We start from the raw sequence: 115,343 nt of genomic DNA on the forward strand, positions 1-115,343 counted from the left end.
GCCATAGGTCAAAATAGCACAAACTAAGATAACGGCTAAAATGGCTTTGCTGGCACCGAGCTTTTGGACGACCGTATTGGCAATGGCTGTTGCCGCGCCAGAGTCAGCCATCAAACGCCCGAACAGTGCACCTAGCAAGAATATAGGGAAGAATTTGAGTAAGAATCCACTTAATGCGCCCATAAAGACATCAGTATATGCAGGGATCGTACTTAAAAAATCTCCTGACAGTAAGACGGCTAATGTCGCCATAATCGGTGCTAAGATCAGCACAGAATAACCGCGATAAGCAAAGAACATGAGTAATAATAGAGTAATGACAATAGCAAGTGTACTAAACATGACGGCCTTCCTTGGCAAAATTAAGGTAGCGAGTATTTAGAGCATATCAATAGGAGTCAATGGTAAAATTCAGCAGTACAGCATGGTAAATGGTTGTTATGTCATGCATATTTGTGCTGATGAAGTGTTGATAGGCGATACACTCAGCGACTGCGCTCTTCCTTACGGTTTCTGTCTTATGGATATCCTCTAGTCGCTATGAGAATAATGTGCTAAGTTAGCATAAGTGTTTTATATATGATATACCGATATATAATGTATTACTTTAAATGATGGTTCTTATGATTTTGAATGTTAAGGGGTGTTCTCATTTTTATCACCATTTTTAAAATGAGGACACGCCCTAGTAAAGCTGCATAAGTAACGCTGCATATAAAATATTAAATAAAAAAGGAGTTTAGTATGAGTCAATCAAAAGTATATAGTAGTGCCGAAGAGGCGCTAAAAGGCATCGTTAGTGATGGACAAACCCTTGCTATCGGCGGCTTTGGTCTGTGTGGTATTCCTGAAGCATTAATCGAAGCTCTGCGTGATAGTGGAGTGAAGGATCTAACTTGTATCAGTAATAACGCAGGTGTCGATGACTTTGGTCTTGGTCTGTTACTACAAACTCGCCAAATCAAAAAAATGATCTCCTCCTATGTGGGTGAAAACAAAGAGTTTGAGCGTCAATACTTGGCAGGTGAGTTAGAAGTTGAGCTGACCCCGCAAGGAACGTTGGCTGAAAAGCTACGTTCGGGCGGCGCAGGTATTCCTGCATTCTACACAGCAACTGGTGTCGGCACACTGGTAGCTGAAGGTAAAGAAACACGTGATTTTGATGGTCGCACTTATGTGCTTGAGCATACATTGCGTGCTGATGTGTCATTAATCAAAGCGCAAAAAGCAGATAAATCGGGCAACTTAATGTTTAACAAAACTGCCCGTAACTTCAATCCAGACTGCGCTATGGCAGGCAAAATTACCATTGTCGAAGTAGAAGAGATTGTAGAGACTGGCACGTTCGATCCTGATGAAGTGCATCTGCCTGGTATCTTTGTGCAGCGTATTGTATTAAATAACAGCCCTGAAAAGCGTATCGAAAAGACGACAATCAAGGCAGCCTAAGGTGCTTAATTGATAGCGTTATCGAAATATTTCTAAAAGATGACATTAATAATAAAATATTGTAATACCATTTCCGAAAATTGGAGTAGCAAGGAAAACGAGTGAAAGTGCTACATTTAGTAGACTAAGCGAGTTTGACACCGCTAATCATATTTTTTGGGGTGGTTATAAAAATAAGGAAATTACCATGGCATGGACAAGAGAGCAGATGGCACAGCGTGCCGCAAAAGAATTAGAAGATGGCTATTACGTAAATTTAGGTATTGGTCTACCAACCCTAGTTGCCAACTATATTCCTGAAGATGTGGATGTCTGGCTACAGTCAGAAAACGGCCTGCTAGGTATCGGCGAGTTTCCAACGGCAGACAATGTCGATGCTGATTTGATTAACGCTGGCAAGCAAACAGTGACCGCAGAACCAGGCGCCAGTTATTTTGGTAGTTCAGAGTCGTTTGCGATGATTCGTGGCGGTCATGTCAACTTGGCAATATTGGGCGCGATGGAAGTCTCAGAAAAAGGGGATTTGGCCAACTGGATGATTCCTAAAAAAATGGTCAAAGGCATGGGCGGTGCAATGGATCTAGTCGCTGGCGTGCAGCGAGTCATTGTGTTGATGGAGCAAGTCAACAAACACGGAGAACCAAAAATCCTTGCCAATTGTGAGCTACCACTAACGGGTAAAGGGGTCGTTGATCGTATCATTACTGAGCTTGCGGTACTCGATGTGACTGACAATGGCTTGAAGTTAGTTGAGCTGGCAGAGGGGGTCAGCTTCGAAGAACTCCAAGAAAAAACGCCAGTGAGTATTGCCCAATAAGTGAGCGTTGCCCAATAATAGTATTCATAAAAGCTATGTAATGAAAGGATATAAAAGATGGCGACTCAATTACAGCATGATTTGACAGGGAAGGTAGCGTTGGTCACTGGCTCTGCAAGTGGTATCGGTCGTGACATTGCTGAAACTTATGCAAAAGCAGGCGCTGCGGTTGGTATTGCAGATATTAATCTTGAAGCAGCGCAGAAAACAGTTGATGCTATCGAAGCGGCTGGTGGGCGCGCATTGGCAATTGCCATGGATGTTACTTCAGAGGATGCGGTAAACGCAGGTGTGCAGCAGCTAGTTGATACCTTTGGTGGGATTGATATTCTCGTCTCCAATGCTGGTATTCAAATCATCGACCCAATCAATAAAATGGCATTTGACGACTGGAAAAAAATGCTCGCTATTCATCTAGACGGGGCATTTTTAACCACCAAAGCCGCTGTACAGCATATGTATAAAGACGATAAAGGCGGTACGGTCATTTATATGGGTTCTGTGCATTCGCATGAAGCATCAATGTTTAAAGCGCCTTATGTGACTGCTAAGCATGGTCTACTTGGACTGTGCCGAGTATTGGCAAAAGAGGGTGCCGAGCACAATGTGCGCGCGCATGTGATTTGTCCTGGATTTGTCAAAACGCCATTGGTCGAAAAACAAATCCCGCAACAAGCGGCTGAAAAAGGCATTAGCGAAGAATCCGTAGTGAATGATATTATGTTGGTCAATACTGTCGACAAAGAATTCACGACGGTCGAAGACATTGCTCAGTTGGCACTATTTTTAGCAGCATTCCCAAGCAATGTATTTACGGGTCAGTCTATCGTTGCCAGTCATGGTTGGTTTATGAATTAATATACAGATATAACTATGTAAACCACAACGTCAGTCCTACTGGCGTTGTGGTTTTTTTATGCGTCCAATTCAGCTACACTGTCATCATAAAAGGTTTGGCTAACATGCTCATGAGCTATATTGTTTACGCTATTTACGACAGTATTCACTGAGTTTTTACCATACCTAACCACTTGTATAGGCAGTAACGGTCACTATGTTTAACTTTATGAAGAAAACCTCCACCAAAAAACCAGAAACACCAGAGCAGCGGGCAGAGCGCGATAGTGCTGTGGACAAGGTACTGCTTGGTTACGAAGTAGGTACCATTAGCATTGCCACCATGGTCACAGGACTTGAGCGCGATGGCGATCAGCTTACCTTAGATTTGCGTCTTCCCGTAAATAGTAACCCTGAAATCATCCAACAAGAGCTCGGGCAGCTGCTACATCCGCACGGTATCAAAGCGATTCACATGAATGTCCGTCTGCCAGCACCAGCGAAAGGGACAGGATCAAGCTTACCGAAGGCAATGCCCAAGACCACCAATGCAATGGACAGTCAAAGTCAGTCATCAGAAACGACTGGTAGTAAGACAACTGATGCCGAACCGCCGATTACCAAAGCCGCACCGACACAAGCATCATTGACAGCGCATCCGCGTATTCGTCATATTATCGTGGTGGCGTCAGGTAAAGGCGGTGTTGGTAAATCAACCACTACCGTCAATATCGCCTTGGCATTACAAAAGCTTGGCAACCGTGTTGGCGTGCTCGATGCCGATATCTACGGCCCTAGTATGCCAACCATGCTGGGCGTCGATAATGTCAGACCTGAGCTAGAAAATGAGCAGTTCGTTCCTATCAATGCGCATGGCATGGCAATGCTATCGATTGGTAGCTTGCTCGACGGTGACAATACACCTGTCGCGTGGCGTGGACCAAAAGCTACTGGTGCCTTGATGCAGCTGTATAACCAAACCAACTGGCCGCAGTTAGATTACCTAGTGATTGATATGCCACCGGGTACGGGTGATATTCAGCTCACGCTAGCTCAGCGTATACCCGTAACGGGTGCCGTGATTGTGACGACGCCGCAGCATATTGCCTTACTTGATGCGCAGAAAGGCGTTGAGATGTTTAACAAAACCAATATACCAGTGCTTGGCGTGGTCGAAAACATGGCGCTGCATACATGTAGCAACTGTAATCATACCGAAGCTATCTTTGGCACAGGTGGCGGCGAAAAAATCGCTGAGCAATATCAAGTGCCGCTATTAGGTCAGTTGCCATTGGCGAGCGGTATTCGTGCACAAGTGGATAAAGGTGAGCCAAGTGTCTTAGCCGATGATGAATTTGCACCTTACTATATGAGTATTGCTAAAAATATCGAAGACAATATTAATAAATTTGCCAAGCCTATCGATGATAAGCGTATTTTTTAATGGCTTCTAGTAATAGTTAAATAGCCTAAGTAAGCGAATTTTGAAAGGCTTGGATTTTTAAAAAGGGAATATTGTGAGCTTATCGATTTATCAACGTCATTTAGACAGTATTCCCAAACAGTATAGGTTATTGAAATTATTCCGCCCACCGATATATGTGATTGAACTCTCAAACAATCAATTGATTGCCGTTTGCTACTATAAAGATGGGAGTAGCAAACGCTATGAAGTCCATGCTGATTTTAGCAATCGTCGAATGGTCATTGCCGATTTTTTTAAAGCATTACAGGCGCTGACTGATCTACTGCTTAAATTTCCCAAACATCCATTTGGCATAAATGGTTTTGCCGTAGTCAATGTGACTGAAGAGCTGGCAGATGGATTGACGTCGATAGAGATTAAAGCGGTGAGAGAGGCAATTTGGGCAGCCTCAAGGCAGGCAAAAAGAAGCGTTATAAGTACCGCAGTCAGCTACCAAGGACAGGTAGTTTCTCAATGAACTATGGCTAGGATGCCTTAATCATGAATCAAAGTCGCAACGACCAAAATCAACAACACTTATCCACCCGCATTAAGCCAGTTGTTCTCAATGAGCTTGTTCAAAACGGTCAGCCTACTTTTGGCATCTTTGCTCACGTCAAAAATATCAATTATTTGGACTATCACAGCCATCTTATCTCACAAAAAACCTTACCAAATTGGCGCAAAGAATTAAAGGCCAACCAATTCTGCTTTATCCAAATCATTCAGCCGCCTTATCGAATCTGTCTAGCATTGGCGACGATTAAGCTGGCAACCAGTGCTTTTGTTTATCTTTACAACGATGAGACGGATGAGTTGGAGGTTTGTGAAGCATTGCAGCCGTTGACTCGTCATACGTTATTGGAAGGTGATTGTCATCAAGGGCAAATGGCGTTTGTCCATGCGAATTTAACCGTGACATTAGATTTTATGCCTTCACAAGTTAAGGTGGCGCTGGACAGTCAATATATCGCATTACATGCGACACTGGCGCGGCAAGCGCAGCCACTGGCTATCTGCACACCAACTGGCAGGCGTGGCTGGACGTTTACGCAAAAAGAGCCATTAACAGCCATATCTGGTCATTTGCTTATTAAAGCCAATTCAAAATTTAACACGGATGCTCAAGCCAAACAAATCCACTTTTCCAAAACGACTATTGCCAATTTAGATTGGACGCTCGGCTATATGCGTCACAAGACCAATTGGTTTTGGACCTGTATTAATCACTATTTGCCCGATGGTCGTCATTTTACGTTGAACTTGTCGATGGGCGTCAATGAAACAGGGGTTAGCGAAAATGCGTGCTGGCTGGATGGGCAGATTTATTATCTACCACCAGTGCTATTTATACGTAAAGATTGGGATACATCCGTGCAAAATACTTGGCGTGTCTATCATCAAAATCTAGGCTGGAGCAACGTGGATATTGACTTGACCTTTACACCGATGACCGTTTATAAGAAGACGGATAACTTTGGTGTGCTTGCCAGTATCTTTGAGCAATGGCTTGGGTTTTATAGTGGTGAGATTCGCATCAAAGATGAGGTGATTAAGCTTGATAAGGTGATGGGCTTAGCAGAAGATCACTTTGCCAAATGGTAGATTGTAAAATATAGGTTGATGATAATTAGGCTATTGGACGTATTAATTTTAAAGTCGCCATTGCTCTATAAATTGAGCCCTCAATTCCGTATAATCGTCGCTATTAAATATTTGCTAAGGAACAACAATGTCTATCAAATCTGACCGCTGGATTCGTAAAATGGCCGAAGAACATGGCATGATTGAGCCATTTGAAGCGGGTCAAGTACGATTTAATGATGCAGGCGAGCGTTTGGTCAGCTACGGTACGTCAAGCTATGGCTATGATGTGCGCTGTGCCCCTGAGTTTAAAGTCTTCACCAACGTGCATTCAGTCGTCGTTGATCCTAAAAACTTCGATGAAAAAAGTTTTATTGATATCGTCGGTGATGAGTGCATCATTCCGCCCAACTCTTTTGCATTGGCACGCACCATGGAATATTTCCGTATTCCACGTGACGTATTAACGATTTGCCTGGGTAAATCAACGTATGCCCGTTGCGGAATTATCGTCAATGTTACGCCGCTTGAGCCTGAGTGGGAAGGGCATGTGACTTTAGAATTTAGTAATACCACCAATTTGCCAGCGCGTATTTATGCGGGTGAAGGCGTGGCGCAGATGCTATTTTTCCAAAGTGATGCTGATGACGTATGTGAGACCAGTTATAAAGATCGCGGTGGTAAATACCAAGGACAGCGTGGTGTGACTTTACCAAGAACCTAAGCATCAAAAACTCCAAGCGCCAAAAACCTAAGCGTTTTAAAAGCCGTTACACTTTTAGACTGACAACAAAAAAGCTGGCCGTATTCAATACGACCAGCTTTTTTATGTAGAAAAACCGACTATTTCAATACTTTTAAGCCTGCTTTATTATCACGTTTCGGCTTAGGTGCTGCTGTTGGGCTGTTCTTAGCAGCAATTGGTGAATCGCCTTCAGGCTGATAATTGTCATATTCATTGGGATCAAAAAACATCCCTTGCGAGTTCTCTTTCGCATAAATACCTAGCACCGCCGTCAGTGGTACCCAAATATCTTGTGACACGCCGCCAAAACGCGCACTGAAATGTATATAGTCATTTTCCATACTCATATTACCAGTGGCACGGCTGGCGATATTCAAGACAATACGACCATCTTGCACGTGTTCGGTTGGAATTTGCACGTTTTCAGCCGTTGCATCGACCATCAGATAGGGAGTCAGGTCATTGTCTTCTATCCACTGGTATAGCGCACGTACCATGTAGGGGCGGGTCGGAGTAATAGAGGTGGTTTCGCTCATCTGATGATTTCCTATACTAATGATATTTTATAATTAAAAGCCAGTTATTTCAGTAATTTATCAGAGGATAAAGGCTACTTAACGTCTGTTTTATTGGTACTTATTCTAGGACAGCTTTTTATACTTGTCTAGTGCGTGTCTTCATTTCAAAAATGGTGATAAAAATGAGATAAATTGCCGTTAAACAAGAAAAATAGCGCAGATAATATCGGGATATTAACCAGCTATTTGACGATGTTTGGCAAGATTTAGCCATTTCTAGCCCATTTAGATGACTATCGAGTAAATTGAAGACACGCACTAATTAACGCACGCTTTTTTGGAAGCTACTGCGCTCAAAGACTCTCGTTTGATAGTCAAACAACGGACGACTAATAGCCCGAGGTAGTTCGATGCCCATCTCCTCAAGTCGCCATAATAAAGGCGCGAGTAGTACATCACACCAACCAAACTCATCCGCCATAAAGTAAGACTTGTGAGCAAACAGCGGTGATAAGGTAATCAATGAATCAGCGAGTTGCTTTTTTGCCAAGGCAGCTTGTGCTTTGTTAAAGCTATCTGGATGCATAAGCAGTCGCTTGCCGAGCACCAACCAATCACGTTGTATACGCCAGGCCAATTGACGAAACTGAGCCCGCTCTTGCGGGGTATCAGGCAGCAGTTTATTGGCATGATAACGTTCCTCAAGATATTCAAAGATGACGTTAATTTCATAGAGCGCAATCTCGCGCTGTTGCAGAACAGGCAAGGTATGATAGGGGTTGAGCTCAGTCAAATCTTCAGGACGCTCAGAATGCAAACGTGATAAATAATAAGCGAGCTTCTTTTCTTCAAGTAATAGGCGTACTACATGACTGTCGTAGCCGTCATCAGCGTATAAAATCAGCTGACTACTGGGAATGTCATTCGCATCAATCATGAAAGCCTAATGTTAATAGTGAAGGTTGTCATCGTAAACAAAGTCGCTGTGTTTATCAAGGTAACTCGCGTAAATGTTGCTGGTGAGCGCTTTATTTGTCTGATGTCTTGAGTTTTCATTAGATATTAAACCATCAAAACATAAAAAAGGCACTACCGAAGTAGTGCCTTATATAATGCTTGGTTTTTTATACTATCTACTTCTATTTATTTTACATCTTTCCAGAACTCTTTGTTGAGCAAGTAGACTGGGATGAGTAAAACCAATAAGAAGATAATGACGAAGAAACCAATTACTTGACGGTCGTGACGAGCAGGCTCACCACGCCATAAAGTTAACCAAATCACCAACCTCAGACTCGAACTCTTCTTGACTCAATTTTTCTTGCATATTGTGCAAGACATGAGGCATTGCAGCGTTTGCAAGCACTAGGTTATTGGCACCCCAAGGACGACTTGGATCTTCATAAAATGATAGTAGGTAAGTATATACCCAATCATCGCCGCGCAGTCTTGTCTCAAGTGACAAATCTGGTGGCGCAGCACCAAACCATGAAGCCTGAACCTCAGGGTCAATCTCAGCATTGATATGATCACCAATCTGATCGGTCGTCACCATCAAGTATTTTTCGACCAGCTCAGGTGGAATCTCTAAATCTTTAGCGATGCGAGAGTGACGAACATACTGTGCTGAGTGACAACCTGCACAGTAATTCATAAAAGTCTTGGCACCGTTTTGTAGCGAGCCTTTATTGGTAAAGTCAATAGGGGCTTCACTACAGAGCAAGTGCTCTTCGACACCCTCAGCATTGGTGAATGTACCACACCCACTGCCCGCTGCCAGTGCAGTACCAGCAGTCAAAGTCAGTGCCGCGCCTAAGCCTAAACCAGCTAGGGATTTAATTAGCGTGCTCATTAGTGACCTCCGGTAACGCGTTCTGGTGGCTGTTTACACTTCTCGATAGAAGTATAAATTGGCATCAGTAAGAAAAACAAGAAATACAAGACAGTGAAGATACGAGCCATCAATGTTGCTGTTGGTGTTGTTGGCGTCGCGCCTAAGTAACCTAAAACTAAGAAACTAATCGCAAACACGGTTAAAGCAATTTTAGATAAAATGCCTTTATAACGTATAGAGCGTACCGGCGATCTATCGAGCCATGGTATCAAGAACAATACGGCAATCGCACCACCCATCGCAATCACACCACCCAGCTTGTCAGGGACTGCACGTAAAATGGCATAGAATGGTGTGTAATACCATACTGGTGCAATATGAGCAGGCGTCTTCAGCGAGTTCGCTGTCTCAAAGTTTGGTGGCTCAAGGAAGAATCCGCCGCCCTCTGGGAAGAAGAATACCACTGCAAAGAACAGGATAAAGAACACCACAATACCAACCATATCATGAACGGTGTAGTACGGATGGAACTCAATACCGTCTAATGGCACGCCGTTCTTATCTTTTAGCTTTTTAATGTCGATGCCATCAGGGTTGTTCGAACCCACATGATGCAGTGCCACTAAATGCATAAAGACCAAACCCACGAGCACTAAAGGAATAGCGACAACGTGTAAGGCAAAGAAGCGGTTTAGGGTGATACCGGAGATAATATAATCACCACGTACCCATTCTGCAAGACCGTCACCAATCACTGGCAACGCGGCAGGTAAGTTCAAGATAACCTGTGCACCCCAGAATGACATGTTGCCCCAAGGTAGCAAGTAACCGAAGAAACCTTCTGCCATCAATGCTAGGTAGATACCCATACCGATGAGCCAAATAAGCTCACGTGGTTTTTGGTACGAACCGTAAAGCAAGGCTCTAAACATATGCAGATAGACCACCACGAAGAACGCCGAGGCGCCAGTGGAATGCATATAGCGAATGAGCCAACCGCCTTTTACATCACGCATGATGTATTCAACAGACGCAAATGCCCCTTCGGCACTTGGGTTGTACATCATCGTTAGCCAGATACCCGTCACCAATTGGTTGACCAGTACGACCATAGATAACACGCCAAAGAAGTACCAAAAGTTAAAGTTTTTTGGTGCGTAGTACTTGGACATGTGATATTCATAGGTTTCGGTCGCCGGAAAGCGCGCGTCCACCCAGTGCATGATTTTTTTACCCATACTCATATTAAGCCTCCCCAACCGTCAAGATGGTACCATCCATATTATACTCTGGGATGGGTAAGTTAAGCGGTGCTGGAACGCCATTAAAGACGCGACCTGCTAAGTCATACTTAGAACCGTGGCAGGGGCAGAAAAATCCGCCATACCAGTCATTACCGCCTAAGTCAGCGGCACCAACGTCAGGGCGATAGTTCGGCGCACAGCCCAAATGCGTACACACGCCTTCAACGACCAACACAGTTGGTTCTAAAGAGCGCGTAGGATTCGTACAGTATTCAGGCTGTAAAGAGGCAAGAGAGTTTGGGTCAGACAGCAATGGTTCGACTGACTCTAATCCTGCAATCATATCTTCGGTACGCTTAACCACATAAATAGGTTTGCCACGATATTTGATGACAATCATTTGTCCATCTTCGATAGAACCGATATCTTGGGTCACTGCAGCTCCTGCAGCTTCAGCTTTTGCGCTTGGCGTCCAAGAGCGGACAAAAGGTGTTGCCAAGGCAGCTACCCCAGCTGCACCAATCGCGGCAGTCGAGGCAATAAGAACTCTACGGCGTTTTACATTAACGCCTTCGGCATGGCTCATTAATACTTCCTCCAGGTGAATGAAATGGGATTATCCCACACTGGGTTTGTGGCTTAGAGAATATTGGCTTAAAAAATATAGATACAATATCAAGCCACTTTAGCTGTGCCTAATTTTGCTAATTGTTGCTATTCTAAGCTATTTTGGTCATAAAATAAATTATTGCGTTAAAAATAAAGCAACCTTGATAGGGCATAGTATGCGGTTGAACAACATTATTTGTCCACGATGGCTTGGATATCGCCGTATCGTTACTGTTTTTATGCCAGCAAGGTTTGTCAGCGCGATGACCTTATAATTAATAAGGGTATTTAGCAATAGCGAATGATACTTGAAATCGAGGGAATGTTCACTAACTTTCAGTCCCTAATCTCTGTGTAAGTGGTCGTAAACGAATAATCACCACACTATTAATAGCGTGATGATTATTTTAGCCTTTAAATATGCCATGGATAGAAACTTAAAATATCAGTTCATGGAATGTGTCTATTTCAAAGGTACTTAAAGGTACGTTTTAGTGACTCATTCTAGCCCTCAAGTGTGCTCCAGCGCTCAAGCTTGCTCATCATTTCATCTTCAATCACTAGTAAACGCTCACTAGCTGCTGTTGCCGCATCGAAGTCTTTATTAAACCATGAGCCGTCAGCCAGTTTTTCTTGCAGCTCATTTTGTTCAGCTTCAAGCACTGCAATTTCTTTTGGCAAATTGTCTAACTCACGCTGTTCATTATAATTGAGCTTTTTGGCTGTGATACTGGGTTTTGCTACGGCTTGCTTATTAGCTGATTTATTTGCTGCATTTGTATTACTTACTGGCGCTCTAGCAGCTTGTGCTGCTAGCTCACGATTTTTTTGTACCAGATACTCTTGATAGCCACCGACGTACTCTTTGACGATCCCTTTGCCATCTTCATCTTCGCCGAATACCCATGTTGAGGTAACGACGTTATCCATGAATGAGCGATCATGGCTAATGAGCAAAATCGTACCACCAAAGCTTGCGACTGATTCCTCTAATAGCTCAAGTGTCGCCATGTCCAAATCGTTGGTTGGCTCATCGAGTACTAGAATGTTGGCAGGCTTCAATAGTTGCTTGGCAAGTAGGACGCGGTTACGTTCACCGCCAGACAATGCCTTAACAGGTGTACGTGCACGCTCTGGAGCAAATAAGAAATCTTGCAAATAGCTCATAATATGTGTCTTACGACCGCCAACTTCGACGAAGTCTGAGCCTTCTGAGACGTTTTGTGCAACACTCGCTTCTAAATCTAACTGATCACGTAACTGATCGAAAAACGCGATTTTTAGATTGGTTCCTAGCTCTACGCTACCTGTCTTCGTGACTTCATCATCAGACATATCGAGTAGAGCTTTAATAAGTGTGGTTTTACCCGCACCATTAGGTCCGACAATACCGATTTTATCACCACGCATGATAGTCGTCGTAAAGTTATCAACCAATACATTGCCATCATACTCAAGATGCAAGTTCTTAACTTTGCAGACGAGCTTGCCGCTTTTTTCGCCTTGACCCATGGTGATGTTTACATTACCCACTTGCTCACGGCGGTCGCCACGCTCTTCACGTAAGGCTTTTAGCTCACGGACACGGCCTTCATTACGGGTACGACGGGCTTTAATTCCTTGACGAATCCAAACCTCTTCTTGCGCCAATTTTTTATCAAAGTTCGCGTTATTTTTTTCTTCAGCCAATAACTGTAGCTCTTTTAATTCTTGATAGCGTGCGTAGCCACCTTCACCTTGGGTTACGTCATAGCTGGTCAACTGACCGCGATCAAGCTCAATGATGCGCGTCGACAGTTTATTCACAAATGCTCTATCATGGGTAACGAACAATAGTGTTAAACCTTGCCAATCCAATAAGAAGCGCTCTAACCATTCGATACTCTCAACGTCCAAATGGTTGGTAGGCTCATCGAGAAGCAGCACATCAGGCTTGGTAACTAGTGAGCGCGCAAGTAGTACACGGCGCTTACGACCACCAGACAGCGACGACAAGTCATCATCTGGATCAAGTCCCATCGTAGTAATAAGGCGAGTGGCATCACGCTCTAAATCCCAGCCATGTACTGCATCGATATCATGCTGTAAGTCGGCCATACGCTCACAGGCATCCATATCGCCATTGGCACACATATCAACTTGCTTATTATAGTTAACCAGCAGATCAGCAGTGCGACGACTACCACCCATGACGATATCCAGTATGCGGCCACTGGTTTCTGGTACGTCTTGCTCAAGCATCGCAACACGTACACTACTATTGATGATGACTTCACCACTATCAGGCTGCAATGAGCCATTGATCAACTTAAACAGAGTGGATTTGCCTTCGCCATTGCGACCAATCAAACACACACGCTCGCCAGCATTGATCGCAAAATCAACGCCATCAAGAACGGGAGCCACGCCAAATGCGAGGTGAATATCTTTTAGATGTATCAGTGCCATAAAATATCTTAAGCTTATATAATAGTGAGGTAGGGGTTGTTGCAAAATTGGCAGCAGTATAACATGCCACCACCTGACTGTAGTGCGAGTAAATGGTTTATCAGTACTATTTTATTGCTATTTGTTGGTAGTCAATATGCTATGCATGTCATCGCTTATGAATTGCTAGCATTTCACGGTCATCAATCAAAAATGAATATTCCAGCAAATTCAGTATATGAATGCTATCACTTAGAGAAAAATATGGATCAATCTGTCCCACCAACGACACCTTTAATCAATCCTCAAGGCAATTCATCTGCTGCCCAAAGCGATCTACAACTTCAAGTGATTGAGTTGCAGATGAACATGGCTCATCTGGAGCTAACGGTAGAGCGACTCGATGAAGTTATCGCTCGGCAAGACAAGCATATTCAGACTGTACAACGTCAATTGCAGCTTATTTACAAGCAAGTTGAAAGCCAAGATACCGAAGGAGGAATTGCTCCATTTGATGTTATTTCTGATAGGCCACCGCATTATTAAAAACCGTTAAAATAAGAGAAGCTGTCTCTATTTAAAATATATTCTTACTTTTGAATATGGTTAATGGTCGATGACTGTCTAGTCATAATTCGGTAATAATGTATTTTTACAGTTGTCTTAAGGTAAAAAAGACATTAGTATCCTTCTCCTTAGCTGCTGCCTACCTAGCAATTTTTGGTACGGCGGTAAAACAATGCGGATGTTTGGAGATACACAATGCGGGCCACCTTTCACCTAAAAACCCTTACAGTAGCGATTGCTGCTTTCTCTGTCGCTAGCGCTGCTAGTGCTGCTGGTCTTGATCGTTCAGGACAAGACGTTACCGCATTTTTGCAAGACGGTACCTACGCTGAAGCGGTTTACACTTATATTGATGCTGACGTAACAGGTAAAGACTCGTCAGGTAATAATATTGGTGATATCGCTGAGTCTTATGACTTTTTCCGTTATGGCGTAAAAGCAGATATCAATGATACATTCAGTGTTGGTATCTTATACGACGAGCCTTTCGGTGCTGCTGCGGATTATAGCGGCGACAACAATTTCATAGATGCAAATGGTGAAGGTACCAATGTAGAAGTGCGTACTGAAAACATTACTGGTATTGTTGGTGCAAAATTTGGCGAAAATAAAAGCTTTCAAGTCTATGGTGGTCCAGTAGCCCAACGTGTAAAAGCTGACGTAAAATTACGTGGTACTGCTTATAGTGCTGCTAACGGTTATACCACTCACATTAGTGCCGATCAGGACTATGGTTATCTTGCAGGTTTTGCTTACAGCAAGCCTGAAATCGCATTGAAAGCCGCCTTAACCTACCGTTCAGAAATCGAACATAATGCACAATCAGCAGAAATTTATCCTGTTGTCGGCTCTGGTCTTATCCCAGCACCTGTTGTAACTGCATTGGGTCTTTCAACAACTAGAGGCGAAAGTATTGAAATCACCACACCTGAATCAGTTAATTTTGATTTCCAAACGGGTATCAATCCTACTACGTTAGCCACTGCAAAAGTACGTTGGGTACCATGGAGTGATTTTGCGATCGTACCGTCACTATATAATGACGTTAGTAAGGTATCGACAAGAGATAACGACGGCTTAGCATTAGTTAGTTATGATGAAGATCAGTGGCAAGTAGAGCTAGGTCTTGCTAAGCGCTTAGCGCCAGCGCTAGCAGTAAGTGGAACTGTTGGATGGGATAGTGGCGCTGGTAATCCAGTGACTTCGTTAGGTCCTATTGAAGGCTATTACAGTGCCGGTCTTGGCGCAAAGTATGATCTCACTGAAAACTGGGCAGTGTCTGCCGGTGGTAAATATCTATGGTTCGGTGATGCTGAAGGTCAAATACCAACAAAAACTATCGTTAGTGACTTTGAAAGTAATGACGGTTTTATTGTTGGCATGAAAGTTTCTTATCAAGCGAAATAGTATCAAACTAAAATATATCTAGTTTGGTTATCTATTTGACGATTTAGCAGCAAAAAAAGCGATCCTAAGCGGGTCGCTTTTTTTTGCTCAAAATAAGGATAGTCAAATATGTACACTCTATTATCAGGGTATGCTTCTTGATGACTGAGCACGAAGAAAAAAGACGATTTTAGTCTAGTAAAAAGTAAATTCAAAAGATAATTTTACTAAAGTAAACAAGTGTTTAGTTTTTAAGTTACATGTAATCTGTACTGTTCAGTCATATTTAGGAAATAAAGTGCTTTAAGTGTTGTTTTAGTGTCAAAAAGCCATTATTATCGAAATCAGGACACTGTTTTTATAATTTAAATTTGCGTGCACCATGGCCAATTTTAGATTTGTAGGACGGTTAAACAACTAGGATGTTTGGAGATACATAATGCGCGCTACCTTTCACTTAAAAACCCTTGCGGTAGCTATTGCTACTATTTCTGTAGCCAGCATGACGCATGCTGCCGGTCTAGATCGTTCAGGTCAGGACGTCACTGCTTTCTTTCAAGATGGGACTTATGCCGAAGCGGTTTATACCTATATTGACGCTGATGTCAGTGGTAAAGACAGTGCTAACAATGTTCCTTCTAGTAATACCTATGTCGAAGGTGGTGACACGGGTGATATCGCTGAAGCTTATGATTTTTTCCGCTATGGCGTAAAAACTGACATCAACGATACGTTCAGTATTGGTATTTTATACGATGAGCCTTTTGGTGCAGCTGCCGAGTACACAGGCGATAGCAATTTTGTATCGAAGGGTGATCAAAACGCGTCTATCCAGCAACTGACTAATGGTCAATTCAATGGTGCAACGCTTGGTCCTACAATAAATGCTTTGAGAGCTCAAGCTGCAGCAGAACCTGATGCAGAAGTAAGAGCAGGCATCGTGCAACAAATTACAAATCTTAGTACTGTAGGCGCAATCGCTCAAGCTGAGGCAGGCAATGCAGGTGAAAACACCAATGTAGAGGTTCGTAGCCAAAGTTTGACAGGTCTACTTGGTATGAAGTTTGGTGCCAATAAGAATTTCCAAGTTTATGGTGGTCCAGTAGCACAGCGTATTCAAGCTGATACGAAATTACGTGGATTGGCTTATGGCCCTGCTACAGGTTACACTTCGACCAGTAACCCTGATATGGACTATGGCTATATCGCTGGTGTGTCTTTCAGTAAGCCTGAAATCGCTTTGAAAGCTGCATTGACTTATCGTTCTGAGATCGATCACGATATACAAATATCTGAGACTTATCCGCTAGCAGGTCTTAGAGCTCTTGGAGCAGGAGCTTCTCCAGCACAAGCGGAAGCAGCAGCAAATAGAAGCAGTGACTACGAGATCACCACTCCTAAATCAGTCAACTTTGACTTCCAAACCGGTATCAATCCAACTACATTAGCCACCGCAAAAGTACGTTGGGTGCCTTGGAGTGATTTTGTCATTACCCCTCCACTATACAATGCAGTTAGTATAAGCAGTGGTCTTTATGGCGATGACGGTTTAGATTTGGTTGAATATGAAGATGATCAGTGGCAAGTCGAGCTGGGTTTGGCTAAACGTGTAGCACCAGCACTTGCCATTAGTGGTACGGTTGGTTGGGATAGCGGTGCTGGTGATCCGACTACTTCATTAGGTCCTGTCGATGGCTATTATAGTGTTGGTCTTGGCGCCAAGTATAACGTCACCAAAAACTGGGCAGTATCAGCTGGTGGCAAATACTTATGGTTTGGTGATGCTCAAGGCGCTCTACCAACTGACAAAATCGTTGCCGATTTCCAAGACAATGATGGCTATATCGCTGGCGTGAAGCTTTCTTATCAAGCGCAGTAATTAGTGAACACTTGTTAATTAGCAGATAATAAAAAAGCGACCTGTAATAGGTCGCTTTTTTATTGGAAAACTCTAAGAAAATGATGGTAACTATCAAAGCCACATGACTACCAAAATGATGTGCCCAAATCTAGCATTATCAGCTATGACCGCAACTCTGTAAACGTTGGTTGGGGTCGTGAGTGGAAGCGAGGTATTTCTACCCTAACGACAGCGGGCTATGCTATAAAAGAGTACGATGATCCAGCGGATGCTTATCCAGCGGGTAGCGGTGCTTTAAATGGTTACTACAATGCTGTCGGTGGTAAAGTTGGCTCGACAAGAGAAGACAAAACGACCTCATTAGGCTTACAAGTCTGGAAGCGTGACTTAACTTTTTATGGTCTGACGCCGCGACTGGTATTTGATTATGATCAGACTTCCAGTAACTTTGATTATTATGATGATCGCGATGAGAAGTCGGCAACCATATTGTTAACCAAGACCTTTTAATACCTTATAGCTAGGGCGTGTATTCATTTCCATTGCTATTCTTAAAATGAGAACACACCCTAATATAATTGCTCATAATAAAAAACCTCGCCAATCATGGCGAGGTTTTTTGATAGTGATAAGATTATTTACTTATTTACTTATTTACTTATTTATTAAGGTTCAGTTCCATTTCTTCAAACTTAGCAGTTACTGAAGGTTTTGGACCGCCAGTCATAATACTAACCGCGAAGATAGCGATGGTACTTAAGATGAAGCCTGGAACGATAGCATATAACCAGCTATTTAATGCCATACCATTTATCTCGAAAGGACCATAGATCCACAGGATAACAGTTAAGGCACCAATTACCATACCAGCGACCGCACCGTTACGGTTCATACCGCGCCAGATTAGGCTGAAGATAACCAAGGGTCCGAATGCTGCACCAAATCCTGCCCAAGCGTTAGAAACTAAGCTCAATACTGAGCTATCGGGATCAGAGGCGAGCAAGATAGATACGAGGGCTACCGCTACAACTGAGATACGACCCACTAGTACTTGGCGTGCTTCAGGAGCATCTTTATCGAAGAATAGCTTGTAGACATCTTTAGTCAGCGAGCTTGATACCACCAATAGCTGCGATGAAATGGTACTCATAATCGCAGCTAAAATAGCGGCTAATAAAAACCCTGAAACCAGCGGTGTGAATAAAAACTGTGTAAAGACTAAGAATATGGTCTCAGGATCATCCAAGGTCATTGCGGTTTTTTGTACATAAGCACGACCAGCAAAACCTGTCATTAAAGAACCAATTAAGCTGACAACCATCCAGCTCATACCGATATTACGGGCCATTGGTACGTCTTTGACCGAACGTATTGCCATAAAACGAACGATGATATGTGGTTGACCAAAGTAGCCAAGCCCCCATGCCATTAATGAGATAATACCAATGATAGTCATGCCACTGGTGACATCTAATAAACTTGGATCAATGTTTCGAACGGCTTCAGTCGTTGCTGATATACCGCCAAGATCTGTAAAGGCAACAACTGGTACGATCACCATTGCAAATAACATGATGACGCCCTGTACAAAGTCAGTCATCGATACCGCTAAGAAACCACCGAATAGGGTATAGGCAACGACGACACCAGCAGTCACCCAAAGACCCGTGCTATATGATAAGTTGAGTGAGCTTTCGAAGAGTTTACCACCACCTACTAGACTTGCAGCGGTATAAACGGTGAAAAATAAGATGATAACGATTGCTGATATGACACGCAGCATGTGCGATTTATCTTCAAAGCGGTTGGCGAAATAGTCAGGCAAGGTAATCGCGTTGTCAGCGACTTCGGTATAAACGCGAAGGCGCGGTGCCACAATGATATAGTTCAATAAGGCACCTAGTGTCAAACCAAGTGCGATCCACATACTTACGACACCATCGGCATACATATAGCCTGGTAGGCCGAGGAGCAACCAACCTGACATGTCCGACGCCCCTGCTGATAATGCAGTGACTGCGGGACCTAAATTACGTCCTCCTAACATGTAGCCTTCAGTATCATTGGCTTGCTTAAAATAAGCGTAAATGCCAATCCCAATCATCACTAAGAAGTAGGCGCCCAACGATATCAGCACGCCACTAGAAATCCCATTCATATAAACTGTCCTTAACCAACGTTGTTGGCTGTAATTATTTTTAACTATATAAAATTAATTCATCACAAGATGATGTTTATAAACAATATTTAAAGACAAAAAAAGCCATTAAGTAGGACATAATGGCTTTTGACTTTTAGTCAGTATTTTCTGTTAGTTTTATATGATTGATACTGTTTTAAAAGTAATATTCATAAAATAGTGATTAGAGGACAACAAGCGTGGCTCAATCGCAATCTTGTCTATCGCCCTTATCTGCTAGTTTTTTACAAATGCTACTCACTTATATAATCAATCATTTAAAACCATTAAACCTACTGTTTACCATCATATATTACTCGAAGTCTTCAAAATATGACTATCAGTGTTATTCTGGTAAATTTATGTTATAAAAAACAAAGCCAAACGCATTATAACGTATGGCTGTTAAAAATGCGAACAACTGAGCTTGGCTTTGTAACGTAAGGTTTTATACAAAGCCAATAAAGGTTTTAAACCATCATTTGCTACTTACTAAAAGCCCTTTAATCAATTGGGGCAAGCAAGTCTAATAAGGCAGTCACGCTACTAGAGCGAGTCAGCTTTGGATTGATAACCACACCGAGGTAACGCTGTAGCTCAATATTATCTGCCATATTGATGCGCTCTAAATCTTGACTGACCAAGGTTTGAGGTAATACAGACCATCCTAGGCCAACAGAAACCAACATCCGAATGGATTCAAGTGGGTTGGTACTCATGGTGGCGTAAGGTTTTAGATTATGCTTGGCAAACTCAGCTAAGGTAATTTGGCTGGTAAAAGTATTGGCAGAGGGCAAAATAGCAGGATAGCGAGCCAATTGCTCTAAAGTGACATTGGCTTTGGTCGCTAAAGGCGATAATGTACCGGTCATAAAGTAGAGTGGATCTGACCAAAGCGTGTGATACGTCAAACGTTTATCGTAGACCGGTGGCAACGTTAGGAATGCTAATGATAAGTCACCATCTAACACCGCCTTGTGCGCCGTTTCAGAGTCGACAAAATGAACTTCTAACTGCACCGCAGGATAGGCTTGAATAAAGTGCTTGAGCACAGGAGCCAAATGATGCAAGCCAATATGGTGGCTGGTGCCAATGACCAATTTACCCGACACGATGTGCTGAGAGTGTTGTAAATTGATTTTGAAGTTCTCATAATCGTCGAGCCAGCGCTTGGCGTGCGGCAGCATTTCACTAGCGGCTTGAGTCGGCACAATACCGCGACCGACCGTATCAAACAACGTAATGTTAAATTCATCTTCTAAATTTTTGATGCGCTTACTGACAGCAGGCTGAGTAATAAAAAGCTTTTCTGCTGCGCCTGAGATGCTGCCTGTGTGCATAACAGTGACGAATGTCGTCAAATTCGTGGTATTCAAACCGATGTCCTTAGCTGCGTAGCGAGCTATAAATAAAAGTTGGCTGACCTAGTCACAATGTATTAGAAATAAAAGTTTGCGACTACGTAAAAATCATCAATTATTATTATAGGATTAGCCTGCTATAATCACAAGGTATCAAGACGTATTTATTCTATTAACTTGGTAATTAGCCGTCCAACGCCTGTATTGATAGCCAATTTTATCAATTTACCTGAAAACTCATCAATTGGTGTTGATATAGATGTGTGATAGACCAATTTAATAAGTATTATCTGTGAAAAATAGTTTTGATAAATAGTAGGGTTTGTTGAACATTCAAATATTAGGACTGCTGATCGCTAAAATCGTATCAAACTAGGCGTAAACTGATGATAATGTCGAGACCTTAGCTAGGTTTACAACAACATTTGGGGTGGTTTTAGCATCAGCCTTTCAGGGCAGGGCTATTTTTTGCCAATACATGGCGAAATTGTCTAACCTAGAATGACTAGGCATCAAAAATTTCACTGCGTATTGTCTAAAAAATAGCCACTGCCAGTACCACATTTGAATGTTCAACAGACCCTAAGTTTATTATGAAAGGCGTCAGTAATATAACGCCACTTTATAAATAAAATGAGTGTCTTTAGATAAAAGTGTCAATTAGATAAAAATTTCAATAATAACCTCGCTTGCTGTTGTGTGAGCAGGTCAATAGATTCAGTGATTAGCAACTAATAAAGGATAGCAACATGGCCGGTCAAACGTTATATGACAAACTTTGGAATGCTCACGAAGTCACCAAGCGTGATGATGGTTCGAGCCTGATTTATATCGACCGCCATCTACTGCATGAAGTAACGAGTCCACAAGCCTTTGAAGGTCTGGATCTGGCCAATAGAGCGCCATGGCGTCTGTCGGCTAATATCGCTAGCCCCGATCACAATGTGCCAACGGTGACCAAGGAGCGTTTAGAAGGCGTCGCAGGTATCAAGGATAAAGTGTCGCGCTTACAAGTACTCACCTTAGATGACAATTGCACTAAGTTTGATATTGCTGAATTTACCATCAATGATGCCCGTCAAGGTATCTTGCATGTCGTTGGTCCTGAGCAAGGTTTGGTTTTACCTGGTATGACCGTGGTTTGTGGTGATTCGCATACTGCAACCCACGGTGCACTTGGCTGTTTGGCGCATGGTATCGGCACATCAGAAGTCGAGCATGTGTTGGCAACGCAGTGTTTGATTCAAAAGAAATCAAAAAACATGCAAATTCGTGTCACGGGTAAGCTTGGCGCTGGCGTGACCTCAAAAGATGTGGTACTTGCTATTATTGCCAAAATTGGTACCGCTGGCGGGACAGGGCATGCCATTGAATTTGCAGGGCAAGTCTTTGAAGACATGAGTATGGAAGGTCGCATGACCGTCTGTAACATGGCAATCGAAGCGGGTGCTCGCGTTGGTATGGTCGCGGTCGATGGCACGACCATTGATTACGTCAAAGGCCGTCCTTATGCGCCAACCACTGAGCAGTGGGAGCAAGCGGAAGCTTACTGGCGTACCTTGTATTCAGATGATGACGCAGTATTTGATACGGTGGTTGAGCTGGATGGTAGTCAAATAGCGCCACAAGTCTCTTGGGGAACCTCTCCTGAAATGGTTGTTGATATCACACAGTCAGTACCGACGCCTGATCAAGCCGCCGATGAAGCGCAAGAAGAAGGTTGGTTACGTGCTTATACCTATATGGGTTTAGATGCTGGCCAAAAAATCACTGACATCCAGCTTGATCGTATCTTTATTGGTTCGTGTACCAATTCGCGTATCGAAGATTTGCGCGATGCCGCCGCCGTGATTAAAGGTCGTAAAGTCGCAGACAATATTAAAGAAGCCATCGTCGTGGCGGGTTCTGGTCAAGTTAAACTACAAGCCGAAGCAGAAGGCTTGGATGCCTTATTTACTGAGGCTGGTTTTGAATGGCGCGAGCCGGGCTGTTCAATGTGCCTTGCCATGAATGCCGATAAGCTTGAGCCACAAGAGCATTGTGCCTCGACCTCTAACCGTAATTTTGAAGGTCGTCAAGGTAATGGTGGTCGTACGCATTTGGTCAGTCCAGCAATGGCAGCAGCAGCAGCATTGGCAGGACACTTTGTGGATGTGCGCACGTTTTAACTTTACATTTCTATAGAGCATAAAAATGAAAAGGCTGTTTGTTTGTTTTATTTTGCTTATTGAGCAGCGCTCAGTTAGCGATGGCTCTTGAATACTGTAATGCAAGGTTTGCCTACTGTGTCGATGTGCCTGACCAATTAAAATGGCTACCCGAGGCAGATAATGGAGATGGACGCCATTTTAAGTTGGCCAACTCCAATTCCGATATTTTGGTCTTTGGCAGTTATACACCAAATGTCTTCTTTTATACAGATAGCGATTATCTGAAAGAGAAGCAACATCGATATAAGACAGATACCACAGTTACTTACGAGCTTTTAAAAGATAACACCTATACAGTAAGCGGCTACAGAGAAAACGGTCAAGTTTTCTATCATGTTATTAAGGTTGATGACGGTAAGGAAGCTGTCCTACACCTGAACTATTCCAAAAATGAAACGGGTAGGATGACTAAGATAGTCAAGCAAATGGCACGCTCTTTTGAGCTGTATTAAGCAGCCAGAAAATTTTACGTTAGTAATCGATATTTTAAGGAAAAACCATGCAAGCTTATAACACCCAAACAGGTATCGTTTGCCCACTCGATCGCGCAAACGTCGATACCGATCAAATCATTGCAAAGCAATTTTTGAAGTCTATTAAACGTACTGGCTTCGGTGTCAATCTATTTGATGATTGGCGCTATCTAGACGAAGGCTATCCGGGTCAAGACAATAGCACGCGAGTGATTAACCCAGACTTTGTATTGAATAAGCCACGTTACCAAGGCGCGACTATCTTACTGGCACGCCGCAACTTTGGTTGTGGTTCTAGTCGTGAGCATGCGCCATGGGCATTGTCAGAATACGGCTTTCGTACGGTGATCGCGCCAAGCTTTGCCGATATTTTTTATAACAACTGTTTTAAAAATGGCATGCTACCAATTGTCTTGGACGAGGCAATTGTAGATACCCTAATGAAAGATACACTTGCTAACGAAGGCTATGAGCTAACCGCAGATCTTGAGCGCCAAGTGGTCATTACTTCAACTGGGGAAGAGTATCCTTTCGAAGTTGATGAATTTCGCAAACATTGCTTGCTAAATGGGTTGGATGATATCGGCTTAACGCTACAGCAAAGTGATGCTATCAAAGACTACGAGCATCAAATGATGCAAAAAACGCCTTGGATATTTAATCAAGTACGCGCGTAGAGAGTAACTCATAGACCAGTGGCTATAAAAAACCGATGAACAATAGTAACGCAGCGTTGAGTTATCGTGATGAACTGGCTAGAATGAAGGGTAACTTATCTTCCATATTAAATAGTAGCCGTCATTATGAATAAACAACGTTATGCTGTCTGGACAAGTATGGCTGTCGCTGTAAGCTTATTGTTAACAGGCTGTCAGTCATTGACGGGCTATAAACAAATAGACAAGGCAGATAGTGCCAAGGTACGAGTGGGGAACATCCAACCCGTCGAGGGTGAGGTGAATATTTCTTGCATAGGCACCTACCACTGCGAAATTGTGCAGATAGATAAAACCTTAGTGATTGCACCGGATACCCACGAGCCGGTCAGTCCTGACATGCTGGTTATCATGCCTATGAATAAAACCGATCAGCGGGCACGAGCACAGATGAACATCGACATGACGCCACTTTCTAATAAAGATGCTGTCAAAATCGTTCCGTTATCTGCTTCTGGTATGCCAGGAATGACCAATTACTACGCGCGGGTGAAACCTGCAAAACGCGAAGTACAGGTAAATTTCTATCCAGAAAACAACGTCGGCTATGTTGAACGTTTTGCGATTATTCATGATTTCGTCGAGCCAGGCACTTATCAGTTACATGCTTATCAAAAAAAATCTAGCGACAACTCAGGGAGCTTATTAGACACGGCATCGCCTGAGCCTTTATGCATTGAGCTGTCGCAAGACAGTAATTTGCAGCGGCGCTTTTGTAAACAGCTGGGCGCTGAGCATCAAGGGGAATTTGTAGAGACCAGCATTATTGAGAAAAAGTCCACTCCATTAAAAGCCGTGGCTTGATACCTAGACTCTCAATTGGATGGCTCTGCAAAACCTAGCTTAATTAAAGACAACAACCTCTTCTGTGATGGCTATCATTATTGATGGTGGTCTATTATCGATAGTGGTGGTCTTATAGAAGACGGTAATACAGCGCTAGCAGTACCTATTATAAAAACTTACTTACCCAAAAGGATCAGTATGGCAACGATTTTAACATTAGCGGGCGATGGTATTGGCCCTGAGATCATGACTCAAGCTGTTGATGTGCTCGAAGCGATTAATAAGAAATTTTCGTTAGGTTTGACCCTTGAATCTGGGTTAATCGGTGGGGTGGCAGTCGATGCAACGGGTGAGCCTTTACCAGATGAGACACTAGCGCGTGCGCGTGCTGCTGATGCCGTATTACTAGGTGCAGTTGGTGGACCTAAATGGGATGGTATCGAGCGTAGCAAACGCCCTGAGCGTGGTCTGCTTAAAATCCGCAGTGAGCTGGGTTTGTTTGCCAACCTACGTGTGGCAAAGCTGTATCCGCAGCTTGTCAATGCCTCTAGTATCAAGCCTGAGATTATCTCAGGTCTCGATTTACTGATTGTCCGTGAATTGACAGGCGGTATTTATTTTGGTGAGCCACGTGGTATCCGCACGTTGGAAAACGGCGAGCAACAAGGCTATAACACCATGGTGTATAGCACCAGTGAGATTCAGCGTATCGGTAAGGTCGCCTTTGAATTGGCGCAAACACGCGCACAGGCAGCAGGTACGCCAGCCAAAGTTTGCTCGGTAGATAAAGCCAATGTCCTAGAAGTCACTGAACTGTGGAAGCAGACAATGATTGATATGCAGCAAGCGGACTATAGCGATGTGGCGTTATCGCACATGTATGCTGACAATGCTTGTATGCAGCTGATCAAAAATCCCAAACAGTTTGATGTCATGGTGACGGGTAACATGTTCGGCGATATCTTGTCTGATGAAGCCGCTATGTTGACAGGCTCTATCGGGATGCTACCGTCTGCCAGTCTTGATGCCGCTGGCAAAGGTATGTATGAGCCATGTCATGGTTCAGCCCCTGATATTGCTGGTCAAGACAAAGCCAATCCATTAGCCACGATTCTTTCTGTCGCGATGATGCTACGCTATACCTTTAAGCAAGAACAAGCTGCCCAAGCGATTGAGCAGGCAGTCAGTGATGTTCTTGATGATGGTTTGCGCACCCTTGATATTTTAGATGCCAGTGAAGCCGCCTTAAAACAAGTAGGCTGCAAAGAAATGGGGCAAGCGGTGTTGGCTAAATTGGTATAAAAAACCACGCTAATAGCTGCTAAGGTTTCCACCATATTTTAGCTGTCCTATTTCGATATCAACTCCCATAAATTGCTTAGCAGTTTATGGGTTTTTTATGCACCAAGGATTTAGCTGGACTTAAAAAAAGTACCGAAAAATACATTAGTAATTTTAGTCAAATGGACGTCGTATTAACACAGACACCGCAGGATAAGGCGCTTAGTAACACAAAGCTGTTATATGCTCACAAGGGAATATGGCAATATAGACGACTTATCAGCAATCAGTAATAACTTTTATTCATGCAAAGACTGCTCATAAAGAATTAAAACGATAGAGATCAATAGTAGATTAGAGCAATAAAACTTGATAAAGAAATTTTGATAAGATAAATAATAATTTTAGGAGCACCACATGTATCAACTGACAAAAATAAGCACTGCGTTATTGGCGATCGGTTTATCAACCACTATTTTCATAGGTCAAAGCGTGGCAGCAACCACTGAAAATATGACAGCGACCGATGAAAGCACGCCATCAAGTAGCGGTAGTAATGTTGTTAACACTAACGATAGCACTAACAGCACTATTGCTAATGAATCTGCTACTAATAAGTCTGCTACCAATACACCTGCCATGGAAGCGACTAGTAGTACAGTGAAAGATAAGTCCACTGACATGAGTCCAGTGACCAATGGCGTTAGTCAAAAGCTGACAGGCAAGAGTAAAACTACCGTATCACTGAATAAATTTTTACCCACGATTAAGTACAGCACAGAAAATTTACCAGAGATTGCTCAAAAAGTGAATAGCGCCAATTGGCAGGCGGGGATGAATATTAATCGCAATACTGGCACCAAGCTGCAAGCATTATTAAATTGGCAGCACAGTGGTGTGGGTTCTGTTGACGGCTATTGGGGCAAAAATACCCGCAAAGCCATGCAAGCATTTCAAAAAGCCAATGGCTTGACGGTCACAGAAACGCTGAATACAGAAACGTGGCAAGCATTAACTAAAAACGACAAGCTGATGGCGCAACCAGTATTGGTGAGCTATCAGCTGACTGAGGCGGATATTAATATTAAAACCACCACTATCCCAGCAGGGGCAAAAGAAAAAGCCAAGCTCGAGGGGATGTATTACGAAAGTGTGACCGAAGGGCTAGCAGAAAAATTTCATATTAGTGAAAAGTATCTAAAATCGCTCAATCCCACTGCCAGTTTTAGCGCAGGCGAAACCATCACCGTCTACAACCCTGGCAACCCTAATACCAAGCCTGTCAGCCGCGTGGTCGCTGATAGAGTGACCGAAACCCTCTATGCTTATGATGCCCAGGACAATTTGGTTGCCAGCTATCCAACCACTGTAGGTAGCACGGCGACACCATCGCCAACAGGCACGCATACCGTAGAAGTAAAAGTGCATGAACCCAATTATACCTATACTGCCGATGACGGCAGTAAAGCGATTATTCCTCCCGGTCCTAATAATCCTGTGGGAATGGTATGGATTGGGCTAAGCAAACCCTCGTATGGTATTCATGGTTCGCCAGATCCTGCTCGTATCAGTCGCCAAGCCTCAGCAGGCTGTGTGCGCTTGACTAACTGGGATGCGTTAGCGCTGTTAGGCGTCATTCAAAATGGCGCGACAGTAGAGTTTAAGTAACGGTTCAGTATTAGGGCGTGTCCTCAATTCAAGCGATTGTATCTAAATGGGCTAAAAATGGCTAAATTTTGCCAAACATCGTCAAATAGCTGATTAATATCCCGATATTATTTGCACTATTTTCCTCGTTTGACGGCAATTTATCTCATTTTTATGACCATTTTTAAAATGAGGACACGCCCTAGCAAATCTTAAAAGCCATAAAAAATACCGCTGTTAAATAGCGGTATTTTTTATGGCAAAACCAGCAACTAGAATATGATAGGCAATAATGAGTAGGTTAGCAGTGTCATTATTATTATCAGTTAAACCACTCAAGAATTTATACTAGCCAAAACCGTTTATTCGTAAATGACAGGTTTCGATACAAACGCTGTTATAACCATTCTAGTTGATAATAATATTAGTTTTTGCCACGATAAGTAATGCGACCTTTGGACAAATCATAAGGCGTCATTTCGACCTTAACTTTATCACCAGTCAAGATACGAATGTAATGCTTACGCATCTTACCTGAGATGTGCGCAATGATCTCGTGTCCGTTTTCTAAACGAACTTTAAACAATGTATTTGGAAGGGTATCAATAACTTCGCCTTCAAATTCAATAATATCGTCTTTTGCCATAATTTGTATCAATCAATTAAAAATAAGCCGACATTATACGTAAGTTTGCTGATTAAAGCAATACAGCCATAGGTTTTTACTTGACAGCTTGTAACCGTTATGTATACCAGCTTATATCAATCTAGTCAGGTAAATTCAACCAAATGGGCGTCAGAGGGGCATCCGGTAATAACTGCTGGAAGCGTTCAGGATAGTAGGCGTTAATGAAATATAAACCATCTCCAGAAGCGGTAGGCGGTGCAATCGTACGGTCTTTTTTGGCTAAAATACGTAAAAAATCTGCCGGTTCTAAGTGGTGCTTGCCGATGGCATATAAGGTGCCCATCAAGTTACGCACCATGTGGTGCAAAAATCCATCTGCTTGGATGTCAAAAACGATAAACTGACCATGAGCAAATAACCTAGCATGACTGACGGTTCGTACTGGCTGATTAGATTGACAAGCGGCCGCGCGGTAGCTGCTAAAATCGTGAATACCAACAATATCGGCAGCAGCTAACTGCATCGCTGCCAAATCAAGTGGCTCATAGATGTGCGTTACTTGATGATTCAAAATAGCGGGGCGCTGTGCTTGATTGAGCGTGATATAACGATAGCGGCGAGCAATGGCGCCAAAGCGCGCATGGAAGTCCGCTGGCATCGGCTGAATCCAGCGCAGGGCGATGTCATCGGGCAGCAGGCTATTGACGCCGCGCAACCAATTTTGCGTAGGTCGATAAGCGCGTGTAGTAAAATGGGCAATCATATTGCTGGCATGCACGCTGGCATCGGTGCGACCAGCAGCGATTACTTCTACCGGTTCATTGGCGACCTTACCGATGGCAGTCTCTAGCGCTTGTTGGACGCCGAGCACTTCTCGTTGACGTTGCCAACCGTGGTAATGAGTACCCAAAAATTCAACCGCAATCGCTAAGGTATAAATGGGTGAATCGTCAGACGCTATATGCTTAATCTCAGTCATGGTATGTTCAGAATGTATACAGTTGAGTAGGAGGTAGTGGTCAGTTAGCGTTTTTTGATGGTCGTACCAGCTTGATTGACATTATTTAACCAGCGCTGTCGACGTCTGGCAGGACTGTCATAACGCAGTAATAGCCACAATAAGCGAGCGTAAATAGCGGGAATCGTTAAGCGCCCACCGGCTATCACATGATAGTCATACTGCCAACTACCCGCAGCATAACTGTCACTCACTCCGCCAAAAGGCGATTGGCTGGCACATATCACCATATGTCCATGCTCATAAGCAAGCTGTAGAGCTGCTGCTAATGCGTCTGAATAAGGAACATTGCCTGCACCAAACCCCAATAGCATAATGCCAGAGGGTGGCTGCGACAATAATGCTTGTAGCTGATTGCTCATCACCTCAGTGTCATTAGGCAAACAGTATAAAGCATGGATGCGTACTTGCTCAGCGCGACTTTGAATAGCATCAATTATATCGTACTGGTCATCCAGCCAATGCTGCCGTCGTGTATCTGGTAACGTTCTGATATAGCTATTGGCCGGATAAGCCGCTCGAGAATGTCCGGTAAATGCCATCAGATCGTGACTGTGTATCTTTTGCACCGTTTGTGCTGGCCATGACTCACCACTAAAGCAGATCTTAACACCAGATTCACCAGCTGCTGCCAGTTTTAAGGCATCCGTCAGATTGTCCCACGCGTCACTGTTCGCATCGATGCTATAGTTATGCAACACCTCACTGTCTAGTAACGGACGCATGCTACCGGTTACGACGACACAAATATCACTGCCAGCAAAAGCTTCCGCTAAAAATGCCCCTAAATAACTTAAAGTGTCAGTACCAGTGATTAATACAAAACGTCTGTCACCTTGTGCATAGGCGTTCATCAGAAGCGTGTAGAAATGTATAAAATCGCTGGGCGTGAGCTGGCTGCTATCTTTAATTAGGGTATTGTCGAGCCATGAAATCTGAGGTAGATTGCCCGAACTATCTTGCTCAACTAGCAGTTGTTGCAATGTGGGTAGAAATATTTCTGCTGATAAAGGTGCTAAGGGTCGTCCGTAGCTACCAAAAGTGCCACCAGCATAAATGAGTTGAATGGGGTCGGATAAGTTTTTTGTCATAGCAGGTGATGGCATAATATTGGCACAGTCAAGGAAGGCAAAAAAAGAGACGAGAGAGCTTGGTAATGATAGGTAATATGATGATAGATAGTATAAAGGCTAAATGCAAAAAAAATCAGCAAGTATTTATTCTAAATGATTAGAGGATACTTGCTGATATTAGAAGAGGTTATTGACTATGCAGTGCGGTCAAGTAGCATTTGAGCTTGTTGCTGTTGCTCGCTATTACCTTGAGTCATGACTTCGTTTAGCAAACGTTTGGCACTGTCATATTCACCCAATTGCAAATATTGACCAGCCAAGTCTAAAGTGACTTGATTGCTATCCAAGGTTTTAACAAAATCAAAGTCTGCGGCAAAACGTAAAGAGAAATCTTCTTTTGTTTCGACTTCATTGTAAGTAACAATCTCACTGTCCACTGTACTTACATCATACTCAGCATCGACTGGAGTCGTCGCCGTTGGTGCATCTGCTAGCGAGTCAAAATCAAAATCATCGTTTGCTAATGTGTCTTCATCAAACGTCAATGGCGCAGTTGGTGCCATGCTTGATGCTTCAATATGAGTATTTTCTAAAGCATTATTATCAAGTGGCTGATCTTTAAGGCTACTGTCTTCAAAGCTACTGTCTTCAAAGTCATTGCTTTCGAAATTATTGTTTTCAAAGCTGTCGTTTTCAAGATCATTACTTTCGAAAATATTGTCTTTAAAGTTGTTCTCTTCAAGGATAAAATCACCTAGATCATTATCTTCTGCAAGAGCAGGCTGTTCACTTTCTAAGACATTGTCTATAGCAACTGATTCATCAATATCGTCTAAAGACAATACAAAGTCGTCGTCACTATTCTGAGTCACATCTGTTGTAGTTTCGCCAGTCGCCTTGGCAGCATTTATATCCACACCAGCCTCTAAGTCTGAAAAATCTAAGACAAAGTCTTCATCTTCTAACATGATGTCTTGAGGCGCACTGTCAGTAGTGGAGCTGACAGAAGGTTCAGTAATATTATCCGTCTGCTCAGGCAAATCAAGGCCAAAATCAAAGTCGCTGATATCGTTGTCTTGAATGATAGGCGTAGTATCGCTAGCATCTAGAGTCAGATTTTCCTCTTCGACGATGTCGACCTGACTGACAGGCATAACGCTAGTAGCGGTTGGCTCGTCGCCATCACTTTCTAGGTCATTAAGTGTCAGATCAAACGTGTCATCGACATTTTCAATGGTAGGATTGACATCATTAAAGTCATCAGACAGTCCTGATTTTTCAGTAGGCTTATCGATTAGAGGTGTAGCGCTATCTTCAGCAGTAACCGTATCTTGAACAGTCGGTGTATTGACGACTTGGCTGGCAGGTAAGTCAAAATCCAAACTTTCAAAGTCAGTATTTTGAGTATCTTTTGCCGCTACCGCATACTGTGCTGCTTGGTTTTGCTCTTCAGTGAGTAATGATTTTAGTTCATCGGCTTGTGCGATGCTTTTTGGGTCACTGTGAGTTTTAATGTCATCATAGACGCGATGAAAGTCATCCGTTTGATTGGTAGTTGCGTATATACCTAAGAGCTTCAGCAATAACTGACTGTCATTGGGTTTTTCTATGAGACCACGACTGAGTGTTTCAATGGCTTTGTCATAGCGCTGTTGATTTATAAAGCGCTGCGCAACCGATAGGTTATCAAATTTGCCCTCGTTATCAGCACTTTGCTGCGTAGGACTGCGCTGCTTGGCTCCAGATGTAGTCGCTGGGTTGCTGGCTGCCAAATTCTTGTCGGCCTGCACAGCCGTAGGTGCTGATGGTTTTTGCGCCTTGTTCTTGCGCATTACCAAGACGGCTATGATTAAAATAAGTACCAGTCCGGCGATGATATATAGCATATTGTCCATAGTTACTCCCACGCCTACGATCACTGTTGCAGCACACTGCGCTGATCAGTCAGGCAATTATTGATTGCGTAATTTTTTGAGACGAGCTTGAAGCTCCGCCAGTTTTTGGTTTTGTAATTGCAATTTACTAGTATAACCGTCAAGCATATTGTTGGTTTTTGACAGGCGCTGTGCCTGTGACGCAGCTCCTTGTCTAGAGGCTTTGAGCGTTGCTAAGGTCTCTGTACTGAGACCATTGCCCGTGGCCGTTGCTGCTTTAGCATTATTGCCATCGGCGTTGCCATTTTTATCAGTATTAGAACTAGGTGCGAGCACAGAAAAACGCGCTTTTGGTAATGTCTGAGTTTTAGTGGCGGCTGGCTTTTCAGGGCTTTCAGTGTTTTGAGCTGCTTGAGTCGTCTCAGACGCTGCCTCAGTTGTCGTTTTAGCCGCTGGTTTTGGGGGCGCTGCTTTCTTGACGGTAGGGGTGTTTGCGCTCAGTCTATACTGTCTTTGAGCATTAATAGCCGCTTCCAAGTTTTGCTGTGATGGCACGACTTCATAATTGGGTAAGCTCAGCTTAGCATCCGCTTTTAGTTGATCTGCATCTTTATTAATAAAAGCATTCGGGTTTTGTGCCTGAATTTGTTTCATGACCGTTTGAACGTCTAGGTTATTTTTTTGGGCAATTTGCTGGGCAATAACCCATAAGCTATCGTTGCGCTGTACTTGATAGTCAACGGACGTGCTAGTAGCGCGATTGGTTGCTGTGTTAATTGTAGCGGCAGTATTGCTATTCACTGTAGTCGACCCTGCGGCAACAGCGCTAGAGGGGATGCTGCTTGGTGCAGTAGTAGTAATAGCGCTATTAGAATCTGATTTTGCCATTGATGCAGTGCTGGCAGCATTGTTATTCGGCATTGGCGATGCAGGAGCGTTGGCCATGATGCCAGTACTGGTCTTATTGCTAGGCTGTATCTGTCTTATGATTTGTATATTTAAAATATCGAACTGTTTGTCAGTGATTCCAGCAATTGTCTTATTATTATTTGCTGTTGTACTGTCAGCCATGCTTTTATTGATCATTACTTTGTTTTCGACAGGGTTGCTAGTTGCCTTGTCAACAGGACTGATATCTACAGCGCTAGCAGCCGTTGTCATGACGTTGTTGCTAGCATTCAAACGCCCATTATCCAAGCGACTTGGGGAATAAATAGGACGATTGCTCTGCGGTGCAGAGGTGGCTATTACTGGCAAGTTTGAGGTAACTGTCGCTGTCGCCGCTCTAGGTGTTGATATCAGTGGCGGCGGCGCACCTTTTCTAACCGTCAATGGTTTGGCATTGGTAGCTGAAATGATAGGCAAATTGGGTTTCTTTGCACCGGTCACGATATTTTTAGAAGGTTTGTTAAATGGCTTAATAGGTATGCTGTCATCAAGAGGCATGAGCAATGTCTTGGGAATGACATTGCGTTGACCACCGTCATTAATGGCTAAGACCACATCGGCAAAAGGCTTAGAAATGGGTTGCGTGGTGTTGATCAAAACTTGCCCGCTGCTCGCTGACGTGGGTCTAAAACTCACCGTCATTGAGTCCGTTGGCGTAAGCCCCATTTGTTGATAAATAATAGGGTTCGCTAAGCTGGCGGAAAATTCAGCGGCTTTAATATCAGTCACGATTATACTGGCTGCTAGGGGCTCGTGCTGCGCAGAGGTTACGACAGTCTTACCAATCGTTGCTGCCTGCGTGCTAGACGATATAGCAATAGAGCCTATTGAATAAAGTAACGCCATCGACACCGCACAATTTACAGTAGTCAAGCGATGAGATAAATGACGAGACATGTGCAGCCCTTAGAGTGTGAGTTACTTGTGCTGTTATAACAAAATACGCTTTAGTTTACCAGTTTATTTCATAGACGTTACTTTTTAGTAGCTACTAAAAAGTAACGTTGACTAATAATGCCCAATAATGTTGCAACTTTAAAGGTATTACCTGATTTTTTTGTCAAGGAGCATTGCATCGCCATAGCTAAAAAAGCGATATTCAGCTCGGATAGCATGTTGATACGCCTGTTCGATAGCGGCCTTGCCTGCAAATGCTGATACAAGCATCAATAGGGTGGACTTGGGTAAGTGAAAGTTAGTCAATAAACGATCTATGACCCCAAATTTAAATCCAGGATAAATAAAGATATCGGTGTCGCCTGACCAGCTAGCCAGTGCTTTGCCATCAGCCGCTGTTTTTTGATACGCTGTTTCGAGTACGCGCGTCACCGTTGTGCCAATAGCGATGACTTGCTTACCATTCGCATGGGTTTGATTGATAAGGTCGGCGGTCGGTTGCGGTAGATGCGCGTATTCGCTGTGCATGGTGTGGTTGAGCAAGTTATCTGTCTTTACAGGGGCAAAAGTACCAGCGCCAACGTGCAAGGTGACAAACGCTGTATTAATCCCTTTTGCCGCAAGTTTGCTTAACACACTCTCATCAAAATGCAGACTGGCTGTGGGTGCGGCAACGCTGGCAAGTTTGGCTGGATCATGAAAGACCGTTTGGTAACGGGTATTGTCCGTGGCATCGGCATGACGCTCAAAGTAGGGCGGAATGGGCAATTCACCATAAAGCTCTAAATGAGGCAAAATAGGCGCGTCAAACGCTAGGATAAATAAATTGTCTTGGCGACCAATCATCACGCAGCCCATGTGACCATCCGCAAGCGCCAGTCGCTGACCAAGCTTGGGGGCTTTACTGGCTTTCACATGGCAAAGCGCGACATATTCTCTCGTAACTGGCTGCTCATCTGTCGCCATTAAATGCAAAGTTGCTATGTCCAAATCCGAGATATTAACCAAACGTTCAATCAATACTTCAACCTTGCCGCCGGTATCTTTTTGACCAAACAAGCGCGCTTTCATGACCTTGGTATCGTTAAATACGATCAAATCGCCTGCATTTAATAGATCAGGTAATTCAGCAAATAAACGATCTTCGGCTTGACTGATCTTATCACCATGATGGTCGGCAGGCAGATATAATAATTTTGAGGCGGAGCGTTCTGACAACGGGTAACGAGCAATCAGAGTATCTGGTAGCTCATAATCGTAATCGTCTACGCTTAAATAGTCTAATATATCAGCGTTTGTATCAGTATGAATGGCGGTATTACTATCGGCAGCTACAGGGCGAGAGTCAGTCATAATCAGTCTTTGAATAGATAGGAATTTTGGCGTAATTGTAGCAGAAATGAGGATATGAAGGGATAGTTTGCGAAAGGATAAACTGGTATAAAAGCTATTTTAATTATTAAAATAGCCTAAGCATTTACTACAAACAATAGACAGCAGCTTACTGCTTTAACACTAGAAATTCATTAGGTTATTCAAAAAGGTTTAACTGTGGCAGTAATTGCGTGGCAGGAGTTAATGAAGAATAAGTAACCCCAACCAACCTAATAGGAAGGTCACGTGGAATGTCTAAAAATAGCTTATCAAGCCAATAATGAGCAGAGTTAGCATTGGAGAATGCCGTCGACAAGGTGTGTGAGCGCGTAATTTGAGTAAAATCGGCGTATTTTATTTTTAGGGTAATGGTATAAGCAATCAGCTGTTTTTTTTGCATTTGTCCAAACGCATCGTCATTTTGCTCGTAGATTTGGGCTTTTAATGCGTCATTATCACTTAAATTGTCTCGGAATGTGGTCTCAGAACCCACAGATTTATGCGTTCGCTCAGATTTGACAGGGCGCTCATCACGACCATGAGCAATATCGTGATAAAACTGGCCGCGTTTGCCAAACTCCTGCACCAATACGGCGGCTGGTATGCGTCGAAGATCAGCACCATTGCTCACGCCCATCGCATGGAGGCGCGTAGCAGTTGCCTTACCAATACCGTGAAAACGCTCAATAGGTAGCGTACTGATAAACGCATCAGCATCGGCTGGGGTGATAATCGCTGTGCCATTCGGTTTGTTGATATCAGAAGCAATTTTTGCCAGCATCTTATTAAACGATACCCCCGCAGAGGCAGTTAATCCGGTTTGTTCTAAGATTTGCGCCCGTAACCAATTGGCCATCAAAGTCGCAGAACCTTGCTGGAATTGCAAGCCAGTGACATCGAGATAAGCTTCATCTAGAGATAAGGGTTCAACATGCGGGGTCAAACGGTGCATGATACTGCGGATATCACTGCTGACAGCACGGTAGACATCAAAGCGTGGCCGCACAAACACCACGTCTGGACAGCGTTTGCGTGCCTCATAACAGGACATTGCAGACCGCACGCCAAATTTGCGCACTTCATAACTCGCCGCTGCCACCACACCGCGACCATTTGGGTCGCCGCCCACTACCAAGGGCTTGCCGCGTAACTCAGGGAAGTCGCGCTGTTCAACACTGGCATAAAAGGCATCCATGTCGATGTGAATAATCTTACGCGGGCTAGGGTTTATAGAAGCGGTCATGACCACTATTTTACCTGATATTATGGTTCTTTTGCTATTGATTGTTAGGTATATGAATGAGTTACAGCGATATTTTTGAACCTATTAATACAAAAGGAATAACGGCAATCAGCGACTTTTATTTGAAGGTTTTGAGCGTTAATGTGCTTTTATTAATGCAGCTGTCTGTATCGACCATATATAAGTAAAGAGCTGCTGCATGAGTTATTGTATAGGCATAAAAAAACCTCCGACTAGGGAGGCTTTTTTATTTTAAAAATGGTACCAGTGGTCGGACTCGAACCGACACGCTTTATAGGCAACGGATTTTGAATCCGTCATGTCTACCAATTCCATCACACTGGCATGTTAGATAACAAAGTTTATAATGCGAACTTTATTGAATTGGGCTACAGGGTTAACTCTGTATAGGCTGCGTATTATAGCAGCCTATTTTTGAGCGTCAAGAATTATTTATAATAATTGTGCTTTTAATCAAATTAATCTTAACCGACAAACGCTCTTTCGACTGCATAGTCGGCTTGAACGCCCATGCGTGGTGACACAGTGAGACCGAAACCATCTAGAATCTCAGAGACTTCCGCATTAAACGGCATGCTACCACATATCATGACACGGTCATCGTCTTTGTTAATTGGTGGTAAACCAATATCTTCAAAGAGTTTGCCTGATCTCATCAAATCGGTAACGCGGCCTTGGTTTCTAAATTCTTCGCGAGTAACCGTTGGGTAATAAATAAACTTCTCACGAAACCATTCCCCAAAGATTTCATCGTTGGGCAGCTCATTTTCGAACATGTCACGATAAGCCAAGTCATCGACATGGCGTACACCATGCACCATGATGACTTTATCAAAGCGTTCATAGACTTCAGGATCACGTGCCAAGGCCAAAAATGGCGCAAGCCCAGTACCAGTCGACAGCATATAAAGGTGTTTGGCTGGTAGTAAATCATCTAAGACGAGCGTGCCCGTGGGCTTTTTGCTGACCAACAGCTCATCGCCGACCTTGATATGCTGTAGACGTGACGTCAAAGGACCATCTGGAACCTTGATAGAGAAGAACTCTAAATGATCTTCGTAGTTAGGGCTAGCAATCGAATAAGCGCGCAAGAGTGGTCTGCCATCGACAACGATACCAATCATCGCAAACTCGCCATTGCGAAAGCGCAAACCATCGTCACGTGTGGTTTTGATGCTAAATAAGGCATCATTCCAATGATGAACCTCTGTGACCGTTTCGGTGCGAAGTTTTGACATAAAGTCCTCGTTAATAAATCACTATTTTTATCGTTAAGTGTAAATGAGTCTTAAATTGAAATTTTCAATGATATGTTTTGGGGGCTAACAATATATAAATGGGTAATCATCAAAATTGCTAATAACGGCTCATACTTTGAAATATCTGTTATCTATAAACCAATAAGGTCATAAATTTATGAATCAATTTATAAGGTATTTTTCCACTTTCATACTAGGAATTGTAGAGTGATAGCGAGGGTTTTTATCCTCATGAGCAATACCGCTGTCGTATGAATGCAAGCCATTCTCAATAAATTTCTCGATCATAATACCAAACTTTAAAATAAAAATCTGTCTAGCGGCCGCTATGTAGCATGATAAAATGGAATATCGTTAGTGAGTAATTTTGTATGATTGGGCCAATTGTCTTAATAAGGACGGTTTGCCATCATTGGAGTGGATATATGTCTGACCATAATGCATCTTTGGATGACCATCATCGAGCACCTATTATTGGATATCATCGTGCGCCGCTTTCACAGAAGTTTGGCGCGCCAAGGCAACCGAATTTGGTGGCCTTGACCAGTGTGATTGAGATGCTAGCGCCGTATGATACGCCAGCGGCATTCATTGGTTTGGAAGCATTTAGTCATATTTGGATCAGTTGGCAGTTTCATCATAATTATGTGGATAAAACCAGTCACGCGACTAAAGATAAACAGGTAAATAAAGCAGACAGCAGCTTTCGTCCGCAAGTTCGACCACCAAGGCTTGGTGGTAATCAGAAAATAGGGGTATTTGCCAGTCGCAGTATGTACCGACCATCCGCTTTGGGATTGTCTGTGGTCAAGTTTGAGCGTATTGAAATAGTACAAGGTCGAGTGTTACTTATTATCAGCGGTGCTGATATGATAGATGGCACGCCCATTATCGATATCAAACCTTATGTGGCTTATAGTGATGCATTAGTGCATGCAAAAAGTGGCTTTGCGCCTTCTGCGCCCATGTCATTGGATGTGATTATAACGGAGTTTGCTTACCATCAATTTACACAAATGGTGGTCAATCAACAGCCTTATAAAGAACCTAGCGAACCATTTACGGTAGCGGCAGTCATTGACAAGGTAAGAACGCAACTCATACGATCTGATATCGATGCTATCAAAGCATTAATTGCACAAGATCCACGTCCTGCGTATCGCCGTGAGGAAGTAAATAAACAGTTTGTTATGCGCTATAAGTCTGTCGATGTCAGTTTTCAGTTAATAGAATCGGGACAGTTGCAGATCACGGACGTTGTAGCAGTGGTTTTGTAGCGTGAGAGTAGCGCGTTCTTTATGTCGTTTTTATTTATACCAATTTATTGACATCATAAAACAGTTGGTTTGCAAAAAATTCTAATAAAAGAAGAAAAATATGTCTGCTCAAAAGTATTCGATCGTGATTGATTTGCGTTGGTGCCTAGATGAATTATTGGCGGATAAGGTGATTGATCAGCGTGGCTACAATTTGGTGATTACCAGTCGTCGTGATAAGGCGCAGCATCCGCTCCTAACGATTAGTGAATTTGGCTTACCCAATGGACATGCTTTGGATAATGAGCAACAACAGAAATTGACATTGCCATGGCTCAATGAATGGCTGGCTGTCAAAGCAGATATGCCGCTCGTGCGTATCGATCCGCTGAAAGTTGATGTGCCAGCCGTCACGCAGTTGATGTCTTTTGAATATGCGCGCTCACAGCATATTTTGCCGATTGAGGTGACGATTGATGAAGTCGTCATCGGCACCGACCAGCCTTTTTATAGTGATTGGCATAGCAATATTGAAAAGCTCATTAAGTCCAAAAGCTTTCGTACGGTATTTATCAATCCTGAACAGATCAACCGCTATCGGCAAGAGTTCTATCAAGTCACACAAGCGATTGCAGGAGCAAATAGCATCCACAAGCGGGCGGCGGCGGATGTCACCAATGTCGAGGCATTATTGCAATTGGGTGACAATACCAACCCTGATGCCAATGACCAACATATTGTCAAAGTTGTCGATTGGTTGTTGCAATACGCCTTTGAGCAGCGCGCCAGTGATATTCATTTAGAGCCTCGCCGTGAGACCGGAAAAGTGCGCTTTCGTATTGATGGCGTACTACATACCGTCTACGAGATGCCGCTGGCGATTATCGTCGCGGTGACGGCGCGGATTAAAATTTTAGGACGACTAAATGTCGCAGAAAAGCGCAAACCTCAAGATGGCCGCTTAAAAACCCGTACACCAAAAGGTCTGGAAACCGAGCTGCGTCTATCGACGATGCCGACCGCCTTTGGCGAAAAGCTGGTCATGCGGGTATTTGACCCAGAAGTGCTGGTGCGCTCCTTTGCTCAGCTTGGTTTGTCAGGTAAGCAACTTGATACTTGGCATGAGCTGACGGCGCATCCAAACGGCATTATCTTGGTCACGGGTCCGACTGGCTCAGGTAAAACCACGACGTTGTACAGTACGCTTAAGCAGCTCGCCACTGAGCAGGTCAACGTCTGTACGATTGAAGATCCGATCGAGATGATTGAGCCAGCCTTTAATCAAATGCAGGTGAATCCAGGGGTTGATCTGCACTTCGCTGATGGTATTCGCTCGTTGATGCGGCAAGATCCAGACATCATTATGGTTGGTGAGATTCGCGATGCTGAGACTGCCAATATGGCGGTGCAAGCATCACTGACTGGGCACTTGGTGCTCTCGACGTTGCATACCAATGATGCGCCAAGTTCACTCACTCGCTTGCATGATTTGGGCATTCAGCCGTTTTTAACCTCAGCGACCATATTAGGCGTCATGGCACAGCGTCTACTACGGACATTATGTCCGCACTGCAAAAAAGCGCTGGATGTGACTGCAGATAGTGAAATTGCAATTCAATGGCAGGAATTGGTTCAGCCTTGGCGCGCGCCCGTGCCAGCACAAATTTATATAGCGCAGGGCTGCGAGCATTGCCGTCATACAGGCTATCAAGGTCGAATCGGTCTGTATGAAATTATGCCGCTATCGAATGAGCTCAAAAAACTGGTCGCCGCTGATGCCAATTTGGACGTGCTAAAGCAGCAAGCGTATCGCGAAGGTGTGCAGCCGTTGCGCTTATCGGGCGCAAAGCGCATCAGTGAAGGCGTGACGACCTTAGAAGAGGTGATGCGAGTGGTGCCATTGCATTGACCTTAAATAGCCAATGTTCGCTGTGGTAAAACGTCGCTTTATGACTTGATTATTTAACGCTCCCAGCGTACATTTTGGCGAATAATTTTGGCTGGTGTACCAGCAATCATGCAATTGGGCGTCTCGACTGGTTTATTGACAAATGCCCCAGCTGCAATGATACAACCGCTGGCGATAGAGACGTTTTTAGAGATGGTCACATTGGCGGCGATCCAGATATGGTCTCCTAAAATGACGTCTGTATGTGCCTTATTCACTCGCGCGTTAGTGTCTATATCATAGACCTTGTGAACGTCAGTCGCTCGAATTTCGATACCACGTGATATCATGCATGACTGACCAATGGTCACACTTTTATCTCGCGCCAAAATATAGCAATCGATGGCGGTGGTATGATTGCCGATATAAATATGCAGATGATTACCGACAACTAATAATTGCCCCGAAAACTTAACGTGCTCTCCAATCGTGACTTGATTATGGTTGCCATTGATGTCAATTTTTAACTGATTAAATTTACCACCCTGACCGATAGTGATTTGATTGTCATCACCTTTGCGAATAGTGATGGTCGAATTACCAATGATGCGTGCGTCTTTAGCAATATTAATATGATTATCGTGCCCTTTATCTTGTAATAAAAACCGCTTTTTGTATAACCGTTTGGGTAACAATGCTTTTATGATCGGAGAAAGGCTGATGGTTTTTTTGTGGTTCATAATAAAAGGCTTATGAGAAGTGAGTAGAAGGCGTAATGTTTTCGCTAGCGCATGGCTTTTATGGTTGGTTAGCTGTCTTTATATCAAGGCTCATGTCAAAACTCATGTCAAGGCTCATGTCGAAACTATAGTCAGTTTTGATACCGTTTCAGACACGGTTAACCATACCTCTAATAGTGTACCGCTAAACTTTACTTGAAAACAGCTGCCTTTGGGACAATAGATACGAGTATCACTAATACGTATATTACTAATACGACTGTCACTTTGAAGACTTATTCCTAATATTTCTTATTTATTCATTTTTATTAACGAGAGTGTTTATGTTTACTGATAGCCATTGCCATCTTAATCGTCTAGATTTAACCAAGTATGATGGTCAATTGTCTGGTGCGATTGACGCAATGAAAGCCGCCAATGTCACTCGGGCAATGGCGATTATGTGTGATTTTGCTGAATATGATGAGATTGCCCATATCGTCAGCACCTATGGCGATGAGACGCTAAATCTTGGTATGAGCGTCGGTATCCATCCTTGTGAAGATATCAGTATTTTGCAATCAGCGACGGTCGAACGTTTAATCGAAAGGGCTGATGCCGACCATGTATGGGCGATTGGGGAAACGGGGCTGGATTATTATTGGTCAACTGAAAATAAAAAAGAGCAGCAAGCCAGCCTTGCCCGTCATATTCATGCCAGCCAAAGTTTAAAAAAGCCACTCGTCATACATATGCGCGATGCCAAAGAAGATACGATCGATATCTTAAAGGCGGAAGGCGCTGAGCACGGCATCATTCATTGCTTTACCGAAGACTGGGAGACAGCCAAGCGGGCGCTAGATTTAGGGTTTTATATCTCGTTTTCAGGTATTGTCAGTTTCAAAAGCGCACAAACCATCAAAGATGCCGCAAAAAACATGCCTAGAGACCGACTGCTTATCGAAACCGACAGTCCTTATCTAGCACCTGTGCCTAAACGTGGTAAACCCAACGAGCCAGCCTATGTACCCTACGTGGCAAGTTGTTTGGCAGATATGTATGGTTGTAGTAGTGATGAGGTTGGGGCATTGACCGCAAAAAACTTTGAAAATTTACTGGCACAGTACCATTAAAATCGTTATGCTATGACCACTCAGTCATTTATTAGATAGTCTTATTACTTTACGCTATTTGTACTTATTATCCCGAGCGTAAGCATATGATTATTAATGACTATTTAGCAAACATAAGCATATCTCCTTTGGTGGTTTTCGAGTAGACTTTGTATGACCTCATACGCTTGTCACCGACGTACTAATCCATTCGAGGGTCATATGTTTAATCTTGTCAGGTTTTAGGAGAGATTATGAGTCGTCAGCATCAGTTCAAGGCACGAGAAGAAAATATCTTAGCGATGGCAGAGCAATTGCTACTTGAGTCAGGCGATGGTGATATCACTTTAGACAGTTTGGCGGATCAGCTGGACTTAGCTAAAGGGACGCTATATAAGCATTTCTCCAGTAAAGATGAGCTCTATTTGCGTATTATTATCCGCTATGAAGAGCAGTTGTTTGAGATTAATCGAATTGATGATTGTCCTTCGGCAGGCGTTGCTCGTATGATTTTTCAGCAACTGTTTAATCCACAAAAAGCCATGCTACTCAATCAAATCGAAGAGCGTTTAGCAGCATCAGTGACAGGTCTCAATCGTTTATTTGGTGAGCTGTATGATATTCGCCGTCAGCGTATGAAGCGTCTGATTGATATCATCAGTGCTTATCTAAGGGATGAGCACAGTAACTTGAGTACGCGTGACTATTTGTCCTCTATTTGGGCAATGGGTCAAGGCGGTGCGGGATTATTAAACTCAAGCTTTTATCAGCGTTATTTGGGTCGCCGTGATACCCTGCGTTATGCTTTTGTCCAGCAAATGCTTGAGTTGCCTAGTCATTATCCTGCCGACGACGAAGAAGTCATGGATGAAGATATGCAAGAGCTGGTAGAGCAAATTGATACTGAGTCAGAAGAACATCGCAATACCAATTACTAGAGCCTGTAGGCGTTTACATAAATTTAAAAGCATCCGTGTTGTAATATTCTTATTGCAACACGCCAAAGTTTCCAAGGTTTGAGTGATGAGAACTTTCAAGAAATTACACTCTGTGTGAGCCTACTATATCTATCACTCTGCTATGTTTACTACTTTATATAACAGACCCTAATCATAGGCCAATAGGTGCAATATGCCGGTCACTGCTAAGACTCAGTCCAGTTCAGTGGTCGCTTGCCATTTAGGCTTAGCAAGTCAACACTTACTATATACTGAAAAGGCTAATAGTTCGGTCGCTCGTACCGGCTGCAATGTCGCTATAGTAAAAACTCCTCCCGTTTTATCCTCTAAAATATCAAAAAACACCCATGCGCAAGCTGGTTTTACCCTCGTTGAAATCGTGGTAGTGGTGGTGATTCTATCTATCTTTGCTGGCATGATGAGCTTGTCAGTTGGTAGTAGTGAGTCCCGAAAAAACCTTGCCTTTTATGAACACCTTACCGATTCATTGAGTTACGTTCGGCTGTTATCAGCTGAGCGTATGCAGCCAATGGGCTTAAGCTTACAAGCGAATAAACAAAGTCAAGTAAATCCGGTCATCGTCACCTTATCGAATCCTTATATTGCCTATCAAACCGCTGATATCGCCTCAGACGGTACGGACAGTCGTCCCAAAAATGCTATGGAATTGTCTACAGATTTATCGGGTACGAAAGGCGAAATACCAACGCCAAGTTGGGAGATTGAACCAGAAGTCACGTTGCCTGAAATGCCTGATGGGGTTAGTTTGAGTGTGCAAAGCTTAGATGCTGGCAACGCTGTAAATGCAGGACAAAATCAGACGCTACAGCCTTGGTTTACCGATCAGACGGTACCTCAAATACTATGGTTTGGCACGGGGCAAGCAACGCCTGTAACGATCGAAGTACGTCATAATTCGCGTTTGGTGGGTGAGGTAATTACCATCATGCCGGACGGTAGTATGTCGTTAGGACAAGGACTGTAGCTGATGGTTAAGTTATCAAAATTGCCTATTAATTCGGCTACTAGGCCTAGCGATAGGCCTAGCGAAGATACCTTTTTAAAGTCGACACGCGAAAGCGGTTTTACCTTGATTGAAGTGATGGTCGCATTAGCGATTTTAGCTGTCGTCGCTGTCGCTGCTAGCCGTGCCAGCAGTGCGTATCTCAGCTCGGTTGATGTGTTGCGTACCCGTACGCTGGCTCATTTCGTTGCCCAAAATGCGGCGGCTGATCTACAGATTCAAGAGACATGGCTGACCGCTAATAGCAGCCAAACGCTTAATGCACAAGGTCGGGATTGGCAAGTAGTGATGACAGTCGGCGATACCATTACCCCAGCGTTGAAACAAGTTACTATCGCTGTCGCGCCGATTATCGATGGACAGACAGGCAATACAGTGACGGATATTAAGGTACTGTTAAGTAATACAGAACAGGATGTGGGTAGTTTGGATTTAGCGAACCCAAATTCAAGTGGAGGTAACCCGTGAGACAGCAGCGCGGCTTTACCTTACTTGAGCTGATGGTCGCTATGGCAATATTTGCGATGTTGGCAGTGGCTGGTTGGCAAGTGTTTGATAGTGTGAACCGCGCCCGTGAGCGCGCACAATTTCATGCTGATAATCTGGCTGTCTTGCAATATGCCTATTTGCAGCTACAGCAAGATATGGGGCAAATTATCCCTTATCAGTCACCCACGACGAAAGATGCTCGTACTCAAGATACCCGTACTCAAGATATTAGTGTCGCAAATAGTAGCAACGAAAGCAGCCAGCACAATGCGATAGAGCCTGAGCCTTTTATGAGCCTAGATGGCGAGCGTGTCAGCTTCGTACGCTTTGCAGATCCTGACCCACGCTACCAAAGCAGTACCAGTATGCAGCACGTCGAATATATTTTTGCCGATGAGCGCTTGATTCGCCGTCAATATACCAGCCTCGCAACGGGGCCTGATAGCGTTAGTTTGGATAGCGTATTGCTGGAAGGGGTGACCGCAGCACGCTGGCAGGCCTATTTACCAGAGATAGCGACAAAGTTCCCTGACGAAAACAGTGGCAATAACAACAATACGAATAGAGCGTCTGGGCAAGCGGCTAATACAGCGAGTAGCCAAGCTGAGGCTAAGTTATTACCAAAAGGTGTTGCTGTCAGCTTCACTTATCAAGATATGCCTATCACTTGGCAATGGGCACTTGCGCCGCAGCCATTCCCTCGTAGTAGTATGCAAAATACACCTAATAGTAAAAGTGATAACAGCAACGATAATGGCAGCAATAACGATAATACTAATGGTAGCAATACTGCTAACGCTGGTGTGGGCAATGCTAATTTATAAGGTATTGAAAATGTGCCCTTGTACCAATCAGAGAGGTCGCTTATGTCAATGACAGCGCATTCTCAGCGCGGGGTAGCGCTGCTGACTATATTGCTACTGGTGGTTAGTATTACGGTGGTCGCAGGGGCGATGCTTGCCAGTCAAAAAATTGCTATCAGGCGTAGTGGCTTATTATTTGATCAGAATCAGTTATTACAAGACATTAACGCCGGTCAGCAGTTGGCAGTCACCTTGATTCGTGCGGATAATAAGCTCAATGATACGGATAGCGAGCAAGATATTTGGGCGCAGCCAATACCGCCTTATGCCTTAGATAATCATAGCATCAGCATCGAACTGCGCGACGAGGCCAGTCGTTTTAATATTAATAACTTATATCAGAATGGTGCGGTTAATATGGCAGCCTTGGCTGTCTTTCAAAGACTCTTAACACAATTGAACCTAGAGCCCGATATTGCCATTGCGGTACTGGATTATCAAGATGCAGATGGTGAGGTCTATCAAGATGGCGGTGATGAGAGCGTGGTATATTCGCAGCAGCGCAATGGGGCAGCAGATAAGACATTACCGAACCAGCCATTTCTTAGCATCGATCAGCTACAAGACGTTCGAGGAGTAGGCGCTGAAGTGCTGGCGGCGCTACGCCCTTACATTACTGCCGTCCCTTATTATGTGGCTATCAATGTCAATACCGCCAGCCCTGAATTGCTGGCGTCTTTGGTGGACGGTGTGACTAGCGAGCAGATGCGTGGGTTGACCGAGATGAGGCGCAAGCAGGTCTTGCCATCTATTGATGAATTGTGGAAATTGCCACAATTGGGAGGCATTAATGCAGAGCAGCGAGCAGCATTAACGCCATTATTAGCCGTTGACAGTCAGGCTTTTACGGCGCTTATCACGGCGACAGATAGTGCCAATACAGGTCAAACAAGGCAACGTTTTGCTACTGTCTTGATTAGCAAAGCTGCCACTGGTGATGGTGAGACCGACAATAGTAGTGCTGCTAATAACAACGATGCTAATAGCAATGATAAAAATGGCAATGATGCCAACAGTACGGGTAATAACGATAAGAGCAAAACAGCGAAGTCAATTAAGGTTGTTACACAGCGTCTATGGGCATTTCGGCCGAGTTTTTAATCAGCACTCAAAGGTTTTGGAGATTGCTTAGTCGTCGCTCAGGCGAGTCTCTTCAGTAGACTTCCAGTTGTATGCGCCATAAAACAACATTTGTGCTTGACGAGTACAGTTATGCAGCATCAGCTGTTTCTTTTTTTCAATTTCAGACAAATCAGCTTCGTCATCATGATCTTCAGTATACGTCAGCTCTAACCAGTCGATAATCCAAGAAAAAAACATATTAACCCCTGCTTCAGCCAGTAAGCGTAAATCATAGGCATCAATATGAGTAAAGGCGGGCTGTAAGGCCAAATCTTCTGCTAAGCTTTGTCCATGCTTTTTGATCAATTCATTAATAGCCTTGCGCACGGCCTCTGAACCACCATAGCGTTCGCTGACCAAAAACTGCCAATAACAAGGCTGCTCGCTGACCATATATAAAAACAGCTGAATACTCTTGGCGATTTGGCGATCAAAGCTGCGCCTACGGCCAATTTGTAAACTGTCGCTTAATATAGCGAGTGTCCCGCCCAATTCTTCAACCACCAGCGCCCGCCCAAGCGATTCCATATCATCGAAATGTCGATAAAATGCCGTTGGCACGACACCAACCTCACGTGTCACCTGCCTGAGACTGATGGAGCTAAAAGACTGCCCTGTCATACAGAGATCGAGCACGGCATTAAAAAAGGCGTGCCGGGTTTGAAGTTTCTTTTGTTCGCGACTGCTCATAATATTTCAAAATTATCCGATAGAGGTTTATCATACTCACTTCAGCGCAGAAATACGACTGAAATACGCAACTTGTGTTAATTTATAGTCAAAGCCATTTATAGTGAGTAGCGGGCAATTAAGCGCAAATATTACACTGAGTACATTGGGTGAGATGAACGCTGTGACCGTTTCTAAAATGAGGACGCGTCCTAGACCATCGTACCCCAATGACCTTGTAGCTCCTGCGCCAATCTATATGCCTCATGATCATTCATCCCAGTAATAAAGTCCAATATATTTAAAATATTGTGATAGATATTATCGGATAGTACCCGTCGATGCTCATCGAGGTGCGGTTGGAGGAGTTTTTGCAGTCGCTGCTGCTCAAATGACATCGGGGCAGTTTTTGAGTTTGTCCAAGCCAATGGTATAAAGGCATCTAAGAGGCGATGCAAGCATTGGTTCGCCATCAATTCCATCCGCACTTTGCTTGGGTGATTGAATATTTGCTCACGCGCCAATTGTTTGGCTTGATTAATACCATTTTGCACATTTGCATCACAATGTGCAAATAGACTGCCTTGCAGTGTACCAGCCAGCAAGGCCTCGCTATTAGCGACAAAAGCGTCGGTGACAGTGTTGACCAAGCGCATCATAGCACGTGCTCGCAGTGATGCTAGGCTTTGCCTGACAGACATATGCGCTGGCAAGCTCACGCTACTAGGACGCTCACCAATCAACTCATAAAATATCGTGGCGACATCGCTATAGGTTAGCATATTCAGATTGATACCATCCTCCAAATCTATCAGCGCGTAGCAGATATCATCTGCAGCCTCCAATAGATAGGCGAGGGGATGGCGCGCAAAACCATCATGTTGCTGCGAGCGTGGTAGGCTCAGACACGCTGCCAATTCTTCTAACTGAGAGGCTTCACTATAAAAGCAGCCAAATTTTTGTACGTTGGTGAGCGAGCTACTTGGAGAAGTGCTTTCAGAAACATGATTGCTATGCGTCGCTAGCCAAGGGTATTTCATAAAGGCACCCAACGTCGCGCAAGTGAGGCGCATACCGCCCTTATCAGGATGATGCTCATTACGGGCGAGTAGCCGAAACCCTTGCGCATTGCCTTCGTATGCCAGTAAGTCCAATTGCTCATTATTACTCAGATTTTGCAAAATAGCCTGACGATCAGGATGCATAAACCAATCGCGAATGGCGTATTCTCCTGCATGACCAAAAGGCGGATTACCAATATCATGAGCGAGGCAGGCTGCTTGAACAATGACCCCGACATCGGCTGGCGAGACGCCTGCTGGTAGACCACTGGCTAATTTGTCATGCAGTTTTTCTGCCGCCATTATCCCTAATGAGCGTCCAATACAAGAGACCTCAAGCGAATGCGTCAAGCGCGTATGAATGCCCAATTGGTTGGTCAACGGATGGACTTGGGTTTTTTGATTGAGCTGCCGAAAAGAGTGCGAAAACACCAGTCGGTCATAATCTTTATGAAAGGATGAGCGCGCGCTGTCTTGCGCTGGAGCTTTTTTGTGGCTGCCCAAGCGCTGCGCACTAAATAGTTGTGCCCAATGTGCACTGCTGTTAAGCGATTGATAAATATGAGCCGTCATAGTTTATAATCCGTTATTTTTATCATTATTTTAATAATTGTTTTCAGCGGATTTGCTGTTTTTGAAGATAACAGACGTTATTATAATAAAAAAAGCCAGCACAAAGGCTGACTTTTGGTTGTTCTCTACTAAGACTGTGTAAACACGCAATTCGCTTTATTAAACCTTGAACGTTAAACGTTAAACGTTAAAGCGGAAATGCATCACGTCGCCATCTTGCACGATGTATGTTTTGCCTTCAAGACGCGATTTACCAGCCGCTGCTGCGCCTTTCTCGCCGTTGTGCTCGATGAAGTCATCATAAGCAATGACTTCGGCACGAATGAAACCGCGCTCAAAATCGGTATGAATTACACCAGCAGCTTGCGGAGCGGTTGCGCCAATAGCGACAGTCCAAGCACGTACTTCTTTGACACCAGCGGTGAAGTAAGTTTGCATATCCAGTAAGTCATAACCACCGCGAATGACTTGATCAAGACCGGCTTCTTCCATATCCATTTCAGCTAGGAAGTCTTTTTTATCGTCTTCATCAAGCTGAGCGATTTCAGATTCGATTTGGTTGCATAGCGCGATGACGATAGAGTCTTCACCAGTGGCATAGTTGCGAACGGCATCTAAGTATGGGTTGTTCTCAAAACCATCCTCAGACACGTTAGCGATATACATGGTTGGCTTTAGGGTAATCAAACCATAGCTTCTGATGAGTTTTTTCTCATCGCTATCAAGGTTTGCCGCGCGAGCGGCTTGACCGTCTGCTAACAATGGTTCGATTTTTTTGAACACATCAAGCATGGCGCTAGCGTCTTTATCGCCGCCTTTGGCTTTTTTAGTTAAGTTAAAAACAGCGCGTTCAACAGCCTCTAAATCTGCCAATGCCAATTCAGTATTGATGGTTTCGATGTCATCAATTGGGCTGACGCGACCATCGACGTGAACGACGTTGTCATCATCAAAACAGCGCACGACATGAGCAATTGCATCAGTCTCACGGATGTTGGCTAGGAACTGGTTACCCATGCCTTCGCCTTTTGACGCGCCTGCGACTAGACCTGCGATATCCACAAACTCCATGGTCGTCGGTAGGACGCGTTCAGGATTGACGATGTCAGCCAGTTTCTTTAGGCGTAGGTCTGGTACTGGTACAATACCCGTGTTGGGATCTTTGGTACAAAACGGAAAGTTTTCAGCGGCGATACCCGCTTTGGTCAAGGCGTTAAACAAGGTAGATTTACCCACGTTTGGTAGGCCGACGATGCCGCAATTAAAACCCATAACATGCTCTCAATATATGAATAAAATCAGTTGGTACTTAGTCAATATAAGACTTGCTACTTAGTCCCCATAGAACTCAGTAATTAGTCATTATAAAACTTAGTTAAATGGTAAATCAAAATTGGGCATATTGTAGCAAATTTACCGGAATAGGGGTGAGGTTGTTGTGCGGTATACTAAGATTTTGTCCGAGTCTGTCCTAGTCATCGCTGGCAATTTTGCTGTTTTATCAATTATGGTAAGCTGTACTATAAAATAATAATTTGGCTGACAAGCGCATTAAAGGTGAGTACCTATAACTCGCTAAACTTTACTAACAATCTTAATCATTAACAGCAAAAATCATTAACATCAAAATTTCTTAGCTACATCTTTGAACTGCTACGTATTAGATGCTCTATACAGATAAAGGCGGCTAAAATAAAATGAAAGGCAAATTCCTATAATGACACCCACTATTTTTGACACGCACCGCTACCACTATCCGCAGAACTTTATGGAGATTAAGCCTAAGCTTGCGCGTCTTGAAAAAGCGATCAAAAAGCTAGAGGAAAATCTAATCGACGCCGACGATGCTGCAAATGTTGAGCTGCTGAAGCAAAGGTTGAATAGTGATTTAGGCTTAAAAGTAGATTACGCCAGTGAGCTCAATCCGGATCAATTGTTAGCAGCCACTACTATCGATGGCAAGGTATTGGTCATCGCTGGTGCTGGCTCTGGTAAGACCAAAACCTTAACGTATCGTACCAGTTATCTATTAGAGAATGGTGTGCCTCCTAAGCAAATATTGCTACTGACCTTTACTCGAAAAGCCGCCAATGAGATTAAGAGTCGCGCGAAAACCTTGCTCACTAACACCCTATCTGACGAGCAGTTATCCGAGGATGTTTTGCCGACCAGCAAAGCGCTAAACGATATCACCAGTGGCACCTTTCACTCGTTTTGCAATAGGCTGCTGCGTCAATATTCAGGGCTACTGGGTATCAATCCGCGCTTCACGATTCTAGATACGGGGGATGCTGAGGACGCGATTGACTTGATTTATAAAGAAAAAAAGTACCCAGCGCAAACTAAGAAACAAGCATTTCCACGCAAGAAAACCTTACAGAATATCTTTTCAACCTCTAGAAATCGGCGCATTCCTATTCGTAATTTGATCGAAGATAATTATCCTGATATTGCTATTCATATTCCTATCATTGAGCAATTGGCTGTCGACTTTCATGAGTATAAACGCGCCAATCATTTGTATGATTTTGACGATATTATCAGCCAAGTGGTACGTCATCTAAAGTCTAACGACAAATTCCGTCAGCTGCTACAAGAAAACTACCGCTATATCATGGTTGATGAATATCAAGATACCAATATTCCGCAAAAGCAGCTGATTGATCTTATCTGTGCGCCTGCATCAGTATCTCTGATGGTCGTTGGCGATGACAATCAAAGTATTTATGCGTTTCGCGGTGCTAATTACGAGAATATCTTGCTCTTCGGTGAGACATATCCTGAGGCGAGTCTCATTAAGCTTGAGCAAAACTATCGTAGTACGCCTGCTGTCTTAAATTATATCAATGCTTTGTCCGCGCAAATCACGCTAGGGTATCAAAAGCAGCTGTATTCAAACGCGAGCATAACGGGCAACAAACCAACCTTTAGCCGTTTAAGCGATGAAACAAAAGAGGCCAAATATATAGCCGATAAGATTATCGAGCACAAGACAGACTACGATTACAACGATTTTGCAGTACTGTGCCGCACGTCTTTTCAGTCTAATTATGTACAGTTAGAATTTATGGAGCGCCATATTCCATTTATCGTGGTAGGGGGTATTAAGTTCGTTGAGCGCCGCCATATCAAGGATGTCTTAGCTTTTATAAAAATTCTTTATAATCCTAATGACACCATTGCTTGGCATCGAATTTTGACCTTGTTCCAAGGCGTTGGGGCAGTCACCGCGACGCGTTTGACTCAAGCGATTAATGCGGATAATAATTCGTTTGAACCATTGCTACTACCGAAATTTAGCAAAAAAAGTCCGCAGTTAGAATCGCTTCATACGACCTTGACCAAAGCGCAACAAGCGGAGTCGGTTGAGGCTATCATTGAGCTGATTTTAGGTTTTTATATTCCTATCCTAAAGACGATTGAAGAGAATTGGCGTGAGCGCAGCGAGGACTTTCGGGTGCTCAAAAATTTGGCAACAGAGCACAGTAGCCTTGATGATTTCTTAGAAAATTTGGCACTCGATCCGCCCAATGATTCGGTAGCGACAACCAGTCAACCTGATGAAAATGCCAACGATAAAGTCACTATCTCGACTATCCACAGTGCCAAAGGACTGGAGTGGCCAGTGGTGTTTGTCAATTCATTGGTCGACGGTATCACGCCGCACCATCGCTCTTTGGATGACTTTGAGGAGTTAGAAGAGGAACGAAAATTATTTTATGTTGCTTGTAGTCGAGCCAAGACCAGACTGTATCTAACGGCACCTGATTACTTCGCCAGTTATTCAGGGTATTTTGACAAGCCTTCAAGATTTATCGCGGAGCTGTCAGCAGATGAGGTGACAGTAGAGACCGTTAAAAAACTTAGTAGGGAAAGTGACGATCCAGTGTGGTGGTAGGTTAATTATTTTGATAAATAAATATAAAAATACAGGCATAAATAATGCACGTTTGTTGTTAGAATAGATATGGTTTACACGCTCTTTTACAACGACATTGGCACTACTCAGTATGGATTTTATCATCAATGAAAAATTTTATTGCAGATGTGAAGGCACTCTTTAGACAAAAATATGATGCCGACGCTCAAGGCAATAAAACAGCGAAGCCCGTCTTTATAGATTTGCCACCTGATATCAAGCCTGATTATCCTCACAAACCACGTAGAAACAGTCACTCTACTCAAGATGATGAATCAGATCAGTTTGCGTCATTTATTATCTCATCTGCTAAATCCAAAGCTTCGAATACTTCATCCAATAAACAGTTGGGACGTTGGGTTAAAGAAAACGAATCTTTGAATATTAACGGTCGCTCTATTGAGCGCGGTTTTTATTATCTTGGTGGTCAGCTCAAAATGCTAACGGGGTTCGGTACTGAACCTTCGCTAGTCGATGACAGTTTACCTGCCAGCTCGCCAAAGATTATTCATAGTCTCTCGCAAATTTATGTTGATGAATCGCTTGGCTATTGGCCAAGTTTTGAGCGCCTGTCCACTAAGTGCCGAGGAACTTATCTTGATTGGTTAGCCTCAAATCGCGCGCACACGAGTACGCCTATTGGCTATATTTTCATTTATTTTAGCGGTTTTGAGCGTCGTATTATTGAGCACATTAATGATGATGTCGTCTCTGACACTGAGTTTATGGCTATCTATGAAGAAGTGACCCGACTCAATCGTGTCTATGGCAGTCAGTCTGCTTCATTCGACAGTTATTCAGCACATTTCTTAGCATTTATGACCCTTATCCGCTCCTTGTTATTTGAAGATAAAGCGCAAACAGGGCATTTATCGCCACCGCCTTTCACTAGCCAAAACCTAAAATTTAAGATGCATTTAGCAAAGACTGTAGCGTTGCAATTGCCTATTCCTGCGTCATTAGCATGGGAGTGGTTGGTATATTCTAATGAATACAATTTTAAAACTCCCGCCAAGCGCTGTGAAACAGCGTTTAAATCGTTATTCGAAATCCTTTACCAAGATATTTACCAAAATGGTTTCGTAGTTTCTGCCAATAAAACTAGGCTCAAGCTCAGCTATAACGCTGCCAGTCGTTCTATCGTTAGCGTAGAGCTTACGCTTGATGACTTGCCAGACCCAAGTGTCCTGCGAGCGCCTGTCAAAAAACTTATAACTATCGCTGAACAATGCAATGATGCTTTAGATGCTTACAGTCGTTATTTGGGCAAGGAGGATAGCTCGGCTGACGATATTGCCGCTATCATGCTATTACCTAAGACGCTTATTTATCAGCAAGATTATCTAAGTGACAACCCTACTATCAGAAAATTTAAAACATGGGCACAGTCCATTATAGAAAACGATGAAGGGCTGACAACGACTAAAGAGTTATGGGTATATTTGGATGAAACTTTGCCGCAAACATCTAGCAAAGCGCTGAGTAAAAAGCAAAATGAGCTGATTATTAATTTGGTAGAGCTTGCTGGTTTTGGTATTGCTCCAGACCAACGTTATCATCAGACGCGCCTGCAATCGGACGGTTATGCCGTGCTATTTGCTTGCGGTCATGGTGCGCATTGTGAAGGTTTCGAACCGAGCTCGTCGTTCTATCAAATCAGCCTAGCTATGAGATTAGGGGCAATGGTAGCGACTATTAATGGTTATGTTGATAAAAGGGAAGTGGATACACTATTGACGCTGCTCAATCAAGACAGTCAACTGACCACTATTGAAAAAGGCTCTCTGACCGCATATTTGCTATGGCAGTTAAATACCCCAGCAAATATGGCAGGTCTAAAAGCGACATTGGCTGATCTTGACGAGCAATATATTGGCTTTATTAGCCGTTTTATCATTACCGTTGCTTTAGCGAATGGCAATATTGAACCCAGTCAAATTAAACAAATAGAAAAGTTATATCAAGCTTTAGGTCTGGATAAAACGTTAGTGACTAGTGATATTCATCAGCTGACGACGAATAAAAAAGTAAACATGGGCATAAATAATGCACCCGAAACCAAAGACAATAGCGGCAAAAATAGCCGCTCATTTAGTTTTGATGCCGAACTATTGGCGCTACATGAACGTGAGACCGCAGTGGCTAAAGCGATGCTAAGTAAGATCTTTGCTGTAGAAGATGAAGAAAGCGAAGATGATATAAAAGAGAGTGTACTATTAAAGATAAGCAGTAAGACGGTGACTGAGCATCAGAGTAACGCGCCTGTTGACAATCATAGTTGTAATGAGGCGATAATAAACGGACTAGATAGTAGTCACAGTCAACTGTATCAAGAGCTTATTAGTGCCGAGGTATGGCAACGTGAAGCCGTCAACAAATTATGCGAATCGTTAAATCTAATGATAAATGGCGCTATTGAAACTATTAACGACTGGGCATACGATAAAGTTGATGCACCCGTATTAGAAGATGATGATGAAGTGGTCGTTGATTTTGAGATTGTAGACGAGTTAAAAGCGTTGAATTCATAGCACATAAAAGCTAGCACACTAAAAATAGTAGATTAAAAAGGAATAAAGATGAGTGGTAAAAAAATTAGAGCCAAAGAACGCGACGCGATTATCCAGTCGCTCAAGGCTGGTGTTACCCCCAAAGTTGGTATTCAGCATATCCAAGTGGGACGTATTAATGAGCTCAAAGCTTTGATAGATGATATTGAACGTGTGGCTGATGGCGGTTCTGCATTTCGGCTGATTATTGGGGAATATGGGTCGGGGAAGACTTTCTTTTTGAGCGTGGTTCGCGCCATCGCACTTGAGCATAAATTGGTCACGGTGAATGCGGATTTATCGCCTGACAGACGTATTCAAGCATCGTCAGGCCAAGCGAGGAATTTATATTCTGAGCTGATGCGTAACTTATCAACGCGCAATAAGCCTGATGGGAATGGGCTTGCCAGTGTAGTTGAGCGTTTTATTACTGAAGCACGCAAACAAGCGGACAGTAGCGGAGAAGCTATCAGTGACGTTATACAGCAAAATTTAGCTGAATTGACTGAGTTGGTAGGCGGTTATGATTTTGCAAAAGTCATTGAAGCTTATTGGCAAGGACACGAAGAAGGTAATGACGAGTTAAAAGTCAACGCTATTCGTTGGCTACGTGCAGAATACTCTACTAAGACTGATGCCAAAAGAGACTTAGGCGTGCGCACGATTATCTCTGATGCTTCCTTTTATGATTCCCTAAAAATCATGAGTTTATTCGTTCGCCAAGCTGGTTATCAAGGATTACTCGTTAATTTGGACGAGATGGTCAATCTATATAAGCTCAATAGTACGCAAGCGCGTCAAGGTAACTATGAGCAAATCTTGCGTATCTTAAATGATTGTTTGCAAGGTACAGCTGAGCATTTAGGGTTCTTGTTAGGGGGTACGCCTGAGTTTTTACTCGATCCGCGCAAGGGTTTATATAGCTATGATGCTTTGCAAACTCGTTTAGCGGACAACAGCTTTGCCAAGCAGGCAGGGGTTATCGATTACTCATCTCCCGCATTACATTTAGCTAGTCTAACGCCAGAGGAGCTGTATATTTTGCTAAAAAACCTACGTCATGTTTATGCAGGCGGTGATGAGTCTGCATATCTAGTACCTGATGAATCACTACAAGCTTTCTTGCAACACTGTAGCCAAACGATTGGTGATGCTTATTTTAGAACACCACGTAATACCATCAAGGCATTTTTAGATATGCTAGCTGTCATCGACCAAAATCCTACGATCTCATGGGATCATCTCATTCATTCGGTAGCTATCGACCCTGAGACGCCATCCGATATGGACATCGATATGAGCGACCTTAGTGACATGGATGAAGATGATGGACTTGCAGACTTTAGCTTATAAGTTTGATATATAACTTTAGGACGGAAAATTACTTTGAGAGATGCCCATACCGAGCTTGATAAACGTGTGCAACGCTGGATTTTTAACCAAGGCTGGCACGGATTACGCGAAGTACAAGCCAAAGCTATCGCACCTATTTTATCAGGACAAACGGATGTGCTTATCAGTGCGGCAACTGCTGCGGGTAAAACCGAAGCTTTCTTTTTGCCTGCTTGTAGCGCTATCGCCCATCAAGACAAGGGCGTTGGTATTCTTTATATCAGCCCGCTAAAAGCATTAATTAATGACCAGTATCGACGCTTGCAAAGTCTAGCGGAGCTACTCGATATGCAAGTGACTCCTTGGCATGGTGATAGTTTACAGAGTAAAAAGAAGCAACAGAAAAAGTCGCCATCAGGGATTATTCTAATCACTCCTGAGTCGCTTGAATCTTTACTAGTACGAGATGCAGGCTGGGTAAAACAAGCTTTTGGCGAGCTCAAATATATTGTCATTGATGAATTTCATGCCTTCTTGGGTAGCGAGCGTGGGCAGCATCTATTGTCACTCTTGACCCGTCTTGAGCATGTGGCTGGACGGCTAGATGCGCCTATTCCGCGAGTGGCGCTTAGCGCCACTTTGGGCAATTTAGAAACCGTCCCTTTATCGCTACGTCCCAATAACGCTTTACCTTGCGTCATTATTGAGGACGTTGAATCGACCGCAAGTGTCAAAGTACAGCTAAAAGGGTATATACAGCCTAATCAGATGATGTCGACACGCCAAAGCGATGACATTGAGGCCGATTCTGATAGTCATGATGCTGAACAAAAAGGTTTTGCAGGTATTAATATTGAGAGTGTTGATACTGAAGATACTAGCCTAGATGTTCCCTATGATGCCCTAACGCAAATATGCGCGGATTTATATCGCTTCTGTCGTGGTGGTAATCATCTCATCTTTGCCAATAGCCGTGCACGTACCGAACTCATAGCCACGATGCTAAGTGAGAAGTGTGAGCACAATGTTGTCCCTAATGAGTTTTTTCCTCATCACGGCTCATTAGCTAAAGAATGGAGAGAAGATTTAGAGCAACGTTTGCAAAAGGACGATTTACCAACTACCGCCGTCTGTACTATGACTTTGGAGCTAGGTATTGATATTGGTAAAGTCGATTCTGTCGTACAAGTGACCGCACCGCATTCGGTTTCAAGCTTGCGACAACGACTTGGGCGCTCGGGTAGGCGTGGAGGTTCGTCGGTACTGCGCATGCTTATTACCGAACAACAAATCGATGTAGATACCAGCTTGGTGGATAGGCTACGCTTAGAGCTGGTGCAGTCAATGGCCATGATACGATTGCTTATCGCTAGTAGATGGTTTGAGCCTGCTGATACTTCCCTCTATCATTTCTCAACGCTATTGCATCAAGTGCTAGCAACCATCGGTCAATGGGGCGGTATTCGCGCTGACCAGATTTATACCTTGCTATGTCGACAAGGGCCTTTTCAAAAGATAACACCAGCTCATTTTAAATTATTATTATCACAAATGGGCGCGATGCAACTTATTACCCAGCTTGGCAATCAACAATTGGTGTTAGGAATAGTAGGCGAGCGTATCGTTGATCACTATACCTTTTATGCAGTGTTTAAAACGCCAGAGGAATATCGTCTCGTGGCAGGTAGTAAAACACTGGGCACGCTACCTGTTACAACTATGCTAATACCTAAACAGTATATTATTTTTGGGGGTAGACGCTGGCAAGTAGCAGACATAGATATGGATAAAAAAGTCGTCTATGTCATTGCTGCTAAAGGTGGCGGTGTGCCTCCAGCTTTTGACAGCGGCGGTTTGTCGATACATGACCGAGTGCGCCAAGAGATGTATGACATATTAAGTCATGGCGATTATCGTATTTCAGTTGGCGATAAAAAAGTAGATTTCGCTGACAAAACAGCACGTGAGCTGTTCACAGAGAGTCTTGATGCTTTTGATAGGTGTCAACTGCGTCATCGACCGCTTATAGACCAAGACGGCAATACTTATATCTTTATGTGGCGCGGTGATAAAGTCGTCAATACCTTGGTAGCCTTGCTGATACAGCATGATTTCTCCACTGAGGTGTATGCAGGCGTGATATGTGTTAATAAAGTCGATTCGATTCAAGTTATAAGATTCTTAAAAGCTTTAACTCATAAGCCTTTGCCAACTGCGACCGAGCTTGCTGAAAATATACCGAATAAGATGATTGAGAAATTCGATGAATACTTACCTGAATATTTACTAACGCTTGGTTATGGCGCGCAAGCACTTGATATTAATGGTCTCAATGACTGGTTGCAGCGACTCTCTAAACATGAATAATAGAATGTAGTTGTTCTTTAATTATTTAAATTATGTGATTGTCAGATAAATAGCCAATCCAAGCTAACAAAGATGCAATTTCCACTGACTAAACTTTCTATGTAACTTTCTACGTAACTTTCTAAGCAACTTGCTACTCATGACTTTAAAGATGCCTCAATTCATTAGATATGTTTTCGCGTAACCCGTCAATGACCACTTAATTGCCACATTATTCCATTTAAAAATACTTATCTAGCGAACATATAACTAAAAGTATTAGATAACAAAAAAGTCCGTCAGATAAGGGTTTAAAATTTGTCCTAATGCGTTACTATTACCACCTAATTCTGTTAGACCCTTATATTTGATACTCTGTATTAACACCCTAAAAAAAGGATAGGTTATGCGCTATGAAGTGATCGTTATCGGTGCAGGCATGGTTGGCACCTCAGTTGCGTGGCATCTACAAAAAAATAGTTCACAAGTATTGATGCTAGACAAGAAACTGCCAGGTTCAGAGACCTCGTATGGTAATGCTGGATTGATTCAGCGTGAAGCCATTCATACCCATCCTTTTCCTCGTCAATTGACTGAAATGATTAGAGTATTACCGAACCAAGGTACTGACATTCGCTATCGTATCCCAGCGATTCTGCGTTACCATCAAGCGTTATTGCAGTATTGGAAATACTCTGTGCCTGCGACTGTCAAACAAATCGAATCAGAGTGGCAGACGCTGATCGCGCATTGTACCAGTGAGCATCAGACAATGATTTCAGCATCTGGTGCTGACGAGCTAATCACGCGTGATGGCTGGCTACAATTGCATCGTTCTGAAGAGACGTTTAAAGAAGCACAAGCGTCAGCCATTGATGCTCGCAACCAAGGTGTTGAACATAACGTCCTAAACCTTGAAGAACTAAAAGCAATGGAACCTAGCGCCAATTTTGAAGGTTTCGTTGGTGCGATTCATTGGAAAAACTCTTGGCAAGTATCGAACCCAAGCTCGCTAGTCAAAGCGTATGCGAAAAATTTCCAAGAGATGGGCGGTACGATCAAAGAAAGCGATGTCAAAGAAATCGTACAAGATGGCGAAGGTTGGAAAGTTATCACTGATAACGATACGTATTATAGTGATAAATTGGTCATCGCCGCGGGCCCTTGGTCAAACGACTTGATTAAACCACTTGGTTATAATTTACCATTGTTCCCAATGCGTGGCTATCATCAGCATTTCAAAGTGACGGAAAAAAACACTATCAATCACAGCATGTTTGATATGGACAAAGGCTTTGTGATGGGTCCGATGCAGCAAGGTATCCGTATCACAACTGGTGCTGAGATGACCACCATGGATGCGCCAAAGAACTTTGGTCAATTAAAAACGGTTCTGAAGCTGGCTCGCAAAATCTTACCATTAGAAGATGCGGTAGAATCTGAAGCATGGGCAGGATCACGTCCTTGTATGCCTGATATGAAGCCAGTTATTGGTCCTGCAGACAAGCATGACAAATTATGGTTCGCATTTGGTCACAGTCATCAGGGTTTCACTTTAGGGCCTATGACAGGGCGTCTCGTTGAAGAGATGATTCATGACAAGCCGTTATTGGTAGATGTTGCGCCATTTAGCGCCCAGCGTTTTTCGAAAAAATAGTGCATTTGATAGATTTAGCACAGACTTAAATCAATAATTTGAAGGGATATAAAATGATCAAAAAACTACACAGCACTCAGCGCATGAGCAGAATTGTCGTCCACAACCAGACCGTATATTTGTGTGGTCAAGTGGGCAATGCAGAAGACGATATCAAAGCACAAACTTTGACGTGTTTAGAAAAAATCCAAACGCTGCTAGAGGAAGTCGGTAGTGATAAATCAAAACTACTATCAGTGACGGTTTGGATCAAAGATATGGCAGACTTTGCTGCTATGAATGAAGTCTACGACAAATGGTTTGAAGGCATTCAGCCTCCAGCCCGTGCTTGTGGCGAGTCAGCACTAGCACGTCCTGAGCTATTGGTTGAGATGATCGCTATCGCTGCTGAGTAGTAGACTGAACGTAGTATTTATATTAAACGAAAAGGACATGATAGCGATATCATGTCCTTTTTTATGTTGTGCTCAATATATGCACAGGCTTTCATGCTATGGTCGATAACCAGCATCCAAGAATATAGTCAATCCACTATAGTCAGTGAAAAGTAATATCAGCAGTATCGTAGCGTTCTTGGGGTATTTTGACTATATAAAAGAGTGACAGCATTAGCCTCGTTTGAAGTATTACATCTACACTCGGTCGCCTTGTATTTCTTCTAAATTGAATGGACTATAAGCTTAACTACTCAGGGTTAATAAAAAACCCAAGCCTACAATTAGGCTTGGGTTTAATATCTAATGATCTTTAAGCCTGTCATAAAGCATAATTGCTATGTTTTAAGCGTTTAAAAAGACTTATTTAGCGACTTTATCATCTTGATTTAGCTGAACGTATTTATCAAAGTTTTGTGCATAATCGGTTAAGTTGTCGCTTAGCATTTGACGATACTGTTTGACATAGAACTCAACAATATCGTCTTTTTCTTTGGCAAAATCGTCACCTTTTACAAAGCCAATAGACGCAACTGAAGCGCTATAACGTGCCGCAGCATACAACAAAGACGCGCCTACTTGACCTGAATGAGCATCAGAACCCAACTGACTGTTGGCGATACCGATGATGGCATCGGCACGTTGATAAAACGCCTGCATTTCAGGGGTGATTTCAACGCTAGCATCAACATTGCTGTCTTTAATGTTGTTGTCTTGAGGGTTGCTGTCTTGAATATTGTCTTGAGACATAAGCGATTCCTAATAAGTATCGGTAATTTTAGATTTATAGAGACGGTCTGTTTGTAAGAGACTAAGGGACATCAGGTAATATTTTTACAACCCTGCGTCTGCTTTTAAGATTTCAGCTTTGTCTGTTTTTTCCCACGTAAAGGCAGTTTCAGAGCCGGGACGACCGAAATGCCCAAACGTCGCAGTCTGCTGATACATAGGTTGCAATAAGTTCAGCATACGGGTAATGCCATAAGGGCGCAGATCAAAATGGGTGCGAATCAGGCGAATGATCTCATCATGGCTGATGTTGCTGGTACCAAAGGTGTTGACCGAGATAGATGTCGGTTCAGCGACCCCAATGGCATAGCTCACTTGCACTTCACAGCGATCAGCCAGCCCAGCAGCGACGATGTTTTTGGCCACATAACGCACAGCATAAGCAGCGCTGCGATCTACTTTTGAAGGGTCCTTGCCACTAAAGGCACCGCCGCCATGACGTGCCATGCCGCCATAAGTATCAACGATGATTTTACGACCTGTCAATCCAGCATCACCAACCGGCCCACCAATGACAAATTTGCCCGTGGGATTGATGTGGTAGCGTGTGCCAGCATGCAGTAGGTCTGCTGGCAATACTTGCTTAATGATAGATTCCATAATCGCTTCTTGCAAATCTGCTTGCGAGATGCTGGGATCATGCTGGGTCGATAGAACGACAGCATCGATAGCAACGGGACGAGTGCCATCATATTTTAGGGTAACTTGCGCCTTGGCATCGGGACGCAACCATGGCAGATCACCTGCGCGGCGTAGCTCAGACTGACGCTCCATCAAGCGATGAGCATATTCAATAGCGGCTGGCATCAATACTTCAGTCTCGTTGCTGGCGTAGCCAAACATCAAGCCTTGATCGCCTGCACCTTGCTCTTCAGGATCGCTACGATCAACACCCTGGGCAATTTCTGGAGATTGCTTACCCAGCATGTTAATAACCGCACACGTCTCGCCATCAAAACCCAAGTCAGAATGGTGATAACCGATACCGTTGACAGTATCACGCACGATACGTTCGACGTCGATATTTGCCGTTGTGGTCACTTCACCAGCCAATATCACGGCACCGGTTTTAACCAAGGTTTCGCAGGCAACGCGGGCATGGAGATCTTCACGTAAGATGGCATCAAGAATAGCGTCTGAGATTTGGTCAGCCATTTTATCAGGATGGCCTTCGCTCACAGATTCTGAGGTAAATAAGTTGTATTCGCGCATAGTTGGATCGCTTAATGGCAAGGACTGTAATCTATAAACTCAGTCAGGATTAAATGTTAACGGAAAAATAAGGCAAAATTGAATCAAAAAATTATGACATTTTACCGTGAATCGAGTTAAAACTCTAGCGATGGATAGTATTATGAAGTAACTGGGCATGGATTGGATTAACCATGGTAAAAGTCATCAATATCGCTATTTTCTTGCCAGCGATATTCAGTATAGTTAGCGATCTGACGAGCCGTCTCTATGTCATGTCTGTCAGCGATAAAGCCAAGCGCCATATCCATGCCAGCACTAACCCCTGAAGAAGTATAAAACTTGCCATCGATGACCCAGCGCGCTTGCTCTACCCAATGGACTTTATCAGACTGCGTTATTACCCATTGCCATGAGAGCTTATTAGACGTTGCACGCTTGCCATCCAAAACACCAGCTTTAGCCAATAATGCGCTACCCGTACAAACGCTAAGCGCCCAATCAGCGTGTTCAACCAGTGTGGTAAGCGCTTGCAAAAACGGTCTATGATTGATCTGCTGGCGAGTACCCATTCCGCCAACCATCAATACAATATCAGTCTGATACGCCAATTCTGTGACAGCGACCGTCTGCATCGCAACGCCATGTTTACTGTGAATGATACCACCACTCAGCGAGGCAAATTGCAGACGATAATGCTCAGGCAAGCAGCCAAACATCTCGATAGGTCCAAACAGATCCAAGGTCTCAAAATCGTCAAATAGTAGGGCGGTCAGCGTATGCATTGGGCTTCCTCAATTCTAAATAAAGAGTGTTTGTACTTCTGAAAGCTGTAATCCTTAAAACTATAATTCTGAAAGCTGTAATCCTTAAAACTACAGTTCCAAAAACTTGGCTTTGTCCTTAAACATACATTCGTCATAGACAGGGCAAGCACCGCATTTGGGTGTACGTGCTTGACAAGTATAGCGCCCATGTAAGATAAGATAATGATGCGCATCTACGATAAAGTCGTCTGGGATACGTTCGACCAGCTTCTTTTCAACGATTAACACGTTTTTGCCCGTGGCAAGGCCAGTACGATTGCCCACACGAAAGATATGCGTATCGACTGCCATAGTTGGCTGCCCAAAAGCAGTATTTAAGACCACATTGGCGGTTTTGCGTCCAACGCCAGCGAGCGATTCTAAGTCCTTACGATTATCAGGAACGGTACTATCAAACTTCTCAATCAAATCTTGGCAGGTTTTGATAACGTTTTTGGCTTTGGCATTATATAAGCCAATATTTTTTATATAGGATTTTAAACCCTCTTCACCCAATGCCAAGATTGCTTCAGGGGTATTCGCCACTGGATATAATTTCTGGGTGGCAATATTGACACTCACATCTGTCGCTTGCGCAGATAAGATGACTGCGATCAGTAGTTCAAAATTACTTTTATAATGTAATTCCGTCACTGGCTCATCAATCGTCGCTGCCAACTTTTCAAAGAATGAACGGACGTCACGATTGGGCATGCGCCGCGATGGTGGGGTATCGGCAGTTTTGTGTTTGACGGTTTTACTCATGGTATTTTTACCATTAATTAGTCTAGGGTCTGTTGAACATTTTTAACGTGAATCCACTATATAACGCACGTATTTATAAAATGGTCATAGCTGCGCAAGCTCGGCTTGCAATGCGTCAAGATCCATTTGTTTGCTCTCATTTGGACGAGTATTTAATTGTTTTTCTAGCTTTTTGATTTTACTGCGTAGCTTGGCTGCTGCAATGGTGTTTTTTGCTTGTGCTTCACTTATATTTAACGATTGACTGGCGGCATTATTCAGTTTTGCTTCTACCATGCTGACCACAGGTCTACTATTGCTGCTATCAGCAAGCTGCTCGGTGACGCGTCTAAGATGAGTATGATAGCGCTGCCTTAAATCCTCTTGTTCTGCCTCGCGCTCAGAGATAGACAGCTCGCGCTCAATCGTGATCAAATCAATGCAATCAACTGGGCAAGGTGCGATACAAAGCTCACAGCCCGTGCACAAGTCCGTAAAGATAGTGTGCATGTGCTTGCCAGTACCAACGATAGCATCGACGGGGCAGGCGGGTATACATTTAGTACAGCCGATACAGTCATCTTCACGGATGACGGCGCGTACCTCGGTCGGCCGCGTCGATGTGGCGTCTATTGGCCACTGAGATGGTGCGGCTTTGAGGGTTGTTTCATCGCTGTCAAGAGTCACGATTTGCGCAATAGCATCGGTAACTGGTTGACCGCCCGGCACACATTTATTATACGGCTCGTTATCTACTACAATAGCAGTAGCATAAGGCAGGCAACCGTCTGGATGTTCACACAGACCGCACTGCGTCTGCGGCAGACAGGCATCAATAAGGGCAATTTTTGCTTGCATATCAGCAGGCAATATTTCGATATTCAAGGTATCGAACAGTATGGGCAGATTGATTAGGCGAATATTACTACTGCTTTGCATTTAATTAAAAACCTTAACATCGGTCATCAAGACTGGCGTTATTAACATGGATAGAGACATTAAAGTGAGGCGCTTGTATTATAGTAGATATTCAATCTACTATAGTGCGATGCCTTGTTCATGAGCAATCTGGGCGATCAGCTCGTAGGCAATGCTGCCCTTAAACGGTATTTTGGGCAAATTAGAGAGATCAAAAAAATCGGCGTGTGACAGCTCCTCTTCTTGTATTACAATATCGCCAGCCGCATAAGAAGCGCGAAAACCAAGCATTAAATTAGAAGGAAATGGCCATGGCTGACTGCTGACATAGCGAATATCTGATAGGCTGATGTTGACCTCTTCTGCTACTTCTCGCACAACCGCATGCTCTAAACTTTCACCCACTTCTACAAAACCTGCAATCAAGCCGTACATTAGGGGACGCTTTTGTTCTCCATAGCGGTGATGATGGGCGAGCAAAATTTGCATCTCTCCCGTCTGCGGATTGGGTCGAGTGATAGCCGTAATAACACAAGGCTGGACACGGGGATATTGGCGTAATCGGCATACTGGACAGACCATGGCGCGCTCATCTGCTGTGGCATGAACGACTGGGGATGCGCAGCGACTACAAAACTGCGTATCTGTCTGCCAGCGTAACAGCTGTATGGCTTGGCTAATCTGAGCTGATAAGGCGGCAGGTAACTGCGTGATAAGCTGTCGATACGGCACAAAAGCGTTCCCGCTGCTCTCTGCAATCATAGGCAATGCGATATCATGCGCTACTGCATAATCATAGGTAATGGCATTGGCTGCTTGCGCAGTGAAAGTGGCAGCGTCCTCGGTAGTTCCAGAATCAGACTCAGTCGCAACCAAACTCTCTGTACCATTATTGATACTATTATTAGCCTCAGACTGCCAGTGACTTGGTGCTAGGCTTTCGAGTAGCGCTACGTTGCCTATTTGATAGGTAGGCTGTGGCTCTTTGCCACTGTTATTGAACGGTGGTAGTTGGATGTGCAATGGCCACCAGCCGTTGCTCATTTGATGGCAGAGTACAGTATCATCACTAAATACAAAAGCGCGAGTCATAAGCAGGTTTCCAAACGGTCTAAATCAAGTGCGTAGCAAATAAGGTACGAACTTGTTTAAAGTAAAAGTTTTAAATCACTCGTCAGCGCAGATACCGCTAAAATCATTAAGCGGCTAGTAATTGGCTTAAGCTTCGTTGACCAACATTAAGCGCTTGTTTACTCACTGGACGGTTGTGCTCAAAACCATCTAAATGATGATCAACAGCCATAATCACGTCAGCGATATAAGCTAAGGTGCTGTCGTCGATGCGCTTGCCACTTTCGATACGTTGCTGTATGTAGTTGGCCAATTGGCTCAGCATACTGGCTGGTGTTAGCAGTTGTAAAAAGCGTACCGCGCCTGCTACTTGACGTAGCATTTCAGGTATGTTTTGAATGTTGAGCATATCGCGCTCAGGCTCAGATAAGTAATCGTTAATCGCTTGCTCGGCACTGGCAATGGCAGTACGGCTTTCTTGTATTAAAGTATCATAAGCTGTATTGAGCTGATGCAATGAGATATGGGGGTTATTAAGTGGCAAGTAGATCGCCCCTGGGGTATGCATCTCGGCCATGGCGATAGTAGCGTTTTCAGCATGCATCAATGCCAATAGTAGATAATCAAAATCTTCAGGCGAGGGTATACGCCATTTGCTTACTGCGTCTGCTGCTGCATTCAGGCTGGTCGCCGCATTTGACAGTCCCAACAAGCGTAATGATGAGCCCAGTACCGTCAGCTGTTCGATAATTTGTGCTGTCTGCATGTCAGCAGGATTGAGTGAATCACCGCGCGCGTAGCTATCGACATCTTCTTTAATCGTATTGATTTGCGTCTGAATGATAGCATTCAACTTATCTGTCAGCGCACGATTAGGACCGAATAAAAAGCGCTTCATTTGCTCGCGCTGTGGGCCTTCTAATTGATTGGCCGCATATTGTTCACGCAACAGTTTTGCTGCTTCGTTATCGCGCTGACAGGCAAAACTGACCAAATCAGCAAAACGCGTGTCCATGATGGGTAGATAGCTTTGGAACTGCTGCTCTAGATAAATGAGCGTATGCTTTTGGCTGAGGTTAAGTGGCAAAATGGTCGCGAGATCAGTGACCGCAGCAGTAGCGGCTTGCCAGAATAGACTGTTGCTATGAGCGGCTATCAACGCACACGCAGCACTCATGGCATCTAGATTTTGTTGAGCATCTTGGCTCACTACGCCATCTTGATTGAGCAGTGCAATCCCAAGACCACTACGATAGGCATAGGTCAGCAGCTCACTGTCGAGATTAAGCTCGTGTAAGGGCTGAAAGTTCTTTTCAGGGTTGGCAATAATGACACTACTACTACCAAATGTCGCAAAATAGTCTGCTTCGATAGGCGCGAGCTGTCCATGAGCATTAAGCTTATTAATGATAGGTAATAGCAAAGTCGGCTCTACTGACTCAGTCAATAGCACAAATTCCACATAACGATCCAGAGTCATGATGGCTTCTGACAGATCCATAATCAACGCAGTATCGTTATTATCACCACTGTTATAAAGGCGCTGTAGACCGTCGACGATGGCGGTATTCAAGACTTCTGCACCAACCAAAGAAATCAACTCAAAAATACAAGACAGCTGCTTTAGCACAGTAATAGAGTCTAATAATAAAGGAGACTGACTATTGTCATCGTTAAATTCGCTCAGATGAATCTCAGTGTCTTTAAGGGTGACGATAATTTCATCATGCAACAGATGTAGCGATGGCAGATTAAAGTCAGTAACACTAAGCGTTGGGGCAGTTAATTTCATTTGTGCAGACTGGTTCATAGTTATTTTTCCATAACGTACTGATGAAAATAGCGATCATTTAGACGATGATTTAACAGGCGTTTATGAGTAACCGATAACGCTCATGATGATAATCAAAACTATACAGTATCCAAATGTCAGTATAAAAGGTTATTTTAATCACATGCTATATGTTGGCTTTTAATTCAGAATATTCTTCGGCTAACTCGCTATACCAACTCTGATTGGCTGTCTCATCAGTGGGTGATGCTAGTAATAAAGAGGCCAAGTTGGCAAAGTGAGCATGGGCTGTCTGTCCACCGTCTGCTTGAGAGTCTTCTTCGATAGCAAGGGTGACCTGTCCACCAGTCATCGCCAGATAGACTTCGGCTAAAATCTCGGAGTCCAATAACGCCCCATGGAATGTACGGTCTTGTTTACCAACATCTAAGCGGCGCACGAGGGCATCTAGGGTGTTTTTTTGCCCCGGATATTGTTGTTTGGCCATGACTAGCGAGTCAGTCACTTTTACCCGTTGTGCAAAGTCATTCATCCCAACTTTAGCAAACTCCATGTTTAAGAAGTTCATATCAAAGGTGGCATTATGAGCGATGATTTCGGCACCGTCCATAAAGTCGTAAAGCGACTGAGCGACTTGATCAAAGGTGGGTTTGTCGGTTAAAAACGCTTCAGAGATACCATGAATGCGAATCACTTCTTCATCCATACCGCGCTGAGGATTGATATAAACGTGTAGCTTTTCGCCAGTGAATTTGCGCCCGATCATCTCGACAATACCGACTTCAATGACACGATCGCCTTTTTGCGGATCCAGCCCCGTGGTCTCGGTATCCATAATCAGCTGACGATCAGATTGGTGACGGTTTATTGGCTTGGGTAGCAATGGCTTAAAATATGGATTGGCACGGCTGGTGTCACCGTCAAATTTTGGCTCATCAGTCGGCGTATCTGGATTGTCATTATTCATTATGGTGTCAGTCGTCATCGTCTGGGCTTCTGGCATGTCTGTGGTACTCATTGGTTTGCTAGCATTGTCATGGCTTTGTTCGTCTAATAGAGGGTTGTCGAATGGTTCGTCATTGAGAACTTCTTCGTCAAGCACTTCTTCATCAAGCACTTCTTCGTCAAGCTCGTCATCCATATCTAGACCCAACGGATCATATTTCAGCCAGTCATCATTATTAGAGGTGCTTTGATTAGAGGTGCTTTGCGATTTATTAGGCATTATTTGCTCTTTTTTTTTAGCCATTTCTTGCGCATCTCTTGTCGATAAACCTTCACTGCTGGACGTCACGCCTAAGTTTGCCAGCTCGTCCGCTTTTTCATTGCCTGCATGTCCAGCGTGACCCTTCACCCAATGCCAGTCAACGTCGCGCTGTTGGCATAACGCGTCTAATTGTTGCCAAAGATCTTGGTTGGCAACAGGTTTTTTACTGGCTGTTTTCCAGCCTCGTTTTTTCCAGCCTTCAATCCATTCAGTAATGCCTTTTTTGACATAGCTAGAGTCTGTCCAAATCTCAAGATTGTGCTCATGTGGACTATGGGTCAATGCTTGTATCGCACCCATCAATTCCATACGATTATTGGTGGTTTCTTTCGTGCCGCCATATAAATCCTGCGTACGCCCATCACTGAATATCAAATGCGCGCCCCAACCACCAGCGCCCGGGTTGCCTTTGCAGGCGCCATCGGTGTAGGCCACCGTGGTATTTTTTTTGGCGGCCAACGGATCAATCGCGTGGTCCTTATGGCTATGTGGCGTAGAAGTGCGATTGTCTGACATAAAAAATGTATGACCTAATAAGTGATTAACGTAGGATAGACTTAAGCGGTTTTTCGAGCGCCATCAAAACAGTGGTGGCGCATCATTCAAATGCGTTTGAGTATAACAAATCTATCGTTGATATGGGCAATCGTAATGCACAAAATCGCAAAACCACATATCATAATAGTAAGCCTTTCGTTTTCTGTTAAAATAGGCAGAATTGTTGTAAGGAAACGAGCCTCTGACGGCATGAGTATCAGCCTACTCACATTTTAAAGTAGCGTGAATAGTTACTTAAAGGGCAGTTTCAATGGCTGCTTTTTCCTCATAATTTACGAACAGCACTGATTAACGACAGCTTTCTTCCTATCTTCCTAAAAGTTTTAATGCACGAATGCAGGATAACCCTATTATGTCCTTACGCTCAAACGTTTTTTATAAAAGATTAACGCTGTTGATGGTCAGTATCACTGCGAGTAGCGCGTTACTGTTGAGCGCTTGCAATGATACTAGCACCCAAGCCGATACCGACGTAGTTGAAGCGGCAGCAGATCTGTCTGTCTTTGAAGGCTGCTATACGGTCAGTCATGATGAGCCTGCGCAAATAAAAATCAGTCAGCAGGGTGGCACATGGATGATGCAAATGAAAGAGCCGGCAAGTAGCGGGCGCGTCTGGGATGACGCCGAGCCGTTAGAAGTGCTTGAAAATAGCGAGATACCCACGTTTTTCTCTATAGATCCTGATAATGTTGACGCTGTCATTGGCCGTCCCGATAGAGTGCTGGTACTGGCTCATGTGAAGCCTGTCTATGCCAATATCGATCCGCTATTGGACAGTGAGTATTTGTCGTATATTTATCGCGGTGCCAATACTATCTATCGCGTAGAGTGTGATGACGTTAATACTGATATTTTAGCCAATCCGCATGCCAATATTATTATTGATAATGTTGGTACAGGCAGCTAAGCATAGGTCATCGATTATAGACAATTTTTTGTCATAAGCAGTCTTTTCTTATAAGTAGTTAAGTCACTAGAGTCAGGTAATATGAATTTTTTTAGTTATGTGGTGTTGGGTGGGTTTTCTTATGCTGCTGGTTGGGCGATAAGAACCTATGTATTAAACAAAAAACCTGAACCTGAGCAGCCTTACAATCTTAAGCATCCAGCTATCTTGGCGTATTTGGGCGGGTTCTTTATTGTTATGCTGATTGTCTCATGGCTCATCGGTCGCTACGTGCTTGGACATACCGCTATCGATTTCCCGTTCATCATTATAAACAGCCTCGTTGCGACCTTTGTTTATTCATTCGGTCTCAATCCAGAAAAAGCCCGTTATGATGTGCCGGATTGATAAAATTTTGAAAAAGTAAAATAGATAAAAATGTCGTTAATCTAGGGCGTGTCCTCATTTAGATACAATCGCTTGAATTGAGAACGCGCCCTAATACGAAGAAACGGTCAATGAATAGCTCATTGACCGTTTCTTTATTATTAATGTTAATTTAAAAAAGCACTCTGGATATGTAATTAATATCGATTATCAGAAAGCTATCACTACTTTTTGGACTCTTTATTTGTTACTTTTTTTCGGTGTCCTTAGTCTTATCTTCTAGCTTTTTATCGGTCGGCTTTGAGGCAGCGTCTTTACTAGACTCTTCATCTTTAGAGGCTGTTTGTTGATCTTTCCAAGTTTTGTACTTGCGTAAGTCTTTTTCCATGAGCTTGAGACAAAATTTCAGCACCAACGCATCATCGATTTGACCGATAAAGGGAATAAAATCCGGAATAATATCAATAGGATTTAGCACATAGAGCAGACCGACCACTCCCGCAGAAATGGTTTTATAGGGAATGTTGCGATAGTTGCCTTTATAATAATCTTTAACTAAACTCATCAGCAGTAGCAAATCCTTGGCATAACGCTCAAGGCCGCGACCATTTTCAAGTTGGTCATTTATTTTGTCTTCTTTACCCAAGATGATTCTAATACTATCCATTAGGCTTTTATTGTCTTTCTCTTTCTCTTTCTCTTTGTCAGCCATGCTTATGATCCTTTTGTATTAGTAAATATTTATGGTTTATTGCGATTAATCATTCTTTACTATAACAAGAGTAGCGATTTCATCCAAATAAGACGATGGGTGATTCTGTATTGTTTTGTTGACTAGCCTAACAATGGGTTGAGCTACCCTAGACAATCTTAAACCAAATTGCCGTCTCAACTTCCGTTATAATGCAATGTTTCAAAGATAAAGGCTTAGCGCATGTTAAATGAAATCGCGTGCATTTAAACCATCAATGCTAAATAAGTATCCTTGTTAAACAAGCATTAACTGAATAGTACAAAAGGTAAAATAATGACCAAGATATCTTCTGGACTTAATCGTCGCCAATTTTTATGTCAAGTCGGAATCAGCGCAGGGGCAGGGCTGTTAGCGACCCAAAGCATTACTCAAGCGCTGGCTTCTAATACGACTGAGCAAGATAACGGCACGCAACTGACCAAAGATGATCTGCCAACGGCGTTGATGGATGAGAGCCTGCCATCAGGACAAGCACAACAAGCAGCGCCCGAAACATTGCAGGCGCAAACGAGTTGTATCACGCCAAATATTGAGACGCGGCTTTTTGCCAGCTCTAATGTCGGTGGTAGTGACGAGCGTAATGAATTGGCGTTAGATCGCATGGCTTGTGCGGGCTTTAAGGTGGATAATCCTACGATTACAAAGCGCCAGTATTTGCGCTTTGCAGGTACGGATTCGCAGCGCGCGAGTGATTTGCAAAACATCGCTACGGGTGCAATTAAAGCGCCTAAACTGCTACTTGGGGTACGTGGTGGCTATGGTGCCGTGCGTTTATTGCCGATGGTGGATTGGTCGACGCTTGGTCGTATTATGAAGGAGCGTGGCACGATACTGGCGGGCTTTAGCGATGTGACCGCGATTCAGTGTGCGCTACTGGCAAAAGGAGGCATGAGCTCGCTTGCTGCACCGATGCTTTATAGTGAGTTTGGCAAAACCAAACCCGACCAAGTCAGCTGTCGACAATTTGTGGAAGCATTAACCAATCCAAATCTGACTATCAATATACCAGATGCGTCTTTAACCAGCCCAAATTTACCCAGTATTCTGTCAAGTTCTGAGCCAAAAACGATAACGGGCACTATGTGGGGTGGCAATCTGAGCGTGGTGTCAGCGCTGGCAGGCAGTGAGTATTTGCCACGAATTGCTGGCGGTATCGTATTTTTAGAAGATGTCGGCGAGCAAGCCTATCGTATTGAGCGCATGCTGTATGATTTGTATTTAGCAGGCGTATTTAAAGATCAGCAAGCCATCGTGTTTGGCGCGTTATCGGGTAGCGGTGAGGACAGCTATGACAAGCGTTATGATGTCGCCACCGTGATTCGTCAATTGCATAAGCTGACAGAGCTACCGATTTATAGTGGCATGCGCTTTGGTCATATTGGACAAAAACACAGCTTTCCACTTGGCGCGATGTGTCAGATTAGTCCAAATACAGTCGATGGCTATCAGTTAGTATTTAGTGATTATCCCACTATTAAGTCGGACGCCATTCATGTCGAAGGCTTGTGGCAATAAAATTTAGGTCTATAGTCGAATCCAAATAAATCAGTTACATGGCTATCAAGTTGCTCAATGAAAAGTTGTTTTTCTTGCGTGCTGTGCCTACGCCGACAGATGCTGCGCAAAACAACTTTTCATCTCGCTGTATCGTTTTTATATCGAATTAACTACATAAAATTTTTGCTGTGATAAATTTGCTTCAGCAACGTATTACTTTGAAAAAATACACTATAAAGTTAAATCGCCAGTCTCGAAAATTTATCCTGATATTCTTTGGGGGTCAGCTCAGTAGCGCGTTTAAAAAGCCTAGTAAATGATGAGATATCATCGTAGCCAACTTGCTCAGCGAGTGATTTTATCGTCACATCGCCCAATTCCAGTAAGCGCTTGGCCTGCTCAATTCTAACCGCTTGAATATACTCAATCGGACGCATCGCAACGCAAGATTGAAAGCGTCTATTTAACGTGCGTGGGGTAATATTTACCATGGCTGCCAAATTGCTCACCTGCATAGATTGCTTGAAGTTTTCCTCGATAAATTCTTGTACTTGCTTAACCAGCTGATCTGAATGTGGTTTATGCAATGTCACATTGGTATAGCTGTTTTGATTGCCTCTTTTACTGTCAATAATCTGGGTTTTTGCCACTTGGGTAGAAATCTCACGCCCGCAATACCGCTCAATTAATAGCAATCCCAAGTCATAAAAGGCGCTACCACCTGCCGCACAAAATATATTGCCTGATTGGTGTGCTGAATCACTTTTTGGCTGGTTCTTTGATGGGTTCTTTGATTGAGTGACAAATTGATTCTCTTGCAAATCAACCAGTGGAAAATCTGCCTTAAACTTACTGGCATAGCCCCAATGGGTGGTCGCTACTTTGCCATCGAGCAAGCCTGCTTTTGCTAAAAAGAAAGCTCCGCTACAATTACTAGCGATATCCGCCTTGGTATTCGCCAGTCGCTTGATGTGTGGAATTAAATCGCTATTTTGGCTCAATACTTTATCAATTGAATCGCCAATGGTTGGAATTAATAGTAAGTCGCACTCTGTGACTTCCTGAATATCGCAATGCGCTCGCATAATCAAACGGTTGCTGCATCTGATATCCGCGCCACCTAAGCTTGCAATCTGCACGTCAAACCTTGGTTCTACTGCCTCATCCAAAAACCGTTGCCAGCTGACGCCAGTAAATGAAAATAAATCTAGCGCCCCAGCGAGCACACTGCCAAGCACGCCATCGAAGCCAACGATAATCACTTTAAATGGTTTGAAGTAGGGCAAAATTTGGCTTCCTTTGAGTGTATGCAAATTTATAGCTGATATTCACCAGCCGCACGATACGTAATTTGAAATTCACTCACTATAGGTTAGAGAAGATGTCTTATTTGACCATAATTATGTCATAAATGACAATACGGCAAGGCGTTAAATTAGATTAATATCAATGAATCACCAAATTTAATGAGTTAACGAGAATACTATGGCAGCAGATACGCTTATCAATGACTTTGAGTTACCGTTCCAACTATATGATGTATTGGGCACTGAACATTTAACCGAGCATCCGAAGTTTGCAGAACACAGCCGCGAAACCTTCGATGCGGTACTCGACACCGCCAATAAAATCGCGACCAATTTATTCTTGCCCCATAACCATGTGGCAGATAAAAACGAGCCACAGTTCGATGGCAAAAAAGTCAGCATGATAAGTGACGTAAAAGTCGCCTTTGATGCGTTTCGTGAGTCGGGCTTTATAGCGGGTCGTTATAGCTTTGACGATGGCGGCATGCAATTACCCGAAACCGTGATGACCGCAGTGGCAGGCTATTTTATGGCGGCCAACCCATCAACGACGGCTTATCCGTTTTTGACCACGGCGGCGATTAATGTCATTTCACATTTCGCCAGTGATGAGATTAAAAATGCCTTTATGCCGCGTATGCTAACGGGTGAATTTACCGGCACAATGGCATTAACTGAGCCACATGCTGGCTCATCGCTTGCCGATATCAAAACCACGGCAGTAAAACAAGACGACGGCAGCTATCGTGTCAAAGGCAGCAAGATTTATATCTCAGCAGGCGATCATGAATTGTCTGACAATATCGTGCATTTGGTATTAGCTAAAGTGCCGGGCGGTCCTGGTGGCGTCAAAGGTATTTCTTTATTTGCCGTGCCGAAGTATCGTCTGAATGATGATTCATCAGTAGGCGAGCGTAATGACGTGCATTTAACGGGTCTTATTCATAAGCTGGGCTATCGAGGCGCGACTTCTACCGCATTAAGCTTTGGCGATGCAGGCGAGTGCTATGGCTATCTTATCGGCGAAGAGCATTTCGGCTTGCGCTACATGTTTAAGATGATGAATGAAGCACGTATCGCGGTTGGCTTTGGCGCCGCGATGATTGGCTATCGTGGTTATCAATACTCGCTTGATTATGCCAAAGACAGAACGCAGGGCAGAATTGCACCGAATAACAAACCTGAAGATGCAGCAACAGCGATTATCCAGCATGGCGATGTGAAGCGTATGTTGCTTGCGCAAAAAGCCTATAGCGAGGGCGGCATATCACTGTGTTTATATGGCTCAAACCTTATCGACCGTATCAATACTTGTGAAGATGCAACACTAAAAGCTGAGCTATCAGAACTGCTGGATTTACTCACCCCAGTATTAAAAGCATGGCCCTCTGAATATGGTCCCAAAGCCAATGATTTAGGCATTCAAGTATTGGGCGGTGCAGGCTATACGCGCGAGTATCAAGCCGAGCAGTTTTGGCGTGACAATCGTCTTAATCCCATTCATGAAGGCACAAATGGCGTGCAAGCGTTAGATTTGTCATTCCGTAAGTTATGGCAAAACAAGGGTCTTGGTATTCAAATTCTCAAACGTGAAATTACCCAAGACTTAGAGAGCATTACCACGCCAGAAACCGCCAAACTTGCCGGTAAATTGATGCCTTATATGGGTCATCTGCATGAAGTGTTGGTGCATTTAAGCAAAATCCTGCAAACGGAAAAAGCACTTACATTAACGGGTAACGCACAAGCACTAATGAATATTTTTGCCTCTATCGTGGTCAGCTGGATTTGGATTCGCCAAGCTAGCAAAGCGGAACAGTTGTTAAGTGATACAACCGACGTTGAAAAGCAAAACTTCTATCATGGCAAACTACAAGCAGCAAAATACTTTATCGATTGGGAATTGCCGTTAATCAATCGCGACATCGAACTGCTAAATAATGACAATGCGGTATGTACCAATATGCAAGCAGAATGGTTTTAAGTAATTGTTTGGAATGTTTTCAATATAAGAACATGCCTGAACAATACGACTAATGTGATGCTGGGATGAATTTTTCGAAGCCTCTGGAGTGCAAAGCGCACAGCAAGCGAGAAAAATTTATCCCAGAAGAACGCTTTTTAATATATTTGGCTTATTTTGAATAAACTCTTTTTAAGCAAACGATACCAATGGCTTTTTATAAAAATTTAAAGGAATAAATAATGACAACAATGAATAAGCAGTGGCGCTTAAAAGAAAGACCTGTTGGCGCACCGAGTGCGGAGACTTGGGATTATACTGAGTCAGAACTACCGACTATCACAGACGGTCAGTTACTGATAAAAATTGAATATATCTCGATGGATCCAGCGATGCGTGGCTGGTTAAACGATGCCAAATCTTATATCGAGCCGGTACAGATTGGTGATGTCATGCGTGCGGGTACCGTGGGCGAAGTCATTGAAAGTAAGCATGAGAAGTTTGCCGTCGGCGATTATGTCTGTGGTCATAATGGCGTGCAGTCGTATGCGGTCAGTGATGGTACTGGGTTATACAAAGTCGACCCAAACCTTGCACCCTTATCTTATTACTTAGGCGTGCTCGGTATGCCAGGTATGACTGGCTACTTTGGCTTATTAAAAACAGGTGAGCCAAAAGCTGGCGAGACAGTCGTTGTTTCTGGTGCTGCGGGTGCGGTCGGTGGTTTGGTTGGACAGATTGCCAAACTAAAAGGCTGCCGAGTCGTTGGTATCGCGGGCGGTGCTGAGAAATGTAAATTCTTAGTCGATGAGCTAGGTTTTGATGCTGCAGTAGATTATAAAAATGAGGATGTCAAAAAAGGCTTAAAGCAAGCCTGTCCAAACGGTGTCGATGTCTTCTTTGACAACGTAGGCGGCGATATCTTAAATGACGTCCTTACCCAAATTAATCTGCGCGCGCGTATCGTGATTTGCGGTGCGATTAGCCAATATAACAACACCACAGCGGTAAAAGGGCCGTCAAACTATCTATCGTTATTGGTCAATCGTGCCCGTATGGAAGGCATCGTTGTCTTTGATAATATCAAAGAGTATCCAATCGCGATGAAAGAAATTGCTGGCTGGATTCAGTCAGGTGATATGAAAGTAAAAGACCATATCGTTGAAGGTATCGAGACGTTCCCTGATACTTTGATGATGCTCTTTAACGGTGAAAACTTCGGCAAACTGGTACTTAAGGTAGAGGGATAGATCATGACACTGAATACAAACGGAATTGCATCAGATGTAACGGGCAAACGAATTTTGATCACGGGCGGTGCCTCTGGTATTGGCGCAGCAAGCGCGTTATTGCTAGCCAGTCGCGGCGCAAAAGTCGTGATCGGTGATATGGCAGAAGAGATGGGCGCAGCCGTTGCTAAGCAAGGTCAAGACGCTGGCAATAGTATCGTCTTTAAAAAGGTCGATGTGACGAGTGGCGACGAAGTGCGCGCATTATTTGTCTTTGCCATGGAAACGCTGGGTGGTCTTGATGTCGTGGTAAATAATGCGGGCATCGACCATCAGCCTGCACCGATGCATGAGCTAAGCGATGAGGACTTTGACCGTAATATTGCCGTTAATTTAAAAGGCGTTTGGCATTGTATGCGTGCGGCTGTTACTTGTATGGCAGCCAATGGCGGCGGTCATGTGATTAACGTCGCCTCTATCGCAGGGCTGCGTTCTGCACCATTACTGTCAGCGTATAGCGCCGCCAAACATGGCGTGATGGGACTGACGAAGTCTGCTGCTCATGAATATGCGCGCGTCAATATTCGTTTTAACGCCGTCTGTCCAAGCTTTATTGATACCCCTATGGTGCAAAATACCATGGCGAAGATGGGCGAGCGCGCGCAAAAAGCAACAATTAATGCCAGCCCGCTACGCCGTTTAGGGACAGTTGATGAAGTATCCGGCGCGATTGCATGGCTTGCGAGCGATGAAAGCAGCTTTATGAATGGTCATGCGTTTACCCTTGATGGTGGCATGTTGGCTTAATAGTCAAATAACTGCTAAATCATTACGGTGTTAGCCTCGCTCAATGTACTATTCGTACTATCTACGCTCGGCTGCCTTGTAATAGATTTGCAGTTTTTTGACTATAATTTATTAAGTATTTACGATAAAAAATTGAAAGTTGAATAGCTAATTCAAAACATAAGGAATAATAATGAAAGATTTATTTGATTTAACAGGCAAGATTGCTTTAGTTACTGGCGCTAGTCGTGGTATTGGCGAATCTATCGCCCGTCTATTGGCATCAAGAGGCGCACACGTCATTGTCTCTAGCCGTAAGATTGATGCTTGCCAAGCGGTCGCCGATAGCATTATCGCTGATGGTCACAAAGCCAGTGCCTTTGCGTGCCATGTCGGAAATATGGATCAGATTGATGCGATTTTTGAGCACATCAAAAGCGAGTTCGGTCAAATCGATATCTTGGTCAATAATGCCGCAGCTAACCCTTATTATGGTCATATCTTAGATACGGACTTAGCGGCTTTTGATAAGACTGTCGAAGTCAATATTCGTGGTTATTTCTTTATGTCGACGGCAGCAGGCAAGATGATGCGCGAGCAGGGCGGCGGAGTGATTTTAAATACCGCCTCGGTCAATGGCTTGGTCGCGGGTGACAAGCAAGGCATCTACTCAATTACTAAAGCTGCTGTTATTAGCATGACCAAATCTTTTGCCAAAGAATGTGGCCCATTGAATATCCGTGTCAACGCGCTATTGCCAGGTTTAACCGATACTAAGTTTGCCTCTGCTTTGACGACCAATGATAAAGTTTTAAAAATGGCGTTACATGCGATTCCATTAGGACGCGTAGCAGATCCAGATGAAATGGCTGGCACGGTTTTATATCTAGTCTCTGAGGCCTCAAGTTATACAACGGGCGCAACGATTGTTGTCGATGGTGGGATGTTGGCTTAATCCGTTTATCACTATCGCTATATTTTTATAATAAAAAACACGTTACTCAATAACGTGTTTTTTTATGTCTCAACGTTCATTACTTTTAGCTCACTACTTTTAGCTCATTGCTCTAAATTTATCTACTCGCACATTTTGATGTGAGGCGATTTAATCGCTGTAAGCCTTTTTCAATGATATTCGTCGTCCGCTGCATTAATGGACTTAATGGTTTGGGGTGCATATTAATTTTACTCATATCGTTATCATAATGTGCTCTGACACGCTTATTCATAATAGCAAACCACAATGGCGGGATATAGGCAGGCATAATCATCGTGGCATAGCCTATCGGCAGTTGCGGTGCTTCCTCAAAATGTCTGAGCAATTGATAAGCGCGGCTTGGATGCGCGTGGTGATCAGAATGGCGCTGCAATTGATACAAAAACAAATTGGTCACGGTGTGATTGCTGTTCCAGCTGTGCTCCGGTTGCGTACGCTCAAATTGCCCGTTGTCGTCTTGTTCTCTGAGCAGACCGTAGTGCTCTAGATAATTAACTACTTCTAACAGACTAAAGCCATATACTGCCTGCAACCCAATAAAGGGTAGAATCTTTTTGCCAAAAGCCTGATAAAGAGTGGCATAAAGTAACGCCGACATCGCCCAACCTTGCAACAGCTCGTTGTCTTTGTTCCAAAAGCCTTTATGTCGACGGGCGAGCCGCTCAGTTTCAATGTTTACAGCGGAACGTAGACCACCAAACACTGTGCGCGGCAAAAACTGCCAAAAGCTCTCGTTGTACTTGCTACTGGCTGGATCATTTGGGGTCGCCACCCAGCGGTGATGACCGAAATTATGCTCGATGGCGAAATGTCCATAAGCCGCTGGCGCAAGGCTGATGCGCGCCAAAGTACGGTTTAGGTGGTCAGACTTATGGCCAAGTTCATGCGCGGTATTAATCGCAATACCACTGCCGACTCCTGCCGTCAATGCCACTCCTAAACGATTATACCAAGGCAAATCTCGCTGACTATACTGATAGGCCAGCAGACCAAAAGCCATATATTGTAGCGGTATAAAAGCATGAGCAATCCACTTATAATAGGGGTCTTGGGCAAGCGCTTGCATAGCGCTATCAGGTGGGTTGCTATCATCTCGACCGACCAACACATCCGCCAGTGGAATGATACCGTGGATCAAGATAGTGCCTCCCCAAGCCAGCGCTGTATTTTTGAGCTCGAAGCCCTTTTGATCTCGTAATCCTAACGCGAACAAGCAGCCTAATAGAGGCAGTGATGGACTACACAGCCAAAACCGCCTTTTTGGGTCGCGCCATGGTGAGTTATCCATTGCATCTTGAATGATGGCATGTTCTTTAGCGCTTAATGTCTTAGTCATTATACGGTCCTTGTATAGTCAGTCCTCTGTAAATCAGATACGGTCTCAGACTTACCTAGTCTATTATTTATCGTGATTTTACGCGGTGCTTGATAGCCACATTCCTTGATAGCCACCTTTAACGATTTCGTTTATGTATCATCAATCAAGATTCTGATCATTTATTATGACCTTTGATAGCATTTAAAACGGCGTTGATTGACAAAAAAATCTCACTTTGCGTCCAAAAATGCAAATATATTCAGATTTAATTGTCGGACTTCGTTATGTTGGGAGTTTATAAATAGCCTATATATAGTAATTAACGTTGATAACGCTCTTTAAAGTGACTAGCTAGGATTGGGTTAAGACATGGATATTTTAAGTCGATTGTTTGATGAAATGCATTTGCAAAAAGTGCAATATATCACTGTCAAGGCGCGCGGCTCTTGGCAACTGGTACAGAGTAGACAAGATTATTTGACCTTTATCGTGGTTATCAGTGGCGAGGTGCATCTGTGCTATGGCAATGATAATAATGACAGGCAAGTGATCACAGCCAACAATATGATGATGTTGACCACACAAGGCAGCTATGCGTGTCAATCAGCGCCAACGGTGTCTAAGGTTACGGCTAAAACAATCATGCCTGCACACACTGAAGGTCAGATTGGCTTAGAGATTGACAATACAGATAGCGGTCATAAAGTTATTGCTCAAACTAACAATGCTCAAAGTAATCATGCTCAAAGTAATCATGCTCAAAGTAACCATGTGCAAGATAACGAGGCACAATTCATTGTGGTACGCAGTCAGTTTGACGCTGATATGGCCAGACCTTTATTATCCGCTTTGCCTACCAGTCTGCCGCCCGTGACTCAAAAGCACTCGGCCTATAATGATGTGGTGCATATTGGATTGCAATTTTTCTTATTAGAAGTGGGATTAGAACGCCCCGGCAGAACCACGATGCTTGAGCGCTTGGCTGGCATGTTGATGATTGAATGTATACGCGAGTATGTCGAACAGCTAGAAATGGCATCAGGGTCTAAAGACAGCATAAACCACACTACGGATAATACTCTAGACAGGACGCCATCGTGGATTGACCATCCATGGCAAAGAGACAATGATGCTGACCGCAGTGGTGAAAATAATGCCATTAGTAATGGAGATGGAAATGGTAATTGGCTGGCTGCCCTAAAAGATCCTTATCTATCAAACACCCTCTATCTGATGCATCGCTACCCAGAAGACGCTTGGACGCTACAGGGTTTAGCGAAGGCATCAGGGCTGTCGCGATCAGGACTCAATGAGCGCTTTAAACAGTCAGTTGGCATCACGCCGCTGGCATATCTGAGTCATTATCGCTTGCGACTGGCGGCAAGGTTTTTGCGGCAAGAGCAATATTCAATTAGCAAGATTAGCGAACTGGTAGGCTATGCGTCGGATCACTCGTTTAGTGGTGCATTCAAGCGGCGTTACGGGCAGTCACCGAGTCATTACCGCAAAGCCCATAGCAGGAAATCAAAGCCATAGCATAAATTCTCACCCCAAATAGACTGATAACTACGGGCGATTAATCGTGAGGATAACTATAGGGTCTGTTGAACATTCAAATATTAGGACTGCTGATCGCTAAAATCGCATCAAACGTTTTATCAAATCAGGCGTAAACCGATGATAATGTCGAGACCTTAGCTAGGTTTACAACAACATTTGGGGTGATTTTAGCATCAGCCCCAAGTATACAAGCAGGGGCAGGGCTATTTTTTGCCAATACATGGCGAAATTGTCTAACCTAGAACGACGAGGCGTCAAAAATTTCACTGCGTATTGTCTAAAAAATAGCCACTGCCAGTTCCACATTTGAATGTTCAACAGACCCTAAACGCGACAATAAAAACAACAATAAAAGCAACAATAAAAGCAACTATGAGAAATTCTATTAAAGATAAAAGACAGCCTCATCATGATGAAATGGTAAACAATGATATAAACACGAAGATGTGGCTATTTGTCCCAGCGACTCGAATCGATAAAGTAGCAAAAGCCTTTGCGAGCGGTGCAGATGCAGTGTTTAAAATAGTAGGTCAGATAGTCAATGCGCCCGTAATTGAGCGCTGCCGTCAGTTGCTGAGTTCATAAGAGGTTTTTTAATAGAATGTGCCTTAACAGACTAAAACAGCAAAAAAGGCGCGGTACGACTGGCTTTTGATTTTGCGACTTCTGCTGGTGTGCCTTCTGCCACAATAAGACCGCCCTCATCACCAGCGCCCGGTCCAATATCGATAATCCAATCGCTGTTACTAGCGACTTGCATGTCATGCTCAACCATAATCACAGTGTTACCAGCGTCAACGAGTCCGTTCAATTGTGCCATCAATAGCGACACATCCGAAGGGTGCAGGCCAGTTGTAGGTTCATCAAGGATATAAAGCGTGTCTCCTCGTTGTGTCCGTTGCAGTTCGGTGGCAAGCTTAATGCGCTGTGCTTCACCGCCCGAAAGCTCGGTTGCTGGCTGACCAAGCCTGAGATAACCAAGTCCGACTTTTAGCAACGCGTCTAATGCTCGTAGGATAGGTGCTTCTTCTACAAAGAATTCATAAGCAGATTCGACAGTGAGATCAAGGATTTCAGCGATGTTTTTGCCTCGATAAGTAATCTCAAGGGTTTCATCATTGTAGCGTTGCCCATGACACACTTGGCACGGTGAGTAAACGCTTGGTAGAAACAGCAGCTCAACACTCACAAAACCAACACCTTCGCAATTTGGACAGCGGCCTTTTTTAACGTTAAAGGAGAATCGACCGGCATCGTAACGTCGTGCCTTGGCTTCTGGCGTTGCTGCAAATAATTTGCGCACATGATCGAACAGTCCGGTATAAGTGGCAAGGTTTGAGCGCGGCGTACGACCGATGGCTTTTTGATCGACGGTCACCAATCGACTCACGTGTTCCATACCATTAGCAATCTTACCACTGGTCTGAGTTTCTAGCTCTTGCTCTAGTAAATCAGCTTCGCCAGTCGGTGCTTCGATGATTGTCTTCTGCCCTAATTCACTATAAATGAGATCGACCAGCGCTTGACTGACTAGACTTGATTTGCCTGAACCTGATACGCCCGTCACCGTTGTCATCACTCCCAATGGAAACGCAACGTCTAGCCTTTGCAAGTTGTTGCGTTCGATATTAACCAGCTGTAGCGAGGATTTCGCTTTTCTTGGGGTATGCTCAACCGCCCCGTCAGTCTCAAAAAGATACTGTCCTGTGCGTGATTGTGCAACGTCCCGTAAGCCTGCTACAGGGCCACTGTAAATAACTTCGCCGCCATGGGTTCCAGCCTTTGGCCCCACATCGACAATCCAATCGGCGTGCCGAATCACGCTGACGTCATGCTCAACAATAAATAACGAGTTACCAGCCGCGGTCAGCTCATCCAATGCGCCCAATAGCGCTTGAGTATCAGCAGGATGTAATCCAGCAGACGGCTCGTCAAGCACATAGACCACACCAAACAGTTTAGAGCGAATTTGGGTAGCGAGTCTTAGGCGTTGTAATTCACCCGGAGACAAGGTAGGTGTAGTGCGTTCAAGTGAAAGATACCCTAAGCCTAGCGTGGTCAACGCCTCAACTCGAGACAGAATATCACTGGCAATACGTTGAGCAACGATGGCCTTTTCTCGGTTTGGCATGTTGTCAGTCGGTTTAGTCTTGGCAGCATCCTGAAGTTTGAGCGCCATTTCGGTTAGGGTTAATTGGGACAATTCACCAATATCAAGACCCGCGAACTTCACCGATAGCGATTCTTTTTTGAGTTTTTTGCCATGGCATTCTGGACATTCAGAGATTTGCATAAACTGGGAAACGCGCTTTTTGGTGCGCGGACTTTGCGTACTGGCAAAAGAATGCAAGATGAAATTCTTTGCACTGGTAAACGTCCCTTTATAATTGGGCTTTTCACCTTTTTTAATAGCGTCGCGTACTTGTTCAATGTTGTACTCTGGATAGACAGGGACTTCTGGCGTGTCATCGGTAAAGAGAATCCAATCACGAGTTTTTTGGGGTAGGGTATTCCACGGCTTATCGATATCGTAGCCCAGTGTGGTCAGGATGCGGCTTAGGTTTTGACCTTGCCACGCAGGCGGCCAAGCGGCAATCGCACGTTCACGAATGGTTTTGGTATTGTCAGGGACTAGTAATTCTTCTGTCACCTCAAACACGCGGCCAATACCGGAGCAAGTAGGACAAGCGCCATCTGGCGTATTTGGAGAAAACGCGTCAGCGTAGAGTATGCCTTGACCAGTAGGGTATTCCCCCGCTCGCGAGTACAGCATGCGTAAACCATTTGAAATCGTCGTCACGCTACCGACCGATGAGCGTACAGATGGCGTACCTCGTTGTTGTTGCAGGGCAACAGCGGGCGGCAAACCTTCTATCGAATCGACGTCAGGCTGATCCACTTGATCGATTAAGCGTCTAGCATAGGGCGATACTGAGTCAAGATAGCGATGTTGTGACTCAGCAAAAAGAGTACCGAATGCTAACGAAGATTTGCCTGAGCCTGATATACCCGTGAATACCACAAGGGCATTACGCGGCAAATCAACATCGACGTTTTTTAGATTATGAACCCTTGCGCCTCTGACTTGGATGCTGTGAGCAGGGTCGCAAGCGATATTTTTAGTGGCATTGTCATCAACTTTTGCAGTGGGTTTTACTTTTTTATTTTTAGTGGTCATAAAACAGTTATTCCTATCAAATCGTATTTTTAGCTTTATTTTAAAAAAGAAGGGTAAAGTTTTGGCCAAGAAACTGCTTGCTAAATAGTTAGCTAATTAAGCAATGTCTTGGCTTAAGCAGTATTTTGGCAATCTAAAACCATCCTAGCATGTCAATATCGAATCCTTAGATAGGCTTACGCTTTACAGACAGATGACAGACATAGCAATGCCAAACAATAACATTTATGAGGTTTCATCTCTGAATTTCAGCTTGTAAGTCTTGAAAAACTGCTTTTAAGACATGCGGATTTTTGGAGTGGGTGAGCTGGCAAGTGGCGAGGTAGCTGATAATGGTTTATCATTAATCATAACTATCAATTATTTATAAAAGCATCCTATGATTTTTATCAGCAACACCATTAGTCTAAATGACAGTGACGTAGAGATTAGCGCCATACGTGCGCAAGGCGCAGGCGGGCAAAACGTCAATAAAGTATCTTCTGCGATTCATTTGCGTTTTGATATCCATGCTTCAAGCTTAAGCGATGTCATTAAGCAGCGTTTGCTTGATAGTAAAGATAGCCGAATTACCAAAGAAGGCGTGCTCATTATTAAGGCGCAGCAATTTCGTACCCAAGAACGTAATAAAATTGATGCGTTTGAGCGCTTACAAAGCTTTATCACCAAAGCTACTTACGTCAATAAAACACGCAGGCCGACCAAACCAAGCAGAAACGCTAAGCGTAAACGTGTCGATCAAAAAACTCAGCGCGGTAAAACAAAAGTATTACGCGGCAAGGTGGATTTTTAATTAGGCAGCTTGCTTAATGTTTTTAAATAAAAAAATGCCAGCCCATCTAAGTGGCTGGCATTTTCTTGTTCTTGCTTAATGTCAGCAGTGCGTGATGTATCGATATTACTTTTCACTGACTATAATTCTCATTAACCAAGTCTTCTGCTTAACTCAGGAAAGCGCTTTATCATAAATAGCATCAGTAGCAATGCCATAACCGCGATAGCCGCCCCAACATAGCCCACGCTCGATAGTGAAATATGCGTCACTGCATAGCCTCCGAACAGTGCGCCCGTCCCAATGCCTAAATTGATAATCCCTGAAAACATCGACATCAGCATATCCTGCGCGTTGACATCGACCATGATGACCTTGGCTTGCATGGAGATAATCAGCAGCATGAGCGCCGCGCCCCAGAGTAGGGCAATCAGGCTGAGCGCCCATATTGAGGTTACCGCAAACAACAGCATGAGCATAGATAGTAATATCAGTATCGTCGATATCAGCATTAATCTGGTATTGAATTTATCACCCCAACGACTGAATATTACACTACCTGCAATCCCTGCGACACCGAACAATAACAGCACAACCGTTGCGGCGTTTTCACTGATTGAGCCGACTTGGCGCATAAAAGGCTCAATATACGAGTAAGCCGTATAGTGCGCGGTAAAGACCAGTAAAATTAGTAGATATAGGCAGACCAATAAGGGGTTTTTGAGCAATTCTGGAATCTTTCTAAAAGAGCCTTCAAACATACTAGGCAGCGTGGGCAACAGTCTCATTTGCAGAATGAATACGATAAGGGCAAGCCCGCCAATACCACCAAAAGTCGCGCGCCAGCCAAACCATTGACCGACCACGCGTCCTAAAGGCACACCCAACACCATCGCTAATGACGTACCGGTCGCAAGCACACTAAGCGCCAGCGCCTTTTTGCCTTCTGGTGCCACACGTATCGCAATCGCTGCGGTGATTGACCAAAATATCGCATGCGTGAGCGCAATGCCAACTCGGCTGATGAGCAGCACTTCAAAGCTCCACGCAAATACTGACAATACATGACTGGCAATAAACACCGCAAATAACGCCAACAGCAAACGCTTGCGCTCAAAGCGACTGGTCAGCAGCATCAATGGCAATGACATGGCCGCGACAATCCACGCATACAGCGTCAACATCCAGCCCGTCTCTGCCGTGGTGATAGAGAAATCTTGGGCGATGTCGCTTAATAGGGCAACAGGAACGAATTCGGTGGTATTCATAATAAAGGCGCTGACGCCCATTAGGAATACTTGAAAATACTGAGTCCGGCGAGCATTTGCGCTCACCTCAATGTTAGGTTTCATAAGATCCAATACAAGTAAAAAGGCGCTAATAGTGAAAGTTAGCTTAAAGTGATTTATTCGCTTAAAAATAAGGGTAGAAATACATCGCAATGATGAAAAGAAGGCAGGCAAGATAGCAAGTCAGTCGCCGTAGTTAAAGTAATTATTTGATAATGAGCGTCGGTATTCACAAAATGAATAGGATATGACATTAGTTTTTGACATTAGCCTCTAGGAAGCCGACACTGACTGCCGACAACATACCAGCAGTGAAATAATGCTTTTATCAATAGAAGCATGCTCAAGTAGACTGATACAATAATCAAGGCGAATCAGCGCTTAAATAATGATGGCTACCTATTTTCTCATGCTATTTGAGCGTGCACGAATAGGTAGTCATCTCTGTATGAATTATCCCTGTTTTTACATTTTAATAGGGCGTGTCCTCATACCAAAAATAAAAGAAAAACAAACTATGAAAACCGAAACCAATAAGCCGCTTGCTTTTAGAAAGTATCCATCGACGACTGCTCTACAGTGTTTCGAAACGGCTGCACGGCATCTGAGCTTTACCAATGCCGCGCAAGAGATGCATATGACACAAAGCGCCATCAGTAAGCAGGTCGCTCAGCTAGAGGAGATGTTAAAAATCTCACTCTTCTATCGTACACCGCACCGCATTTCATTGACACCAGCTGGCAAGACTTATTACCTTGAGGTGTTGGAAATCCTCAAACATATCGAGGTGGCAACCACCAGTTTGATGTCGCATAGTGACAATGTAGAAGTGCTTAAGATTGCCTCACACCCAACCTTTTGTTCTCGCTGGCTGTTACCTGCGCTCAGTGGCTTTAGCCAAGCCCATCCATTGATTAATTTAGATATAAAAGAGCAAGTTGGGCCATTTTTTACTGAAGACCAAAACGTCGATATTGCCTTTTTATATGGCGATGGCATTTGGGGCGGGATGGAGGCGATTAAGCTGTTTGACGAGTATTGTGTGGCGGTATGCCAACCTGAATACTTGCATGATAAAAATCCTTGTACGAGCAATGTAGATAACTGTACGTTGCTACAGTTGAGCTCGCGCCCAAGTGCTTGGTATGAGTATTTCAAGCAGCAAGGCATTAGTATCGATGGAACGTTTATCGGCCCACGGTTTGATACTTTTCATGCGTGTATTGCCGCTGCATTGCTCGGCTATGGTATCGCACTTGTACCACTGCGTTTGGTCGCCCCTGAACTACAATCAGGAACGCTGGTGACGGCATGGCGCTATGCGGCAAAAGGACGGGGGTCTTATTATATAACTTATCCTTTGTCTTTGGGCAGATCGCATAAGGTGAAAGTTATTTTAGAATGGGTGTCAGCGTATCTTGAAACCTCAAATCAACACGAGCTGATGCTAGGGCATGTCCTCAATTCAATCGATATAGTGGACTTACTTTAAAACAGATACAGTGCGACTGGGATGAATTTTTCGTAGCCTTTGTGATAGCAGCAAGCAATGGTTAAATAATTTTAATTTTTGACACGCCTCAAGATTGTCTTTTGGTTGGCAATGACAAAAAGGAATGCCAGCACAACTATTATTCGTTTGCTGAATCGGTACGGTTTTGCTGAAATGAGCATCACACTCAAGGAAGATGAGAGATGCTCAATGGATACGCACTATAACGTTACAGACGCTTTTACGATGGTGCATCCTGTGACCCTCACCAAAGGCAAAAATGCCAAAGTTTGGGACAGTTATGACCGCAGCTACATCGACTTCGTCGGCGGTATAGGGGTCTTAAATTTTGGTCATTGTCATCCTCATATCGTCTCTGCGATTATCAATCAAGCCCAATCACTTATTCATTACGCCTACAATGCGGCTGCCCATCAGCCGTATCAAACCTTTATGCCACGGCTTTGTGAGCTGATTCCAATCAGTGGCGAGCTATCAGGTATGTTGACTAACTGCGGCGCAGAAGCCACCGAAAATGCCATAAAAATTGCCCGCCTAAAGACAGGTCGTGTGGGTGTCATTGCTTTTGATGGTGGCTTTCATGGGCGCACGCTGGCTGCGGTCAATCTAAATGGTAAAGTCGCGCCTTATAAGCGGGGGCTTGGGCCTTTGGCAGGTGGCGTTTACCACATTCCTTTTCCCAGTCCAGATAATGAAGTGAGCGATCAGCAGGCTATCGATGCGCTTGAACGTCTATTTGCTGTAGAAACAGATGTCGATAATATCGGTGCCATCATTGTAGAACCAGTACAAGGCGAGGGTGGCTTTCAATTAATGTCGCCCACGTTTGCTCAGTATCTGCGCCAGTTTTGTGATGAGCACGGCATTTTGCTCATTATGGATGAGATTCAATCGGGCTACGGTCGTACGGGCACACCATTTGCCTTTACACATTTAGGGATTGAGCCTGACATGATATTGCTAGGCAAAAGCATCGCAGGTGGGTTGCCTTTAGGCGCAGTGATCGGCAAATCCAGCATAATGAATGGCTTGCCTAAAGGTAGTCTAGGCGGCACTTATTCGGGTAATCCGGTCGCGTGTGCCGCCGCCAATGCGACGTTGGATATTATGCAAGACGATGCGGTGTGGGAGTCTGCCAAACATTATGCCCACACCATTGAGCAGACGGTGAACCAATGGCAGCAAGAGGGTGTATCACCTTGGCTGTTTGGCCTCACTGGTATCGGTGCGATGCGCGGTATCGAGCTGCGACATCCTGAACATGATGTCGATCCAAGCGTGATGACGTATGTATTAACGCAAGCGCGCGAGCGTGGTCTGCTATTGATGCCTAGCGGTAAATATCGCCATATTATTCGCCTGCTACCGCCACTAACAATCGAGCCTGAAACCCTGCAAGCCGGTCTTAATGTTTTAAAAGAAGTGTTAAGTACGATTCCTGATAATAGGCTCTGATGAAATGGCAACGACATAATTTAATGGCAACGACATAGTTTTTTGTCGGAGACGCTTAGGGCGTGTCATCAATTAGCACATGAATACATTTAGTGGTCTTAAAATGGCTAAATTTAGCCAAACATCGTCAGAAATCTTGTCAATATGTTCATATTTACGGCAATTTCTTCCTTGTTTGGCTGCAATTTTCCTCATTTTAAGTCTCACAATCTAAATGATGACACGCCCTAGTTAATAAGTTAAGAGTAATAAAAATTTATAAGTTTTTAAGATTTTAACAAGGATATCTATTTGTGAATTATACATTTATCAGCAGCGACGCTATTCGTCACGAGTTCTCTATGGCGATGTCAGCCATGTACCAAACCGAGGTTCCACTATATGGTGACTTGCTAAATTTAGTTGCTGAGGTGAATGCCGAGGTGCTAACCAAACATCCTGATATTAAGGAGCAGTTGGAGCATACCGGAGAGATTGATAGACTCAGTATGGAGCGCCACGGGGCAATTAGATTGGGCACAGCGCACGAGCTTAGTATGATGCGCAGGCTCTTTGCTGTCATGGGTATGCACCCTGTTGGCTATTATGATTTAGCACCCGCTGGCGTGCCCGTGCACTCTACGGCTTTTCGAGCGATTGACGCGCAAGCCTTAAATCAAAGTCCATTTCGAGTCTTCACTTCTTTATTGCGTCTAGACCTAATTGATGATGACGCACTAAAACAAGAAGCATCAAACGCATTAGCCAACCGCAATATCTTTACCGATACGGTCATCAGCCTGATTGAGCGCTTTGAAAAGCAGGGCGGTTTGACCTCAGAGGAAGGTGAGCAGTTTATCAAAGAAGCTTTAGAGACCTTTCGCTGGCATGACAAAACACCAGTCTCAAAAAAGCTATATCAGCGTTTATTAGCGCAGCATGGTCTCATTGCAGATGTCGTCGGCTTTAAAGGCCCACATATCAATCATTTAACCCCTAGAACACTAGATATAGATACCGTACAGCAAGGCATGCAGGCAAAAGGTATACCACCAAAAGCGATTATCGAAGGACCACCAAAACGGGAATGTCCGATTTTATTAAGACAAACGAGCTTTAAGGCATTAGAGGAAGCGGTTAGTTTTAAAAACTCAGAGGGCGAGTACGAGCAAGGATGCCATACTGCACGGTTTGGTGAGATTGAGCAGCGCGGTGTGGCATTAACGCCAAAAGGTAGAGCGCTATATGACAAGCTACTTAGTCAAGTACGCCATCAATTAGGAGCTACTCCAAATGAGGGTAATGCGGCTCAATACAATCGAATTTTAGCCGAGGTATTTACCGCTTTCCCTGATGATTACCAGACGATGCATGACAAGGAGCTTGCTTATTTTTATTATCAACCAGTCGATAGTGGCACAGGTATCAACAATGATATAGCCAACCTAGAAACGGTTAATTCAAGACAAGCAGTAAATGCTCTGATTAACCAAGGCGCTATCCGAATTGAGCCTATCGTCTATGAAGATTTTTTGCCAGTCAGTGCGGCTGGTATTTTTCAGTCCAATCTTCAGCAGGACAAGCAAAGCAATTATGATGGCAATTCAAACCAACAGGAGTTCGAGCAAGCCCTTGGTACCAACGTCCATTACGAGCTTGTTTTGTATGAAGATATACAAAATAGAAGCTTGGAAAAATGCCTAATTTCTTTAGGAAACGGTAGGTAAAAGACAAGAACAGTCATCTTATTTGTTCGCCATTCCAAAATGGAATGAGGGTAAGAAAATTATTATTTTGCAAGTTAAAGTATTGCAAGGTAGCTTAAAGGTCGACCAGAGAGATTATAAATTACTATACAAAGGATTGAATATGATTAAGCAATACATGTCAGCCATGGGTGTCAAAGAAGAACAATATCAACATGGCGATTTTGAAGTCAATACGCCTATCGATGGGACGGTTATCGGCAAGATAACTTTAGATAGCGTTGATGAGGTCAATAAGAAAATCCAAAACGCCCAAACAGCATTTAAGGAATGGCGTGTCGTTCCTGCCCCTAAGCGCGGCGAATTGATTCGTCTGCTGGGCGAAGTGCTGCGTGAGCATAAAGAAGACTTGGGCATGCTCGTATCATTCGAAGCTGGGAAAATCAAACAAGAAGGCCTAGGTGAAGTGCAAGAAATGATCGATATTTGCGACTTCGCTGTCGGCGTTTCACGTCAGCTATATGGCTTGACGATTGCCTCAGAGCGCCCAGGTCATCACATGCGTGAGACGTGGCATCCGCTTGGTGTCATCGGTGTCATCTCCGCTTTTAACTTCCCTGTAGCGGTATGGTCTTGGAATACAGCGCTTGCCATTGTTTGTGGTAACCCTGTCATCTGGAAGCCATCAGAAAAAGCCCCTTTGGTTGCTTTGGCGTGTCAAGCCATGTTCGAAAAAGCCTTGGCAAAGTTCGGTGATGCACCAGATCATTTGTCTCAAGTGATATTGGGTAAGACGGATATCGGTAATGCCTTGGTCGAAAACAAAGACATTGCCTTGGTCAGTGCGACTGGCAGTACACGCATGGGCAGAACTGTCGGGCCTAAAGTCGCTGAGCGTTTTGGTAAATGCTTGCTTGAGCTTGGTGGCAACAACGCGATGATTTTGGCACCGACTGCCGATTTAGACCTTGCGCTACGCGGCATTATATTCTCAGCGGTTGGTACAGCGGGTCAGCGTTGCACCACATTACGCCGTCTCTTCGTCCACGAATCTGTCAAAGACGATATCTTGCCACGCATCAAATCAGCTTATGGAACCGTCAGCATTGGTCATCCTCTCGAAGGCAATTTGGTCGGCCCACTGATTGATGAAGACAGCTTTAATAACATGCAAGCGACCTTGAATAAGGCTCGTGAAGCGGGTGGGATAGTGACAGGCGGGGAACGCGTACTAGCAGATAAATATCCTGATGCCTATTATGTCACGCCTGCCATTGTCGAGTTTGATGAGCAAAATGACGTTGCTCGAAGTGAGACGTTTGCGCCTATTTTATATGTCATGACCTATAAAGACTTTGATGAGGCAATCGAGATGCAAAACGATGTGCCACAAGGATTATCGTCATGTATCTTTACCAATGACTTGCGTGAAGCGGAGACTTTCCTCAGCGATCGCGGTAGTGATTGCGGCATCGCTAACGTCAATATCGGCACTAGTGGCGCTGAAATCGGCGGTGCATTTGGTGGCGAAAAAGAAACCGGCGGTGGACGTGAGTCAGGGTCAGACGCATGGAAAGCCTATATGCGTCGCCAAACCAACACCATCAACTATTCAACAGAGCTACCACTTGCCCAAGGCATTAGTTTTGGTTGATATGAAGATGTATGAACACTCAGGGTGATTGATTGTTCATATATAAATGGTTAAGCACAAATGACTCATCATAAGTGGTCAAAAATAAGGTGTTCAGCGTGAATTGCCAAGCATATTTTATATATGTTTGGCACACCAAAAACTATAAGCAATCAAGGATTGGTTGTAATGACTATTGACGACTACTAAGGAAGGTAGAATTATCATGATCGATGACAAACCGCATGACCCTGCTGATGATGGCTACGGTCCGTCTTCTAGCTTCTTACTTGATATTGCCCCTCTCGTATTGACTGCCATGATTCTTATGGTGCAGTTTTTCATATTCAAAGACTTTACCCCGCACATTCCATTAGCCTGTGGCATTTTAATCACTGGCTTATTTATGAAGATGCGTGGTCGTGACTGGCAGGGTATGGAGGAGCGGTTTTTAAAAGTTATTAAAATCGGCTTACCGGCGATGATTATTCTGATGGGCGTCGGTATGCTCATTGGTTCATGGATTATTGCAGGGACGGTGCCGACCATTCTTTACTATGGATTCAGTATTTTTTCTCCTTCCTCCTTTTTATTTTCAGTTTGTATTATTTGCGCCATTATTTCTGTTGCCACTGGTACCTCATGGGGTACAGTCGGTACGGTAGGGCTGGCGATGATGGGTATCGGTATGGGGCTTGGCATTCCAGCGCATTTTACAGGCGGTGCTATTGTCTCGGGTGCTTTTTTCGGGGACAAAATGTCACCATTGTCAGATACCACTAACCTGACACCTGCGGCAGCGGGCGTGGAGCTTTGGGACCATATCAAAGGTATGCTACCGACCACTGTCCCAGCCATGATTACCGCCTTAGCGCTCTATGCATGGATTGGCATGGGTTATGGCGATGACAGTATTGATTTATCTTCTATCCAAGCCTTACAAACCAATTTGGCTGACAATTACAATTTAAGTGTCATCACTTTATTACCTGCGCTTGTGGTCGTGATTGCCGCTGTGATGAAAATGCCAGCGATACCAACCGTTTTGGGCGGTGTTGTCGTGGCATCAGTTATTGCGTTTTTTATGCAAGGCGTTGGGGTCAGTGATATTTTTAACGTTTTACAAAACGGCTTTGTCAGTGAAACGGGCTTTGAAGTGGTTGATAAATTGCTATCAAAAGGCGGCGTCATGTCAATGACATGGGTCATTACCTTGACCATCTTTGCACTCGCTTTTGTCGGCTCGCTTGAACACTACGGCACCTTAAAAGCCATCATGGCAAAAATAGATAAGGCAGTAAAATCGCGTATCGGCTTGATTTTGACGACTTATGCCAGCGTCCTTGGTGTCGGTACTTTAATCGGTGACGTTTATACGACCTTGGTGCTGCCAGGGCGTTTATTAAAAGACAAATATAAAGAAATGGGCTATAAGCGCACGACACTCACGCGCTCTATTGAAGACAGTGGCACGCTATTATCACCGCTGATTCCTTGGAACATGGGCGGTAGCTTTGTTGCTGCGACCCTTGGTATAGCGACATTGACTTATGCGCCTTTTGCTTTTGCCTGCTGGTTGTCGCCTTTGTTTGGCTTGCTATGGGCGTTCCTTGATAAGTTTATACCGCGTGAAGAGCCTTCGGTAGAAAAGCTCGACACGGCTACCTCAACGTCAATTAGTGACGTGTGACACGAAGGGAGTGTGAGATGTTACAAGAGCAATGTTTATGGAACATGACTGCCCCCAATATTGAGTCCTATAGTCAGATGAGTAGCGACACTCAAGCGACCATTTGTATCATTGGTGGCGGTTATACAGGGCTATCGTCTGCGATTCATTTAGCCGAAAAAGGCGTCAAGGTTATCTTACTTGAGAGCCAAACGATTGGTAGTGGCGGTTCAGGGAAAAGCGTTGGGCTGGTCAATGCAGGGACGTGGGCACGCCCTGATGACTTAAATATTGCGCTAGGTGAAGCTGCTGGCGAGCGGCTCACAGAAGCGCTTGGACAAGCACCAAGCTTAGTATTTGACCTAATCAAACGTTATAATATCGACGCGCAAGCCACCCAAGCCGGTAACATCCATATGGCGCATAACGCCAAAGGTGAAGTCGATGTCGATGTCAGATACGAGCAGTTGAGCCGTCGCGGTGCGAATGTTGAGGTGTTAACTGGCAGCAAATGCCATGAATATTGCGGCACCAAAAGTATCAATAAAGCACTACTAGATCATCGTGCGGGTACTATCAACCCGCTGGCTTATGTCAGAGGACTCGCAAAAGTCGCGACCAGTCTTGGCGTAATCATCTACGAGCATTCCGCTGTCGAGGCGCTGGAGAAAGTAGACGGTCATTGGTACACAAGAACTCCCAAAGCTCGGGTCAAGTCTGAGCGCGTCATCATTGCGACCAATGCCTACACTGAAGGCGAATGGACAGAAATTACTAAGACTTTTTATCTCGTCGCTTATTATCAGATCGCTTCTGAGCCGCTCAGTGGAGCAGTAGCAGATCGTATTTTACCGTACAAAACAGGGGCATGGGATACGCGCTTGGCATTATCGAGCTTTCGCCGTGACAAGGACGATCGCTTGTTATTGGGAACGGTGGGTGGCAGGCAACTTAAACCAAAATCCTTCTATCAGTCATGGGCGAACGCTGTGCGAAAGAGCTATTATCCTGATTTGCCAGCATTTAACTGGCAATATGAATGGTGCGGCAATTTTGGCTTTACGCAAGATCATATCTTCCGTGTTTTGGAACCTGACGAAGGATTATTGACAGCGACTGCCTACAATGGACGTGGCATTACCACTGGTACGCTCATGGGCAAATGCTTTGCGGATTATATCTTGACTGGAGACAGAGCCAGTATTCCATTGCCATTTAAAACCTTGGAAGAGTCAAAGATAGCATTGGGTGCGATGAAATCTGGATTTACTGAAGTAGGGCTGACGCTCTATCATGCAGGGCAATGTCTAAAAATCATTAGATAGTTTTTTGGCTACAGTAGGAAGATATAGGGTGAGTATTGACAACAGTAAGGGTGTAAGAAAAGAGGAACAATATCTGTATTTATCTTTCAGCAGCTGATGTGCTATCATCGCTAGCTGATCTATCGTGGGTTTAACAGCTTTGTATCGTCGTCCGTTATTATAATTAATGGTGGCATACGAACCTTGCAACTTCCAGCACGATATAAAACAATTCTGGTAAAGCGCATGAGCCTGTACTCCGACATCCTCATTTGTGCCTAATTTTATTTGCCTATATGGGCTCGTTTTATACTTTTTCGTCGGAGTTACAGGAGTCTAAGGTGTCCAATTTTACAAGCCACGCTACCAATCAATCCAAATATACCCGTCGTTATCACCCGCGCCACCCTCTCGCGCAATATGCAGTCAATCAAATAGACACGCTTGAGCTGCGTTCGCAAGCTATCATCAAAGCCATGGGGTATCCTCTCAAACACACGATACCTGCCTGTGATCGCTTACGTCATGTATTGTCGAATAAGTATCTGGGGCTTGATGGTAGTTACATGGATAAATACTTTACTGCCGATGAATTCTTAGCAAAGTTGTTTAACATACTTGAGATACCGTACCAGCCATTTGTAGAAGATATCGCTCAGATTAAGCATGACTTAGCGCATTGTCCCAATTCTTTACCCGAATACAGCTTACGAGCCGATGTGAATTTTACGTTTACTGCGGGCGCAAATTGGATGTCTCGTGATGGTGCTTCTCGGTTGGCTCAAGTGCAGCTACCAGAGGGATTTGCCAAACTGAGCGAGCGCGAGCGTGCGTCGATAGTGAAAAAAGGTATCCGTGAGCACTATCAGTATTATGAAGGCAATCTACCTTATGACGGCATCATCCAAGGCTACCGTTTGACGGTTGAGCACAATAATGAAGTGGTTAACAGAATAGCGTATGGATTGCCAAAATCGAGTAGTGTTTGAGAGTCTCGATGACACCATAGGTCTAAAAATCGGCGCAAATAAGCTTTTAAACAGAGCAAAGCCTCACTTGATAGTGAGGCTTTTTCGTTTTTGTAAATTATCTAAGCTTATTTATGCTTCAGGCTTAGATATGGCTCGCCATAAAATGACGAACAGTGCATCAAATTCTTTATTTATCGGGGCATTTGTCTGCCGCATGATGTGCATCAAACCCAAACGGCTGATAAAACCCATAAACACATCGAACAGAATATATAGCGGCACGGTGTTGTTCAATACACCACGTTTCTGACCGTCTTCTAGTACCTCCAAAAATGCCCCAATCAGCTCCTTATTCTCATAGATAGCAATGTGACGAATGCGTGATACCGATACCGATGACAGCACCATAACCGCATCAGGATGCGAGTCTACGAAGTCAAAACATACCCATAGCGTCTTACGCAGGCGATCTTGCACGCTGTCAATGCCTTGCAAATGATCCATGATGCGTGCCGCCAGTCTGCCGAGTACGATATCCATCACCGTGTTGAATAGCGTTTGTTTGTCCCCGAAGTATTTATAGAGGGTTTGCAATGAGACGTTGGCAGACTTCGCAATTTGCACCATCGTCACTTCGTTAGCATCAAAACCTGCAAACACTTTACGAACCGCTTTTTCAATTTTTTCTAAAGTCGCAGGGCGCATATCTGATAAAGGTGCCAGTGCTCGGCTCTCAGTCATGTTAGGCATCTGATTCGTGGATTGCATGCTTTATCATTCCTTTAGGATAGGGGGTTTTAGACAGTTCGATAGCCACTTATTTGGTCGTTTGATACGCTAAAATTTTATTAGGTAATATGAATTACCATTGCTTGTTGGTAGGTTGCGTATTTTCTTTCACTATCTTAGTATGAGTCTTGAATATCAATAAATACAAAGAATTTTTAGATTATACCAAACGGTAATTTATATTACCATAAGTGATATATTTATGCTCAATAGCATTTTATATTAACCGATAGCAACTTCCCATCGTCAAGGATAGACAACATGAGTATTGAAAAATTTACCCCAAACTGGATGACCGAAGAGCACGAAATGGTCTATGACAGTGCGCTTAAAATGTTCAAAGGTTGGGAGCCAAAGGATGAACAGTGGCGCAAAAATGGCATGATAGACCGTGCCGCGTGGGAAGAGGCAGGTGAAAACGGTTTCTTATGTGTCTCTATACCTGAGGAGTATGGCGGCGGCGGCGGCGATTTCGGTCATGAAGCGGCGCTGTTATACGCACAAGCGGAAGCCAATCAATCAGGGTTCGGTGGCATGGTACATTCAGGGATTGTCGCTCCCTATATTTTGAGTCATGGCACAGAAGCGCAAAAACAAGAATGGCTGCCTAAGATGGCGACGGGCGAGTATGTGGCTGCGATTGCCATGACCGAACCTGGTACTGGCTCAGATCTACAAAACATCAAAACCTATGCGGTAAAAGATGGCGATGATTATATTATCAATGGCTCAAAAACCTTTATTACCAACGGTCAGCATGCCAACCTGATTTTGCTCGCGTGCAAAACCGATCGGGAAAAAGGCGCGCAAGGCGTCTCGCTTATCGTGGTAGAAACGGACAAGGTAGAAGGGTTTGAACGTGGTCGTAACCTCGACAAGATTGGTCTGACCTCACAAGATACGTCGGAATTATTCTTTAGTAATGTGCGTGTGCCGCAAAAAAATCTGTTGGGCACTGCCGAAGGCATGGGCTTTATTCAAATGATGCAAGAGCTGCCACGCGAGCGTTTAATCATTGCCTTAACGGGCGTTGGTGCGATGAAGCTGGCGATCAATTTGACGCTAGATTATGTCAAAGGTCGGGAAGCGTTTGGCAAACCGATTTGGAAGTTTCAAAATACGCGCTTTAAAATGGCAGAATGCTACGCCGATTATCTCGCTGCCAGCACTATGTGCGATGCCGCTGTTGATGCCATGTTAGAAGGCAAATTGACAGTACCGCAGGCATCATTGATTAAATACTGGGTGACAGAAAAGCAGTGTGATGTGATCGACGAATGCGTCCAGTTGTTTGGCGGTTATGGTTATATGACAGAGTACCCAATCGCTCGCCTCTATGCCGATGCCCGCGTACAGAAAATCTACGGCGGCACCAATGAAATCATGAAAGAGCTGGCGTCACGCTTTATGTAAGTGGCTGATCTACTTATTTATTCTGATTACTGGTTCTACTTATTGATTTTAACATGGCGATTAGATTGCCATCATTGCTATTTATTTAAAAAAGAAAAAAAGGGATTTTTATGACTGAGACTGCTTACATTTATGATGCTATCCGTACTCCGCGCGGCAAAGGTAAAAAGGATGGCTCCTTATATCAGGCGTCACCAATTTGGCTGACCCGTACTCTATTAAAAGAGATGCAACAGCGGCATCATTTGGACACCAGTTTGGTTGATGATGTGGTGCTTGGTTGTGTGACACCCGTTGGTGAGCAGGGTTCTGATATTGCCCGTATTGCCGTCATTGATGCTGGCTGGGCGCAAAGTGTGGCGGGCGTTACTTTGTCTCGGTTTTGTGCGTCAGGTCTGGAGTCTATCAATCTCGCTGCCGCCAAGGTCATGTCAGGTATGGAAGATATGGTCGTTGCAGGCGGCGTAGAGTCGATGAGCCGCGTACCGATGGGCTCTGACGGCGGTGCATGGTATATGGATCCACGCGTTAACGAAGCGACGCATTTTGTCCCGCAAGGCGTTGGTGCAGATACCATCGCGACGCTGAAAGGCTTTAGTCGTACCGATGTCGATGCCTTTGCTAGCGAATCGCATCGCCGCGCTGCGAATGCGTGGGAGCAGGGCTATTATGATAAATCGGTCGTTCCTGTCACTGATATCAATGGCATGACATTATTGGATAAAGACGAAACCATCCGTCCCAATACCAATGTCGAGACCTTAGCAGGTCTCAATCCTTCCTTTATTATGCCGGGCAAGATGGGCTTTGATAGCGTGATCTTGGACAGGTATACCACTATTGAAAAAGTGAATCACGTGCATCATGCGGGTAACTCGTCAGGCATCGTCGATGGCGCGGCAATTTGCTTAGTCGGTAGCGCTGCTGCTGGTAAAAAAGCCGGTCTCAAACCCCGTGCCAAAATCACGATGGCTTCAGTTGTTGGTTCGGAACCCGCCATTATGCTGACAGGGCCAACTCCTGCTTGCCAAAAAGTGCTCAAAAAAGCGGGTATGCAAGCTTCAGATATAGACCTATGGGAAATCAACGAAGCTTTTGCTGCCGTGCCACTCAATACTGCTGATGACTTCGGCATCTCGCTTGATATCGTCAACGTCAATGGTGGCGCAATCGCTATGGGTCATCCTCTTGGTGCCACGGGCGCGATGCTCATGACTACTGTCCTTAACGAATTAGAACGTCGCGACCTAAAAACGGCCATGATCACACTCTGTGTCGGTGGTGGTATGGGCATTGCGACTATTATTGAGCGCGTATAGCACTAATAGATAATGCTAATAAATAGCGTTAATGGATAGCGTTAATGGACAGGGCTAAGAGATTTTTAGTGATTTATATCGACATAAAATAATATAAGAAGGACTTAACATGAGCATAAACAGCGTAGATGCCATCAATGCATTGAATAACTTTTCTGCCGAATCTGATAATGGCATTATCACCGTCACGATTGACCAAAGCAGTCGCAAAATGAATGTCATTGGCGATGGTTTTACCGATACTTTTGCAGTGATGACAGACAGCTTTATTAACGATGCGTCCGCCAAAGGTTTGATTCTGACCTCTGGTAAAGAAACCTTTGTCGTCGGTGCTGATATTGACCAATTGGCCAGTATTAAAACCGCTGAACAAGCCTTTGAGCTAGCCGAAGACCTGAAAGCTAGCTTACGCAAACTAGAGAAATCAGGTAAACCTGTCGTCGCTGCCATGACTGGAACGGCACTTGGCGGTGGTTTGGAGCTAGCATTGGCGTGTCATTATCGTATCGCGATTGATTCGCCTAAAACCAAACTGGGTCTACCTGAAGTCAAATTGGGCTTGCTACCGGGTGGCGGTGGTACTCAGCGTTTACCGCGATTGGTCGGTATTCAATCAGCTTTAGAGCTGATGACCCAAGGTAAAGAGTTGCGCCCAGATGCTGCTAAAGACATGGGTTTAATCGATGCCACTGCCACTGACAAAGCAGATATGCTCAAGCAGGCGACAGATTGGATAAAGGCCAATCCTACAGCGCAGCAACCGTGGGATAAAAAAGGCTTCAGAATCCCCGGCGGTGACAGTAAACATCCCAAAGTCGTACCCATATTTTCTATCGCGCCTGCCATGGCCAATCAAAAATCACACGGCAACTATCCTGCGATTACCCATATCATGTCTTGCGTGTTCGAAGGCTGTTTAGTGGATATCGATACGGGACTTGAGCTTGAGTCACGCTACTTCGCTGCTTGTGTGCTGTCTGCTGAGTCTAGAAATATGATTAACACGCTATGGACGCAGCTAAACAGCATCAAAAAAGGTCAGTCGCGTCCTGATGGCTTTGAGCGGACACAAACTAAAAAAGTCGGTATCTTAGGTGCTGGCATGATGGGTGCAGGTATCGCTTATGTCTCAGCCAAAGCAGGCATAGAAGTGGTACTTTTAGATACCGAAATGGCAGGCGCTGAAAAAGGCAAAGCCTATTCTGCCACCATTTTGGATAAAGCCATTAGCCGTAAACGCTCCACGGAAGAGAAAAAGCAAGCGTTACTCAATCGCATCAAGCCGACAGTGTCTTATGATGATTTGGCAGACTGCGATCTGATTATCGAAGCCGTCTTTGAAAACCGTGAGATTAAAGCCAAGTGTACTGAGCAGTCTGAGGCAGTTATTCCTAACACTGCTGTCTATGCGTCTAATACGTCAACATTGCCTATCACTGGATTGGCAAAAGCCAGCACGCGTCCCAATCAATTTATCGGTCTGCATTTCTTCTCGCCAGTCGACAAGATGCCGTTGGTTGAGATTATCATGGGCGAGCAAACTGACGACGCCACTTTAGCAAAAGCGTTTGATTATGTCGTTCAAATTGGTAAGACACCCATCGTTGTTAATGACAGTCGCGGTTTTTATACGTCGCGCGTATTTGGTACCTATGTGTCAGAAGGTATTGCAATGTTAGGAGAGGGCGTCCATCCGCGCAGTATTGAGGTCGCTGGCATGAAAACAGGTATGCCCATGCCGCCACTGGCATTGCAAGATGAGGTGTCATTAAGTCTGGCTTTGCACGTGAGTGAACAGCAGCAGCTGGATATGCAAGCTGAAGGCAAGCCTATCACTGTGCGTCCCTCGTACGAGATACTCAAAACGCTGGTCAATGAGCATGACCGAGAAGGAAAAAAGAACGGCAAAGGTTTTTATGACTATAAAGAAAACGGTGACAAAAAACTATGGCCTGAGTTGACCAATCTTTTTCCCACCAAGGATGAGCAGCCAACTCAGCAGGATATGATTGATCGTTTGATGTTTATCCAAGCCAACGAATCTGCTAAATGCTATCAAGAAAACGTCGTGCGCTCTGTCGCTGATACCAATATCGGCTCAATCTTTGGTTGGGGTTTTGCGCCACATCAAGGCGGCACTCTGCAATTTATTAATTCGATGGGTCTAGAGACATTCATTGCACGCAGCCATGAGCTTGCTAGCAAATACGGTGAGCGTTTTGAACCTGCGCAGATTCTTGTGGATATGGCCAAAAAAGGCGAGGAGTTTGTAGATGGCTAATACAATAGCGCATTCTATGGCAGATTGTTTACAGGGGTTGCGAGTGGTCGATTTGACTCGTAACTTGCCGGGGCCTTTTGCTACGCGATTGCTTGCCGATTTGGGCGCAGAAATTATTAAAATTGAGCCCAAAAATGGCGATCCTGCCAGAGCCTTTGGCGAATTGTTTAAAGCATTAAACCATGGTAAAACCACCGAGAAACACGACTTTCGTGATCCCAAAGGTATTGACGCTATCAAAGCGCATCTCAAAGATGCCGATGTGATGTTAGACAGCTTTCGCCCTGACGTGTTAGAGGGCATGGGATTAGATGCCAAAACATTGCATGCGCTTAATCCAAAGCTGGTGATGGTATCGATCACTGGTTATGGCGTGGCGGGTGGCAGTACAGTAGACAAAGCGATCACTCATGACTGGGTCAATAAAGCCGGTCACGATATTAATTTTATGGCGATGAGCGGTGTGCTTGATCAGCTAAAGACTGCCACTGGCGAGCAGGCGATGCCTAACGTGCAATTCGCAGATTTGGCAGGCGGCAGTGATACCGCTGTGATTGCATTGCTCGCTGCTGTGTTCGCCGCCCAGCGTACCGGCAAAGGTCGTCATATTGCCGTCAGTATGACGCACAGCTTGTATCAGCATCTGGTTATGCCAAAGGCAACGGGAGCGCTAGTGAAAAGCTTCTCAGGACAAAAACCAGCACCGCAGCATGATTTTTTGGGTGGTTTATTACCCTGCTATCGATTGTATAAAACAGCAGACAAGCGTCATATGGCCGTTGGTTCGCTAGAGCTAAAATTTTGGCAAGGATTGTGTGAAGTATTGGATTTGCCTGCGCTAAAAAATAGCCATTGGCAACTTGGTATTATGCCTAACACCTCTGAAAGCCAAGCGGCGGCTAAGACGGTAAGCGATAAATTTGCCAGTCAAACACTTGAGCATTGGCAACAAGTTTTTGCGTCAGCAGATGTCTGCGTGACCCCAGTACTGACCCTAGAGGAAGCCCAAGCGCATCCTTTATTTTCACATCAAGATGAGTATAGTGCTACACCCGGCTGGCAGTAAAATAGGATATTAATTTTATAGCCAATAGATAGCGCTCTCCAAAAAATTAATGACCAATGACCAAGGAAGGTTATGATGAAAAAAATTTGGATAGATCACTATCCGAAAGGCGTCGTGTCTGATATCTCAGCGACAAACCAGTCATTACTAGAACTGTTTGAATGCTCTTTTACAAAATTTTCTCAACAGGAATTTATCACCAACATGGGTGTCACTTATACCTATGCACAGGTTGATGAAACCTCTAAAGCTATTGCTGCTTGGATTCAAGGACTTAATCTTGAAAAAGGATCGGTGATAGCCATTATGATGCCGAACGTCAATCAATATCTGCCCATCGTCATCGGTGTACTACGGGCAGGAATGGTCATTACCCTCGTTAATCCTTTGTACACGGCGCGTGAGTTGAGGCATCAACTGAACGACTCTGACTGTAAAGCGATATTTATTTTGACCCCATTTTGTTCAACCCTCGAAAAAATTGTCCATGACACGGATGTAAAAACCATTATCTATAGCGATATCGGGGATATGCTGGGCACTGTCAAAGGCAAAATCGTCGACTTGGCTGCCAAGTATATTAAAAAAGCAGTCCCGCCACACTCACTTAAATCTAATGCTCAGTATCAAGTACAAAGCTATAAGTCTGTCCTAAAAAAGGGTAGAAATATGAGCTATACCCGACCTGACGCGGATACTAAAGACGTGGCGTTGTTAACGTATACAGGTGGCACGACAGGCAAAGCTAAAGGTATTATCGTCAGTCATCACAACATAGAGATTGCAACCTCGCAGTTTGAGGCATGGTTTCAGCCTGTGTATGCTGATGTGGACGATGATAAGCAAATGAATACCATTGTTACTTTGCCGCTTTATCATATCTTTGCTTTTGTGGTTGCTATGCTAGGTTTCAGAGTGGGGCAGCACCTGACGCTCATTACCAATCCGCGTGATATTGATGGTTTTATAAAGACTTTAAACTCGCGGCCATTCCATCTTTTACCAGCAGTAAATACGCTATATCAGGCCTTGATGGCACATCCGCAGTTTAAAACGATTGACTTTTCTGAGTTAAAACTCTCTTTGGCTGGGGGCATGGCAGCGACGCCAGAAACCGCCAAAAAATGGCTCGACTCGACTGGTCATCCTATTTTAGAAGGTTGGGGGATGTCAGAAACCATTGGCGTGGGCACGGCCAATCCCTTTACCAACAAAGCGTTCAACGGCAGCATCGGCATGCCGCTACCTGGTGTAGATATCAATATCCGTGATGAAGATGAGACGGTTTTAGAAGTCGGTGAGATTGGGGAAATATGTATTAAAGGTGATAATGTCATCGCAAGCTACCACAATATCGACAATACTGGGTTCTTCACCACTGACGGCTATCTAAAGACCGGTGACATCGGGTCTATGGATGAGAAGGGCTACGTAAAAATCTATGATCGCAAAAAAGACATGATTATCGTCAGTGGTTTTAATGTCTATCCTAATGAAGTGGAAAACGTGATCGAGCGACATCCTAAAGTAGCTGAATGTTCCGTCGTTGGTATCGATGATGAGTTACAGGGACAGTCGGTCAAAGTCTTTATCGTTAAAGCTAATGCCAGTCTGACAAAGGATGAAATCATGCAGTTCTGTAAAGAAGATCTGACGGGGTACAAACGTCCCAGACAGATCGAATTTATTGATGAATTACCCAAGTCGACAGTCGGTAAGATATTGCGTCATGAGCTGAGAAAATCGGCTAACAAAACATGATTAGCGAATGGCTTATCACATTTGCCAACACTCATCACTGATGCTTTATCCAACACTTTTCCTAAATGTCAGATATTCAGCGCTGATAGCGTCAGCATCTTCGATTTGCGGATAATGTCCCAATGCTGACATTTCTGTGGTATTGGCATTGGGAATCAATTCACGATAACGATGAATCATATGTTGACCTGAGATGGGGTCTTTGGCACCTGCGATCAGTTTGACCGGTACGTTGCTATTGATAATCGCGCCTACCCAGCGTTCACGGTATTGTTGACGTTGAGGGATATAGTCAATCAACTTGTGCATCACTGCTAAACCATTATTGTGCGTTAACAGCTGCCATAATGTGTCGATGACTTCAGGGGTTGGCGGTGTTGCAGGTCCAAATATGTGTTGCAAATTGTCCGCGAATTTTCGCTTGTTAATGAATTTGGATAGCAAAGGCCCTAATGGCGACAACAACAGTTTTTGAATCAGAATGGGTTTGTGAGTTTCAGGAAATAAGCCACCATTCAAAAAACATACACTGGCAATGTGCCTGTCGCTGCTATCACTACTGTCATCAACTTGTCTCGCCAATAATTCTTGTGCAACCGTATCGCCATAATCATGCGCCAAAATATGATAGTCCTTGACACCAAGACGCTGCAAAACAGTCTCAAAAATATCAGCTTGCTCACTGATTAAGTAGCGCACGTTTTTGGGTTTATCAGACAAGCCAAACCCCAACATATCCAGAGTAATCACATAATAATGCTCAGTGAGCTTATCCCACATACCTTCCCAGTCCCAACTGGCGCTAGGGTAGCCATGAATCAACAGTAAGGCTGGCGTGTCTTTGTCTCCGCCCTGACGGGTAAAAATCTGCTGACCATTAATAGATTCAAGCTGTCCCTGCTGTTGCCATTCGCTCAGTGTTATCATCGAAGACTACTCCTCAAATGACGGATCAGTGCGGCGGAGTTTTCTTAATAAGGCGGGCCACGCAATGTCACCATTGGCTTCTTTGGTCACTTGCTTGGATGCCGCTTGGATACCAGCCAATATTTGCGGTGATATCAAGGTCAATGTACTGCCGCCGCTTTGTGCCTTGATTTGAACCTCGCAGGCTTTTTGCATGATATACATATATAAAAAAGCATCCGCCACCGTGCTGGCACAAGTGAGTAAGCCATGATTACGTAAAATCATAAAATTGGCCTCGCCAAGGTCAGCGACTAAACGTACTTTTTCTTCAGGGTTTAAGGCGACACCTTCGTAATCGTGATATGCCAAGTTAGATAATGGAAATAAGGATTGCTGTGAGATAGGCAGTAAGCCCTGCTGCTGAGTAGATACAGCGACACCATCGCTGGTATGCAGATGAATCACGCAGTGGGCATCGTTACGGGCTTCATGGACGGCGCTATGAATGGTAAATCCGGCAGGATTGATATCGAATGCTGATGAAGACACTTTTTCACCAGCTTGATTGACTTTGACCAGATTAGAGGCAGTAATCTCTTCGAACAATAAACCGTAGGGGTTAATTAAAAATTCATCCTCAGTATCTGGTACGCGTGCCGAAATATGAGTAAAAACCAAATCATCCCAACCATACGAGGCAATCAATCGATAACAAGCCGCCAGATTGACTCGCATCTGCCATTCTTGTTCGGTTACATGGTCTTTTACATTCGGCGTTGAATTATTGTTCATTAGGTCATCCTTGACTGTTTTTAAGGCGATGAATACATCATTTTTTTCGTAAAGTTTCCTTGAATCTATATCCTAAAATAAATAAAAGCAATTGAATTCTGTATTCAAGATGCCTGAGACTCGCTGATGACATGTTTAAAACAGATATAGTCAGTGAAAAGTAATATCGATACATCACGCACTGCTGATATTAATTTTTCTTGCTTGCTTGCTTGCTTGCTTGCTTGCTTGCTGTGCCTATGCAGATAGAGGCTACAAAAAATTGATATCAGCCGTATCGTAGCATTTTGGGGTATTTTGACTATATTTGAAGGCAATAGGTTTCATTTGGTTTTTTAGCTTGATAGAGAGATGAAACGTTTGTCTCCTATCATTGAGGATTAGTGTTCGCATTGTTATCATATGCAGGTGAAAGATATTTTTCATACTATTTATCGTGGAAGGCGACAAGTAGTTTATCGTGGAAAGCAATAAGTAGTAAGATAATAGTCTTCAAGTAGTAAGATAATAGTCTTCCAACTCTGAGCACATTGACCTCAATTCAACTGCGAAAAATATCCATGACTTCTTCACTGCATCGCCTATACTCTTTTCGTCGCTGTCCTTATGCCATGCGCGCCCGACTCGGTATTTTATTTGCTGAGTTGCAGGTAGAGCTGCGAGAGATAGCTCTGAAAAATAAACCATCTCAAATGCTGGCTATTAGTCCGAAAGGCACTGTCCCTGTTTTGCAGCTTGCTGATGGTGTGGTGATTGAAGAGAGTCGCGACATAATGGTGTGGGCGCTTGAGCAGACAGATCCGCAGGGGTTACTCAATGCAGCGGTCTTGCATCAAAGTAATACTCTGCTCGATCAAAACGACAATGAATTTAAGCATTGGCTGGATCGCTATAAATATGCTGACCGTCATGTTGAGATGACCCAGACAGAGTATCGACAACGAGGTGAAGTCTTTTTACAAGTTTTAGAGGAGCTGTTGACTAAAAACTCATATTTACTGGGGGATAGCCCGACCATTGCCGATATTGGTATCATACCTTTTGTCCGTCAATTTGCCCATGTGGATCGCGATGTCTTTTATAGCTTACCTTACCCGAATCTGCAGCGATGGCTACAGCACTGGCTAGAGCAGCCACTTTTTTTGCAAGCCATGACCAAGTTTCCCCTTTGGCAAGAAGAGAGTGATATAGTGGTCTTTCCTTCTTGATACCAAGAGCGTGAATCTTCTGGTTTTCTTAACATTAGGACTTTAATAGACTTATCTGAAAAACTTAACATATAGCTTCTTATAGAACTAAATTATAGCAATAAATTTTTAGACGATACCTGTTTATTGACTCTCTCTAATAGATTCACAAAGGCTCTCAATGATTTGTGCAAGAGGTTTCATGACTGGAAGTCTTTGTGGGGCGATACGGCTCTACAAAGACTTTTTCTTTTGAAAAATGATAAAGAAAATGTAAAAAGCTGACACAGAATAATAAAAGCCGATTGTTGCTGAATGAGTAAGAATACAAAGCAATAATGCGGTAACCTTAGGGTTATGGACGACGTTCGAATTTATATACAAAGGGAGTTGTAAAATGAAAGGAATTACACGTTTTTCGAACAGTTTGATGGAGAGGTATTTACCGGATCCGTTTTTGTTTGTGATTATCTTAACTGTCGTCATTTTTGGTATGGGCTTAGGGCTGACTGATTCTTCGCCTGTACAGATGGTGGCATATTGGGGTGAAGGGTTCTGGGCATTACTCGCGTTTTCAATGCAAATGGTGCTGGTGCTCGTCACTGGTTTTGTCTTGGCAAGCAGCCCAATATTTAAACAAGGGCTTGGCAAGCTTGCCGGTTTTGCACGGTCGCCAGGTAGTGCTATTATTTGGGTAACCTTAGTTTCTCTGGCAGCGAGCTGGATCAACTGGGGATTTGGGTTAGTCATCGGTGCGTTATTCGCCAAAGAGTTGGCAAAGCGTGTTGAACATGTTGATTACCGTTTATTGATTGCCAGTGCTTATTCAGGATTTATCATTTGGCATGCTGGATTCTCTGGCTCGATTCCTCTATCGATTGCCACAGAAGGCCATCCTTTCGTTGACAAAATTGGTATTATTCCGACGACTGCGACTATCTTTGCGGGTTATAACTTAATTATCGTTGCTGCGCTGGTCATTATTGTCCCGTTATTAAACCGTTTAATGATGCCAAAAAGAGAAGATACCGTTACCGTAAATCCAAAGGTTTTGGCTGATCCCGTCATTGAAAAGCTTCCGGCAAAATCGGACATGACACCAGCAGAACGTTTAGAAAACAGTTGGATTTTATCGATGGTCATAGGCGCATTGGGGCTTGCCTTTATCGTCTATTATTTTGTACAAAATGGCTTTGCGTTAACGCTAGACTTGGTCAACTTTATGTTCTTGTTCCTTGGCATCATATTCCATGGAACGCCTCGCAAGTATTTGATTGCCGTTCAAGAAGCGGTCAAAGGCGCAGGCGCTATCATCGTTCAGTTTCCGTTTTATGCAGGTATTATGGGCATGATGACGGCATCTGGTTTGGCAGCCGTTATGTCAGAAGCTTTCGTTAGCGTTTCGACAGCAGACACATTGCCACTTTTTGCATTCTTAAGTGCAGGACTTGTCAACTTTTTCGTCCCTTCGGGTGGTGGACAATGGGCAGTGCAAGCGCCAATTATGCTGGAAGCTGCGGAAATGCTTGGCAGTGACCCCGCGAAAGTTGCCATGGCCGTCGCATGGGGCGATGCTTGGACAAACATGATTCAGCCATTTTGGGCGTTGCCTGCACTGGCAATCGCTGGACTAAAAGCCAAAGACATCATGGGCTTTTGTGTCATTGTTTTGGTCGTCAGTGGCGTTGTGATTGGGTTAGGGTTATTGTTTTTATAATTAAAAAATAGCCTTAGCGTGACAGCTTAACGTTTAGACCTTGCCTGATTGATGGGCAAGGTCTTTTTTTATGAAAATAATTCAAGTGGTATATCTATCGCTGCCTATCTAAAATTGTCCAAATAAGCGACAATACCCGCATACATTCTAAGCATATATTGAGAGGTTTATATGTCCTTAGAAGCGCATATAGAAACACATATCGAAACGCATATTTTTTTAATAGTAGACATCTATTACTGCTAACCCAAATAAAAAGGCAATCCTAAATGACCAATAGTAACCCGTATGATTTTGCACCTTTACAGCCCACAGGTAGAAACGAGACTGATACTGCCAATACCTATGCGCCTGAAGATATGATTAAAATATACGAGCAGCAGTTTTTGATCCCAGTACCTGAAGACAAGCTAACTGAGTTTTTACCCGCACTAAAGAGATTTTATGACATCGATAATAATACGTTGGATGTCAGTGCTATTATTTTCGATGCAATCGCAGAATCCTCTATCATTTATAATCATAAAATTAAAGTAGGCGACTATCAAATACTGGGCGGATTGGTAGAGGAAGCGATCGAATATGATGAAGACAATAAAAATGATGAAAGCGTTGAAGACAAAGAAATCCAAGCCTATACTTTAGAGTGTCAGCGTACTTTTTTTATTAATGATATAGAGATACTTTATCATTTTAATTTATTTATTTATGGCGATGGTTATTCTACTTTAACCAAAAAAGACACTGTGCTAGAAAAAATGTATTGGTTTGTTAGAGGTAGATTCGAAGAGGATTTATTGGATGACTCTGAAGACAATGACAGTTTAGACTCTATTAATAAGCAGCTAGCCAGCTTAGGTATTCGGGAAATGGATTTGACGACCATAGATGAGATCGTAAGCTATGTAGAAGACAGCATCATAGATGATGCCATGGTAGACGAGCTTAATAAATTATTGGATGATGCGGAATAGCCTAAAAGATAAGTCTGGTACTTCCGATCAAGTTGGTTATGATTTGTACCAAGACAGTGGTAATCTGGCAAAGTTATATATTCAGAATCATCAATAAGGCACATCGCTATGGAACAAGCACAAAACGCTGTAGAACACAGACCCGTATTCATGCCCAAAGTCAACAGTGACAATTTGGTAAAAACGGATATGGTTAGGTTTGAGCGGCATGTGGGATTTGCAACTAGACAAAAGAAAAAGTCCATCAATGACCTGCAACAAGTCATTCGTAAAAAATATGGATTTAAGCAAGTGTTAGAGCTGTCGAGCAAATCTGGCAATAAGTTGAGTTTTCCACTAAGCCCGTTCAGCTTAAAGATCACTGATGAGCATGATGGCAATCAATACAGTGTCGAAAATGCCTTTCAAGCCAGCATGGTTTTTGAGGACGGTGGGCCTTACCTTGACTTGCTGACAGTACCGCCAAGACAAGCCAAAAAGGACGAGCGATTAACCACCTCAGGAGAACTCACTGGCTATAATTATTTTGGTATGGAGTGGGGTGTAGAGCCGTTAACCGTGTTTTATGATTGGCTGTATGTAAATGCCCTAAAGCAAAATACTCAGCTGCACGAGGAAGTGATGCAATATCAGGCTTTTACTGATATCACCTTTAATCCCAAAAAATCCATCCATTGCGCGGCTTATGCATTGGCTCTGTTTGTGGCGCTCAATAAACGAGAGTTGCTCGATAATATTGAAGACCCAATAGCGTTTTATAATTTATGTGATGAGTTCAAAGTCAGTAATACTGAGCAGCTTTTGGAAGAGGGTTGGGTCTAATGGCCAAACAGAATATGCTTTAGTACATATAGTCAAAACACCCTAAAAACGCTACGGCACTGCCGATATCAATTTTTCTTGCTTGCTGTGCCTGCGCAGACAGAGGCTACAAAAAATTGATATTAGCCGTGCATGATGTATCGATATTATTTTTCACTGACTATATATAGTTCAAATGTTTAAACACCACTCCCAATCCGCTCAGCCAATGCCTGCAACTTTGGCACAATCATCGCCGCATAGTCGGCGCTTTCCCAGTTGGCGCTTGGCACACTGGCATTGAGCGAATAAGCGTATTGTCCTGTCGCGACATCATACACCCCAACAGCGACTGCTAATATATCGGTAGAAAACTCCCCATCTGACACGGTATAGCCATGCGCCACATAATGCTCTGCCGCGTCGGCTAGGGCAGTTTGCGCGTGGTTATAATCCTCTATAGACAAATTTTCTTTTAAATTACTAATGATGACAGCCTGTCTCGCTTGCGTACTTGCCGCATAAAAAGCACGTCCAATGGCAGTGCGTGCGACGGGTACGGCTGAGCCAACTTGTAAATTGACCGATAAGCGTGCAGGGCTACGACAGCAGGCGTGATAGCGCATTTCACCTTCGACTTCGGTTGCCAAATTCACCGATACTTCATTGCTGCTGGCGAATTGCCGTAATAGTGGCTCAGCATACGAGACCATATCATGGCGACTCCACGCGGTGGCGCTTA

At 44.0% G+C, this 115,343-nt stretch carries 93 protein-coding genes, 1 tRNA gene and 2 pseudogenes (2 of these 96 only partly in view); 57 read left to right on the plus strand and 39 right to left on the minus strand.

What is annotated here, in order from left to right; all coding sequences use genetic code 11:
- On the minus strand, positions 1-342 hold the 5' end (the start) of the coding sequence (locus tag ACTQ9T_RS03100) for a GntP family permease (protein WP_440464033.1). The gene continues 1,074 nt to the left of window position 1, outside the view; 342 of the gene's 1,416 nt are visible here — the first part of the coding sequence; the start codon lies at positions 340-342; its stop codon lies off the left edge, out of view.
- A 402-nt stretch (positions 343-744) separates the two neighbouring features.
- On the opposite strand from ACTQ9T_RS03100, the gene ACTQ9T_RS03105 reads away from it, so the two are divergent.
- From ACTQ9T_RS03105 to dcd, 7 genes are all read left to right on the plus strand, one after another.
- Positions 745-1,449: a CoA transferase subunit A gene (locus tag ACTQ9T_RS03105; protein WP_440464034.1), complete on the plus strand. Its 705-nt coding sequence runs from the start codon at positions 745-747 to the stop codon at positions 1,447-1,449.
- 187 nt (positions 1,450-1,636) lie between these two features.
- The gene (locus ACTQ9T_RS03110; RefSeq protein WP_440464035.1) at positions 1,637-2,266 is read left to right on the plus strand and encodes a CoA transferase subunit B; all 630 of its coding nucleotides are present in this window, start codon (positions 1,637-1,639) and stop codon (positions 2,264-2,266) included.
- Between the two features lie 57 nt (positions 2,267-2,323).
- A complete protein-coding gene (locus ACTQ9T_RS03115; protein WP_352310006.1) occupies positions 2,324-3,124 on the plus strand; it encodes a 3-hydroxybutyrate dehydrogenase in 801 nt (266 codons plus the stop codon).
- A 196-nt stretch (positions 3,125-3,320) separates the two neighbouring features.
- The gene (gene apbC / locus ACTQ9T_RS03120) at positions 3,321-4,547 is read left to right on the plus strand and encodes an iron-sulfur cluster carrier protein ApbC (RefSeq protein WP_440464036.1); all 1,227 of its coding nucleotides are present in this window, start codon (positions 3,321-3,323) and stop codon (positions 4,545-4,547) included.
- Positions 4,548-4,620: 73 nt separating this feature from the next.
- The gene (locus ACTQ9T_RS03125; RefSeq protein ID WP_440464037.1) at positions 4,621-5,046 is read left to right on the plus strand and encodes a hypothetical protein; all 426 of its coding nucleotides are present in this window, start codon (positions 4,621-4,623) and stop codon (positions 5,044-5,046) included.
- Positions 5,047-5,069: 23 nt separating this feature from the next.
- Complete coding sequence (locus tag ACTQ9T_RS03130; protein ID WP_440464038.1) at positions 5,070-6,173, plus strand: DUF2804 domain-containing protein; 1,104 nt, start codon at positions 5,070-5,072, stop codon at positions 6,171-6,173.
- A gap of 127 nt (positions 6,174-6,300) precedes the next feature.
- Positions 6,301-6,876: a dCTP deaminase gene (gene dcd, locus ACTQ9T_RS03135; protein ID WP_010199897.1), complete on the plus strand. Its 576-nt coding sequence runs from the start codon at positions 6,301-6,303 to the stop codon at positions 6,874-6,876.
- Between the two features lie 119 nt (positions 6,877-6,995).
- Here dcd and ACTQ9T_RS03140 read toward each other — a convergent pair whose 3' ends face one another.
- The 6 genes and pseudogenes from ACTQ9T_RS03140 to ACTQ9T_RS03165 all read right to left on the minus strand — a co-directional run bounded on the left by ACTQ9T_RS03140 (position 6,996) and on the right by ACTQ9T_RS03165 (position 13,550).
- Positions 6,996-7,433 carry a ClpXP protease specificity-enhancing factor gene (locus ACTQ9T_RS03140; RefSeq protein WP_440464039.1) on the minus strand — a complete coding sequence of 146 codons (438 nt, stop codon included), beginning with the start codon at positions 7,431-7,433 and terminating at the stop codon, positions 6,996-6,998.
- A gap of 304 nt (positions 7,434-7,737) precedes the next feature.
- A complete protein-coding gene (locus ACTQ9T_RS03145; protein WP_010199892.1) occupies positions 7,738-8,352 on the minus strand; it encodes a glutathione S-transferase N-terminal domain-containing protein in 615 nt (204 codons plus the stop codon).
- A 206-nt stretch (positions 8,353-8,558) separates the two neighbouring features.
- Positions 8,559-9,267 (minus strand): annotated as a pseudogene (locus tag ACTQ9T_RS03150) (cytochrome c1).
- Positions 9,267-10,472 (minus strand): cytochrome b, encoded by a 1,206-nt coding sequence (locus ACTQ9T_RS03155; protein WP_026037242.1) that lies wholly within the window; start codon positions 10,470-10,472, stop codon positions 9,267-9,269. The pseudogene ACTQ9T_RS03150 and the gene ACTQ9T_RS03155 overlap by 1 nt, the downstream one beginning before the upstream one ends.
- Before the next feature lie 22 nt (positions 10,473-10,494).
- Positions 10,495-11,079, minus strand: coding sequence for a ubiquinol-cytochrome c reductase iron-sulfur subunit (gene petA, locus ACTQ9T_RS03160; RefSeq protein ID WP_194618925.1), 585 nt, complete (start codon positions 11,077-11,079; stop codon positions 10,495-10,497).
- Between the two features lie 527 nt (positions 11,080-11,606).
- On the minus strand, positions 11,607-13,550 hold the full coding sequence (locus tag ACTQ9T_RS03165; protein ID WP_440464040.1) for an ATP-binding cassette domain-containing protein: 1,944 nt from the start codon (positions 13,548-13,550) through the stop codon (positions 11,607-11,609).
- Between the two features lie 63 nt (positions 13,551-13,613).
- On the opposite strand from ACTQ9T_RS03165, the gene ACTQ9T_RS03170 reads away from it, so the two are divergent.
- From ACTQ9T_RS03170 to ACTQ9T_RS03185, 4 genes and pseudogenes are all read left to right on the plus strand, one after another.
- A complete protein-coding gene (locus ACTQ9T_RS03170) occupies positions 13,614-14,075 on the plus strand; it encodes a SlyX family protein (protein WP_440464041.1) in 462 nt (153 codons plus the stop codon).
- Between the two features lie 216 nt (positions 14,076-14,291).
- Positions 14,292-15,503, plus strand: coding sequence for an OmpP1/FadL family transporter (locus tag ACTQ9T_RS03175; protein ID WP_201593172.1), 1,212 nt, complete (start codon positions 14,292-14,294; stop codon positions 15,501-15,503).
- A gap of 418 nt (positions 15,504-15,921) precedes the next feature.
- Entirely contained in the window at positions 15,922-17,361 is a 1,440-nt protein-coding gene (locus ACTQ9T_RS03180) for an outer membrane protein transport protein (RefSeq protein WP_194618919.1), read from the plus strand.
- A 108-nt stretch (positions 17,362-17,469) separates the two neighbouring features.
- Positions 17,470-17,853 (plus strand): annotated as a pseudogene (locus ACTQ9T_RS03185) (surface lipoprotein assembly modifier); the annotation flags it as partial.
- Positions 17,854-18,001: 148 nt separating this feature from the next.
- Here ACTQ9T_RS03185 and putP read toward each other — a convergent pair.
- Positions 18,002-19,501 (minus strand): sodium/proline symporter PutP, encoded by a 1,500-nt coding sequence (gene putP, locus ACTQ9T_RS03190; RefSeq protein ID WP_440464042.1) that lies wholly within the window; start codon positions 19,499-19,501, stop codon positions 18,002-18,004.
- A gap of 524 nt (positions 19,502-20,025) precedes the next feature.
- Complete coding sequence (locus tag ACTQ9T_RS03195) at positions 20,026-20,898, minus strand: LysR family transcriptional regulator (RefSeq protein ID WP_010199853.1); 873 nt, start codon at positions 20,896-20,898, stop codon at positions 20,026-20,028.
- Positions 20,899-21,632: 734 nt separating this feature from the next.
- Between ACTQ9T_RS03195 and leuC the strand changes: the two genes are divergently transcribed.
- The 6 genes from leuC to ACTQ9T_RS03225 all read left to right on the plus strand — a co-directional run bounded on the left by leuC (position 21,633) and on the right by ACTQ9T_RS03225 (position 28,017).
- Positions 21,633-23,051 carry a 3-isopropylmalate dehydratase large subunit gene (gene leuC, locus ACTQ9T_RS03200; RefSeq protein WP_010199851.1) on the plus strand — a complete coding sequence of 473 codons (1,419 nt, stop codon included), beginning with the start codon at positions 21,633-21,635 and terminating at the stop codon, positions 23,049-23,051.
- Positions 23,052-23,089: 38 nt separating this feature from the next.
- Positions 23,090-23,545 (plus strand): hypothetical protein, encoded by a 456-nt coding sequence (locus ACTQ9T_RS03205; RefSeq protein WP_440464043.1) that lies wholly within the window; start codon positions 23,090-23,092, stop codon positions 23,543-23,545.
- 47 nt (positions 23,546-23,592) lie between these two features.
- On the plus strand, positions 23,593-24,243 hold the full coding sequence (gene leuD, locus ACTQ9T_RS03210; RefSeq protein ID WP_210539932.1) for a 3-isopropylmalate dehydratase small subunit: 651 nt from the start codon (positions 23,593-23,595) through the stop codon (positions 24,241-24,243).
- 126 nt (positions 24,244-24,369) lie between these two features.
- On the plus strand, positions 24,370-25,086 hold the full coding sequence (locus tag ACTQ9T_RS03215) for a hypothetical protein (RefSeq protein WP_440464044.1): 717 nt from the start codon (positions 24,370-24,372) through the stop codon (positions 25,084-25,086).
- Positions 25,087-25,266: 180 nt separating this feature from the next.
- Entirely contained in the window at positions 25,267-26,370 is a 1,104-nt protein-coding gene (gene leuB, locus ACTQ9T_RS03220) for a 3-isopropylmalate dehydrogenase (protein ID WP_352310525.1), read from the plus strand.
- 396 nt (positions 26,371-26,766) lie between these two features.
- On the plus strand, positions 26,767-28,017 hold the full coding sequence (locus tag ACTQ9T_RS03225) for a L,D-transpeptidase family protein (protein WP_440464045.1): 1,251 nt from the start codon (positions 26,767-26,769) through the stop codon (positions 28,015-28,017).
- Between the two features lie 403 nt (positions 28,018-28,420).
- Here the strand turns inward: ACTQ9T_RS03225 and infA are convergent, their stop codons facing one another.
- From infA to ACTQ9T_RS03270, 9 genes are all read right to left on the minus strand, one after another.
- On the minus strand, positions 28,421-28,642 hold the full coding sequence (infA, locus tag ACTQ9T_RS03230) for a translation initiation factor IF-1 (protein ID WP_021814850.1): 222 nt from the start codon (positions 28,640-28,642) through the stop codon (positions 28,421-28,423).
- A gap of 121 nt (positions 28,643-28,763) precedes the next feature.
- Positions 28,764-29,603 carry a tRNA pseudouridine(38-40) synthase TruA gene (gene truA, locus ACTQ9T_RS03235; protein ID WP_440464046.1) on the minus strand — a complete coding sequence of 280 codons (840 nt, stop codon included), beginning with the start codon at positions 29,601-29,603 and terminating at the stop codon, positions 28,764-28,766.
- A 44-nt stretch (positions 29,604-29,647) separates the two neighbouring features.
- Positions 29,648-30,748 carry an asparaginase gene (locus ACTQ9T_RS03240; protein WP_440464047.1) on the minus strand — a complete coding sequence of 367 codons (1,101 nt, stop codon included), beginning with the start codon at positions 30,746-30,748 and terminating at the stop codon, positions 29,648-29,650.
- 161 nt (positions 30,749-30,909) lie between these two features.
- The gene (locus tag ACTQ9T_RS03245) at positions 30,910-32,610 is read right to left on the minus strand and encodes a FimV/HubP family polar landmark protein (protein WP_440464048.1); all 1,701 of its coding nucleotides are present in this window, start codon (positions 32,608-32,610) and stop codon (positions 30,910-30,912) included.
- A gap of 57 nt (positions 32,611-32,667) precedes the next feature.
- Positions 32,668-34,434 carry a type IV pilus assembly protein FimV gene (locus ACTQ9T_RS03250; RefSeq protein ID WP_440464049.1) on the minus strand — a complete coding sequence of 589 codons (1,767 nt, stop codon included), beginning with the start codon at positions 34,432-34,434 and terminating at the stop codon, positions 32,668-32,670.
- Positions 34,435-34,581: 147 nt separating this feature from the next.
- Positions 34,582-35,787 carry a tRNA preQ1(34) S-adenosylmethionine ribosyltransferase-isomerase QueA gene (queA, locus tag ACTQ9T_RS03255; protein ID WP_440464050.1) on the minus strand — a complete coding sequence of 402 codons (1,206 nt, stop codon included), beginning with the start codon at positions 35,785-35,787 and terminating at the stop codon, positions 34,582-34,584.
- A 178-nt stretch (positions 35,788-35,965) separates the two neighbouring features.
- Complete coding sequence (gene dinB, locus ACTQ9T_RS03260; protein ID WP_440464051.1) at positions 35,966-37,051, minus strand: DNA polymerase IV; 1,086 nt, start codon at positions 37,049-37,051, stop codon at positions 35,966-35,968.
- A gap of 259 nt (positions 37,052-37,310) precedes the next feature.
- Positions 37,311-37,396: transfer RNA gene (locus tag ACTQ9T_RS03265), tRNA-Leu, on the minus strand.
- A gap of 140 nt (positions 37,397-37,536) precedes the next feature.
- Positions 37,537-38,310 (minus strand): ferredoxin--NADP reductase, encoded by a 774-nt coding sequence (locus ACTQ9T_RS03270; RefSeq protein ID WP_010199805.1) that lies wholly within the window; start codon positions 38,308-38,310, stop codon positions 37,537-37,539.
- Positions 38,311-38,756: 446 nt separating this feature from the next.
- Between ACTQ9T_RS03270 and tsaA the strand changes: the two genes are divergently transcribed.
- Entirely contained in the window at positions 38,757-39,608 is an 852-nt protein-coding gene (gene tsaA, locus ACTQ9T_RS03275) for a tRNA (N6-threonylcarbamoyladenosine(37)-N6)-methyltransferase TrmO (RefSeq protein WP_440464052.1), read from the plus strand.
- A 100-nt stretch (positions 39,609-39,708) separates the two neighbouring features.
- On the plus strand, positions 39,709-41,496 hold the full coding sequence (locus tag ACTQ9T_RS03280) for a GspE/PulE family protein (RefSeq protein ID WP_440464053.1): 1,788 nt from the start codon (positions 39,709-39,711) through the stop codon (positions 41,494-41,496).
- Between the two features lie 53 nt (positions 41,497-41,549).
- Here ACTQ9T_RS03280 and ACTQ9T_RS03285 read toward each other — a convergent pair whose 3' ends face one another.
- Positions 41,550-42,215, minus strand: coding sequence for an acyltransferase (locus ACTQ9T_RS03285; protein ID WP_439293154.1), 666 nt, complete (start codon positions 42,213-42,215; stop codon positions 41,550-41,552).
- Positions 42,216-42,538: 323 nt separating this feature from the next.
- On the opposite strand from ACTQ9T_RS03285, the gene ACTQ9T_RS03290 reads away from it, so the two are divergent.
- From ACTQ9T_RS03290 to gspK, 6 genes are all read left to right on the plus strand, one after another.
- On the plus strand, positions 42,539-43,327 hold the full coding sequence (locus ACTQ9T_RS03290) for a TatD family hydrolase (RefSeq protein WP_440464054.1): 789 nt from the start codon (positions 42,539-42,541) through the stop codon (positions 43,325-43,327).
- Between the two features lie 233 nt (positions 43,328-43,560).
- Complete coding sequence (locus tag ACTQ9T_RS03295; protein ID WP_194618893.1) at positions 43,561-44,244, plus strand: TetR/AcrR family transcriptional regulator; 684 nt, start codon at positions 43,561-43,563, stop codon at positions 44,242-44,244.
- Positions 44,245-44,437: 193 nt separating this feature from the next.
- Positions 44,438-45,250, plus strand: a complete 813-nt coding sequence (locus ACTQ9T_RS03300) for a prepilin-type N-terminal cleavage/methylation domain-containing protein (protein ID WP_440464055.1) — start codon at positions 44,438-44,440, stop codon at positions 45,248-45,250.
- A 3-nt stretch (positions 45,251-45,253) separates the two neighbouring features.
- Entirely contained in the window at positions 45,254-45,757 is a 504-nt protein-coding gene (gene gspI, locus ACTQ9T_RS03305) for a type II secretion system minor pseudopilin GspI (RefSeq protein ID WP_440464056.1), read from the plus strand.
- Positions 45,754-46,602 carry a type II secretion system minor pseudopilin GspJ gene (gspJ, locus tag ACTQ9T_RS03310; protein WP_440464057.1) on the plus strand — a complete coding sequence of 283 codons (849 nt, stop codon included), beginning with the start codon at positions 45,754-45,756 and terminating at the stop codon, positions 46,600-46,602. The genes gspI and gspJ overlap by 4 nt, the downstream gene beginning before the upstream one ends.
- 42 nt (positions 46,603-46,644) lie before the next feature.
- Positions 46,645-47,742 (plus strand): type II secretion system minor pseudopilin GspK, encoded by a 1,098-nt coding sequence (gene gspK / locus ACTQ9T_RS03315; RefSeq protein ID WP_440464058.1) that lies wholly within the window; start codon positions 46,645-46,647, stop codon positions 47,740-47,742.
- A 27-nt stretch (positions 47,743-47,769) separates the two neighbouring features.
- Here gspK and ACTQ9T_RS03320 read toward each other — a convergent pair whose 3' ends face one another.
- From ACTQ9T_RS03320 to ychF, 3 genes are all read right to left on the minus strand, one after another.
- On the minus strand, positions 47,770-48,453 hold the full coding sequence (locus tag ACTQ9T_RS03320; RefSeq protein ID WP_026037055.1) for a TetR family transcriptional regulator: 684 nt from the start codon (positions 48,451-48,453) through the stop codon (positions 47,770-47,772).
- 191 nt (positions 48,454-48,644) lie between these two features.
- Positions 48,645-50,066: a deoxyguanosinetriphosphate triphosphohydrolase gene (locus ACTQ9T_RS03325; RefSeq protein WP_440464059.1), complete on the minus strand. Its 1,422-nt coding sequence runs from the start codon at positions 50,064-50,066 to the stop codon at positions 48,645-48,647.
- 180 nt (positions 50,067-50,246) lie between these two features.
- Positions 50,247-51,338, minus strand: a complete 1,092-nt coding sequence (gene ychF / locus ACTQ9T_RS03330) for a redox-regulated ATPase YchF (protein ID WP_010196176.1) — start codon at positions 51,336-51,338, stop codon at positions 50,247-50,249.
- Positions 51,339-51,783: 445 nt separating this feature from the next.
- Between ychF and ACTQ9T_RS03335 the strand changes: the two genes are divergently transcribed.
- The 6 genes from ACTQ9T_RS03335 to ACTQ9T_RS03360 all read left to right on the plus strand — a co-directional run bounded on the left by ACTQ9T_RS03335 (position 51,784) and on the right by ACTQ9T_RS03360 (position 62,264).
- Positions 51,784-53,964: an ATP-dependent helicase gene (locus ACTQ9T_RS03335; RefSeq protein ID WP_440464060.1), complete on the plus strand. Its 2,181-nt coding sequence runs from the start codon at positions 51,784-51,786 to the stop codon at positions 53,962-53,964.
- Between the two features lie 128 nt (positions 53,965-54,092).
- Positions 54,093-56,516 (plus strand): TerB N-terminal domain-containing protein, encoded by a 2,424-nt coding sequence (locus ACTQ9T_RS03340; RefSeq protein WP_415228521.1) that lies wholly within the window; start codon positions 54,093-54,095, stop codon positions 56,514-56,516.
- 48 nt (positions 56,517-56,564) lie between these two features.
- Positions 56,565-57,887: an ATP-binding protein gene (locus ACTQ9T_RS03345; RefSeq protein ID WP_415196578.1), complete on the plus strand. Its 1,323-nt coding sequence runs from the start codon at positions 56,565-56,567 to the stop codon at positions 57,885-57,887.
- Between the two features lie 33 nt (positions 57,888-57,920).
- Positions 57,921-60,233, plus strand: a complete 2,313-nt coding sequence (locus tag ACTQ9T_RS03350) for a DEAD/DEAH box helicase (protein ID WP_440464061.1) — start codon at positions 57,921-57,923, stop codon at positions 60,231-60,233.
- Between the two features lie 385 nt (positions 60,234-60,618).
- Positions 60,619-61,869 (plus strand): NAD(P)/FAD-dependent oxidoreductase, encoded by a 1,251-nt coding sequence (locus ACTQ9T_RS03355; protein ID WP_194618880.1) that lies wholly within the window; start codon positions 60,619-60,621, stop codon positions 61,867-61,869.
- A 56-nt stretch (positions 61,870-61,925) separates the two neighbouring features.
- On the plus strand, positions 61,926-62,264 hold the full coding sequence (locus ACTQ9T_RS03360; protein ID WP_040642715.1) for a RidA family protein: 339 nt from the start codon (positions 61,926-61,928) through the stop codon (positions 62,262-62,264).
- 402 nt (positions 62,265-62,666) lie between these two features.
- On the opposite strand, the gene ACTQ9T_RS03365 is transcribed toward ACTQ9T_RS03360, so the two are convergent.
- From ACTQ9T_RS03365 to dnaQ, 8 genes are all read right to left on the minus strand, one after another.
- Positions 62,667-63,053: a DUF3144 domain-containing protein gene (locus tag ACTQ9T_RS03365; protein ID WP_352310504.1), complete on the minus strand. Its 387-nt coding sequence runs from the start codon at positions 63,051-63,053 to the stop codon at positions 62,667-62,669.
- Between the two features lie 84 nt (positions 63,054-63,137).
- A complete protein-coding gene (metK, locus tag ACTQ9T_RS03370; protein ID WP_010196152.1) occupies positions 63,138-64,304 on the minus strand; it encodes a methionine adenosyltransferase in 1,167 nt (388 codons plus the stop codon).
- A gap of 167 nt (positions 64,305-64,471) precedes the next feature.
- Entirely contained in the window at positions 64,472-65,068 is a 597-nt protein-coding gene (locus ACTQ9T_RS03375) for a DJ-1/PfpI family protein (RefSeq protein WP_352310503.1), read from the minus strand.
- A gap of 90 nt (positions 65,069-65,158) precedes the next feature.
- A complete protein-coding gene (gene nth, locus ACTQ9T_RS03380) occupies positions 65,159-65,854 on the minus strand; it encodes an endonuclease III (RefSeq protein ID WP_440464062.1) in 696 nt (231 codons plus the stop codon).
- A gap of 84 nt (positions 65,855-65,938) precedes the next feature.
- Positions 65,939-66,772, minus strand: a complete 834-nt coding sequence (locus ACTQ9T_RS03385; RefSeq protein ID WP_440464063.1) for an RnfABCDGE type electron transport complex subunit B — start codon at positions 66,770-66,772, stop codon at positions 65,939-65,941.
- 99 nt (positions 66,773-66,871) lie between these two features.
- Complete coding sequence (gene nudC, locus ACTQ9T_RS03390; RefSeq protein ID WP_440464064.1) at positions 66,872-67,843, minus strand: NAD(+) diphosphatase; 972 nt, start codon at positions 67,841-67,843, stop codon at positions 66,872-66,874.
- Positions 67,844-67,949: 106 nt separating this feature from the next.
- Positions 67,950-69,632: a hypothetical protein gene (locus ACTQ9T_RS03395; RefSeq protein ID WP_440464065.1), complete on the minus strand. Its 1,683-nt coding sequence runs from the start codon at positions 69,630-69,632 to the stop codon at positions 67,950-67,952.
- Positions 69,633-69,780: 148 nt separating this feature from the next.
- The gene (gene dnaQ / locus ACTQ9T_RS03400) at positions 69,781-71,397 is read right to left on the minus strand and encodes a DNA polymerase III subunit epsilon (protein WP_440464066.1); all 1,617 of its coding nucleotides are present in this window, start codon (positions 71,395-71,397) and stop codon (positions 69,781-69,783) included.
- 394 nt (positions 71,398-71,791) lie between these two features.
- On the opposite strand from dnaQ, the gene ACTQ9T_RS03405 reads away from it, so the two are divergent.
- Together ACTQ9T_RS03405 and ACTQ9T_RS03410 are read left to right on the plus strand one after the other, a co-directional pair.
- Positions 71,792-72,346, plus strand: a complete 555-nt coding sequence (locus ACTQ9T_RS03405) for a hypothetical protein (protein WP_440464067.1) — start codon at positions 71,792-71,794, stop codon at positions 72,344-72,346.
- Between the two features lie 81 nt (positions 72,347-72,427).
- A complete protein-coding gene (locus ACTQ9T_RS03410) occupies positions 72,428-72,733 on the plus strand; it encodes a hypothetical protein (protein WP_010196130.1) in 306 nt (101 codons plus the stop codon).
- A gap of 226 nt (positions 72,734-72,959) precedes the next feature.
- Here the strand turns inward: ACTQ9T_RS03410 and ACTQ9T_RS03415 are convergent, their stop codons facing one another.
- Positions 72,960-73,424 (minus strand): YkvA family protein, encoded by a 465-nt coding sequence (locus ACTQ9T_RS03415; RefSeq protein ID WP_440464068.1) that lies wholly within the window; start codon positions 73,422-73,424, stop codon positions 72,960-72,962.
- 315 nt (positions 73,425-73,739) lie between these two features.
- Here ACTQ9T_RS03415 and ACTQ9T_RS03420 point away from each other — a divergent pair, with 315 nt between their 5' ends.
- On the plus strand, positions 73,740-74,981 hold the full coding sequence (locus tag ACTQ9T_RS03420; RefSeq protein WP_440464069.1) for an LD-carboxypeptidase: 1,242 nt from the start codon (positions 73,740-73,742) through the stop codon (positions 74,979-74,981).
- A 221-nt stretch (positions 74,982-75,202) separates the two neighbouring features.
- Here ACTQ9T_RS03420 and ACTQ9T_RS03425 read toward each other — a convergent pair whose 3' ends face one another.
- Complete coding sequence (locus ACTQ9T_RS03425; protein WP_440464070.1) at positions 75,203-76,249, minus strand: GlxA family transcriptional regulator; 1,047 nt, start codon at positions 76,247-76,249, stop codon at positions 75,203-75,205.
- Positions 76,250-76,448: 199 nt separating this feature from the next.
- Here ACTQ9T_RS03425 and ACTQ9T_RS03430 point away from each other — a divergent pair, with 199 nt between their 5' ends.
- From ACTQ9T_RS03430 to ACTQ9T_RS03445, 4 genes are all read left to right on the plus strand, one after another.
- Positions 76,449-78,254, plus strand: coding sequence for an acyl-CoA dehydrogenase (locus ACTQ9T_RS03430; protein WP_440464071.1), 1,806 nt, complete (start codon positions 76,449-76,451; stop codon positions 78,252-78,254).
- A 221-nt stretch (positions 78,255-78,475) separates the two neighbouring features.
- On the plus strand, positions 78,476-79,483 hold the full coding sequence (locus ACTQ9T_RS03435; protein WP_440464072.1) for an NADP-dependent oxidoreductase: 1,008 nt from the start codon (positions 78,476-78,478) through the stop codon (positions 79,481-79,483).
- Between the two features lie 3 nt (positions 79,484-79,486).
- The gene (locus ACTQ9T_RS03440; protein WP_440464073.1) at positions 79,487-80,269 is read left to right on the plus strand and encodes an SDR family NAD(P)-dependent oxidoreductase; all 783 of its coding nucleotides are present in this window, start codon (positions 79,487-79,489) and stop codon (positions 80,267-80,269) included.
- 172 nt (positions 80,270-80,441) lie between these two features.
- Entirely contained in the window at positions 80,442-81,203 is a 762-nt protein-coding gene (locus ACTQ9T_RS03445; RefSeq protein WP_440464074.1) for an SDR family oxidoreductase, read from the plus strand.
- A gap of 118 nt (positions 81,204-81,321) precedes the next feature.
- Here ACTQ9T_RS03445 and ACTQ9T_RS03450 read toward each other — a convergent pair whose 3' ends face one another.
- Positions 81,322-82,581 carry an alkane 1-monooxygenase gene (locus ACTQ9T_RS03450; protein ID WP_352310493.1) on the minus strand — a complete coding sequence of 420 codons (1,260 nt, stop codon included), beginning with the start codon at positions 82,579-82,581 and terminating at the stop codon, positions 81,322-81,324.
- Positions 82,582-82,932: 351 nt separating this feature from the next.
- Between ACTQ9T_RS03450 and ACTQ9T_RS03455 the strand changes: the two genes are divergently transcribed.
- Both ACTQ9T_RS03455 and ACTQ9T_RS03460 read left to right on the plus strand, forming a co-directional pair.
- The gene (locus ACTQ9T_RS03455) at positions 82,933-84,099 is read left to right on the plus strand and encodes an AraC family transcriptional regulator (protein ID WP_440464075.1); all 1,167 of its coding nucleotides are present in this window, start codon (positions 82,933-82,935) and stop codon (positions 84,097-84,099) included.
- A gap of 396 nt (positions 84,100-84,495) precedes the next feature.
- On the plus strand, positions 84,496-84,708 hold the full coding sequence (locus tag ACTQ9T_RS03460) for a hypothetical protein (protein WP_440464076.1): 213 nt from the start codon (positions 84,496-84,498) through the stop codon (positions 84,706-84,708).
- A gap of 31 nt (positions 84,709-84,739) precedes the next feature.
- On the opposite strand, the gene uvrA is transcribed toward ACTQ9T_RS03460, so the two are convergent.
- Positions 84,740-87,301, minus strand: coding sequence for an excinuclease ABC subunit UvrA (gene uvrA, locus ACTQ9T_RS03465; RefSeq protein ID WP_440464077.1), 2,562 nt, complete (start codon positions 87,299-87,301; stop codon positions 84,740-84,742).
- Positions 87,302-87,680: 379 nt separating this feature from the next.
- Here uvrA and arfB point away from each other — a divergent pair, with 379 nt between their 5' ends.
- On the plus strand, positions 87,681-88,094 hold the full coding sequence (arfB, locus tag ACTQ9T_RS03470) for an alternative ribosome rescue aminoacyl-tRNA hydrolase ArfB (RefSeq protein ID WP_133105368.1): 414 nt from the start codon (positions 87,681-87,683) through the stop codon (positions 88,092-88,094).
- Positions 88,095-88,225: 131 nt separating this feature from the next.
- On the opposite strand, the gene ACTQ9T_RS03475 is transcribed toward arfB, so the two are convergent.
- Positions 88,226-89,425 carry a sugar transporter gene (locus ACTQ9T_RS03475; RefSeq protein WP_011513210.1) on the minus strand — a complete coding sequence of 400 codons (1,200 nt, stop codon included), beginning with the start codon at positions 89,423-89,425 and terminating at the stop codon, positions 88,226-88,228.
- A gap of 454 nt (positions 89,426-89,879) precedes the next feature.
- Here ACTQ9T_RS03475 and ACTQ9T_RS03480 point away from each other — a divergent pair, with 454 nt between their 5' ends.
- The 7 genes from ACTQ9T_RS03480 (at position 89,880) to ACTQ9T_RS03510 (ending at position 99,610) form a co-directional block, all read left to right on the plus strand.
- A complete protein-coding gene (locus ACTQ9T_RS03480; RefSeq protein WP_201593578.1) occupies positions 89,880-90,854 on the plus strand; it encodes a LysR substrate-binding domain-containing protein in 975 nt (324 codons plus the stop codon).
- 210 nt (positions 90,855-91,064) lie between these two features.
- A complete protein-coding gene (locus ACTQ9T_RS03485; RefSeq protein WP_440464078.1) occupies positions 91,065-92,330 on the plus strand; it encodes a 2-aminoadipate transaminase in 1,266 nt (421 codons plus the stop codon).
- Between the two features lie 341 nt (positions 92,331-92,671).
- Positions 92,672-94,036 (plus strand): 2-oxoadipate dioxygenase/decarboxylase HglS, encoded by a 1,365-nt coding sequence (gene hglS / locus ACTQ9T_RS03490; protein WP_440464455.1) that lies wholly within the window; start codon positions 92,672-92,674, stop codon positions 94,034-94,036.
- A 142-nt stretch (positions 94,037-94,178) separates the two neighbouring features.
- Positions 94,179-95,669, plus strand: a complete 1,491-nt coding sequence (gene amaB, locus ACTQ9T_RS03495; protein ID WP_440464079.1) for an L-piperidine-6-carboxylate dehydrogenase — start codon at positions 94,179-94,181, stop codon at positions 95,667-95,669.
- Positions 95,670-95,874: 205 nt separating this feature from the next.
- A complete protein-coding gene (nhaC, locus tag ACTQ9T_RS03500; protein WP_189581218.1) occupies positions 95,875-97,338 on the plus strand; it encodes a Na+/H+ antiporter NhaC in 1,464 nt (487 codons plus the stop codon).
- 17 nt (positions 97,339-97,355) lie between these two features.
- The gene (gene amaA / locus ACTQ9T_RS03505; RefSeq protein ID WP_440464080.1) at positions 97,356-98,642 is read left to right on the plus strand and encodes an L-pipecolate oxidase; all 1,287 of its coding nucleotides are present in this window, start codon (positions 97,356-97,358) and stop codon (positions 98,640-98,642) included.
- A gap of 320 nt (positions 98,643-98,962) precedes the next feature.
- A complete protein-coding gene (locus tag ACTQ9T_RS03510) occupies positions 98,963-99,610 on the plus strand; it encodes a hypothetical protein (protein ID WP_440464081.1) in 648 nt (215 codons plus the stop codon).
- Between the two features lie 111 nt (positions 99,611-99,721).
- On the opposite strand, the gene ACTQ9T_RS03515 is transcribed toward ACTQ9T_RS03510, so the two are convergent.
- Positions 99,722-100,360, minus strand: a complete 639-nt coding sequence (locus ACTQ9T_RS03515) for a TetR/AcrR family transcriptional regulator (protein WP_440464082.1) — start codon at positions 100,358-100,360, stop codon at positions 99,722-99,724.
- Positions 100,361-100,642: 282 nt separating this feature from the next.
- Here ACTQ9T_RS03515 and ACTQ9T_RS03520 point away from each other — a divergent pair, with 282 nt between their 5' ends.
- From ACTQ9T_RS03520 to ACTQ9T_RS03540, 5 genes are all read left to right on the plus strand, one after another.
- Positions 100,643-101,794 carry an acyl-CoA dehydrogenase family protein gene (locus tag ACTQ9T_RS03520; RefSeq protein ID WP_010198593.1) on the plus strand — a complete coding sequence of 384 codons (1,152 nt, stop codon included), beginning with the start codon at positions 100,643-100,645 and terminating at the stop codon, positions 101,792-101,794.
- Between the two features lie 110 nt (positions 101,795-101,904).
- The gene (locus ACTQ9T_RS03525) at positions 101,905-103,113 is read left to right on the plus strand and encodes an acetyl-CoA C-acetyltransferase (protein WP_415196568.1); all 1,209 of its coding nucleotides are present in this window, start codon (positions 101,905-101,907) and stop codon (positions 103,111-103,113) included.
- A 109-nt stretch (positions 103,114-103,222) separates the two neighbouring features.
- A complete protein-coding gene (locus ACTQ9T_RS03530; RefSeq protein WP_440464083.1) occupies positions 103,223-105,394 on the plus strand; it encodes a 3-hydroxyacyl-CoA dehydrogenase NAD-binding domain-containing protein in 2,172 nt (723 codons plus the stop codon).
- Entirely contained in the window at positions 105,387-106,460 is a 1,074-nt protein-coding gene (locus ACTQ9T_RS03535) for a CaiB/BaiF CoA transferase family protein (RefSeq protein WP_440464084.1), read from the plus strand. The genes ACTQ9T_RS03530 and ACTQ9T_RS03535 overlap by 8 nt, the downstream gene beginning before the upstream one ends.
- A gap of 72 nt (positions 106,461-106,532) precedes the next feature.
- A complete protein-coding gene (locus tag ACTQ9T_RS03540; RefSeq protein ID WP_440464085.1) occupies positions 106,533-108,221 on the plus strand; it encodes an AMP-binding protein in 1,689 nt (562 codons plus the stop codon).
- 45 nt (positions 108,222-108,266) lie between these two features.
- Here ACTQ9T_RS03540 and ACTQ9T_RS03545 read toward each other — a convergent pair whose 3' ends face one another.
- Positions 108,267-109,148 carry an alpha/beta fold hydrolase gene (locus tag ACTQ9T_RS03545; protein WP_440464086.1) on the minus strand — a complete coding sequence of 294 codons (882 nt, stop codon included), beginning with the start codon at positions 109,146-109,148 and terminating at the stop codon, positions 108,267-108,269.
- Between the two features lie 6 nt (positions 109,149-109,154).
- Positions 109,155-109,922 carry a class II aldolase/adducin family protein gene (locus ACTQ9T_RS03550; protein ID WP_189581239.1) on the minus strand — a complete coding sequence of 256 codons (768 nt, stop codon included), beginning with the start codon at positions 109,920-109,922 and terminating at the stop codon, positions 109,155-109,157.
- 560 nt (positions 109,923-110,482) lie between these two features.
- Here ACTQ9T_RS03550 and ACTQ9T_RS03555 point away from each other — a divergent pair.
- The 4 genes from ACTQ9T_RS03555 (at position 110,483) to ACTQ9T_RS03570 (ending at position 114,622) form a co-directional block, all read left to right on the plus strand.
- Positions 110,483-111,130 carry a glutathione S-transferase gene (locus tag ACTQ9T_RS03555; protein WP_440464087.1) on the plus strand — a complete coding sequence of 216 codons (648 nt, stop codon included), beginning with the start codon at positions 110,483-110,485 and terminating at the stop codon, positions 111,128-111,130.
- Between the two features lie 376 nt (positions 111,131-111,506).
- A complete protein-coding gene (locus tag ACTQ9T_RS03560; RefSeq protein WP_189581244.1) occupies positions 111,507-112,826 on the plus strand; it encodes a short-chain fatty acid transporter in 1,320 nt (439 codons plus the stop codon).
- A gap of 269 nt (positions 112,827-113,095) precedes the next feature.
- Positions 113,096-113,800, plus strand: coding sequence for a hypothetical protein (locus ACTQ9T_RS03565; RefSeq protein WP_440464088.1), 705 nt, complete (start codon positions 113,096-113,098; stop codon positions 113,798-113,800).
- A gap of 108 nt (positions 113,801-113,908) precedes the next feature.
- Complete coding sequence (locus ACTQ9T_RS03570; protein WP_440464089.1) at positions 113,909-114,622, plus strand: DarT1-associated NADAR antitoxin family protein; 714 nt, start codon at positions 113,909-113,911, stop codon at positions 114,620-114,622.
- 179 nt (positions 114,623-114,801) lie between these two features.
- On the opposite strand, the gene ACTQ9T_RS03575 is transcribed toward ACTQ9T_RS03570, so the two are convergent.
- A protein-coding gene (locus tag ACTQ9T_RS03575; protein ID WP_440464090.1) for an IclR family transcriptional regulator crosses the window boundary here: on the minus strand, positions 114,802-115,343 show its 3' portion. 286 nt of this gene lie beyond the right edge of the window; the window shows 542 of its 828 coding nt (coding positions 287-828); its start codon lies beyond the right edge, outside the window; it ends in the stop codon at positions 114,802-114,804.

The sequence above is a fragment of the Psychrobacter sp. ASPA161_6 genome (assembly GCF_051970285.1).
In the GTDB taxonomy this organism is placed as follows: Bacteria; Pseudomonadota; Gammaproteobacteria; order Pseudomonadales; family Moraxellaceae; genus Psychrobacter; species Psychrobacter glaciei.

Coding starts and splice junctions, on each gene's coding strand:
- petA (WP_194618925.1), bottom strand. CDS start 11,079: ATGAGCCATGCCGAAGGCGTTAATGTAAAACGCCGTAGAGTTCTTATT.
- ACTQ9T_RS03110 (WP_440464035.1), top strand. CDS start 1,637: ATGGCATGGACAAGAGAGCAGATGGCACAGCGTGCCGCAAAAGAATTA.
- ACTQ9T_RS03130 (WP_440464038.1), top strand. CDS start 5,070: ATGAATCAAAGTCGCAACGACCAAAATCAACAACACTTATCCACCCGC.
- ACTQ9T_RS03455 (WP_440464075.1), top strand. CDS start 82,933: ATGGATATTTTAAGTCGATTGTTTGATGAAATGCATTTGCAAAAAGTG.
- ACTQ9T_RS03145 (WP_010199892.1), bottom strand. CDS start 8,352: ATGATTGATGCGAATGACATTCCCAGTAGTCAGCTGATTTTATACGCT.
- ACTQ9T_RS03345 (WP_415196578.1), top strand. CDS start 56,565: ATGAGTGGTAAAAAAATTAGAGCCAAAGAACGCGACGCGATTATCCAG.
- ychF (WP_010196176.1), bottom strand. CDS start 51,338: ATGGGTTTTAATTGCGGCATCGTCGGCCTACCAAACGTGGGTAAATCT.
- ACTQ9T_RS03270 (WP_010199805.1), bottom strand. CDS start 38,310: ATGTCAAAACTTCGCACCGAAACGGTCACAGAGGTTCATCATTGGAAT.
- tsaA (WP_440464052.1), top strand. CDS start 38,757: ATGTCTGACCATAATGCATCTTTGGATGACCATCATCGAGCACCTATT.
- uvrA (WP_440464077.1), bottom strand. CDS start 87,301: ATGACCACTAAAAATAAAAAAGTAAAACCCACTGCAAAAGTTGATGAC.
- ACTQ9T_RS03155 (WP_026037242.1), bottom strand. CDS start 10,472: ATGCACTGGGTGGACGCGCGCTTTCCGGCGACCGAAACCTATGAATAT.
- ACTQ9T_RS03555 (WP_440464087.1), top strand. CDS start 110,483: ATGACTTCTTCACTGCATCGCCTATACTCTTTTCGTCGCTGTCCTTAT.
- nth (WP_440464062.1), bottom strand. CDS start 65,854: ATGAGTAAAACCGTCAAACACAAAACTGCCGATACCCCACCATCGCGG.
- ACTQ9T_RS03325 (WP_440464059.1), bottom strand. CDS start 50,066: ATGACGGCTCATATTTATCAATCGCTTAACAGCAGTGCACATTGGGCA.
- amaA (WP_440464080.1), top strand. CDS start 97,356: ATGTTACAAGAGCAATGTTTATGGAACATGACTGCCCCCAATATTGAG.
- ACTQ9T_RS03550 (WP_189581239.1), bottom strand. CDS start 109,922: ATGAACAATAATTCAACGCCGAATGTAAAAGACCATGTAACCGAACAA.
- ACTQ9T_RS03170 (WP_440464041.1), top strand. CDS start 13,614: ATGCCACCACCTGACTGTAGTGCGAGTAAATGGTTTATCAGTACTATT.
- ACTQ9T_RS03225 (WP_440464045.1), top strand. CDS start 26,767: ATGTATCAACTGACAAAAATAAGCACTGCGTTATTGGCGATCGGTTTA.
- ACTQ9T_RS03300 (WP_440464055.1), top strand. CDS start 44,438: ATGCCGGTCACTGCTAAGACTCAGTCCAGTTCAGTGGTCGCTTGCCAT.
- ACTQ9T_RS03475 (WP_011513210.1), bottom strand. CDS start 89,425: ATGAAACCTAACATTGAGGTGAGCGCAAATGCTCGCCGGACTCAGTAT.
- ACTQ9T_RS03525 (WP_415196568.1), top strand. CDS start 101,905: ATGACTGAGACTGCTTACATTTATGATGCTATCCGTACTCCGCGCGGC.
- ACTQ9T_RS03175 (WP_201593172.1), top strand. CDS start 14,292: ATGCGGGCCACCTTTCACCTAAAAACCCTTACAGTAGCGATTGCTGCT.
- ACTQ9T_RS03165 (WP_440464040.1), bottom strand. CDS start 13,550: ATGGCACTGATACATCTAAAAGATATTCACCTCGCATTTGGCGTGGCT.
- ACTQ9T_RS03440 (WP_440464073.1), top strand. CDS start 79,487: ATGACACTGAATACAAACGGAATTGCATCAGATGTAACGGGCAAACGA.
- ACTQ9T_RS03335 (WP_440464060.1), top strand. CDS start 51,784: ATGACACCCACTATTTTTGACACGCACCGCTACCACTATCCGCAGAAC.
- ACTQ9T_RS03280 (WP_440464053.1), top strand. CDS start 39,709: ATGTCTGCTCAAAAGTATTCGATCGTGATTGATTTGCGTTGGTGCCTA.
- amaB (WP_440464079.1), top strand. CDS start 94,179: ATGATTAAGCAATACATGTCAGCCATGGGTGTCAAAGAAGAACAATAT.
- ACTQ9T_RS03140 (WP_440464039.1), bottom strand. CDS start 7,433: ATGAGCGAAACCACCTCTATTACTCCGACCCGCCCCTACATGGTACGT.
- ACTQ9T_RS03410 (WP_010196130.1), top strand. CDS start 72,428: ATGAATTTTTTTAGTTATGTGGTGTTGGGTGGGTTTTCTTATGCTGCT.
- ACTQ9T_RS03460 (WP_440464076.1), top strand. CDS start 84,496: ATGAGAAATTCTATTAAAGATAAAAGACAGCCTCATCATGATGAAATG.
- ACTQ9T_RS03355 (WP_194618880.1), top strand. CDS start 60,619: ATGCGCTATGAAGTGATCGTTATCGGTGCAGGCATGGTTGGCACCTCA.
- queA (WP_440464050.1), bottom strand. CDS start 35,787: ATGACTGACTCTCGCCCTGTAGCTGCCGATAGTAATACCGCCATTCAT.
- ACTQ9T_RS03565 (WP_440464088.1), top strand. CDS start 113,096: ATGACCAATAGTAACCCGTATGATTTTGCACCTTTACAGCCCACAGGT.
- ACTQ9T_RS03385 (WP_440464063.1), bottom strand. CDS start 66,772: ATGCAAAGCAGTAGTAATATTCGCCTAATCAATCTGCCCATACTGTTC.
- dinB (WP_440464051.1), bottom strand. CDS start 37,051: ATGACCGCTTCTATAAACCCTAGCCCGCGTAAGATTATTCACATCGAC.
- ACTQ9T_RS03285 (WP_439293154.1), bottom strand. CDS start 42,215: ATGAACCACAAAAAAACCATCAGCCTTTCTCCGATCATAAAAGCATTG.
- ACTQ9T_RS03540 (WP_440464085.1), top strand. CDS start 106,533: ATGATGAAAAAAATTTGGATAGATCACTATCCGAAAGGCGTCGTGTCT.
- leuD (WP_210539932.1), top strand. CDS start 23,593: ATGCAAGCTTATAACACCCAAACAGGTATCGTTTGCCCACTCGATCGC.
- nhaC (WP_189581218.1), top strand. CDS start 95,875: ATGATCGATGACAAACCGCATGACCCTGCTGATGATGGCTACGGTCCG.
- apbC (WP_440464036.1), top strand. CDS start 3,321: ATGTTTAACTTTATGAAGAAAACCTCCACCAAAAAACCAGAAACACCA.
- dcd (WP_010199897.1), top strand. CDS start 6,301: ATGTCTATCAAATCTGACCGCTGGATTCGTAAAATGGCCGAAGAACAT.
- gspK (WP_440464058.1), top strand. CDS start 46,645: ATGTCAATGACAGCGCATTCTCAGCGCGGGGTAGCGCTGCTGACTATA.
- ACTQ9T_RS03105 (WP_440464034.1), top strand. CDS start 745: ATGAGTCAATCAAAAGTATATAGTAGTGCCGAAGAGGCGCTAAAAGGC.
- ACTQ9T_RS03520 (WP_010198593.1), top strand. CDS start 100,643: ATGAGTATTGAAAAATTTACCCCAAACTGGATGACCGAAGAGCACGAA.
- ACTQ9T_RS03545 (WP_440464086.1), bottom strand. CDS start 109,148: ATGATAACACTGAGCGAATGGCAACAGCAGGGACAGCTTGAATCTATT.
- ACTQ9T_RS03450 (WP_352310493.1), bottom strand. CDS start 82,581: ATGACTAAGACATTAAGCGCTAAAGAACATGCCATCATTCAAGATGCA.
- ACTQ9T_RS03295 (WP_194618893.1), top strand. CDS start 43,561: ATGAGTCGTCAGCATCAGTTCAAGGCACGAGAAGAAAATATCTTAGCG.
- nudC (WP_440464064.1), bottom strand. CDS start 67,843: ATGACTCGCGCTTTTGTATTTAGTGATGATACTGTACTCTGCCATCAA.
- ACTQ9T_RS03430 (WP_440464071.1), top strand. CDS start 76,449: ATGGCAGCAGATACGCTTATCAATGACTTTGAGTTACCGTTCCAACTA.
- ACTQ9T_RS03245 (WP_440464048.1), bottom strand. CDS start 32,610: ATGGACAATATGCTATATATCATCGCCGGACTGGTACTTATTTTAATC.
- ACTQ9T_RS03530 (WP_440464083.1), top strand. CDS start 103,223: ATGAGCATAAACAGCGTAGATGCCATCAATGCATTGAATAACTTTTCT.
- ACTQ9T_RS03570 (WP_440464089.1), top strand. CDS start 113,909: ATGGAACAAGCACAAAACGCTGTAGAACACAGACCCGTATTCATGCCC.
- ACTQ9T_RS03485 (WP_440464078.1), top strand. CDS start 91,065: ATGGATACGCACTATAACGTTACAGACGCTTTTACGATGGTGCATCCT.
- ACTQ9T_RS03250 (WP_440464049.1), bottom strand. CDS start 34,434: ATGTCTCGTCATTTATCTCATCGCTTGACTACTGTAAATTGTGCGGTG.
- ACTQ9T_RS03445 (WP_440464074.1), top strand. CDS start 80,442: ATGAAAGATTTATTTGATTTAACAGGCAAGATTGCTTTAGTTACTGGC.
- infA (WP_021814850.1), bottom strand. CDS start 28,642: ATGGCAAAAGACGATATTATTGAATTTGAAGGCGAAGTTATTGATACC.
- ACTQ9T_RS03340 (WP_415228521.1), top strand. CDS start 54,093: ATGAAAAATTTTATTGCAGATGTGAAGGCACTCTTTAGACAAAAATAT.
- gspI (WP_440464056.1), top strand. CDS start 45,254: ATGGTTAAGTTATCAAAATTGCCTATTAATTCGGCTACTAGGCCTAGC.
- ACTQ9T_RS03365 (WP_352310504.1), bottom strand. CDS start 63,053: ATGTCTCAAGACAATATTCAAGACAGCAACCCTCAAGACAACAACATT.
- ACTQ9T_RS03480 (WP_201593578.1), top strand. CDS start 89,880: ATGAAAACCGAAACCAATAAGCCGCTTGCTTTTAGAAAGTATCCATCG.
- dnaQ (WP_440464066.1), bottom strand. CDS start 71,397: ATGTCAGACAATCGCACTTCTACGCCACATAGCCATAAGGACCACGCG.
- ACTQ9T_RS03415 (WP_440464068.1), bottom strand. CDS start 73,424: ATGGCTGACAAAGAGAAAGAGAAAGAGAAAGACAATAAAAGCCTAATG.
- ACTQ9T_RS03405 (WP_440464067.1), top strand. CDS start 71,792: ATGTCCTTACGCTCAAACGTTTTTTATAAAAGATTAACGCTGTTGATG.
- ACTQ9T_RS03240 (WP_440464047.1), bottom strand. CDS start 30,748: ATGCCATCACCTGCTATGACAAAAAACTTATCCGACCCCATTCAACTC.
- ACTQ9T_RS03180 (WP_194618919.1), top strand. CDS start 15,922: ATGCGCGCTACCTTTCACTTAAAAACCCTTGCGGTAGCTATTGCTACT.
- ACTQ9T_RS03215 (WP_440464044.1), top strand. CDS start 24,370: ATGAATAAACAACGTTATGCTGTCTGGACAAGTATGGCTGTCGCTGTA.
- hglS (WP_440464455.1), top strand. CDS start 92,672: ATGGCGATGTCAGCCATGTACCAAACCGAGGTTCCACTATATGGTGAC.
- arfB (WP_133105368.1), top strand. CDS start 87,681: ATGATTTTTATCAGCAACACCATTAGTCTAAATGACAGTGACGTAGAG.
- truA (WP_440464046.1), bottom strand. CDS start 29,603: ATGACTGAGATTAAGCATATAGCGTCTGACGATTCACCCATTTATACC.
- ACTQ9T_RS03560 (WP_189581244.1), top strand. CDS start 111,507: ATGAAAGGAATTACACGTTTTTCGAACAGTTTGATGGAGAGGTATTTA.
- metK (WP_010196152.1), bottom strand. CDS start 64,304: ATGCGCGAATACAACTTATTTACCTCAGAATCTGTGAGCGAAGGCCAT.
- leuB (WP_352310525.1), top strand. CDS start 25,267: ATGGCAACGATTTTAACATTAGCGGGCGATGGTATTGGCCCTGAGATC.
- ACTQ9T_RS03320 (WP_026037055.1), bottom strand. CDS start 48,453: ATGAGCAGTCGCGAACAAAAGAAACTTCAAACCCGGCACGCCTTTTTT.
- ACTQ9T_RS03290 (WP_440464054.1), top strand. CDS start 42,539: ATGTTTACTGATAGCCATTGCCATCTTAATCGTCTAGATTTAACCAAG.
- leuC (WP_010199851.1), top strand. CDS start 21,633: ATGGCCGGTCAAACGTTATATGACAAACTTTGGAATGCTCACGAAGTC.
- ACTQ9T_RS03515 (WP_440464082.1), bottom strand. CDS start 100,360: ATGCAATCCACGAATCAGATGCCTAACATGACTGAGAGCCGAGCACTG.
- ACTQ9T_RS03375 (WP_352310503.1), bottom strand. CDS start 65,068: ATGCATACGCTGACCGCCCTACTATTTGACGATTTTGAGACCTTGGAT.
- ACTQ9T_RS03115 (WP_352310006.1), top strand. CDS start 2,324: ATGGCGACTCAATTACAGCATGATTTGACAGGGAAGGTAGCGTTGGTC.
- ACTQ9T_RS03420 (WP_440464069.1), top strand. CDS start 73,740: ATGACCAAGATATCTTCTGGACTTAATCGTCGCCAATTTTTATGTCAA.
- ACTQ9T_RS03535 (WP_440464084.1), top strand. CDS start 105,387: ATGGCTAATACAATAGCGCATTCTATGGCAGATTGTTTACAGGGGTTG.
- ACTQ9T_RS03435 (WP_440464072.1), top strand. CDS start 78,476: ATGACAACAATGAATAAGCAGTGGCGCTTAAAAGAAAGACCTGTTGGC.
- ACTQ9T_RS03395 (WP_440464065.1), bottom strand. CDS start 69,632: ATGAACCAGTCTGCACAAATGAAATTAACTGCCCCAACGCTTAGTGTT.
- putP (WP_440464042.1), bottom strand. CDS start 19,501: ATGAATGGGATTTCTAGTGGCGTGCTGATATCGTTGGGCGCCTACTTC.